Here is a 112,622-nt window from a genome sequence, read left to right as displayed (position 1 = left end):
GGTCAGGGGAGATCCCCGACGCCGTCGCGCGCTGGGCAATAACCTCGGGTGCGGCGGGCTCGGTCGACGCGCAGCCGACAATCGAGGCGGCGAGAGCCGTGAACACCATCGCCACGCCCAATGCCCTCATGCCGTTTTCCGGTGCTGAACGCATCTCTGCATTCTTGCGCACCTCCGCCCGGCGCGAGTCGAGGATCAGTCAGCTGCCACCTCGACCGGCGCTTCGGCAGCGAGTCGCATCCACGTTTCCACGACCGTGTCGGGGTTCAGTGAGATCGACTCCACGCCCTGTGCGAGCAGCCATTCGGCAAGATCCGGATGATCGCTCGGGCCCTGGCCGCAGATGCCGACGTACTTCCCCTGCGCCCGGCAGGCCTGGATCGCCATCGACATCAGCTGCAGCACCGCGGGGTCGCGCTCATCGAACGTGCTCGCGACCAGACCGCTGTCGCGGTCGAGGCCGAGCGTCAGCTGGGTCATGTCGTTCGAGCCGATCGAGAAGCCGTCGAAGAACTCGAGATACTGATCGGCCAGCAGCGCGTTGGTCGGCAGCTCGCACATCATGATGACCTTGAGGTCGTTGACGCCGCGACGCAGGCCATTCTCGGCGAGCATCTCGACGACGGCGTGCCCCTCGCCGACGGTGCGCACGAACGGGATCATGACCTGGACGTTGGTGAAACCCATCTCGTCGCGCACGTACCGCAGCGCCTCGCATTCCATGTCGAAGCAGGCGCGGAAGTCGGGGGAGATGTAGCGGGATGCCCCGCGGTAGCCGAGCATGGGGTTCTCCTCGTGCGGCTCGTAGCGCTCGCCGCCGATGAGGTTGGCGTACTCATTCGACTTGAAATCGCTCATCCGTACGATCACCGGTTCTGGCGCGAACGCTGCAGCGATCATCGAGATCCCCTCCGCGACACGCTGCACGAAGAAGTCACGCGGCGACGGGTAGGCGGCGACGCGCTCGTCGATCTGGGCCTTCAGCTCGGTATCCAGCGTGTCAGCCTCGAGCAGGGCGCGGGGATGGATGCCGATCTGCCGGTTGATGATGAACTCGAGCCTCGCGAGCCCGACCCCGCGGTGGGGAAGACGCGAGAACGAGAACGCCTGGTCGGGCGTGCCGACGTTCATCATGATCTTGACGGGCAGTTCCGGCATCCGGTCGAGATGCGTCTCCTCCTCGGCGAAGGCGAGCATCCCCTCGTAGACGAAGCCGGTGTCGCCTTCGGCGCACGACACGGTGACCTCTTGCCCGTCGCTGAGGACGCGGGTAGCGTCCCCTGCGCCCACGACGGCGGGGATGCCGAGCTCGCGCGCGATGATCGCGGCGTGGCAGGTGCGTCCTCCGCGATTGGTGACGATCGCGGCCGCCCGCTTCATGATGGGCTCCCAGTCGGGGTCGGTCATGTCGGCGACCAGAACATCTCCGGGACGGAACGAGTCCATCTCGGCCAGGTCGCGCAGGACACGGACGGGTCCGGCACCGATGCGTTGGCCGATGGCGCGCCCCGCGGCCAGTACGGTGCCGCGTTCGTGAAGCCGGAACCGGCGGATGACGTTCGCCGATGCGCGGGACACGACAGTCTCGGGACGCGCCTGCAGGATGTAGAGGCGACCGTCGACGCCGTCCTTGCCCCATTCGATGTCCATCGCCCGGCCGTAATGCTCTTCGATGACAAGCGCCTGCCGGGCAAGTTCCTCGAGTTCGGCATCCGTGAGTGAGAACCGGGCGCGATCAGCAAGTGGAACATCGACGAACGCCGTGCTCGCGCCCGCGGCACGACTGTCGGTGTAGCGCATCGCCACCGCCTTCTCACCGACCGAGCGCTTCAACACAGCTGGGCGGCCGGCGCGCAGGGCCGGCTTCGAAACGTAGAACTCGTCGGGGTTGACGGCGCCCTGCACGACAGCTTCCCCCAGCCCGTGCGAACTCGTGAGGAAGACCGCCTGATCGAACCCGGACTCGGTGTCGACGGTGAACATGACACCGGCGGCTCCGACATCCGAGCGCACCATGCGCTGCACGCCTGCCGACAGTGCGACTTCGGTGTGGTCGAAGCCCTGGTGGACGCGGTAGGCGATCGCGCGGTCGTTGTAGAGCGACGCGAAGACCCGACGGATCGCCGTGAGGATGTTCTCGATCCCGCCGATATTCAAGAACGTCTCCTGCTGCCCGGCGAAGGATGCATCGGGCAGGTCCTCGGCGGTCGCCGAGGAGCGAACCGCCCAGGTCACGGCATCCGGTTCGGCATCCTCGTGCAGCAGCCGGTCGTAAGCGGCGCGGATGTCGCTTTCGAGGTCCTCCGGGAGGGGGTGCTGCTCGATACGGGAACGGATCTCGCCGCCGACGCGGGTGAGCTCGGCGACATCGTCAGTGTCGAGGTCCCGCAGGAGGGCTGCGATCTGGTCGCCGAGGCCATCGTGGGCCAGGAAGCGGCGGTAGGCGTCGGCGGTCGTGGCAAACCCGCCGGGCACCCGCACGCCGAGCGCTGACAGGTGAGAGACCATCTCACCGAGTGAGGCGTTCTTGCCACCGACGGCGGGCAGGTCGGTCATACCGATCTCGTCGAACCAGAGGACGTTCTTCATGGATGCTCCTTTGTCAGGGCGGGGCGTGACGGATGGTCAGGCGCGAAGCTTCAGGGTCTGCAGGATGATCGCCGACATCTCCTCGACGCTCTTGGTCGAGGAGTTCAGGAACGGGACGCGGGTGCGCCGGTAGAGCTCCTCTGCCCGGCGCAGCTCGAGGGTGCATTGCGCGAGGCTCGCGTAGCGGGAGTCCGGGCGACGCTCGTGGCGTACCTGGCTCAGGCGGAGCGGGGTCGTCGTGAGCCCGTAGCAGCGGTCGGCGTAAGGTGCCACCAGGCGCGGCAGGCCGTCGGTCGGGAAATCATCGTCGGTGAGGGGGTAGTTCGCGACCAAGAGGCCGTACTGCAACGCCAGGTACATGGTCGTCGGGGTCTTGCCGCAGCGCGAGGGCGCGATGATGATGACGTCGGCGAACTCGAGCGCACGCGAACTCTGCCCGTCGTCGTGCTCGATCGCGTACTCGACCGCGCGCATCCGTGCGAAATATGCCTCGGTGTCGCCCACGGTGTGAAATTGCCCGAGCTGCTCGGATGCCGTTGTGCCGAGCGTGCGCTCAAGGTCGGTGAGGTGACCGCCGAGCAGATCGATGCGCGGCGCCGGCGCGGTGTCGAGCACCCGACCGACTGCCGCGTTCTTCATTGTCGAGAAGACGATGGGCGCCAGGCCCGCGGCATCCGCGGCAGCGATCGTCTGTACCACCGTCGCTGCCGCTTCGGCGGTGTCGACAAAGGGAATCGTGTGGCGCTCGAACCGGAAGCCGGGAAAGTTCGCCAACAGGGCGTTGCCCAGTGTCTCGGAGGTGATGCCCGTGCTGTCCGAGACGAAGAACACGGCGCGTTTCGTGCGCGTGTGGTCGCTCAGGGCAGAGGGCATGCCTCGAGGCTAAAGAGATATGTCAGTGCTTACCGCCGCAATTGGCGTCAAGATTGAGCTTTCTTTACGACCCTGCAAACATAACGCGTTCAGACGTGCTCAGCCGGCGAGCTGGTCGAGGTCGCGAAGGTGCCGGTAGGAGCCCTTGAAGTAGAGCAGCGGCTCCTCGCGATGCGACTCCGCCGGGCTCATTCCCACGACCGACCCGATGACGATGAGGTGATCACCCGCTTCGTGCTCGGCCCATGCCTCGCAGTCCACCCACATCAGGGTGTCGGCGATGATCGGGTTCCCCGAGGCGGCAGGTGTCCACGAAACCCCCGCCCACTTGTCGGTGCCGCTACGGGCGAACTGGGTGGCGATGGTGTGCTGATCGTGCGCGAGAACATTCACCGCGAACCTGCCGGTAGCAGCGATCCGGGGGTAGGTCGTCGAGGTCTTCATGACGCTGAACGAGATCAGCGGCGGGTCGATAGATACCGAGAAGAACGACTGGCAGGTGAATCCGATCGGTTCGCCGTTGTCGATCCCCGACACGATCGTGATTCCGGATGCGTAGTGGCCGAGGGTGTCCCGGAACTGGCGGGGAGAGAACGGCACTTCAGGTGTGGCGAGCTGCGACATGGTTTGCTTTCTCTTTCGCCGTCGGTTCAGGAAGCCGGGATGTCGGCGCGGAGGGCGCCGGCCAGCGAGGCCACTCGTCGGATATTGCCGGCGTACTCCGCCACTGCCGCGTCCAGGACGTCGTCCACGCGCTCCATCTGGCTGAGGGCCAGGTAGAAGCCGCGTCCGGGCACTGTTGCTCCGAGCTCCACCAAGAGGGGAGACAGAGTGAAGGTCGGCCCCATCGCGTGCGTGAAATCCGCGCCGGTGTGGAGCGGGATTGCCGTGACCCCGGCGAGCCCATTTGCGGGATACCGGTCGAGAAAGGCCTTGAGCAGTCCGGTGTAGGTGGCCTTGTAGGTCGGCGACGCAAAGATCGCGAGGTCGCATTCAGCGACTGCCGCGTTCAGCGCCCCCATGGTCTCCGACGGCCACGCGAAGATCTCTGTGGTGTAGTCGGCCAGGTCGATCACCTGCGCCTCGAACGTTCCGGGGTCGAGAAGCTTCTCGAGCAGAAGTTCGGCGATCTTGCGGGTTCGCGACGCCGGCTTCGGGTTGCCGACAACGACCGCGACTTTGAGTGACATGACTCTCTCACTTCCATACCGATGAACAGGAAGGGATGAGTCGCCGCACCACACCGCGAGAGGGGACGTGGAGCGAACGACATCTCCACACGCCCCGGGATCTTGTGGCCCAGTGCGCCCGCAACGGCTTACGCTGCACATCCATTGTGCACACATTCGTGTTTCGGTCGCGTAAACCGCCCCTCACAGCGCCCGGGTACGTCGATCCTGGGCCGCTCCGAACCACGTCAGGGTATCGGGGATGCAAGACTGGCGTCCCATGGGCATCCTGGCAACTGTCGTCAACGTGTTCGTCGACGAAGCAGGAGATCACGGCAATCCGCTCGGAATCGTGTGGGCATCGACAGCCACTCGCGGGCGTGAGCAGGACATTGCCGCCGACCTCGGTTTCAGCGAGACCGTCTTCATCGACGCGGTGGATGGGCGAACTGTTCGGGCGCGAATTTTCACCCCGAAACAGGAGTTGCGTTTCGCCGGGCATCCCACGGTCGGACTCGCCGCCTGGCTTCGCGCGGCAGGTGATGACATCCGTCATATCGCCGTCCCTGCGGGCACGGCGCGCGTCCGTGCGGACGGAGAGTTCACGTGGGTCAGCGCCGAGGTCGACTGGGCCCCGGAATTCGAGCTCGAACAGCTCGAATCGCCAGAGGAAGTCGATGCCGTCGACCCGGATGCCTACACCGAGGGCATGCACTATGTCTGGGCGTGGCTCGACGAAGAAGCGGGGAAGGTGCGCTCGCGGATGTTCGCGCCAGGGCTCGGCATCCGTACCGATGAGGCGACCGGGTCAGCGGCAATCCGGCTGACTGCATCACTCGGCCGCGACCTGCAGATCGAGCAGGGAGCAGGTTCGAGGCTCGTCACGCACCGTCGAAACCTGGGCCGGGAGGTCGAGATCGGCGGCCGTACGACGCCGGGGCGCGACGTCGAGCTGGCGTGAGCTTTCAGTACAACTGGAACAGTTGAGACGCGATCGCGCCCAGATCGGTGTTGGCCTGGATGACCGCTTGCACCTCGGTGATCGGTACGTCATTGACGAACACCGCGAAGGCGAGACGCCGGCCGGATGCGGCATCCAGAAATCCGGCGAGCGCCTTCGTCTCGAGCACGTAGGGGGTGTCGGTTCCCGGACCGACGAGCGTGCCGGTCTTCGCGTGGGCAGAACCGATCGCGGGGTCACCGTCGGGCAGCACGGTTGCCAGGGACCCGTCCACCCCGAGGATCGGTGTGGATTCGAGGAAGGTCTCGAAGTACGGGGCGTCCGTCAACGACACCAGGTAGGAGGTCATCGCTGCCGGAGTGATGCGGTTCCCCGGCAGCCCTTGACCATCGGTGATCACGACGTCGTCGGGCCCGAGTCCCGCCGCTTCGAGCACGCTCATCTGTCTCGCCAGCCCGGCGTCGAGGGTTCGCTCACCCGCCTGCGCCGCCAGCAGCAGCGGCAGTTGATTGGCGCCGAGGTTGTGGCTGACCTTGTTGATCAGCCGGGCGGTCTCCGAGAACGGCGGGGAGGTGAACGTGGCGAGCGGGATCGCGCCGTCGAGGTCCGCGACCGGCGGCAGCTCGCTCGAGCTCGGCGTCCGCGGGTCCGCCGTGACGGTGACGCCCGCGCGCTCGAGCGCCTCGATGAACAGGGTGCGGGCCCACGCTGCCGGATCAGGGACCTGATAGGTCTGCACCACCGGTTCGGCGCCCAGAGGGATCGTTCCGGTGACGGTGAGGATGCCGCCGTGCTCGGTGATCGTGACGTCGAACCCGCTGTCGGCATCCGCTGTGCTCACCAGATTCTCGACGGTGTACGCCGAGCTCTGCGGCCGCCAGCTCGCGGTCGTGGGGTCGCCGACCGCCGCGCCGGAGGTGATGACGATGTCCACCAGGTTGTCGTTGACCACGATCGGTGAAATCGGTACTCCGTCTAGGACGACGGGATCCCAGAGCCTGTCGTCGACGAGGACGTCCCCGCCCACCGTGTGGATTCCGGATGCGGCGACCTGCTGTGCGAGATCATCGAGGCCGGTCAGCGGATCTTCGGGAGTGAGCGTCGCCAGCCCCGGGAGGACGTTCGCGTCGTAGTGGTCGAAGATCGGGACATCGAGGGTGCCGTCGGGCATCGTTCGACCGCCGAGGGTGAGGTCCCCCGAGCCGCGCAGAATGAGATCTCCCTCGAGAGTGCCGTTCGAGACCTCGCCGACGGCGACGACCGGGGTCGTGAACGTCGCGTCCGCGCCGAGCAGGTCGAGGGCTGCGGTGACAGAGAGGATCTTCGCCGTGGACCCGGTGAGGAACTGCTCGTCGGGGTTGACGGCGATGAGGGTCTCGCCGCTGTCGATGTCGATCACCGACATCCCCCAGCGGCCGCCCTCGTAGGTGGGCTGGTCCATGATGGCCGCGATCGTGGGTGGCACATCAGTGGGCGGACCGGGTGGCGCGGCGGTGCACGAGATCAATCCCGCTGACGCAGCGATGATCGCTGCAATGGTCACCGGTCGTCGGGTGCGACGGAGCATAGGACGGAGTCTATCGAGGCGCCGTCTTCGTCCCGACCCTCGCGGTGCTCCAGGCGGGTACGCTTTCCATGTACTAAGACATGGAAAGCGCCGGACGGGAGAGCGCGGATGAGCATGATGCGCGGGGGTTTCGGCGGGGGTCTCACTCGCGGGGCCGATGAACGGACGCAGCGGGAGCGCAACGCGGAGGCGCCACACATCCCGCACCTCGGCCGGCGCATCGTCGCGCTGTTCTCGCCGTACCGTGGGCGCCTGAGCATCACTGCGGTTCTGGTCATCCTGAGTGCTGCCCTCGGCGTCATCCCGGCGCTCCTGGTCGAGCAGGTCTTCGACCTCGCGTTGTTCCCGGCATCCGGCGGACCTGACATCCCGCTGCTGATCGAGCTCGTCGCACTCATGATCGGGCTGTTCGTGCTGTCTGCAGGGCTGAACGTCCTCCAGACATGGCTGACCTCGTCGGTGGGAAACCGCGTCACCGGCGACCTGCGAGTCCGGCTCTTCCAGCACCTGCAGTCGATGGAACTTGCCTTCTTCACGCGCACGAAGACGGGCGTCATCCAGTCCCGGCTTCAAAATGACGTGGGCGGGGTTGCGAGCGTCTTGACCAACACGTTCACCTCGATCCTCGGCAACAGCGTCACCGTCATCGCGTCGCTCGTGGCGATGATCATCATCGACTGGCGGCTGACGCTCGTGGCAGTCGTCATGCTGCCGGTGCTCGTGGTCATTCAGCGCCGCGTCGGCCAGGTGCGTGCTCGCATCGCGGCGCAGGCCCAGGAATCACTGTCGACGCTCACCGCCATGACCCAGGAGTCGCTCTCGGTCTCGGGCATCATGCTGACGAGCTCGTTCAATCGCGCGGACTACGAGACCGGTCGCTACGCCGACGAGACCTCGCGTCAGGTCTCTCTGCAGATTCGGCAGGCGATGAGCGGGCAGGGCTTCTTCGCGGTCGTGGGTGTCATCATGTCGGCAGTCCCGGCGGTCATCTACCTTCTCGCGGGTGTGTTCATCACGGGCGGTGTCGACATCACAGCCGGCGCGATCGTGGCGTTCACCGCCGTGCAGGGGCGCCTGCTCTTCCCGCTCATGGCGCTCATGCGGGTCGCGCTCGACGTTCAGACCTCGATGGCGTTGTTCGCCCGCATCTTCGAGTACCTCGACCTCAAGCCCGCGATCGTCGACGCACCGGATGCGATCGACGTCGGCGCGGCGCCGGGGCCGGTCGGCCGCGTCGAGTTCCGTGACGTCTCATTCCGCTACCCCGGCGCGGGAGAGGATGCGGCGACCCTGCATGATGTCTCCTTCGTTGCCGAACCCGGTCAGCACATCGCCTTTGTCGGCTCCAGCGGCGCGGGCAAGACGACGATCCTCTACCTCGCGCCGCGGATGTATGAGGCATCATCGGGTGCCGTGCTGTTTGCCGGCGCCGATGTTCGAGACCTCCGCCGTGAGTCCCTGCTTGACAGCGTCGGAATCGTCTCGCAAGAGACCTACCTCTTCCACGCGTCGATCCGCGAGAACCTGCTGTACGCGAAGCCGGATGCCTCTTCCGACGAGCTCGAGGAAGCATGCCGCGGCGCGCATATTCATCACGTCATCGAGTCCTTCCCCGACGGCTACGACACGATCGTGGGCGAGCGGGGCTATCGCCTGTCCGGTGGCGAGAAGCAACGGATCGCGATCGCGCGGGTGCTGCTGAAGAACCCACCCGTCCTCCTTCTGGATGAGGCGACCAGCGCGCTCGACACCGTCTCGGAACGGACCGTGCAGCAGGCGTTGGATGCCGCGGCGCAGGGCCGCACGACCCTGACGATCGCGCACCGCATTTCGACGATCGTCGCCGCCGACGTCATCCACGTCGTGGAGGCGGGACGCATTATCGAAAGCGGCACGCACGCCCAGCTCCTCGCGGCTGGCGGCGCGTATGCGCGACTTGTCGCGCACCAGCAGGAGAGTGCCCTTTCCGTGATCTGACGGTTGCCGTCGGCCGCCGGCGCTGGGAAGCTGAGAGCGTGCGCGTTTGGGTGCGCGCCTCGCCCATGGAGGAACACACGATGGCTGGCAAGTTCGATCTGAACACGACCACTCTCGGGCAGTTGCTCGATGACCCGGAGGCGCGCGCGATCATCGACGAGCTGGTTCCCGAGCTTCCGACACACCCCATGGTCGGGATGGCGAAGGGTATGCCTGTGAACACCGTGCTGACCTTCGCGGGCGGCCAGGTCGACCCCGAGATCGTGGCGCAACTGAAAGCGCGCATCGGCGCACTCTGACCGTCCCGCCTTCGTCATCGGTGGGCGCAGCGCAGCAGTACGCTGAGGGCCCATGAGCGATGTCACCCGTCCGGCGCGTCCTGCCGGGGTGCGCGAGGTAGCCCGGCTGGCGGGAGTATCGACACAGACGGTGTCGCGGGTCATCAACAACTACCCGAACATCCGGCCCGAGACGCGGATGCGTGTGCTCGAGGCCATGCGAGCACTCGACTACCGGGTCAACAACGCCGCGCGAGCGCTCGGCACGGCATCCACGCGCACCATCGGGGTCATCGCAACGGATGCCACCCTCTACGGCCCCACGGTGGGAATCGCGGCTCTCGCCGAAGCCGCTCGGGAGGCGGGCCTGTGGATCGCGACTGCCTACGCTGATGCCAGCGATCCGGCCGCGATCGACGGAGCGATAGCCCACGTGCTCGCTCAAGGCATCGACGGGCTCGTGCTCGTTGCCCCGCACGCGCGGATGGTTGCCGCGCTGCGCGAAAGGGAGCTGGGCGTGCCGGTCGCCGCGCTGCACGCAGACGAGGGCGCAGGAGCGCAACACGAAGGCGCAGCGCTCGCTGCGGCACACCTCGTGGGCCTCGGACACCGACGGATCGGGCGTCTCGGCGGGCCCGTCGACTGGCTTGAAGAGGCATCTCGTGCCCAGGGCGCCGAGGCGGGACTCCATCGTGCCGGCCTGTCCCTCACCCATGAGTGGCGGGGAGACTGGTCAGCTCGATCCGGCGCGGACCGCGCCGCGGAGGTCGCTGCCGCGGTGCAGGCCGGTGAACTGACCGCGATCCTTGCCGCGAACGACCAGATGGCGCTGGGGCTCATGGCAGGGCTCGCCGGGAGCGGCATCCGGGTTCCGAACGATCTCGCGGTCGTCGGCTTCGATGACAACCCGGATGCGGCGTTCTATGCGCCCGCGCTCACCACGGTTCGCGTTGATGTGCTCGGTGACGCGCGCCGCTGCGTCGCCGAGGTTACGGGGGGCTCGACCGGGGGGCTCAGCACAGCGTCGGCTCCGGCTCGGCTCGTCATCCGGGCCTCGAGTGCGCCGCTGACGATCTGACCTCCCGGGGCGTGGTGCTGCGACGGTCAAGACTGGCGGATCCCAAGTGTTACCGGTAACATTCGGGGCGTGCCCAGTCGGTGCAGACAAGCGCGACGACGAGGGTGTCTCGGAAGGATTCATCGATGACCGAAATCGACAGTGCCCATTTCGACAGTGCCGTCAGCGAAGCGATCGCTCGGGTCCGTGCCGATGTCGCGGCGTTGCATTCCGAACTGGTTCGCTACGGACTGATCGTCTGGACCGGCGGGAACGTCTCGGGTCGCGTTCCGGGCGCTGACCTGTTCGTCATCAAGCCGTCGGGCGTCTCGTACGACGATCTGGCCCCCGAGAACATGATTCTCTGCGACCTCGACGGCAACGTCGTTCCCGGCAGTGTGGGAAGCGAACGCTCGCCCTCGAGCGACACCGCCGCTCACGCCTACGTGTACCGCCACATGCCCGAGGTCGGCGGGGTCGTTCACACCCACTCGACGTACGCCGTCGCGTGGGCAGCGCGCGGAGAAGAGATCCCGTGCGTCATCACGGCGATGGCCGATGAATTCGGCGGGCCGATCCCGATCGGCCCGTTCGAGATCATCGGCGACGACTCGATCGGCCGCGGCATCGTCGAGACACTGCGTGGTCACCGCTCACGCGGGGTCCTCATGCAAAACCACGGTCCCTTCACCATCGGCTCGAGCGCGAAGGATGCCGTGAAGGCCGCCGTCATGCTCGAGGATGTCGCCCGCACCGTGCATATCGCGAAGCAGGCAGGGCCGCTGATTCCGATTCCGCAGGAGGCGATCGACAGTCTCTACAACCGCTACCAGAACGTGTACGGCCAGTCGACGGACGACCGCCGATGAGTGCGCTGAGCACCGACGTGGCCCGCGAAGCGATCGTGCGTGGGCGGGCGAGCCTGGGCATCGAGCTCGGTTCCACCCGCATCAAGGCCTGCCTCGTCGACGAGAGCGGACGGGTGCTCGCGGTCGGCAGCCACGAGTGGGAGAACAGCTACGTCGATCGGGTGTGGACCTACTCCCTCGATGAGGTGTGGGCAGGCATCCAGGCTGCGTATGCGGCGCTCGGTATCCGGGTAAAGCACGCCTACGGGATCGCGATCGAGTCCCTTGCGAGCATCGGCATCTCGGCCATGATGCACGGCTACCTGGCCTTCGACGCGCAGGACCAGGTGCTCGTGCCGTTCCGCACCTGGCGCAACACCAGCACGGGTGCTGCAGCGGCAGAGCTCAGCGCCCTGTTCGGTGTGAACATCCCGCTTCGCTGGTCGATCGCCCACTATCGGCAGGCCATGCTGGATGCCGAGCCGCATGTCGGCGCCATCGACCATCTCACGACGCTCGCCGGCTACGTCCACACCGCTCTGACCGGCCGCCGTGTGCTCGGTGTCGGCGACGCGTCGGGCATGTTCCCCATTGATCCGGCCACCGGCAGCTATGACGCTGACCTCGTGTCGTGCTTCGATGCCCTAGCCGGCGACGCCGCGCCGCGTCGCCTCCTCGAGGTGCTCCCGACCGTCCTGCCGGCCGGCGCCGAGGCGGGGGAGCTCACCGCCGAGGGTGCCGCACTGCTGGACCCGACCGGGGCGCTGCGGCCCGGCGCGGTGTTCTGCCCACCCGAGGGTGATGCGGGTACCGGCATGGTCGCGACCAACGCCGTCGCCCCCCGCACCGGAAACGTCAGCGCGGGCACGAGCATCTTCGCGATGATCGTCCTCGAGCGTCCGCTGTCGGCCGCGCACGACGAGCTCGATATCGTCACGACTCCCGCCGGTGACCCCGTCGCGATGGTGCACTGCAACAACGGCGCCTCGGAGCTTGCCGCGTGGGTGGGTGTCTTCCAGCGCTTCGCGGACCTCATCGGCTCCCCGCTGCCGCCCGACTCGGTGTACGAGGCCCTGTTCACCGAGGCGCTCACCGCCGCACCGGATGCCGGGGGCATCCTCTCGTACAACCACCTCTCCGGCGAGCCCATTGCGGGCCTCGACGAGGGCCGACCCTTGGTCATCCGCACCCCCGACAGCCAGCTCACGCTGGCGAACTTCCTGCGCTCGCAGCTGGCGGGAGTGTTCGCGACGCTGAGCCTCGGGATGCAGGTGCTCGATGACGAGGGCGTCGAGGTCGACCGGATGCTCGCGCACGGCGGCATCTTCCGCACCGCCGGTGTCGCCCAGCGGGTGCTCGCCGCCGCGCTCGATACCGCTGTGTCGGTCGAGCGGCACGCTTCCGAAGGCGGAGCCTGGGGCATTGCGGTTCTTGCCGCGTACACCGCGGCCCGCCACGCGGGTGCCACTGACGCATCGCTTGCGGCGTACCTCGATGCCGTCGCTTTTGCTGATGCCGAGTTCGCCACGGTTGTTCCCGACCCCGCTGAGGTGGTCGGCTACACCTCCTACCTCGACCGTTACCGCGCGGGCCTTGCCGCTGAGCGCGCCGCCGTCACCGCCCTCTAGTTCCCCACCCCTCATCGAAGAAGGACCCTCATGACTTCTCTCAACACCTTCGCGACCCGCGAAGTCTGGTTTGTCACCGGCAGCCAGAACCTCTACGGCGAAGAGACACTCCGCCAGGTCGCCGAGCAGTCCCAGGCCGTCGCCGCCGGGCTATCGGAGCTGCCCATCCGCGTCGTCTGGAAGCCCGTGCTGAAGGATGCCGACAGCATCCGTCGTCTCGCCCTCGACGTGAACGCCCGTGACGAGGTCATTGGCATCATCGCGTGGATGCATACCTTTAGCCCCGCCAAGATGTGGATCGGCGGGCTTGATGCGTTGCAGAAGCCGCTGTTGCACCTGCACACGCAGGCCAACGTCGAGCTGCCGTGGAGCGAGATCGACTTCGACTTCATGAACCTGAACCAGGCAGCCCACGGCGACCGGGAGTTCGGGTACATCCAGACCCGCCTGGGTGTTCCCCGCAAGACCGTCGTCGGGCACGTCTCGAACCCGGCAGTGCGCGACCAGATCGAGACGTGGCAGCGCGCCGCTGCGGGCCTTGCCGCGATGCGCTCCCTCAAGCTCGCGCGCTTCGGTGACAACATGCGCTATGTCGCCGTGACCGAGGGTGACAAGACTGAGGCCGAGATCCGATTCGGCGTGCAGGTCAACACGTGGGGCGTCAACGAGCTCGCGGATGCCGTCGCTGCGGCATCCGATGCTCAGGTCGATGCCCTCATCGACGAGTACGAAGAGCTCTACGAGATCGTCCCCGAGTTGCGTCGCGGCGGTGAGCGTCACCAGTCGCTGCGTGACGGAGCTGCGATCGAGGTCGGGCTGCGCTCGTTCCTCGAGGCCGGCGGGTTCGGTGCCTTCACGACGAGCTTCGAAGACCTCGGCGCGCTCAAGCAGCTGCCCGGCCTTGCCGTGCAGCGACTCATGGCTGAGGGGTACGGATTCGGTGCCGAGGGCGACTGGAAGACCGCGATTCTCGTTCACGTTGCGAACGTCATGGGGGAGGGTCTGCCCGGGGGTGCGAGCCTCATGGAGGACTACACCTACGACCTCGTCCCCGGCGACGAGAAGATCCTCGGTGCTCACATGCTCGAGGTAGCGCCTACCCTCTCCAGCGCCAAGGCGAGCCTGGAGATCCACCCGCTCGGGATCGGCGGCAAGGATGACCCGGTCCGTCTGGTCTTCACCGCCGACCCCGGCCCCGCCGTCGTCGTGGCGATGAGTGACATGCGCGACCGGTTCCGCCTCGTTGCCAATGTCGTCGAGAACGTCGCAGCGCCCGATCTTCCCAAGCTCCCCGTCGGGCGGGCCATCTGGAAGCCGGCACCGGACTTCGCGACATCCGCGGCCTGCTGGCTCACGGCTGGCGCGGCGCACCACACCGTCATGTCCACGGCCGTCGGCATCGACGTGTTCCGCGACTTCGCCGAACTCGCCGAGACCGAGCTGCTCGTCATCGACGAGGACACCACGGTGCGTGGCTTCCAGAAGGAAGTTCGCTGGAACCAGGCGTACTACCGCCTGGCTCAGGGGCTGTGAGCAGCGCTGCCCCTGTGAGCGACCCCGGCGCCGCGGCACCAGCGACGCCGGGGGTCAGGCAGACTGGCGAGATGAATGATGAGTCCCCGGCCGTGATCCCGGCATCCGGAACGCAGTACACGATCACCGCTGGCGACTACGAGGCCACGATCGCAAGCGTCGGCGCGACCCTTCGAAGCCTCACCTACCGTGGCCGCGATCTTGTCGTACCGTTCGAGCCCGACATCGTCCGACCGTCCTTCCGCGGTGCCACGCTTGCGCCCTGGCCCAACCGCATCGTGGACGGTCGCTACGTGTTCCGGGGCCGTTCGTACGAGGTGGCTCTCACCGAACCGGGGCGCGGCCAAGCCCTCCACGGCCTCGCATCCTGGCTGGACTTCGCGCCCGTCGAGACGGCGGAGAGCTGGGTGACCCTCGGAGCCACGATCGAACCGCAGCAGGGGTATCCCTGGCGGATCCGTGTCGAGACGACGTTCGCGATCGGGGCGGACGGTCTCACTCAGCGGGTGAAGGCGACCAATCTGAGCCGCGACTTCGCGCCGTGGGGCACGGGTCCGCATCCGTATCTTCTCGCCCCGGGGACCCTGGATGACTGGGTCTTCACGCTTCCGGCGTCCCAGGTGCTCACGGTCACCCCCGACCGGCTCTCTCCGGTCGGACTCCAGTCGGTGACTGCGGATGCCGAACGCTTCGATTTCCGTGAACCGCGGACCCTCGGTGCTGTCATGATCGACCACGCCTACACGGATCTCGTGCGCGACCGCGACGGACTCGTGACAGTGCGGGTGACCGATGCTCAGGGTGAGGGCACGGCGATCACGTGGGACGCGCGATGCCCCTGGGTTCAGATCCACACGGCCGACCGGCCTGGCGGGCCGGCGGCTCCCGGGCACCGAGCGGGTCTCGCTGTCGAACCGATGACGTGCGCCCCCGACGCCTTCAACGATGAGAGCTACCCGTTCGACACGGGGCTCGCCGTGATCGCGCCGGGTGATGCCCACAAGGCGTCGTGGCGGATCGCTGCGCTTTCCTGAGAGTTAGCTGGAAGAGCAGGCCCCTTTCGCTCTAGGCTGTGGCCATGCTCGCAACCTCCATCACCGACCAGGCCAGCGCGTCCTCCCTGTGGACGACCTCGCTCATCGGTCTTGTCATCTACGTCATCGTCGTTGTCGCCCTGTGGCGTGTCTTCTCGAAGGCGGGGTGGCCCGGCATCCTGGCGATCATACCGATCGTGAACATGTTCATCCTCGTGAAGATCGCCGGATACTCAGCCTGGCTCGGTCTGCTGTACTTCGTGCCCATCGCCAACCTGGTGCTCGCGATCATCGTGGCCATCAAGGTCGGAGAGAGGTTCGGCAAGGGAGGCGCCTTCTCGTTCTTCCTGCTGTTCCTCTTCCCGTTCATCGGGTACCTGATCCTCGGTTTCGGCGAGGCTAGCTACACCAAGCGCGCCTGAGTCAGATCCCACCACCTTCGCGGGCGCCGGCCATAGGTCGGCGCCCGCTCTCATGCCCCGATACCCTCTACCCAGGAGGTTGCGGATGGGCAGGACGGCCGATGCGATCGCCGAGGGCGTCATCATCGCCACCGCGGCGGCGCGCCTGAGCATCCGCAACCGGATTCTCGTCGACGCGATTCGCAACGACAGCACCTTCTCGGTCGACGCGGTGAAGCCGTTCGCGCGACAAACGCTCGAAGCGCTCGCCGACGAGCAGTCCGCGGCTGCCGACCGTGCCCGCGCCGACTGGCGCCGTGCGTGGGGGAAGCAGTCAGATCCGAGCGGGACTCACGATTATCGTGGGCGTGACTCCCGGAATCTGAGGCGGCGCGCCCGACAGTACACGGGGGTCGCCAAGGAACTCCGTGAGCGGGCAACCGACGACGCGGCACTCGAGCAGCTGATCGAGCAGGCACGCGATGCCGCGTGGGGCGATGTCGAATCAAACCTTGAGCGACGCCTGATCGTCGAGGCGATGCGGCCGGATCTCGACCCCGATTATGCGTCGATGCGTGCTGCACGCATGCAATCGATCAGGCTCATCGACCTGCCTCGCCTCTCCTCTCACCAGCGCCGACTGAGCACCTCACAGGGGTCTGCGCCCATGATCGATGTCGACGACTCCGGTCCGGTTCCCGATGGGGGGAGCCCCGAGGGCGAGTGAACCGCGGCGAAGCCGCCGACGATTCGCCGTGCGGGGCCCTCGTGGGGTAATCTGGACGCTGGTTTGCTCGCAGAAGCGCGCGGACCATGCGCCCGTAGCTCAATGGATAGAGCATCTGACTACGGATCAGAAGGTTGGGGGTTCGAGTCCCTCCGGGCGCGCACTGTGTTGAGACAGTGATGAGGTCCCTGAGCCCTATGGCTCGGGGACCTTTTTCGTTTCAGCTCGCGCTCACCGTGCGAAAGCCTGCGTTACCCATCGACGAGTCGGGGGTGTTCTGCGACCGGGCGGAATTGCGATAGCGGTTGCAGTACGAGATGTGACAGAGGTAGCTACCGCCGCGCAGGATGCGGGAGCTACCGCGATCGGGACCGCGGGGATCGGCGTCCGTCGAGCGTGCGTAGTAGCCGGGGTCGAACCAATCCGCACACCACTCCCAGACATTGCCTACGGGCTGCCACAGTCCGTAGCCGTTCGGGTCGAAGGTGCGCACCGGAGCCGTCGTGAGGAAGCCGTCCTCGAGCGTGTTGACGCGGGGGAACTGACCCTGCCAGATATTGACGCGCCACGTGCCGCCGGCTTCCGGCTCCTCATCACCCCACGGGTACTTCTTCCCGTCGAGGCCGCCGCGGGCCGCATACTCCCACTCCGCTTCGGTGGGTAGACGCCTCCCCGCCCACGCGCAGTATGCCATCGCGTCGTTCCAGGAGACGTGGACGACGGGGTGATCGCCGAGCTCGTCGACCGACGAATTCGCGCCGCCCGGATGCCGCCAGTCGGCCCCACGAACTCCGAACCACCAGGGGGTTGCGGTGGGCTGCCCCATGATGTCGCTCTCGGGAGCCTGCAGCGCCAGGTGGAAGACGGCGGAGAACCCGAAGGTTTCGGCTTCCGTGAGATAGCCGGTGTCATCGACGAATCGCGCGAAATCGTCGTTCGTGACGCTCGTCGTGTCGATCTCGAACGCGCTGATCGAGACCTCGTGGCGCGGGGTCTCACCATCGCCGAGATTGGCGTCGCCCGACGAATCGCCCATCACGAAGCTGCCCGCGGGGATCTGCGCCTGGGGGATGCGGTGACGCGAACCCGAGGCGGAGGGGATCGCGGAGGCGGTGACCGGTGCCGTGCCGAGGGTCAGGAACTGCGATCGTCCCGGTGCGCCGCACGCGCACTCGGGTCCACATCCGCCCGCGGGTTCTGAGTCGGTGTCCATGCGATCCTCCTCCAGCAGGCTACTGCGGCAAGCAAACGCGCACGCTCGATAGGGTTGTCTCACTTTCACCGGGAAGAGCGAGGAAGCGGATGCCTGGTCCGATGCCCCTGGACGGTGTCGTCGTCGCCGACCTCAGTCGCGTGCTCGCAGGTCCGCTGGCGGCATCCACGCTCGCCGACCTCGGTGCCGACGTGATCAAGGTGGAGCGCGCCGCATCGGGCGACGACACTCGGCAGTGGGGTCCGCCATGGACGGGCAACTCCTCGTCGTACTTCGAGTCGGCAAATCGGGGAAAGCGCTCGCTCGGCAATCGGCATCCATCGATCGCGCCGTACGAGGCGCTCGACACCGGCGAGGGGGTGCTTGCGCTAGCCGTGGGAAACGACGCGCAGTTCGCGCGGCTGTGCGAGACCGTCGGTGACCCCGACCTTGCCGGTGATGCCCGCTTCGCCACCAATGCGCAGCGCGTCGCCCACCGGGATGAACTGGCGGTGGCCCTCGAAGCTCGGCTGCGGGCCGACACCGCGGCATCATGGGCGGCGCGACTGATGGATGTCGGTGTGCCGGCGGGCACGATCGGCAGCGTCGCCGACGGTTTCGTCTTGGCCGAACGTCTTGGTCTCGACCCCCGGGTTCCGGTCGACGGTGGCATCGACCAGATCAGGTCTCCGCTGCGGTTCGAGCGGACGCCGATCGGCCGGTACGTGCGCCCGCCGCGGCTCGACGAGCATGGCGACGAGATCCGTCGGTGGCTTGCTGCCGGCCCCGATCCGATCGGTCACGCGGGTGGCCAGTCCGAAGGAGAGACCCGTGGCAACCATGGATGACGTGATCGACATCGCCGGCATCGATGCTCTGCTCAGCGACGACGAGCGCGCAACCCGCGACGCCGTGCGCGCGTTCGTCGAACGGCGCGTGAGCCCGTTCGTGGCGGACTGGTTCGAGCGCGGCGAGATCGACGATCTGCGCGGGCTCGCGAACGACCTCGGGCAGCTGGGGGTACTCGGCATGCACCTCGAGGGCTACGGGTGTGCCGGAATGTCGGCCACCGAGTACGGCCTCGCGTGCCTCGAGCTCGAAGCCGCTGATTCCGGCATCCGTTCGCTCGTCTCGGTGCAGGGGTCGCTGGCCATGTACGCGATCTGGCGCTGGGGGAGTGAGGAGCAGAAGCAGCGGTGGCTTCCCGGGATGGCTGCCGGTGAGCTGATCGGATGCTTCGGCCTGACCGAACCGGATGCCGGCTCAGACCCTGCGAGCATGCGAACGCGAGCCCGCCGCGATGGCGATGATTGGGTGCTCGAGGGTCGCAAGATGTGGATCACGAACGGGTCGGTTGCCGATGTCGCTGTCGTCTGGGCGCAGACCGACGGCGGCATCCGTGGGTTTGTCGTCCCAACGGACGCGACGGGGTTTTCCGCGCCCCAGATCCGCCACAAGCTGTCGCTTCGGGCGTCGGTGACCTCCGAGCTCGTGCTCGATGCGGTGCGCCTGCCCGCGGATGCCGTGCTGCCCGAGGTGGTCGGGCTTCGCGGCCCACTCAGCTGCCTCAACGAGGCGCGGTATGGCATCACCTGGGGCGCGCTCGGCGCTGCGCGGTCGGCGCTGACCGCTGCGCTGACCTACGCCGGGGAGCGGATGCAGTTCGGCAAACCGATCGCCGCGTTCCAACTCACGCAGCAGAAGCTCGTCGACGCCGTCGTCGAGTATGAGAAAGGACTGCTGCTCGCGCTCCACCTCGGGCGGCGCAAGGATGCCGGCGAGCTGACCCCGCAGCAGGTGAGCCTGGGCAAACTCAACAACGTGCGCGAGGCGCTCGAGATCTGCCGCACCGCCCGCACGATCCTCGGCGCAAATGGAATCTCGCTCGAGTACCCCGTCATCCGTCACGCCGCGAACCTCGAATCGGTTCTGACGTACGAGGGCACTGTCGAGATGCACACGCTCGTCCTCGGCCAGGCGATCACCGGCATCCCCGCTTTCCGCTGAGCGCTCGGCTTCTGTTCGCCGACAGCGAGCCTCTCGTGCGCTCGGATATCTGGCACTCGTATGTCGAGAGTGCTAATCTGAGATCAGTTGAGTCGCGGCGACTCAACTTCTAGAACTCGGTCGGATGCCGCATCCGGCCCCGCTCGCAAAGGAGACGAGATGGCAAACTATGACCCGCTCCGCGACATGGAGCGATTCGCGAACGCACTTTTCGACGGCAACCGGCGCGGACCGCGTCAGATGCCGATGGACCTCTACCGTGATGGCGACCACTACGTGCTCTCCGCCGACCTTCCGGGGATCGACCCCGGCTCGGTCGACGTGGATGTCGACGGCCAGCTGCTCACGATTCGCGCCGAGCGTACGCTCACCTCGCAGGAGGGCGTGAAGTGGATCACGCGCGAGCGTGAGGCCGGCAGCTTCCTGCGTCAGCTGAGCCTCGGCCAGGGGATCGACACCGAGGGCATCGCGGCCAGCTACGCGCATGGTGTGCTGACGGTCACGATTCCGGTGAGCCCCAAGGCCAAGCCGCGCAAGATCGACATCGCGACCGAGGCCCCGGCAACGATCACCGTCGACGAGTCCCACAGCGAGATCCAGGAGGCCGGCGCCAGCGCCTGACCTTCTCTCCGGAAGCCCCCGGCCCGAGAACGGACCGGGGGCTTCTGCGTGCTCGCGCGTGCGGCGGGATGAATAGTCCCCCGCCTCTAGGCTGGAGTGCGTGTGGACGACGACTCGTTTTTCCAGACAAGACTCTCGCAGTGAGATCACGGCTCCGGTCGAACTCACCCTTCCCGATGGGCGCCTGAACCCCGCCGCGGTCGGCTGGGCACGCTCCCCACTCATCCGGACTGACGGGATCGGGCCGCGACGGTCCTGGGGGCGGAACAAGCGGTGGGAGTACTGGAACATCATGACGCCGCGATACATCGTGGGCGTCACGGTGTCGTCCATCGACTACGCTGCGGTGCACGAGGTCTGGGTGTTCGATCGTGAGTCGAACGAGGCTGTCCATCGCGCGGCCACTGTCGTCCCCGCACGCGGCGTGAGCCTGCCCGGTTCGCTGGGACAGGGACCCGTTACGGCACGCGCCAAGGATCTTCGGATCGAGATCACCGAGGAGACAGGCGGCGTCCGGATGCGCGTCGAGGTCCCCCGCGCGTCCATCGCTGTTTTCGCTGAGAAGCCTGCCGGACACGAATGTCTCGCCGTCGTTGTGCCGTGGACCGACCGTCGATTTCAGTACACGGTCAAGGATGTCGCGCGTTGCGCGACCGGCACGATCGCCATCGACGGCGAGGTCTACGACCTGCCGGCGGGGGAGTCGTGGGCGGTGCTCGACCACGGTCGCGGGCGATGGCCCTACGACATCACCTGGAACTGGGGTGCGGGGTCTGGCCGCTACCGGGGCAGCGTGATCGGGATCCAGGTCGGCGGAAAGTGGACCGACGGCACCGGCGCCACCGAGAACGCGTTCTTCGTCGATGGACGGATGCACAAGATCCACGACGACGTGACGTGGGACTACGACCAGGCAGACTTTCTGAGCCCGTGGTCGGTGTGCGGCGGCGGTCTGGACGCGCGATTCGTCCCCTTCTATGACCGTGTTGCGCGAACGAACCTCGGCATCATTGCGGCGGCGACCGACCAGTGCTTCGGCGTGTGGTCAGGAACCTTCACGATGGCGAACGGCGAGGTCATCCCGTTCGAGGGCATCGAGGGATGGGCCGAGCACGTCCACAACCGGTGGTAGCAGACCACCTCGGGCCCGGATGCTGGCGTCAGCAGTCTGATGGGCGCGGCTGACGGAGCTTGGCGGTCAGCGTGCGGAGCTGCTCGAGTTCGATGTCGCTCAGGGTCGACATCCGTTCTGCGATGGCCCTGCCGTGGGCCGAGGCGACCTTGCGGAACAGGCTCGCCCCCCGATCTGTTGCGGTGACCACTGCCCCGCGGCCATCGTCAGGATCTGAGCACTTTGTCAGCAGCCCCGAGGCGACCATGCGGTCGACGAGCCGCGAGACGCTCGGCTGGCTGATCAGCATGTTTGACGTCACATCCCGCAGGCGTGCCGACATCCCGGGCGCCCGGGTGACGGTGAGCAGGACGTCATACTCACCCTGCGTCAGCTCGCCGACCACGAAGTCGCCGCTGATCTGGGCGAGCACTTCGTGTTGCGCGCGAAACAGGCTCTCCCATGCGTCGATCGCCAGTTGCCGGTCCGTCATGCACACCAGAGTACGACCACGGCGGCGCCCGTAGGCTGATCTCATGTCAGCCCGGATCCTGATGCGGCGCACCGTCGGCACCGTCGCGACGCTCGCCATCGCGCTGGTCGCGATCGTCGCGTGCTCGGTGAGTGTGTCGTTCGGTGATGAAGCCGCGGCGGTGTCCACCGACGTCGACGACTTCGTTTTCGAGAGCCTGGATGCCGACTACACGCTCGGCCGCGCCGAAGACGGCACCAGCACGATGACCGTCGTCGAGACGTTCGTCGCGATCTTCCCCGAGTACGACCAGAACCGGGGGATGCGCCGCATCCTGCCCGACTCGTACCTGGGCGCACCGCTGCACCCCCAGCTCGTTTCGATCACCGACGCCGACGGGAACCCGAGGCCTGCCGAGGTCGTGAGCGAGGACGGCGCTTACGCGATGACCTCGCGCGCTGACGACTACGTCCACGGTGCGCAGACCTACGTCTTTACGTACACGCTCGAGAACGTCGCCCGCTTCTTCGATGACACCGGGGTGGATGAGCTGTACTGGAACGTCAACGGTGTCGACTGGGTTCAGCCCTTTGGGTCGGTCTCGGCGACGCTGCACGTTCCGACCGAACTTGCCGCCGCCCTCACGGGGGCGCAGTCCTGCTACGTCGGTGCTGCAGGCGCTACCGACCAGTGCTCGATCGCCTCGACGACGGATGCCGACGGCGGGGTGACAGTCACGGCATCCGCCACTGACCTGCACTCGTACGAGACGATGACGATCTCCGTCGCCTTTGATCCCGACACCTTCACGTCGTTCGACAGCTCCTACCTCGCCTCGCCGTTCGGGTGGCTGCAGGCTCTCGCCTTTCTCGGCGTCATCGGGTCGCTCGTGTGGGCGATCATGTTCCGGGTCAGGATGCTGCGCGACGAGCCCGGCCGGCCGACGATCATCGCCGAGTACGCGCCGCCGCCGCGGATCGATGCGCTTGAGAGCGCGGTACTGCTCGGCAAGACGACGAAGGCGATCCCCGCCGAGGTGCTCGAGCAGGCGGTGGTCGGCAGCATCCGGATCGAGGAAGCCGGCCGCAAGCTCTTCGGTGGTCTGAAGCTCAAGGCGGTGCTGCTGGATCCGGCCCGCGCCGACGGCGACGGACTCCTGTTGCTGCAGGGGCTGTTCCCCACCATGGCGCCCGGAGACGAGTACGAGTTCGGGTCGAGCGACACACGACTCTCGTCGGCCGCGCGCCGCATCATCAAGGCGGCGGAGCGAGAACTCGACACGCGCGGGCTTCGACGCCGTGTTCCCAGCGGCCTACGGTTCTGGCCGACGCTCGGGGCCATCGTGTTCGGCATTCTGACGATCGCGCTCGGGTTCCAGGCGCTCGGAGCCTTCGTCGATGCCACCATCCCTGTGCTCCTGATGATCGTGGCTTTCGTGATGTTCTTCGTGGTCGCCGGCCTGGTGTCTCGGAAGCCGCTCACGGCCGCCGGTGCCGAGACCCGCGATCACCTGAAGGGCCTGCAGGTCTTCATCGAGTGGGCCGAGGCCGACCGGATCCGAATGCTGCAGTCGCCGCAGGGCGCCGAGCGGATCGCGCTCGACCACAGCGGTGCGCGTGTGGATCCCGCGAACCCCCGCCAGATGCTGCGGATCTACGAGACGCTGCTGCCCTACGCCGTGGTGTTCGGCCAGGAAGAGGAATGGGCCGAGCACCTCGCCGTGCTCTACGACCAGACCGGCGTTCCCGGCTGGTATGTCGGCACGGCGGGATTCAACGCTGCTGCCTTCTCTTCGGGGATCTCGACCCTGTCGACCACGACGACGTCGTCCACCTCGGGTGGCTCCAGCGGTGGCGGAAGCGCCGGTGGTGGTGGCGGTGGTGGTGGCGGTGGTGGGGTCTAGGGTGCGGCATCCGAATTAAGTTGTGCACGACTAAATTGTGTGCAATTCTTTCTCTGTGACGGCGAAAGAGAACTCCCCAGAGCGTGCACTCGACCGGATGCTGTGCTTCTCGCTCTACGCGGCACATCGCGTCACGACGCAGGCCTATCGCCGCACCCTCAAGCCGTGGGGACTCACCTACCCGCAGTACCTCGTGCTCGTGGAGCTCTGGGAGAGGGAGCCGCGCACCGTCACGGAACTCGGCGATGACCTGGTCCTCGACTCCGGCACGCTCTCGCCCCTCCTGAGCCGCCTGGAGGCTCTCGGATTCGTCGCGCGTGCGCGCTCCAGCGAGGATGCTCGCGTCGTGACGATTCGGCTCACCGATCGCGGCTCAGCCCTCCGGGCAGAGCTCGCCCATGTGCCCGGTGAGATCGCGCGGTGCATGGGCATACCACTCGACATGGCGCAATCCCTGGCATCGGAGGTGCGGGCGTACACGGCCAGCATCCAGGCCGACAGCGCTTCGCACGTCTGACGCTTCCGACTCGCCGCTGGGGTGATTGCGATCACGCGTGCCCGCGAGCAGCCACGAATCCCCATCAGAAGGAGAACCCCATGGAAACCCTGTACACCGCTGAAGCCCTGGCCACCGGCGACGGCCGCAACGGTCACGTGGCGACGATCGACGGTTTGCTGGATGCCGACGTGCGCGTGCCGAAAGAGATGGGTGGCGCGGGCGGCGCGCTCAACCCCGAGCTGCTGTTCGCCGCGGGGTACGCCGCCTGTTTCCACAGCGCGCTGTTGAGTGTCGCGCGCCGCGAGAAGGTGCAGCTCCACGACACCAGCGTCGGTGCCCGCGTGGGTATCGGACCCAACGGTGACGGAGGGTTCGGCCTGGCTGTCGAGCTCGAGGTCGTCATCCCGGACGTTGCGGCCGATCAGGCGCAGGCGCTGGCTGACGCCGCACACCTCGTCTGCCCCTACTCCAACGCGACCCGAGGCAACATCGAGGTCATCGTCCGCGTCGTCGAGGACTGACCTCGAGCAGACGAACGACAGGGCCGGCGGAGAGGCATCCGACCGGCCCCTGCCGTTCACGCTGCTCACTGGGCGAGATCTGCCGCTGATAGAGTCCGTGCCACAACAGTTCATCAGCGGGCGGGCGACGCCATCCGGGTCGGGGGATGCGTCGGAAAGCGATTCCGTCTGTGACTGATCCGTCGTCGGGGCGTTCTGCCCTCGCCGCCTACCGCGCCCTGCCCTCTCTCGCTGGCTGGGGCTATCTCATTGCGACGTCGCTCGGGCGCCTGCCGGTGTCGATGGTCCCGCTTGCCATACTCACCCTCGCGACATCGGCGACCGGCTCCATCGCGGTCGGCGGAGTGGCCGCCGCCGCGACGGCGCTCGGCGAGGCGGTCGGAGCGCCCGTCGGCGGTGCCCTCTCTGATCGATGGGGCCAGCGCCGCGTGCTCCTGATCGGCGTCGTGACCAATGTCGCATCCGTCGTGGCATTCGTCCTCGCCGTCGGGCACGTGCCCGACGGGTTGGCTGTCGCGCTCGCCGGCCTCGCGGGCCTTTCCCTGCCACAGGTCGGACCCCTCTCGCGGGTCCGGTGGCTCGCCATGTCGCGCGATGACGTCTCGGCAGCCTTCGCGTTCGAGGGCGTCGTCGACGAGGTCGTCTACATCATCGGTCCGGCGCTGGTCGGCATCGTTGCCGTCGTGCTGTCGCCGCAGCTCTCGCTCCTGGCGGCCGCAGCGTTGATCGCGGTGTTCGTGACACAGTTCGCGCTTCACCGCAGTGCCGCGCTGGTGCCGCGCCGGGAGCCGACGACGGATGCCGACGTCGTCGCTGCCGCTGAGGGTGGACGTGCGCGTTCGGCAATGGCGGCTCTCGTTCTGGCGGGGATGCTCGCGATGGGGGTGTTCTTCGGCGCGAGCCAGGCGGGTCTCACGGCGTTCGCACGCACGCAGGGGGTGCCGGACGCGGGTGCGCTGTTCTACGCCGTCATGGCCATCGGGTCGGCTGTCACGACGATGGCGATGGTCGCGCTGCCGTCATCCATCGGCCCCTGGATGCGATGGATCGGCGCAGCCGTCGGCATGGCTCTCGGGGGCATCGGGATGACCCTAGCCCCGACCGTGCCCATCCTTCTGATGTTCGCGGTCTTCGCGGGCGCCTTCCAGGGGCCGGCACTTCTTACGCTCTATAGCGTCGCGGGATCCATCGCCGAACGCACTCGGGCGGGCGTTCTCATGACGCTCACCGGCAGTGGTGTGGTCTTGGGCGTCGGTATCGGTACCGCAGTCGGCGGTGCTGGTGCGGCGATCGGGGGTGCCGCAGCCGCTTTCAGCCTCGTCGTGGCGGCATCCGTTCTGCTCGCCCTGCTCGGCGGTGTCGCAGGGGTCCTCGGTCGCGAGCGGCGATGACGCCGAGGCGTTGTTCGGGTACAAGTAAGGGCCGGTCGGAGAGGCTTCCGACCGGCCCTTGTCCCTTGCACCAAGAGTGTCCTGCAATCACATGTCGGTAGCTGCCACAGCAAAACAACTACCGTGCAAGCACTCTATAACGGTGAGGTAACGGAAGGGAAGACCTCACCGTTATCTTTTTGTGATTCATAGCCAGCGCATGATCCGGTCAGGATTCGTGGAGGTTTCGTTCAGGAAGAGCACCCAGACTCGGACACTTGTGTGCCGCCCGAGGCACGCTTTTCCGGGCCCACTGGTGCTGCCCGCTTGATTCTCCGAACAGGAAGCCACTGAATTCGTGCGTCAACGTTCATCGTCAACTCCCCTCGTTTCCCGTCCCCGCGCTCGTGCTCTGACCGCAGCCGCGATGGGGCTCACCCTGCTGCTGGGGGTCTCATCGACTGCCGCCTTCGCACAGACGCCGGCTCTCGCGACCGTCCCCACCGCGCGGAGCGAAGCACCGCCGATTCCGGCATCCATCCAAACTGACGCCTCCTCCGTCGAGTCGCTCACCTCTGATGCCAAAGCCGCACTTGCTGCCGCGGCGACCGTTGCGGCGGATGCCACTGCTCTGAATGGGGAGGTCGCGGCATCCGGGCTGACGGTCGATGCCCCCACTACTGTCTCGGTGTCGGCTGTGGAAGCGGCAACCGCCGATTTGGATGGACTGGATCTTCTGCCGATCGTGCTGCTGCCCTCGCTCACCTCAGCGGTCACGGATGCCGTTGCCGACACGCAGGCCAAGATTGACGGGCTGCGCGAGCGACTGGCCGCTGCAGTCGCAGCTGAGGAAGCCCGCCGGGCTGCCGAGGAAGCTGCAGCCAAGGCCGCGGCTGAAGAAGCCGCGCGCGTTGCAGCTGAGGAGGCTGCGCGCGCAGCGGCCGCGGCAGCGCCGGCCGTTTCCGGGCCCGTGGCGTCCACGGGCGATAACTCCCCGGGTGCGGCGCAGGCTGCTGCCCGCGACATCATGGCGTCGCAGTACGGCTGGGGCGACGGTGAGTTCTCGTGCCTCGTGGCGCTGTGGAACAAAGAGTCCGGCTGGAACTATGCCGCCTACAACTCCTCGAGTGGTGCAGGGGGTATTCCGCAGGCGCTCCCCGCCAGCAAGATGAGCTCTGCCGGTGGCGACTGGGCGTCCAATGCAGTCACGCAGGTGCGCTGGGGCCTTGGCTACATCGCCGGACGCTACGGGTCGCCGTGCAACGCGTGGAGCCACTCCCAGTCAACCGGCTGGTACTGAGCCGCGAGGGTACAAGTAAGGGCCGGTCGGAGAGGCTTCCGACCGGCCCTTGTCCCTTGCACCAAGAGTGTCCTGCAATCACATGCCGGTAGCTGCCACAGCAAAACAACTACCGTGCAAGCACTCTATAACGGTGAGGTAACGGAGGGGAAGACCTCACCGTTATCTTTTTGTGATTCGTCTCGGGCTCCACTGATCTGTGCGTGGATGGCGCACAGCGCACCCACTTTTCGGGAGTCGTACCATGAGGGCGGGAGGTCGCATGTCGCTGATCGCGCTGGCACGTCGTGTGCGAGGCGGGAATTCGGTAGCGGGGACGCTGCTTCTGGTCGTCGGCGTCACCGCGGCTGTCATCATCGGACTTCTCGCCATGCACGCGTTGAACGCGCCGACAGCCGGGGGGCATCTCCTCGCCTCGACAGTGAGGACCCCTCATACGCACAGTCACCACGACGCACTGACTGCCGTACCGGGCGACCACACGGCGCACGTTGTCACTGACGCATCGTGCGAGGACTGCGCCGCGGGTGGCCACTCCGGGATGCTCGCCATGGCGTGCGTACTCGCCCTGCTCGTGACGGCGCTGCTGTTGAGGTGGTCTGGTCCCCGTCTGCGGTGGCTGTCGGTTCTCCCGCGGCCGACGAGCTCCGCCAGGGGCGTTCTGACGCTCCCTCCCCGTGCCCCGTCGCTCATCTCTCTCTGCATCAGTCGTACGTGAAATGCGAGAGCCGGATAATCCTGCGCCCGGCTCTTCCCCGCACACCCGCCGGGCCCCGGCCGGTGCCATTCACGACCCACTCCTTGGAGACCCCTGATGACAATCATGAAGAATCGTCCTGCAACAAGTACCGCTATCGCGCTGAGCCTCGCTCTGGCCGTCACCGGCTGCGCTTCAGTGACCGGCTCCGGCCCGGGCGCCAGCACCGCCCCTTCCTCCGCGTCAGCTTCCGCTTTCGCGTTCAATGCCACGGACGTGATGTTCGTGCAGATGATGATCCCGCATCATGCGCAGGCCATCGAGATGTCGGACACCCTCCTCGCCAAGGATGGGGTCGATGCCGACGTGCGCGAGCTGGCAGAGAACATCAAGGCCGCGCAGCAGCCCGAAATCGACACGATGGAGGGCTGGCTGACGGCGTGGGGTGCGGAGATGCCCGGCGCCGGCGGGATGGCAGGCATGGGCCACGACAACGGAATGATGAGCGACGACGACATGTCGACACTGGCGGCGGCCTCCGGCCCTGACGCATCGCGCCTGTTCCTCGAGCAGATGATCGTTCACCATGAGGGGGCCATCGAGATGGCCCAGGACGAACTCGACAGCGGATCCAGCCCCGACGTGAGGGAGCTCGCGGAGGCGATCATCATCGCTCAGACTGCCGAGATCGCGACCATGCGGACCCTCCTTGCAGAGTTCTGACGGCCTGAGCTGAGAGCGGAGAGCCCTCGCTCTGGAAGGACCCCCTCCGCGTCACTCCACGCGGAGGGGGTCTAGGGCTGTGCCGGGGGCGTAGAAGTTGCCGAGCAGGATGGCGCCGTCCAGCGTCAGACTCACCTCACCGGCTTCGACTGACGCAAACTGCACGCGCGCGCCGCGGCGGCCGCCGATTGTGACAATCGAGCCGCCGTCTTCGAGGTGCGGGGCTGCCAGGCGCCAGTCCATCATTCCGCCGTGGGCGAGGAAGCGGATGGAGCCGTTGAAGGCGCCCTCGACGGCGTCATCCGCCGGAAAGATCACCTCGTCGCCATCCAGCCACGCTCCGTCAGCGACCTCGATCGAGCCCTCGGCGGAGCGCACGTACTCGTGCAGGCTCTTCTTGATGCCCCACCGCAGCGCCGTCATCAGCGCACCCGCCGATGCACTGACTGGTAGGTGAGGTAGGCGTGCAGGCCCTCGATCCCGTACTCCACGCCGAGGCCGGAGTCGTGGCGGCCGGCGCCGGGTGCGCCGCCTTTCGTCGAGCCCGGAGATGTGGTCGAAGCCGACACCACCATCGGGATCATCGAGATCATGAAGCTCATGAACCCGGTCGTGGCAGGCGCCGCCGGCACGATCGCGGCGTTCGAGGCGCAGGATGGCGCGCAGGTGCAGTTCGGTCAGGTCCTCGCGCGGTTCGAGGCGTGAGCTGTGAGCACTGACCGGCCCGTCGTTCTTGTCGCCAACCGCGGCGAGATCGCCGCGCGCATCGTCGCCGCAGCGCAGCGGATCGGAGCAGAGGCGGTGCTGGCTGCCAGCGCTGCTGACACGCAGTCGCTCGCGGCCCGGGCTGCCGACCGCGTGCTGGTCATCGGCCCCGCTCCGTCGGCGCAGAGCTACCTTCGCCCCGAACTCATCGCCCAGGCAGCTGTCCACGCCGGCGCCGATGTGGTCCACCCCGGTTACGGCTTCCTCAGCGAACAGCCGCGGCTGTGTGAGCTTCTCGAGGAAGAGGGGATCGCCTTTGCCGGCCCCCGTCCCGAGACCCTGCGCGCTGTCGGTGACAAGGGCAGCGCCCGGGCCGTGGCGGTGGCAGCCGGGGTCCCCGTCTCTCAGGGCCGGGTCATCACCGACGTGCACGATGTCGCAGCTCTCGGTGCCGACGTGGGCTATCCGCTCATGGTCAAGGCCATTCACGGGGGCGGGGGGCGCGGCATCCGCCTTGCCACCACCGAAGCCGAACTCGTCGCCCTTGCTCCCCAGGCCGCGCAGGAAGCTGCGGCAGCCTTCGGTAACGGCGACCTCTATATGGAGCGCTACTACGGCTCTGCCAGGCACGTCGAGGTGCAAGTCTTCGGCGACGGCGAGGGTGGCGCGCTGATCTTCGGTGACCGCGACTGCTCTGTGCAGCGCCGCCATCAAAAGCTCATCGAGGAATGCCCTGCTCCCGGGTTGTCGGCCGAGCGTCGCCGCGTGCTGCACGATGCCTCGCGTGCGCTCGTGGAAGCGCTGCGCTACCGGGGCGCCGGCACGGTGGAGTTTCTCGTCGACACGCTCAGCGACGACGTCGTCTTTCTCGAAGTCAACGCTCGCATCCAGGTCGAGCACCCGGTCACCGAGGAAGCCTTCGGCGTCGACCTCGTCGCAGCGCAGCTCCTGCTGGCGCTGGGGCTGCCCACCGGGTTGCCGGTGCCCCCCGCAGTGCCGCCGGCTGTCGCGATCGAGGTGCGTATCAATGCCGAAGACCCCGCCGCCGACTTCCGACCCAACGCGGGACGGATCGGCCAGGTGCGGTGGCCCCGTGGCCCCGGCATCCGCATCGACACCCAGATCGAGTCCGGGTTCGAGTTTCCGCCCTACTACGACAGCCTCGCCGCCAAGCTCATCGTGCGTGCCCATGACCGCGCCGCCGCGGTCGATGGCGCGCTCGCCGCGGTGCGCAACACGCGCGTGGCGGGCCTGACTACCACGCTCCCCATGCTCGAGGCGGTCCTTGCCCACGAGGACTTCAGGGCGGGGCCCGTGCCGACCACCTGGTTCGGGCAGGAGTGGGAGAGCATGAGGGAGAAGATCGGATGACGCAGCATCCGCGTGCCGCGCACTTGAGTCAGCTCGGCGGGCACCGCACCCGCGGGCCCGTGCGCATCGTCGACACCTCTTTGCGCGACGGCAACCAGAGCCTGTGGGGAGCCACCGGCATCACGACGGGCATGGCCGAAGCTGCGGCTGTCGATCTGGCACAGATGAACCTCGCCGCGATCGATTTCACCAGCTCCACGCACCTGTCGATGGGGGTGAAGTTTCACCACGAGAACCCCTGGGAGCGGCTGGACCGGGTCAGCGGGGCAGCCCCCGACACCCTGTTGTCGGCGATCACGACAGGGATGCGCTTCATGTCGTGGGAGAAGGCCAGCGAGCCGGTGATGCGCCTTGCCCTGCGGATGATGGCCACCCACGGGGTGCGGCGCCTGCACATTGCCGAGCCGATGAACGACCGGGACGCCACCATCCGGGTCGCGCAATGGGCCAAGGACGAAGGCTTCACGCAGATCGTCGCCGGTGTCGTCTTCACCGAGAGCCCGGTGCACACCGATGAGCGCTACCTCGCCAACGCGGCTGCCTACCAGGCCGAGCCGGCGATCGACCATGTGTATCTCAAGGACCCCGGCGGCTTGCTCACCGTCGAGCGCGTGCGAGAGCTCGTGCCGCAGCTGCGGGAGGTCGTGCACAAGCCCCTCGAGCTGCACAGCCACACCACGACGGGGGCGGCGTCCCAGCTGTATGTCACCGCCGCAGCTCTGGATGTCGATGTGCTGCACACGGGTCTTGGACCTCTCTCCAACGGCACTGCCCAGCCAAGCCTGGAGCACCTGCTGACCAACCTCGACGCCGTCGGCATCGAGGTTGATGTCGACCGGGATGCCACTGCCCGGGCCGCGCAGACGCTGTGGGCGATTGCGCGCTCGCAGGGCCTGGCGGCCGGGGCCCCGAGCGAGTTCGATCTCGGGGCACACGTCCACCAGGTTCCGGGAGGAATGATGGGGACCCTGCGACGCCAACTCGGTGAGATCGGGATGGCCGATCGGCTTCCCCGAGTGCTGGAGGAGTGCGTGCGGGTGCGCGCCGACCTCGGGTACCCGATCATGGTGACGCCCTTCAGTCAGTTCGTGGGCAGCCAAGCGCTCATGAACGTACTGGCCGAAGAGAACGGACAAGACCGCTATAGCCGCATCCCCGATGAGGTCGTGCGATTCGTCCTCGGCCACTTCGGCACTCCCGAGGGGCAGATTGACCCCGACGTCCAGACGCGCGTGCGGGATCTTCCCCGCGCAGCCGAACTCGACCGGCCCGTCCCCGAACCGTCGCTTGACGAGCTGCGGATGCTGCACTCCGAGAGGCTCGGCCGTGAGCTGGCTGACGAAGACCTGCTGCTGGCGATCGTGATGCCCGCCGAGCAGCTCGATCCGATGTATGCCGCGGGTCCCGCACCGCGCTGGGTACCAGCATCCGCGGGGCCACCGCCGACGGATGTCGCCTCGTTCATCGCTGCTGCGCACACCCTGCCCCGGTGGAGGTCTTTGCGTATCGCGTTCGGCGAGACCCGCATCGCCCTGGACCGTCCCGCACAGGAGGAGCGATGACATCCGAGATTCTTTCCCGCCTCGCCGCCGTTGAGGGTGTCATGTTCGATGTCGACGGATGCCTGGTGATCTCTGACGGACCCGCAGGCCAGGAAGGCTCAGCACTCCCGGGGGCTGCCGAACTGATCGCGCAGATGCGGGCATCCGGGCGCCGGGTGTGCGTCTTCACGAACGGCACTGCGCAGCCGCCCGCCGAGATCGCCGCGCACCTGCGTCACCTGGGGCTCGGCGTCGCCGACGAGGAGGTACTCACCCCAGCCGTGGCCGCGGCCCGCACCTTGCGCGAGCGCTACGGCCAGCAACCCGTGCTCGCTTACGGCGGTGGCGGGGTGGTGCCGGTGCTGCGGGCCCACGGGGTGAACCTCATCGACCCTGGCGAGCACCGCTCGGGCGCAGCATCCGGAGCCGTCGCCGTGCTAGTGGGATGGGACACCGAGTTCACCAAGCCCAAGCTCCAGTTCGCCGCGGAGGCGATCCTCGCCGGTGCCACGCTGTACTGCACCTCGGATGCTCCGGCCTTCGCGAGCAAGGACCGGCTGAACGTCGGACTGTCGGGCTTCATCGTGGCAGGACTTTCGCACGTGACCGGGCAACCCTGGACGGTGCTGGGAAAGCCGTCGGCGTTTGCGCTCGAGACCGTGTGCTGGGCACTGGGAACGACCACCGAGAGCACTCTTGTGCTCGGAGATGACCTCTACCTCGAAGCCAGCATGGCCCGTCGTGGCGGGGCGGTAGCGGGCATCGTCCTCACCGGGATGACCACCCGCGAGCGCCTCGCCGACATCCCGGGCGACGAGATGCCCGAGATCGTGGTCGAGTCGATGACCGAGCTCGCGGCCCTGTTCACGGATGCCGACGAGCTGCGGATGCCGGTCTCAACCGGTCTCAAGCGATGACGGACACTGGCCAGCGCGCCCCCGCGCACGAGGTGCTCTACCGCCCCTCGACTGCTGCTCGCGATGGATCGGTGATCGCAGAGTACCTGCGCTGGCTCGCTGCCGAACGTGGACTGCGCTTCGACGATGTCCAGTCACTTCATGCGTGGTCGGTCGACGAGCTCGAGGCTTTCTGGCAGAGCGTGTGGGACTTCTTCGGGGTTCGTGCATCCGCCCCTGCGCGCTCGGTTCTTTCGGGCGGGCCGATGCCGGACGTCTCGTGGTTCGAGGGTGCCGAGCTCAACTACGCCGAGCACTGCCTGCGCCACGATGTCGATGCGCTCGCGATCTTCGCAACCTCACAGACGCGCGAGGACGTCTCGCTGAGCTTCGGCGACCTTGCCGAGCAGGTCCGGCGGGTGCGGGCGGGGCTGCACCGACTCGGCGTCGGACCTGGCGATCGGGTCGTGGCGTACCTTCCCAACATCCCCGAGACCGTGGTGGCGTTCCTTGCGACCGCGAGCCTCGGAGCGATCTGGGCCAGCTGTGCTCCCGAGTTCGGAGCCCGGGCAGTTCTCGACCGCTTCGGTCAGCTCGATCCCGACATCCTGCTGGTTGTCGGTGGCTATCGTTTCGGTGACAAACCGATCGACAAGTCGGCCGACGTCGCTGCGATCCGTGCGGGGCTGCCGACGGTCAGGAAGACGATCGGCGTGCCATACGGTGACTTTGCCGTCGATGCAGACATGGCGTGGGACGAGATCGCGGCGCCCGCGGACGATCCGCTCACCTTCGCGCCAGTGCCGTTCGCGCATCCGCTGTTTGTGTTGTTCTCGTCGGGTACGACAGGGGCACCCAAGCCGATCGTCCACGGGCATGGCGGCATCCTGCTCGAGCACCTGAAGACTCTCGGGCTGCACTGGGACCTGCGGGCGGGCGATCGACTGATGTGGTTCAGCACGACGGCCTGGATGATGTGGAACACCCTCGTCTCGACCCTGTTGCACGGCGCCGCCGCGGTGCTGATCGACGGAAACCCCCTCTATCCCGACCTCGACGCGCAGTGGCGCCTCGCCGCCCAGACCCGGGCAACGCTGGTCGGTGCGAGCCCGGGACTTATCAGCGCGTCGCGGACGGCGGGACTTTCCCCTGCCCACGATCACGATCTCTCGTCCGTGCGGCAGATCGGCGTAGCCGGCAGCCCGCTTGCGGCCGAAGGATTCGTGTGGATTCACGAGCAGTTCGGTGACGATGTCGTCTTGAACGTCGGCAGCGGAGGCACCGACGTCTGTTCCGCGATCGTGCAGGGCTCGCCGCTGCACGACGTGTGGCTCGGGGAGATCAGCGGCGCCTCGCTCGGTGTGGACGCCGTGGCCTTCGACGCCCACGGAGAGGTCATCATCGACGACCTCGGCGAGCTCGTCATCCGTCGCCCCATGCCATCGATGCCGGTCGGCTTCTGGGGGGACGCTGACGGCAGTCGTTATCGCGACGCGTACTTCGATGTCTACCCCGGGGTCTGGCGGCACGGGGACTGGGTGCGGTTCGCGCCGAGCGGCAGCTGCGTCATTGCCGGCCGATCGGACGCGACACTCAACCGGGGCGGCGTGCGTCTCGGGACTGCGGAATTCTACCGTGTCGTCGAGGAGCTGCCTGATGTGACTGACAGCCTGGTCGTGCACCTGGAGGACCCCGACGGGGGGCCGGGTGTGCTCGTCCTTTTCGTCGTTCCCGCGACCGAGGACTGGGACCAGGAGCAGGGCGCACATCAGATCACTGGCACTCTGCGCGCGGCGCTCACCCCCCGACACGTGCCCGATCACATCGCGGTGGTCTCCGCCATTCCGCACACCAGGACGGGAAAGAAGCTCGAGGTTCCAGTGAAACGCGTGATGCAGGGGAGTGACCCTGTCGAACTGGCGGCGCTGTCGTCGCTGGATGACTCTCACGCCCTCGAACCGTTCGCCCGCTTCGCCCGCGAGCGTGGCCTGCTGGCGTAGCAGCCGGGAGGCACTCCAGAAGTGTCGACGTATGCCCTGCGGGACGTACGGGCCTCCGTAGACTGGCGCGCACCGTCGACCAGAAACGAGACGATGAGCATCCCGAACCCGTCTGAGCACTCGTCGCCGCTGGCGCACCGGCCGTGGCTTGCCGCCTACGCCGACGGTGTGCCCGCGGACATCGACCCGGTCGACCAAACGCTCGTCGACATGCTTTCGGCATCCGTCGACCGATACCGCAAGGACGTGGCCCTCGAGTTCTTCGGCAGAACGACGACGTATGGCGAGCTGGGCGAGCAGGTCGAGCGCGTCGCGAACGGACTCCGTAAGCAGGGGGTCGTCGCGGGTGACCGGGTCGCGCTCGTGTTGCCGAACTGCCCGCAGCACGTCGTGGCGTTCTACGCGATCCTGCGCCTGGGCGCCATCGTCGTGGAGCACAACCCGCTGTACACGGCTCGGGAACTGCGGCACCAGTTCGAGGTGCACGGTGCGGTCGCCGCAATCGTGTGGGATAAGGTCGCCGACACGATCGCTGAGATGCCCTCAGACGTCAGGCCGCGAACGATCGTGTCGGTACGGATGCCAGACGCGCTGCCCCTGGGCAAGCGTCTCGCTCTGCAGCTCCCGGTCCCCGCAGCGCGGGAGACCCGCACCGCGATGACGGCAAAGCCGACCGCGAAGAAGCTCGTGGCGTGGAAGACGCTGACGGCTGCCCGTCCTCTTGCGAGGAAGACCGCGAAGCCGACGCTCGATGACATTGCGCTGCTGCAGCTGACCAGCGGTACGACCGGAACCCCGAAGGCTGCGATCCTCTCGCACCGCAATCTGCGCTCGAACGCCGCTCAAGGTCGCGCGTGGGTGCCGGGCCTGAAAGAAGGTGCCGAAACCTTCTACGCCGTGCTTCCCCTCTTCCACGCCTACGGCCTCACGCTGTGCCTCACCTTCGCCGTCTCGATCGGCGCACGCATCGTGCTGTTCCCTCGGTTTGACGTCGACGCAGTGGTGGCCGCTGCGAAGCACTCGCCGCCGACGTTCTTGCCTGCCGTCCCGCCGGTCTACGACGCCCTGGCGCGGGCTGCTGCCCATCGCCGGATCGACCTGCGCAGCATCCGGTTCGCGATCTCGGGTGCGATGAGCCTGCCGATTCCGACAGTCACGCGGTGGGAGGAGGCCAGCGAAGGCCTCCTCGTCGAGGGGTACGGCATGACCGAATCCTCACCCGTCGCGCTCGGCAACCCGATCGGCCCCACGCGCCGCCCCGGTACTGTCGGGGTTCCGTTTCCGAGCACCGAGATCCGCGTCGTCGACCCCGATGACCCGAGCATCGATCGTGCGGTCGGTGAGGCCGGGGAACTGCTCATCCGGGGACCCCAGGTGTTCCAGGGCTACTGGGAGCGCCCTGAAGAGACCGCTAACGCGTTGCTCCCCGGCGGCTGGCTGCGCTCGGGCGACATCGTGACGGTCGCCGAGGACGGCTTCGTCACGGTGATCGATCGCGTGAAGGAGCTCATCATCACGGGCGGCTACAACGTCAGCCCGAGTGAGGTCGAGCAGGTGCTCATGCTGCATCCGGATGTCGATGCCGCGGCCGTCGTCGGCATCCCGCGTTCCTCCGGCGGCGAGGATGTCGTGGCAGCCGTCGTGCTGCGCGAGGGCGCCCACTTCGACTCCACGGGTCTGCGCGACTTCGTGCGCCCTCACCTCGCTGCGTACAAGGTCCCCAAGCGCATCGTCGAGGTACCCGATCTGCCACGATCGCAGATCGGGAAGGTCCTTCGTCGGTCGGTGCGTGAGAGTCTCACGAGGAGCTGAGGTCAGCGCCTGGCCCCTGTAACGCGGGGGAAACGGATCGCGCGTATCGTGACGCGCGACGCTCATGAAAGCGAAAGCCCGCACCCGGCGGGTGAGTGGAAAGCGTGAAGCGGCTCGAGAAGGAGTTGCTATGACATTCCAGGTTCCCCTCGTGGACATCACCGCGTACGTGACCGATGGCACGCCCGCGGCGAAGGCGGAGGTCGCTCGCAGCATTGACGACGCCTGCCGCACTGTCGGGTTCATCCAGATCACCGGTCACGGCATCCCGGATGCCGTGATCCGCGGCCTCACCGAAGCGATGGATGCCTTCTTCGCCCTCGACCTGGAGGCCAAGAAGGCCTATCGAACCCCGCCGCAGATCAACCGCGGCTATAGCCCGCCGAAGTCGGAATCGCTCAGCCTCAGCCTCGGCGTCGAACAGGCAAGCCGCATGAACGATTTCTTCGAGGCGTTCAACATCGGAGCGTCAGCCGCCACCTACCCGCACATGGCTGAGCTGCCGCAGCCCGACTATGCCGAGAACCTCTGGCCCGCGGTCGAGGGGTTCCAGGCGCAGGTCGAGGCGTACTTCGCCGAGGCTGCCCGCGTCGCCCGGGTCATGACACGGATCTTCGCCGACGCGCTGGGGCTCGATCCGGAGTTCTTCGCCTCCCGCACCGATCACTCGCTCGACGTGATGCGGATGAACAACTATGCGCTCCCACCCGGCACCGATGTGACTCTCGACGGCGACCTCATCGGTATGGGCGAGCACACCGACTACGGGATCGTGACCATCCTCTGGGCCGATCAGGTGAAGGGTTTGCAGGTGCTCGGCACTGACGGTTCGTGGAACGACGTCGCTCCGGCTGACGACGCCCTGCTGATCAACCTCGGCGACGTCACAGCCCGCTGGACCAACGAGCGGTGGATGTCGACGCTGCACCGCGTGAAGCCTCCCGTGATCGACGGCACGATCGAGCGACGCCGTTCGGCTGCCTTCTTCCACGACGGCAACGTCGATGCCCTGATCGAGACGCTGCCCTCGTGCGTGGATGCCGAGCATCCCGACCTGTACGAGCCGGTCACTGTGGGCGAGCACATCGCCGCGAAGCTCGCCGGGTCCCGCGCGGGTGTGCGCAATGCGTCGGCTGAGCGGGAGTCGGCGCGCGTGCTTGCCAGCCAGCGCTACTGAGCATCTGGGCGTTCGAGGCGCGCATCGAGACCGTCGAGCAGAAGCATCAGACCGAAGTCGAATCCCGATCCCTGGTCCGAGGCGTGAAGGTTGACGTGCTCGATGAGGTGGGTGTGTCCGACCTGTTCGAGGTAAGCCAGAGCCGCGTCGCGTTGTTCCCGTTCGGTGGCGGCATCCGTCGGCGCGAAATCGAGGGCCTGAATGACGTACCCCTGGATGTAAGCCTCGAGCACGTGATGGGCGTGAAAGGCCTGTTCGGGTGTGAAGCCGGCGCTGCGCAGGTGCCCGAGGGATGCGTCGATGTAGGCCATTCGTGCCGGACCACCGCTGGTCGCACGAATCCGGTTCGCCCACGGGTGGTGCAGCAGCGTCGTGAACGCTGATCGGGCAGTCCGGCGTACCGCGGTGCGCCAGTCGCGCGCGTCGCCGGTCAGGGTGACCTCGGCCCAGACGAGATCCACGATCCCGTCGATGACGGACTGCTTCGACGGCACGTGGTGGTAGATCGACATCGCCTCGACGCCGAGCCGTGCACCCAGCGCCCGCATGGTGAGCGATTCAAGCCCCTCGGCGTCGACGAGTTCGAGCGCGGCGGCGAGGATGCTGTCGCGACTGAGCGGACGGCGAGTCGCGTCGGGCTCCCCGTCGGATCTCGTCATGTGACGACCTTCCCGCACCTTGACGAACTTACGGTGTAAGACTAGCCTCGTCACCAGCCATACGGTGTAAGGCTGCACTCGTTCACCTCAGGAAGGCCACCATGCGCGCTATTCGCCGCTCCCGCTACGGCGGACCGGAGACGCTCGAGATCGCTGACGTCGAGGATGAGCCGCTGGAAACTGGGCGAGTCCGGCTGAGGGTTGCCGCTGCATCGCTGAACCCGTTCGAGTGGCATCACATGCGTGGCCTGCCCTGGTTGATGCGCCCCACATCCGGATGGCGCCATCCGCGCAATCCCGGACTCGGTGTAGACGTCGCCGGCATCGTCACCGAGGTTGCGGATGACGTCGCTGATCTGCGAGTGGGCGATCCCGTGTTCGGCGTCGCGCGAAACTCGCTGGCGGAGTCGGCGACCGCGCGCGCCGAGTATCTCGTGCGGATTCCCGATGGCGTGGAGCTGGAAGCCGCGGCTGCTGTGCCGCTTGCGGGTCTGACGGCGCTGCAGGCCCTGCGCAACCAGGGGCTCATCACGGCGGGCTCCCGTGTGCTGATCCTCGGCGCCGCGGGTGGCGTGGGGCACTACGCCGTGCAGATCGCCCGCGCTCTCGGTGCTGGTCGTGTTGTGGCAAGCTGCAGCGGGCGCAACGCCTCGTGGGTCCAGGGTTTGGGAGCGGACCGCGTTCTGGATTACACGCGGGGCGAGGTCGACGCCATCGACGAGCGGTTCGACGTCATTCTCGATATCGCCGGCGGAGCACGAATCGCGTATCTGCGATCCCTTCTCGCGCCGGGAGGCTCGCTTGTCCTCGTGGGTGGCCCCGGCGACGGGTTGCTCCTCGGGCCTGCCACACGGATCTTTCGAGGACTGATCACGAGTCGATTCCGCCGAGAGCGGGTCGTCATGGTGAACGCGACGTGGTCGGGAGAAGACCTCGCGACCCTCGCGACGATGCTCGGCGAGGGGAGCCTGCGCAGCATCATCCATCGAGAGGTCGGACTCACGGAGGTGCCCGCGGCGATCGCGGAGCTCGAGGGTGGACACGTCCCGGGAAAAATCGTCGTGCGACCCTGACGGCCGCGGTGGCCTCAGCGGGGACCTTCGGCCCTTCATGTGGCCTGACCACAGGCGTATCGTGCCCGTGTGCGCACGATCGAAGAGACCCTCGACCTCCAAGCCGATGCGGCGATCCACAAGATCGAGGGGATGAGGCATCCGCTGCGCTTCACCGTCTCGGGGATGCTCGCCGGCGCCTACGTCGGCATCGCCGTCGTGTTGATGCTCAATGCGGCAGGCCCGCTGGTCGAAACCAGCGGCGGTTGGGCGAAGCTCGTCAGCGGCTTGGTGTTCGGCGTCGCACTGACCCTCGTCGTCTTCGCGGGGGCAGAGCTTGTGACCTCATCGATGATGACGCTCGCGCAGGGAACACTCATGCGCGCGACAGCACCCGGTCCGGCCGCGGGCGCGCTCGGCTTCACGTTCGTCGCGAACCTCCTCGGCTCGGCACTGTTCGGGGTGCTCGTCGCGGTGTCGGGAGTCCTGCACGCCAATCCCGCTGCTGGCGCGATGCTCGAGGTGATGCTGGATGCCAAGGCTCACGAATCACCTCTGGAGCTGTTCGTGCGCGGCATCCTGTGCAACGTGCTCGTGTGCCTCGCGATCTGGATGGTCGCGCGGTCGACCACCGACGGTCCGAAGTTCGTGGTCATCTTCTGGGCACTGCTGGCGTTCATCACGTCGGGTTTCGAGCATGTCGTGGCAAACATGACGACCTTCACCCTGGGGTTTGCGACCGGAGTCCCGAGCGCGACCTGGCTCTCGTTCGGCACAAACATGCTGTGGGTCGGCCTCGGCAATCTCGTCGGCGGCGCGGTGTTCGTGGGACTTGCCTACTGGGTGATCGGCGGGGCGCCGCGCTGGCCCTCCGTGCAGACCCTCAGGCCCGAGGAGGCCCAGGCATCGGTGTGACGGATGCCGCGAGCTGCGTCATCCGACGCTGGCGCATCGCCAGAAACAGGGGGAATGTGAAGGCGAATGCCGTAAGCCCCGAACCGAGGATGTAGAGCCACGCGAAGCGCATCCCGAGCCGGCGAGACTCGGCGACGATGAACACGCACCCGGCGACGGCGACGACGAGCAGGTCGACCGTGATCGACGAGACAGCCGGGCCGCTGGTGATGAGGTCGCCGATGAAGTCTCGCAGCTGGATGATCGCGAGGGTGTTGAAGAACCACGTGCCCACCAGCCCCGCGAGGGCCAGGACGAGGTAGGTGATGGCGAGGGGGCTCCAGTGTCTGGTCATGCCTCGATCCTGACCGCTCGCTCAGCATCCGACCAGGTGCGCGCCTCAGGCAGGATGGATGAGTGATCGATGACTCCTCGCACGGCTCCCCCGATCCTTCCGTCGACCTCGACGCTCTTGCCGGCCGAGCGAGCGAGATTCGTCTGATCGCTGTCGATATGGACGGCACCTTGCTTGACGGCGAAGGCGCGGTGCCGCCGGCGCTGTGGCCGATGCTCGACCGCCTGCGCGCGGCGGGGATCGCGTTCGCCCCCGCCAGTGGCAGGCAGCACGCCACGCTGCGCCGGGAGTTCGGTACGCACGGTGACGATCTTGTCTTCATTGCCGAGAACGGCACGTTCGTGACGCGCGGTGATGAGGAGCTCAGCTCCGATGTCATGGACCGCCTGTTCGTCGCAGAGCTTCTGGGCGACATCCGCGGCTTCACCCACGACGTCGGGGTCGTGCTGTGCGGCAAGGGCTCGGCATACATCGAACGAACGGATGCCGTCTTCCGCAGCCAGGCGGAGAAGTACTACGCGCGCCTGACCGATGTCCCCGACCTCACCGCCGTTGAGGACGAAATCCTGAAAGTCGCCGTCTTCGATGTCGAGGACGGCGAGAAGAACACGGCTCCCGCGCTGGAGCGACACCGTCTGACGCACCAGGTCGTCGTATCGGGACACCACTGGGTCGATGTCATGAACCGGGGAGCCTCCAAGGGCAAGGCGCTTCGCGCCATCCAGGACCTCCTGAAGGTCACTCCCGAGCAGACCGCCGTGTTCGGGGACTACCTCAACGATCTCGACATGATGGATGCCGCAGACTTCTCGTTCGCGATGGCCAATGCGCATCCGGATGTCGCGGCAGCAGCCCGCTACCGGGCGCCATCCAACGTCGACCACGGCGTCATCCGCGTCCTGGAGCGCCTTCTGGGCTGACGGCCCCGCGTGCGGCTGCCACGGGGCAGGATGGACCCATGATCTCTATCCCCACCGTGACCCTGGCCGACGGCGTGAGCTTCCCGGAGGTGGGCTTCGGCACTTATGGCCTCCGCGGCGACGAGGGCACCGATGCCATCGTCTCGGCCGTCCAGGCGGGATACCGCCTCCTGGATTCGGCAGTGAACTACGAGAACGAGAGCGAGGTCGGAGAGGCGGTTCGCCGCAGCGGCCTGGACCGCGACGAACTGATCGTCACGACGAAGATCCCGGGGCGCGACCACGGGTACGACGAGGCCCGCCGCAGCGCCCACGCGTCTCTCGACCGCCTCGGGCTCGACCGCATCGACCTGTATCTCATCCACTGGCCGAACCCCAGCGTCGACAAGTATGTCGACACGTGGCGCGCGATGATCGACCTGCGGGCTGAGGGACTCGTGCGCTCGATCGGAGTGTCGAACTTCACGGAGGCGATGCTCGATCGGCTGCACGGCGAGACGGGAGTGATGCCCGTCGTGAATCAGGTCGAGCTCCACCCCTACTTCCCGCAGGCATCGCTGCGCGCGTACCACGCGACTCACGGCATCCGCACCGAGAGCTGGAGCCCGCTCGCGCGCCGCAGCGAGCTGCTCAGCGAACCGGTGATCAGCGACCTCGCGACAGAGCTCGGCGTCAGCCCCACGCAGGTCGTGCTGCGCTGGCACGTGCAGGTCGGCGCCACGCCCATTCCCAAGTCCGCTCATGCCGGTCGCCAACGTGAGAACGCCGATGTCTTCGGATTCGCACTGAGCGACGAGCAGGTCGCCGCGATCTCGGCGCTTGAGCGCGGGCGGCTCTGGGGCGGCGACCCGAACACGCACGAAGAGATGTGACGGCGACTCGCTTCAACCGCCGGCCGGGCTGTCAAGTCCCTCGCTGAGGAGGGCCGTCTGGCGCGATCCTGACGTCCTCCGTGCCGCGCGGGTTGCGCGGCTCCTGGCGAAAGGAAATCGACATGACCGACAGCGCACGTGATCCCCTGGAAGAGGCCGACACCGTCGAACAGATCGCCCCCATCGAAGGAGCTGAGCCCACGGTCGACCCGCAGCGCTCGTCGGAGGACGGATCGGTCGAGGATGCCACGGTCGATATTGATCCCGACATCCTGCCCGAAACGCAGGGCGAGGATCCGCTGAGCGCCGACCTCGGTGAAGAGGGGCAGGGTGATCTTGCCCCCGAAGACGAGTAGGCGGACCGGAGTCAGCGTGACCGGTGATCCTCGGGGTGCAGCCGCGGGGCGCGCCGCGGCTCGCGGGGTGCGCCGGCCGCCGCGAGCAGTCGGATGACGCGCTGCCGGTGACCTGCCCAGGGGGACAGCAGTTCGAGCATCCCGTCGTCGTCGGTGCGCGAGCCGGTGAGCGCGTAGCCGACCTCGTGGGCGAGGTGGTAGTCACCGACGCTCACCGCATCTGGGTCACCGAGCGCCTTGATGCGTGTCTCGGCTGAGGTCCAGGGCCCGATGCCGGGCTGCGAGATCAGGACCCGGTCGATCTGCTCGGAGTCGCTGGCGGTGACGATGGCGCGCACGAGCGAGTCGCCGCGCTCGGCGACCCGGGCGATTGTTCGCGCCTGTGGTGGTTCGAGTCCGGCCCGGTGCCAGTCCCACGATGGGATGCGCCGCCACCCCTGGATCGTGGGTGGGGCGAACATCGGCCGCGGCGTAGGACCCGGCGCCGGCGTGCCATACCAGGTCAAGAGCCGCCGCCAGGCCGCGAACGCCTGCAATCCCGTGATCTTCTGCTCGACGACGGAGCTCACGAGAGCATCGAAGACGAGCTCGGTGCGCCCGAGCCGGAGCCCGGGGTTGCGGTGTGCGAGGTGCGCGATGTGCGGATGCCGCGTCGCGTCGAACCCGGTTGCATCATCGCTGGCACCGCACAGGGCCGGCGCCTGCTCGAGGGCCCACTCAGCGCCCGGGCCCCACGCCGCAATCCGCACCGAACCGTCCGCGGTGCCGCGCAGCGCGAGGGTCGCCACCCCGAGCGGCGTACGGCTCGCGCGCCAGATGACGGGTCCATCGACGGTGAGCGTCGGGTCGTTCGCGCCGCGGCGCTGGAACACCACGGTCGCGCGCAGATCGAGCGGGTGCCGCGGCCGGTAGACGGTCTCGAGGGCCGCCGCGGAAGCGGTGGGGCTCGGCGCCAGCGAGGTCATGGGATCACGATACGTGGGTCGGCTGACACGCCGACGGGGCCTGATGGTTCGGTCGCGCTGTCGTGCGGGTGAGTGGCGCTGAAGCCCGCGTCAAGGCGCGACTGAACCGGGAGGTCGCACGCCGAGCGGATGCTGAGGGAGAGACCCTGTGCGCTCTAGAACCGGTCGGGCGAGGGCGCACCGTGGCCGTAGCGGATGACGACGTCGGCGTGACGATCGAAGCGGTAACCGACACCGCGCACCGTGCGCACGATGTCTTCGTAGCGGCCGAGCTTGGAACGCAGGCGTCGGACATGCACATCGATCGTGCGCTCTCCGGGCGCCTCGCCGTCCTCGGCGCTCTGCCAGAGCGACGAGACCAGTTCCGCCCGCTCGATCGTTCGGCCTTCGCGGAGCACCAGGTACTGGAGCAGTTCGAACTCCGTGAAGGTGAACGGCGCCGTCTCGCCGTCGATAACGACGCGCTTGCGCGAGATATCGAAGACGACGCCGCGTGCGGAGCGGTCGGTGTCTTCGGGCTCGGTGGCAGCAGTAACCGCGGCGATGGCCGACGGCTCACGCAGTGCGCGGCGCACGACATCGACATCGCGTCCGCCGGCGCCTCGGGGCGCAAGCGCGACAGTGGCGTAGGTTTCGGCATCCGGTGCGAGCTCGGCCAGGGTGCGGCGCAGCGCATCGACGAGAACCGGGAGTGAAACGCCGGCAGCGGCGGCTTTGGCCTCATCGAGACCGACATACAGAGCGAAGCCCCGGGGAGTGCGCGCGGCGGGCTCGTCAGCGATCGGCGGCACGGCGTGCAGGTGACGGGCGGGAGCGGGGCGGGTGAGGAGGGCGGTGTTCGACATGGGGATGATGGTCCTTGCGGAGGGCCCGGCTGGTTCGGGCAGAGGTGTTGCGGTGACCCGGCGGTCGGTGTCGAGCGCGGTTCTGATGGGGGCGCTCTGCGAGAGGGCTAGGGGGCGGTGCGATCTGGATCGCAGGACGAGCCCCGCTGAGGTGTCGTCAGCGACACATTCGACAACACATGACTGAGCGGCCGGCCATCATCATGCCGGCAGTACCGTTCGCCTCCCAGGCGGACAGAACATGCGCGTTGTCAGTCATGCGGCCGATTATGACCGACAGTGTCGAAGTGCGTCAAATCGCGGGCATCGCGCCCTGTTCCCCCGGTATTCCGCGAGCAATCTGCTCACGGGGAGGGGGTCGATGGTGACACTTCGTCAGCCGAGCGGTATAGGTCGCGACCAGGTCCACCGGAACGCCGGTCATGCGGCCCATGGCGCTGGCCTTCCCCGGCGATCCCGCCGTCGAGTACCTCGACCGCCAGTACATGCTGGGCCCAGACATCCTGGTTGCTCCGGTGTTCACGGCTTCCGGCGAGGTGACCTTCTATCTCCCGCCCGGCGCCTGGACCCACCTGTTGACGGGTGAGCGCGTCGAGGGCGGCGGATGGCGCACCGAGGTCCACGGGTTCGACAGCGTGCCGCTGTACGTGCGCCCCGGCGCAGTCGTGCCCTGGGGTGCGCGCGATGACAGGCCCGACTACGACTATCTCGACGGACTCGCGCTGCGTGTCTTCCCGGGGGGGAGAGGGGATTGCTAGCGTCACGGTGACCACCCCCGACGGGCGGGTCGAGACGTTCGAGGTCGACCGCGCTGCGGTCACCGAAGGAGAATGATCGAGAGTGAGCGAGCAATGACCGGATCTCCTGACTACCGTGATTCCGGCCTGGTCTTCCCTGACGATTTCACGTTCGGTTCGGCGACAGCGTCGTACCAGGTGGAAGGTGCGTTCGACGAGGACGGGCGCGGACCCTCGATCTGGGACACCTTCAGCAAGACGCCGGGCAAGGTGTGGAACGGCGACACCGGGGATGTCGCCTGCGACCACTACCACCGGTGGGAGAGCGACCTCGACCTCATGGCCGAGCTGGGCCTCGACGCCTATCGGTTCTCGATCGCGTGGCCCCGCATCGTGCCGACGGGGCGCGGTGCCGTGAACCAGGCAGGACTCGACTTCTACTCGCGACTCATCGACGGTCTGCTCGCCCGGGGCATCAAGCCGGTCGCGACGCTCTACCACTGGGACCTGCCGCAGCCGCTCGAGGATGTCGGTGGTTGGGCAAACCGCGCGACAGTTGACGCGTTCGAGGAGTACGCGCGGATCGTGGGTGCCGCCCTCGGTGACCGGGTGCACACCTGGACGACGTTGAATGAGCCGTGGTGCTCGGCGTATCTGGGCTACGGTCAGGGCGGCCACGCCCCGGGTCGCCATGAGCCGGCTGCGGCGCTCGCGGCAGTCCACCACCTGAACCTCGCGCACGGGCGAGCCGTGAAGGCGTTGCGGGCGACCTCGACCGGTGACCCCCAGTACTCCGTCACGCTCAACTTCCACGTGCTCCGTGGCGAGGGCGACGGTGCGGCCGAAGCGATGCGCCGTATCGACGCCCTCGCGAACCGCGCGTTCACAGGTCCCATGCTGCGGGGGGAATACCCCGCCGATCTGCTAGAGGACACCGCGTCAGTGACCGACTGGTCGTTCGTGCGCGAGGGGGATCTTGCCGACATCCATCAGCCGATCGATGTGTTGGGTGTCAACTACTACTCGACCGCGACAGTGCGCATGTGGGACGGCGTCTCACCGAAACAGCAGAACGACGGACACAAGGGCGCGGAGGGTGGGACGGCGTGGCCCGGCAGCGACCAGCTCGTCGAGTTCGTGGAGCAGCCCGGCCCGTACACGGCCATGGGCTGGAACATCGCTCCGGAGGGGCTCGAGGAACTTCTCGTTTCGTTGCGCGAGCAGTTCCCGCGACAAGCGCTCATGGTCACCGAGAACGGCGCGGCGTTCGACGACGTCGTGGCGGCCGACGGATCGGTGCCTGACCCGGAGCGGCTCGACTACCTGCGGCGCCACTTCACCGCGGCTCACCGCGCGATGGCCCGTGGCGTGGATCTGCGCGGCTACTTCGTGTGGTCGCTGCTCGACAACTTCGAGTGGGGCTACGGGTACGCCAAGCGGTTCGGCATCGTGCGCGTCGACTTCGACACCCTCGAGCGCACCGTGAAAGACAGCGGCAGGTGGTACCAGCAACTGGTCGCGACCCACGAGATTCCCGCATAGATCATCGGAGCGTCATCCCGAGTCACACCGGCGCCGGCCCGGCGGCGCGAGCGTACCCTGGAGGAATGAGCGAGACGCGGTTCACCGACCAGAAGGATGCCTCCCGGTACACCCTGCACGTGGGTGACGATCTGGTCAGCGCGCTCGATTACAACGACGACGGTCGCTCCGTCGCCCTCACCCGGGCATTCACGCCGCCACCCTTCCGGGGCAAGGGCTACGCGGCCGAGATCGTTGCGCGCGCCGTCGCCGAGCTGGAGGAGCGCGGCGACCGCGAGGTCATCCCGGTGTGCTGGTACGTCGCCGAATGGTTCGAGCGCCACCCCGAGCACGCCGGCATCCTCAAAGCTCGCGCCTGAGCATTCTCGTCAGCGGGACGCTGGCGCGGATTATCGGCGCATATGGTCGTCTTGCCGGGAAGAGGCGACCGTACGCGCCAACTTTTCGCGACGAGTGGGGCAATATCGGCCAGTTTGTTGGCTTACGCCGCGGCGAAGCGCTCACTCCCGGGTCGCTCTAGGATGCTGCGAACGAAGGAGGAACACCGTGAAGTCCAAGCGCGTGACCCTCGCCGATGTCGCTGCTGCTGCCGGTGTCTCGCGGACGACCGCTTCGCTTGTGCTCTCGGATCGCGGAGATGAGCTGCGGATCTCCGAGGCGGCGCAGCAGCGAGTGCGCCGCGTGGCATCAGAGCTCGCGTATCGCCCGAACATCCTCTCGTCAGCGCTTCGCCAAGGATCGAGCCGCACGATCGGTTTCGTCTCCGATACTGTCGCTACCTCACAGCTGGCCGGCGACCTCATCAAGGGCGCTCTGGAATACGCCCACCGAAGCGGTTACATGCTCTTCATCGGTGAGACCGAAGGCGCCCCCGACGAAGAGCGGCGCCTCGTGCAGGGCATGATCGACCGCCAGGTCGACGGCCTCATCATCGCGTCGATGTTCACGCGAGTGCGTGCGGTGCCCGCGGGAATCGATCCTCGAAGCGTCGTGCTGCTGAACGCTCTTCCCGAAGACAGCGCCGTCGGAACCGTCCCCTCGATCGTCCCCGACGAGTACGCCGCCGGACGCGCGGCAGTCGAGGTTCTCCGGGCGGCAGGGCACTCCCGCATCCACCTCCTGGGCGCGGGCCCGGGACCCGATGACGTTCCGGTGCAGACCGTCGCGGGGTCCGAGCGGTTGCGCGGCATTCTCGATGCCCTCGCCGAAGACGGGCTGCAGCCCGCCAGTGCGCGGCTGTGCTCCGTGTGGCTGCCTGAGGACGGATGGGCTGCCACGCGTTCACTGTTGGACACCGGCGTGCGCGGTGAGGCCATCATCACCTTCAACGACCGCCTGGCCTTCGGCGCCTACCAGGCGATTCAAGAGGCGGGACTGTCGATTCCCGGCGACTTCTCGATCGTTTCGTTCGACGACCATCAGCTCGCGAGTTGGTTACGTCCGCGACTGACGACCTTCGCGCTGCCCCACTACGAACTGGGGGCGCTGGCGCTTCAGGTGCTGCTGGAAGATGATGCCTCCGACGGGGGCAGAATCCGGCGGGTTCCGATGCCATTGCGGATGCGCGAGTCGGTGGCGCCTCCAGGCTCGGGGCGGGCAGGTGCTGGAGCTCCCGCGGCGGCATCCGCTCCACGCGAGGCCGCCGTATCCCCGTGAGCCTCGGGGCGGATGTCGGGAGCCCGCCGTAGCGTGAGGGCATGCGCATCCTCCACACCTCCGACTGGCACATCGGGAGGTCCTTCCACGGGCACTCGACGCTGCCTGCGCTCCGGGAGGTGCTCGACGCGCTGATCGAGCAGGTTCGGGAGAACTCCGTCGATGTGGTGATCGTCGCGGGAGACGTCTTCGACTCATCGACGCCGCCGGCGGAGTGCTACACGCTGCTCACCGACATGCTCTCGGGGCTCGCTGATGCCGGTGCCGCCGTGGTCGTGACCAGCGGCAACCACGATTCGGCTGCCCGCCTGGGATTCCAGTCCGGCCTTCTGCGGGCGGGAATCCACGTCCTGACCGATCCGGCGACGCTGGACGCGCCGATCACGCTGACCGACGAACACGGGCCCGTGCACGTCTACGGCATCCCCTACCTCGAGCCCGCGCTGCTGCGACGGACCTGGCCCGGCGAGAAGCTGCGCACCCAGCACGACGCGATCGCGCACGCCATGGGACTCATCCGCGCAGACCATGCCGCGCGCGGTGGTCGCTCGATCGTCGTCTCCCACTGTTTCACCGCGGGCGTCGATCCCACTCCCGGCCTCGAGAGAGACATCCAACAGGGCGGACTCGACGTCGTCCCGCTCGCCGAGTTCGCGGGCATCGATTATGTCGCTCTCGGGCACATCCACGGTCGTCAGCAGCTCGCGCCCACCGTGCGGTACGCGGGCGCGCCGCTGCACTACAGCTTCGGCGAGGCCGACAAGCCGCGCGGCTCATGGCTTGTCGATCTCTCGGCTACCGGCGAAGCCTCTGTCACCTGGCTCGACCTGCCGATCCCGCGCCGCCTCGTCACGATTCGCGGGACGCTCGATGACCTGTGCTCCGCTGCTGACCACGAGCACGCCGCGGCAGCGTGGGTGCGAGCCGAATACACGGATGCCACACCGCAGCGCGATCCGCTGCGCCGACTGCAAGAGCGCTTCCCCTTCTGCGCGGCAGTGGTCCACGCCCCTGAGCGTCAGCACGAGCGCGACGATCAGACCTACGCCGGCCGCGTGCGGACGGCTCGGACCGACGTCGAACTCATCGGCGCCTTCCTTGCTCACGTCCGCGAGGGTGAGGGTGCCAGCCCGGCGGAGGCGGAGCTGATCTCCGAGGTGATCGAGGGTCGTACGGTAGCGGAGGCCGTCGCGTGAGGATCCACCGGGTGCAGATCGAAGGGTTCGGCCCCTTCCGAGAACGGCAGGATGTCGACCTCGACGCTCTCGCCCCCTCGGGGGTGTTCGTGATCGCCGGCCGCACCGGAGCGGGCAAGTCCAGCATCCTCGATGCCATCTGCTTCGCCCTCTACGGCACGGTCCCCCGCTATGACGGAGTCGATCGGCGCCTGCGCAGCGATCATTGCGGCCCCGACGATCCGACGCAGGTCACCCTGGAGTTCAGCACCGGAAGCGATCGGTGGCGCATCTCGCGCTCGCCGGACTACGAACGCCCCAAGCGTCGCGGCACCGGCATGACAATCGTCGCGGCCGACGCTCTGCTCGAGCGGCTGGAACCGGCTGCGGACGGCAGCGAGCACTGGGTGGGGTACGCCGCCGGGCCGCGGGACGTGGGCCACGCGATCCACCAGGTCGTCGGGCTCTCCCACCAGCAGTTCCTGCAGGTGATCCTGCTCGCCCAGAACCGGTTCTCGCAGTTCCTGCTGGCAGGAAACACCGATCGGCAGCGGGTGCTGCGAACGCTGTTCGGCACCCAGATCTACGAGGACTACGAGAAGCGCCTCGACGAACGCCGACGCGAGTCCGAGCGTGAACAGGAGCGCGATGCGGGGCACCTGCAGCGCCTGCAGAGTGACGTCGAAGCGCTCGCACGAGAGGCCGGATGGCACGTCTCGGACGAGACAATCGACCTGGAACGCGTGGCTGCCCGCGCGGGATACGATCTGCAGACCCGCGCTGACGCCGTCGAGCGGGCCGACGCGGCCCTGGCTGCCGCAGAAGCCGCGCACACCCGCGTGCGCCAGCTGCGCGAGCAGCAACAGCAGCGCAACGCCGCGCGCGAGCGTATGGCGGCGATCGAGATCGAGTCTGCGTCGCTCGCGCTGGATCGAGCGCTCCTCGAGGGCGCTCGCTCTGCCGAGCCGCTGCGCGCCGCGATCGACGAGGCGGCCCGCGCCCGTGCCGATGTCGAGGCGGCGGGCGCAGTCGAGGCGGCGGTGCTCGCTGACGCTGCGGCGGGGGTAGACGCCGCCCTCGATGTCGACGATCTGCTTGCCGTGGCCCAGGCGCTCACGGGGGACATCGCGCGATGGCAGGATGCCGAGAAAGCTGAGCAGCAACTCGCCGCAGACCGCGCCGACCTGACCCGAGTGGCAACGCAAGTGGATGCGGTTCGGGCGGTTCTCGCCGTGACCCGCGCCGCGCTCACCCTGGCCGAACAGGAGCGCGGGCGGCTCGGGGATGAGATCGAGAAACTGTCCATCGCTGCGGCGGGACTCGATGCAGCCCGCGCCGAGAGCGAGGACCTTGTCGCACGCCTGATCGCCGCGCGAGAGGCCGAAGCGGCGGCTGTCGAGCTTGCCCAGGCGAGCGCCGACCGGCTCGAGGCGTCGCGCGCCGTCGAAGAGGCTGTGGCCGGGTGGGGACAGCTTGTGCGTCGGCGCCTGGCCGGGTTTGCCGCTGAGCTTGCCGACGGGCTGACCGATGATGACCCTTGCCCCGTGTGCGGTTCGCTCGATCACCCCCAGCCCGCTCCGAGCAACCATGATCCCGTCACTGATGCTGTCCTCGCGGCCGCCGAAGAAGATCGCGACCGTGCCCTGGCGGTGGATCGCGAGAGCGCCGCGCGCCTAACCGCGATCACCGCGCGCGTCGATGCCGCCCGCGCTCGGGCGCAAGGCTCGGTCGAAGAACTTCAGGCGCGTCAGGGTGAAAGTCAGTCCCGGCTGGACGTCGCTGAGCGCGCAACCGAGGCACTCGATCACGCCCGCCGTCTGCGCGGTGATCTCGAGGCCCGTGAGCACGAACTGCGGGGAGAGCTGGACGTTGCTGCCGCTCGCCTGGCAGAACTCGACACCGCCAGCACTGTCCTGAGCGGTCGGATTGCCGAGGCTGAGGAAGCTGTCGCAACCGCGTGCGGTGCTTTCCCGAGCGTCCACGCGCGGATCGTCGACGCCGAGGCTCGGCGGCGAACCGCGCAGCGGCTCGCCGAGGCTCGCCGCGCTCATGAGGTCGCGCTCGAACGGCGGCAGGATGCCGATCGCAAGCTCGACGCGGAAGTCGCGGCATCCTCGTTCCCCGATGCCCCGTCAGCGCGCGCCGCGCTGCTCACACCCACCCAGCTCGAAGACCTGTCGTCGCGGCTGAGCGATCACGACGCCGCGAGACGCATCGCGAAGGAGCGGCTGCTCGAACTCGAGCTGCAGCTCGCCGACGCGCCCGATGACCTCGTCGACACAGACGCCTCGCTTGGCGAGGCGACGCTCGCTCGCGACACCTGGCAGCATGCCGTCGCCGAACTGGCAGCGGTGCGTGAGCGCGTCGCGCGTTTCGGTGACCTGCGACAGGCAATCGAGAAGCTCGATCGCGACGGACATGAGCGGCGCGAGCAACACCAGACCATCGTGCGTCTGGCCGACACACTCGCCGGGCGCGCCCCGAACACCATGCGCATGACGCTCGAGACCTTCGTCTTGGCCGCCGAACTCGAAGAGATCGTCGCTGCCGCGAACCTGCGTCTCGCCGACATGTCCGACGGGCGCTACCGTCTGGAACACACCGACGCGCTGGCGCGTCGCGGCGCCGCTTCGGGACTTGGGCTCCATGTCCACGACGCCTATACGGGCCGCACCCGCCCTCCCCAGTCCCTGTCCGGCGGCGAGACCTTCCTTGCCTCCCTCGCTCTCGCCCTGGGCCTCGCAGAGGTCGTCACGAGCCGTGCCGGCGGCATCCGACTCGACACGCTCTTCATCGATGAAGGGTTCGGGTCGCTGGATGCCGAGACTCTCGAGCTGGCGCTGCGCACCCTCGACGACCTGCGCTCGGGCGGCCGCACGATCGGCGTCATCAGTCACGTCGAGGCGATGAAAGAGCAGCTTCCGATCGGCATCCTCGTTGAGGCGACGCCCTACGGGTCGAGCGTCACCACCGAGGCCGCGCCCAGTCTGCTCTGATAGCGGGCGCTGCGTGACGATCCGTCACTGAGCTGGGGGGCATACGCTGGCAGGGTGGGTTCGGATTCGGGAGCGTCGTCGCAGCCACGAACCATCACCATCCCGCTCACCAACGCCGCACGGTGGCGAGCGTTTGCGGTAGCCGCGGCAGTAGCCGCGATCACAATCCTCGACCTGTCGAAGGTCAATGTTGCGCTGCCCTCGATCGAGCACGCGCTGGGCGCCGGGTCCACCGAACTCCAGCTGATCGTCTCGGGCTACGTCCTGACCTTCGGTCTGTTCCTGGTTCCCATGGGGCGCCTGGGCGACCAGCGTTCCCGCCGCGCGCTGTTTCTGGTCGGCCTGATCCTGTTCACTCTCGCAAGTCTCGGGTGCGCGCTGGCTCCGAACATCGTGGTCCTCATGGTCTTCCGGTTGCTGCAGGGTGTTGCTGCCGGCATCCAGATGCCGCAAGTCCTCGGGCTGATTCAGCAGATCTTCCAGGGGGCCGAGCGGGGGCGGGCGTTCGGCCTGTTCGGGGCGACAATCGGGCTCGCAACGGCGTTCGGGCCGACGCTCGGTGGGCTCATGATCGCCCTCGGCGGTCCGGATGACGGCTGGCGCTGGATCTTCTGGATGAACGTTCCCCTGGGAATCGCCGCGATCGCGGCGGCGGTCTGGGTGCTGCCGACCACCCGAGTCCACACGGGGCGCCGCATCGCTCTCGATCCGATCGGTGTGATCCTGTTCGGGGTCACGGTGCTCGCACTGATGTGGCCGTTCCTGTTCACCACGGGCTCACCCGACGACGACCCGCGTCGGTGGTGGTTGCTGACCGTCTTCGTCCTGTTCGCGACCCTGTTCGTCGCCTGGGAGCGGAGATATGCCGCCCGTGGGCACGCGCCGCTGATCCCGTTCTCGCTGTTTCGCATCGCGTCCTACCGCAACGGCACTCTGCTCGCGACCTCGTATTTCGCAGCCCTTCCCGCCCTGTTTCTGCTGACCACCCTGTACTTGCAGACGGGGCTCGAGCTTGAGCCGGTCTTCGCCGGGATGGTCACCATCGGCTTCGCGCTCCCGAGCGCGGCGGCCTCCTGGGTCGGCGGCAATCTCGTGACCCGCATCGGTCGCCCGTTGGTCGTCGGTGGACTCATCATGGTCCTGGTCTCGGCGACCGGTCTCGTGCTCGTCGCCGTCTTCGCCACCCCCGCGCTGACCCCGTGGCTGATGGGCACCGTGATGATCATCGGAGGCCTCGGGGGTGGGCTCGTGATCTCGCCGAACCAGACCCTTGCCCTCGCTGACGTGCCGGTATCCGAGGGAGGTCTTGCCGGCTCGGTGGGTCAGCTCGGTCAGCGCATCGGTACTGCGGTCGGCACCGCCGTGGCTCTTGCCCTGTTCTACGCCACGATCTATCGCGAGACGGGCAACCGGGACTCGCTGGCCGTCTACCACGGCGCCTATCTCATCGGGATGTCCTCAGTCGCGCTCTTCATTGCGCTGGCGTTCGTCGTCTCGATCGTCGACCTGTCTCGGCGCCGAGCGGCGGCACGGGATGCCGAAGCCGACGAGGCTGAGGAGCGTCGCGCGGGCCCGACCTGAGCCAGGAGCCCCAAGCTAGCGGCCTCAGAGACCGTAGTCTCGGCGCACCCGCTCCAGGAGCAGCACGCTGCAGGCATCCGTCGCTTCGCCCCAGTCCCACCGGGCGCCGTCTTGGGCCCGATCCGACACGGCCTTCAGTACCCGGATCGGCACGTCGTACTGCTGAGCGACCCACACATACGCGTAGACCTCCATATCGACGAGGGTCGCTCCCAGATCGCGGATGCCTGCGGCGGCGTCCGCGTCATCCACGAAGTGGTCGCCGGTCGCGATCGTATGGCCAGTCCCGCCGAACGAGAGCATGGTCGGGAGTGACACGTGCTGCCCAACGACATTGTCAAGGTCGGTCACATCGTGCTGGATCGCGGCAGTGACCTCGTGCACAGTGGCCTCGACATCCTCGTGGATGGCGCCGGCGGTGCCGACGACGACGATCTCGTCGTAGTCTCCGCGTTCCAGGGCGCGCGTAAGCGCGTGCGTTGCCTGGAGCTTTCCGGGGCCCGTGACGAGGCGGTCGAATCCGGGCAGCTCGTCGGGAAACGCAACCAGCTCGCGGTCGAGAGCCGCAACGAGAAGTCTCATGCCTTCATTTTGCCTGGCGTTTCGAGGTGTACGGGTTCACGCTCAGCGGCCAAGATGGGAGGCGACGACAGGAGGACGCAAGTGAAGTCTGTGGTGTTGGAAACTCCCGACGGGATCGATGTGCGGCTCGGGTGGGACCCGTCGATGAGCGAGCACGATCGCAAGCGCGTCCTGGCCAAGGAACTCGTCGCCGCCAAGCTCAAGCTCGACCCGAAAGACGTTCGGGTCGAGCGGGAAGCCCCGGCTCAGTTCGGGTTCCACACGCAGCTGTTCGCGAGCGTTGAGGGCAAGGAACTGCCCCTGCAGATCCGCAACGCAAGCTTCCGCGCAGCAACCGTGGTCGCTCTCACCGATCAGCCGTACACGATCGGCCTCGACATCCGCGACCTGCATCCCGACGAGGCCACCATCCACGAGATGCAGCGGCACTCACGTCTGTTCGACGAGTCCAACATCCTGAACCTCATCGACCACTGGACGCGCGTGCAGGCCGTGCGCGAGGCCGACGGCCGCGGTGCGCGCGTTGTGCCCGATGTCGTCAAGCTCGACGCGACCCGGCAGCGGGGGTGGGTGCCCGATCGCAGGGCGCAGTACACGATCCTCGATCTCTCTCGCGACGGCTTCGTCGTCACACTCGCTTTCGCCGACGCCGAGGACGCCCGCACTCCCGTGTGAGGTCGAGCCGAAAGGGATCAGGCGTCGGATGCCGGCTCTAGCGCGGCATCCAGTTCGGCAAGCCACACCCGGGCGTTGCCGTCAGAGGGGGCGCGCCAGTCGCCACGCGGCGACAGGGACCCGGCCGGCGAGACCTTCGGGCCGTTCGGGATAGCTGAGCGCTTGAACTGCGCGAACCCGAAGAAGCGCTGCAGGAACACCCGCAGCCAGCGCACCACGGTGTCCCGGTCGTACGCATATCGCTCGTCGAGCGGGAATCCGGGGGGCCAGGCGCCCGCATCCGCATCCCGCCACGCCCGTTCAGCGAGGAAGGCGATCTTCGAAGGCCGCAGGCCGTACCGCAGCACGTGGAAGAGGGTGAAGTCGTGCAGGGCGTAGGGGCCGATACGATCCTGCGTCGACTGGATCTTGCCATCCTCGTCCGCGGGCACGAGTTCCGGGCTGATTTCGGTGTCGAGCACCGACTGCAGCACGGTGGTCGCCTCGCGGGTGAGGGCGGCGGCTCCCTGGTCTTCACCGTGCGCGATGACCCACCGGATGAGGTGTTGGATGAGGGTCTTCGGGACCCCCGTGTTCACCGCGTAATGGCTCATGTGGTCGCCGACGCCATAGGTAGCCCAGCCGAGCGCCAGCTCCGACATGTCGGAGGTGCCGATGACGATGCCGCCGTTCTGGTTTGCCAGGCGGAACAGCAGATCAGTGCGGACGCCGGCCTGCACGTTCTCGAATGTGACGTCGTAGACCGGCTCTCCCTGGCTGAACGCGTGTCCGATGCTGTGGAGGATCTCGGATGCCGTGGGACGGATGTCGATCGTCTCGATCGACGCGCCGATGGCTGTCGCCAGGGCCACCGCATTGGACTTCGTGTGGTCGCTGGTCGCGAAACCGGGGAGCGTGTAGGCGAGGATATCGGAGCGTGGCCGCCCCATCCGGTCCATCGCCCGGGCGATGACGAGCAGCGCGTGGGTTGAGTCCAGCCCACCGCTGACGCCGATCACCGGCTTCGGGTCGCCGATCGCCCGCATCCGCTGCACGAGGCCCTCGACCTGGATGTTGAAGGCCTCGTAGCAGTCCTGCGCGAGGCGGGCGGGGTCGTCGGGGACGAACGGGAACCGGTCGAGGTGACGGCGCAGCCCGACATCCGTGGCAGGCGGGTCGAGGACGAACTCGACCCTGACGAAGTCGTCGGCGCCGAGCGCACTGCGGTTGTCATCGAACGTGCCCTGGCGGATGCGATCTTGACGGAGCTTGTCGAGATCGATGTCGGCGACGCTGCGGCGCGGGCCGTCGGGGAAGCGCTCGGTTTCGGCGAGCAGCGCGCCGGCCTCGTAGACCATCGTCTGGCCGTCCCACGACAGGTCGTTCGTCGATTCGCCCAGGCCCGCTGCGGCGTAGACGTAGGCGCTCAGGCACCGTAGCGACTGCGACTGCACGAGGATGCGGCGATCCTCGGCCCTGGCGATCGTGATCGGGCTTCCCGAGAGGTTGGCGATCACGCTCGCTCCCGCCAGTGCTGCCCGGGATGACGGCGGAACGGGCACCCACATGTCTTCGCACACCTCGACATGAAGGACGAGGCCCTCGATGTCGCGGGCCTCGAAGAGCAGGTTCGTGCCGAAGACGGTCTCGAGATCGCCGATCCGGATCGCCTCGCCCGACCACGCCTCGCCCGGTGCGTACCAGCGCCGCTCGTAGAACTCGCGGTACGTGGGCAGGTACGTCTTCGGCACGACGCCGAGCACCTCGCCGCGATGGATGACGACCGCACAGTTGTAGAGGCGGTTGCGGTGGTGCAGGGGGGCGCCGACCACCAGCACGGGGAAGAGGTCGACGGATGCCGCCACGATGCGCTCGATGGCGCTGGCCACACCGTCCAGAAGCGCGTCCTGCATGACGAGGTCGTCGATGGCGTAGCCCGACAGGCAGAGCTCCGGGAACACGGCGACGGCAACGGCATCCGCGTCGCACTCGCGTGCTGCTGCAAGAACCGCCTCGGCGTTGATGGCGGGGTCGGCTACTGCGACCGGGATCGTGCACGCCGCGACGCGCGCGAATCCGTGGCGGTACGCGCTTTCGAACGGCAGGCTCGTGCTCACGCCTCCAGTCTCGCACTTCGCGTCCTGCCGCGCCGAGAAGCCCGCGACTGCACCGTGCCCGGCATCCTGGCTGGGTCGTGTCGGATGCCCCGGCTATCGTCGGGAGCGGAAAGGCATCATGCGATACATCGAGAGCGAGCGTCGGTTCGTCTGGAGTGCGAGCGACCTCAAGGCCGCCGCCGAGTGCGAGTTCGCCTGGGTGCGGGCCATCGACGCGAAGCTCGGTCGGGTCGATCCGGTGGAGGATCCGGTTGATCTCACCCTCGAACGCGCTGGACGACTGGGCGGCGTCCACGAACGACGAACGCTCGAGGCGTACCGCGAACGCTTCGACGGCGCCGTCGTGGAGATTCCCGAGACCGCCTCCTCGGATGCCGAAGCCCTGGCTCACGCCGTCGCGCTCACCAACGACGCGCTGCGGTCCGACGACGCGGCCGTGATCTATCAGGCGAGCTTCGCCGACGACGAGTTCGTGGGTTTCGCGGATTTCCTCCTGCGGGATTCGGACGGGCGCTGGATCGTACAGGACACCAAGCTGGCCCGCCATGCGCGCGTCACCGCGCTCATGCAGCTCGCGGCATACGTCGACCGACTCGACCAGCTGGGGGTGCCCCGGTCCAGCGAGGTCCAGTTGTTGCTCGGCGACGGATCGACCAGCACCCACCGCGTCGACGACCTCCTTCCGGTCTATGCCCTGCGCCGCCAGCGTCTCCGTGCGCTCCTGGCAGACCGGCTCTCGGCATCCGCCCCGGTCGCGTGGGATGACCCGCGCGGCGACTTGGGGATCGTCGCGTGCGGCAGGTGCCCGACGTGCGAGCTCGAGGTCGTCGCGAGCCGGGATCTGCTGCTGGTGGCAGGCATCCGTCCCGTTCAGCGCGAACGGATGCAGGCAGCGGGCATCCGCACGATCGATGATCTGGTCGGCGCGAGCACGACGCCGGCGGGGATGAACCCCGACACCTTCGCGATGCTGCAGACCCAGGCGAGGCTCCAGCTGCGAACGGCCGCCGGGGTGGGTGCCTTCGACTCGTCAGCCGCCGTGGATGCCGCACCCGGTGCCCCTGCCGCGCCAGCCCCGCCGCCATTCGAGGTCGTCGCACCGGCTGCCCTGGCCGCGTTGCCAAGGCCCGACCACGGCGACCTGTTCTTCGACTTCGAGGGTGACCCGCTCTATACCGAGGCGGTCGATGGTGATGCGCGCGCAGCCGAGCATCCGATCTCGTGGGGTCTGGACTATCTGTTCGGCTGGGTCGATGAGCGCGAGCAGTACAGCGCGCTGTGGGCCCACTCCTTCGCCGACGAGCGGGCTGCCCTCGAGACCTTTCTCGACATGGTCGCGGTACGCCGTGCGGCACACCCCGCCATGCACATCTACCACTACGCGCCCTACGAGCCCACGCACCTCCTGCAGATGGCTGCCCGATACGGGGTTCGGGAGGCAGAAGTCGATCGCCTCCTGCGCGATGGGGTCTTCGTCGACCTCTATCCCGTGGTCAGACGCGCGCTGCGCGTGGGGTCGCGTTCGTACTCGATCAAGAAACTCGAGCCCCTGTACATGGGCGACGAGGTCCGCACGAGCGATGTGCAGCGCGGCGATGACTCGATCGTGAGATACGTCGAGGCACGGTCGCTCGCCGAAGACGGTGACGCGGATGCCGCGCAGCTCATCCTCGACGACATCGCCGACTACAACCGCTACGACTGTGTCTCGACCCGGCGCCTGCGCGATTGGCTCGTCGACCGCGCTCGGGAGACGGGTCGGCGCCCGGCAGCGAATCCGGAACCGAGCGAGACCGGCTACGAACCCTCACCGCAGGCGACGACGCTGCTGCGCCTGGCGGGTGAGACCTCCGATGAAGCCGACGCGCAGGCACTGCGCCTCGCCGCCGCAGCGATCGACTACTACCCGCGTGAGGCGAAGTCGTTCTGGGCCACCCACTACCTGCGGCTTCGCGAACCGATGTCGCTGTGGGAAGACACGCGAGACGTCGTTGCCGTGGACCCGGCGCGTTCCCGCATCCGTGAGGACTGGCACAGGCCCGAGGGCTCACGAGCAGACCGGCGCGTGATCGAGGTGCGCGGCGAGCTCGCGCCTGGCACACGTCTCCGCCCCGGAGCCGACCCCTTCGCGATCTACGAGCTGCCCGCGCCCTTCCCGTTCGACGCCTCAGCGCGGTGGATTCACGCCGACCATCGGGTCAGCGTCATCGAGGAGCTCGAGGACGGTGTGGTCATCGAAGAGCGCGCCGTCGAGGGTTTCACCTGGCAGGACCTGCCGATCGCGCTGACGCCCGCTGCCCCACCTCGCGCGGCAAGTCAGCAGACCGCCATCGACGCGTGGGCGGCTGCCGTCATCGACGCCCACCCGAGATTCCCGAAAGACCCGGCATCCGACATCCTGCGGCGACTGCCGGCACGATTGCTCGCGGCTGAGCCGGCGACGGTCGCTGCGGACGCGGATGACGTCGACGCGCTCGTCGAAGCAGTACTCCGCCTCGACCACAGTGCCCTGTCGGTGCAGGGACCTCCCGGCACCGGCAAGACGTACGTCGGTTCGCACGTGATTCAGCGGCTCGTCGCCGAGCACGGCTTCCGGGTGGGTGTCGTCGCCCAATCGCACGCGGTGGTCGAACACATGCTCGGCCGTGTCATCGCGGCGGGGGTGCCCGCTTCTCGAGTCGGCAAGGCGCCAAAGGATGCTGACGCCGATGTGCCCTTCACCGTGATCCCGAAGAACGGCGTGCCGGCGTTCGCGGCCGAGAACGCGGCAACCGGCTTCGTCGTCGGTGGGACGGCATGGGATTTCAGCCACGAAGGTCGTGTGCCGCGCGGAAGCCTCGACCTGCTCGTGATCGACGAGGCCGGTCAGTTCTCCCTCGCATCCACGATCGCCGTCTCGCTCGCAGCCCCGCGGCTGCTGCTCATCGGAGATCCTCAGCAGCTTCCGCAGGTGAGCCAGGGGACCCATCCGGAGCCGGTCGATACGTCGGCGCTCGGGTGGATCATGGACGGCGAGGACGTCATCCCGCCGAGTTTCGGGCGCTTCCTCGCTGCCTCGCGGCGGATGCATCCCGCCGTCACCGCCCCGGTCTCCGACCTGTCGTACCGCGGTGCGCTGCGCGCTCACCCCAGCACAGCGCTGCGGCGAGTCGAGGGTGTGAGGGCCGGCGTCGTTCCGGTGCCGGTTCGTCATCGCGGCCGGGCTACCCAGTCGCCGGAGGAGGCCGGGACGGTCGTCGAGATCGTGCGCGATCTCGTCGGGCGCTCGTGGACGGATGTCGTCGTGGACGACGGTGACAGCTCGGCGACCAGCGCGCCATCCCGGCCTCTGCGGGCTTCCGACATCATCGTCGTGACGCCGTACAACGCGCAGCAGGTGCTCGTGGAGTCAGCGCTCTCGGCCGCCGGGTTTCCGGACGTGCCGGTCGGGACGGTCGACCGCTTTCAGGGGCAGGAGGCTGCCGTCGCGATCGTGTCGCTCGCGGCATCCTCGGGTCGAGACGCACCCCGAGGACTCGAATTCCTGCTGCTGCGCAACCGCCTGAACGTCGCCATCTCGCGGGCGATGCACACCGCCTACATCGTCTACTCGCCGGGGCTGCTGGACGATCTTCCACGCACGCCCGAGGGAGTGGCTCGCCTCAGCGGATTTGCGCGGTTGGTCGGCGCCGTACCCACCGAGACGGGCAGGGCGATGGATGCTGCTTCGGCGGTTCCAGCGATGAGTGCGGTGGTTCCCGGAGGCGATACCCCCGTCGGCTAGGATCCGGCCGAGGCTCGCTCGCGCCTCGGATCTCGGGAGTACATCATGCCGGTCATCGATAGTGCCATCTATGTCGACGGGGTGCGGGTCGAGAGCCCGACGTCGCTCGAGGAGGCGTACCGGCTTCGACAAGAGCTCCATGGGTTCGCGTGGATCGGGCTGTACCGTCCCACGGCAGAGGAATGGGACTCGGTCTCGCGGGAGTTCGACCTCCATCCGCTCGCGGTCGAGGATGGTTCGACGGGTCACCAACGCGCGAAGGTGGAGCGGTACGACCGCACGCTGTTCGTCGTGTTGCGCCCGGCCCGCTACGACGACGCTCGAGAGCGCGTGGAGTTCGGTGAGGTACACCTCTTCGTGGGACACGGCTTCGTGATCAGCATCCGGCTCGCCGAGTCTCCCGATCTTGCCGCAGTGCGCCGGCGCCTCGAGAGCACACCCGAGCTGCTACGGCTCGGCTCGGAGGCGGTTCTCTACGCCGTTCTCGACCGGGTCGTCGATGACTATGAGCCGGTCATCGGTGGCATCGAGAACGACATCGATGAGATCGAAGACCAACTCTTCGGAGACGCCAACGACGAGTTCCTCTCGCGGCGGATCTACGAGTTGTATGGTGAGGCCGCTGCGTTCGGCCGGGCGGTCCACCCGCTGATCGGCATGATCGAGCGCCTGAGGCGGGGATACGAGAAGTTCGACGTCGATCTGGAACTGCGCCGCCATATGCGGGACGTCCTCGACAACGTCACCCGAGTAAGCGAGCGGGTCCAGTCATCGCAAGCTCTGCTCGACAAGGCGCTGACCGTTCACTCGGCCCTTGTCGCTCGTCACCACACCGAAGTGTCGATGCGTCAAGACGAGCAGGTCAAGAAGATCTCGGGATGGGCGGCGATCATCTTCGCGCCGAGCCTTATCGCCGGGGTCTACGGGATGAACTTCGATTACATGCCCGAGCTTCATTGGCCGTGGGGCTACCCCATGGCGATCGGAATGATGCTGGCGTTCGCAGGCGGGCTGTACGCGATCTTCCGCTCGCGCAAGTGGCTCTAGCGGCGACCCGGCGCGCAGCCGGGCACCGTCAGTGCGCGAGCCGTCAGACCGTGCCGTACAGGCGATCGCCGGCGTCGCCGAGGCCCGGCACGATGTAGCCGCGCTCGTTGAGGCGCTCGTCGATGGCGCCGAGCACCAGCGTCACATCGCGACCGTCGACCTGCTTCTCGATCGCGGCCACTCCCTCCGGGGCGCCGAGCAGGCAGATCGCTGTCACGTCCTGGGCGCCGCGGTCGAAGAGGAAGTCGATTGCCATTCCGAGCGAGCCGCCGGTTGCAAGCATCGGATCGAGCACGAAGCACTGCCGGTCGCTCAGGTCGGCCGGCAGTCGCTCGGCGTAGGTCGTGGGCTCGAGGGTCTCTTCGTTGCGCACCATGCCGAGGAACCCGACCTCGGCGGTGGGGAGGAGCTTCACCATCCCGTCGAGCATCCCGAGGCCCGCGCGCAGGATCGGAACCACGATCGGACGAGGTTCGCTGATCTTCACGCCGGTCGTTTCGGTCACGGGCGTGCGGATGGTGATCTCGGACACCCGGACGTTGCGCGTCGCCTCGTAGGCAAGAAGGGTCACGAGTTCCTCGGTCAATTGCCGGAAGACCGGCGACGGCGTGCGCTCGTCCCGGAGGACGGTGAGCTTGTGCGTGATGAGCGGGTGATCGGCGACGTGCAAGCGCATACGCCTCAGAGTAGTCCTAGGCTCGTGGCGTGACCCACGCCGACACCGACCGCACGGCGATGGGCCGCGCGCTCGAGCTCGCGCGCGATGCCGGAGGAGCCGGCGAGGTTCCGGTCGGCGCCGTCGTTCTCGATGAGACAGGGGTGATCATCGGAGAGGGTCGAAACACACGCGAGGCGACGACCGATCCGACAGCGCATGCCGAAGTCGTCGCGATGCGTGAGGCAGCCCAGACACGGGTTTCCTGGAACCTCGAGGGATGCACCCTGGTCGTGACGCTCGAGCCATGTCTCATGTGTGCCGGCGCCCTGCTCCAGGCACATGTCTCCCGGCTGGTCTTCGGTGCGTGGGACGACAAGGCGGGAGCCGCCGGGTCGCTCTACGACGTCGTCCGGGATCGCCGGCTGCCGGTTCGCGCCGAAGTGGTCGCGGGAGTGGAGGCGGATGCCGCGGCATCCGTGCTGCGCGACTTCTTCGCCGCCCGCCGCGACGCCTGATCGCGGAAGCCGCTAGCGGGGCAGGCGGGGGAGGATGTCGGACCCGAGCTCCTCGAGCTGGTCGAGATCAGTCAGATCGACCTGCTGGAAGTAGATCCGGGTCGCGCCGAGCGCAGCCAGACGCTCGACCTTCGGGATGATCTCGTCGGCGCCGCCGACGAACATCGCCTCGCCCTCGGCGCCGCCCCGATCCCGGCCGATCGCGGCCAGTCTCCGGTCGAGAGTGGCATCGTCCTGCCCGACCACGGTGGGGAGCGCGACCGAGAGCTTGAGTGAACCGGGGGCCCGCCCGGCGTCGACGCATGCCTGCAGCACGCGTTCGAACGCGTCGGCAACCTTGTCCTCGGGTTGGAAGCCGATGTTGAACTCTGTGGCGAATCGTGCCGCCAGCGCGGGGGTGCGCTTGAGCCCCCCGCCGCCGATGACGACGGGAACCTGCGGTTGCACGGGCTTGGGCAGCGCTGGTGACTGAGTCAGTCGGTAGGCAGCGCCATCGTGGTCGAACGTCTGGCCTTCGGGCGTTTCCCAGAGGCCGGTGATCACCTCGAGCTGCTCTTGGAACAGGTCGAATCGCCTCGCGGGGAAGGGGATGCCGTAGGCCTCGTGCTCCTGCTCGAACCACCCCGCTCCGAGGCCAAGCTCAGCGCGGCCGCCTGACATCTCGTCGACCTGCGCCACCTGAATGGCGAGGACGCCGGGGTGACGGAAGGTCACCGGCGAGACGAGTGTGCCCAGGCGAACCCGCTCGGTTTCCCGGGCGAGCCCGGCAAGGGTCGTCCACGCATCCGTCGGGCCGGAGAGCGGGTCACCGGTGCCCATGGCGAGGTAGTGGTCCGAGCGGAACCAGCCATCGAACCCGAGGCGCTCCGTTGCCTGGGCGCTCACCAGCTGCTGCGCGTACGAGAACCCCTGCTGTGGCTCGGTGAAGACGCAATACTCCATGACTGCCTTTCTAGGGGTGGGTCTGGGTACCGTCGGGAGCCGAAGCCCCGGCCACACTGGTGTCGGCAATCGGTTCAGTTGGGGAGTGGTATATGTCGGGCTCGAGATAGATCACCCGCGCGATCGGGACGACCTCGCGGATCCGTGCCTCGATGGCGTCGATGTCGGCGGCTACCTCTCCGAGGGTCTTGTCGGAGGTGAACCCGAGCTTGCCGGCGACCATGAGTTCGTCGGGGCCCAGGTACAACGTCTTCAGATGGATGACGCGCTCGATCTCGTCTCCGCTCTCGATCGCGCTGACGATGCGGTCTCGATCGGCGCGCGTTGCGCCCTCGCCGACGAGCAAGCTCTTGGTCTCGATGCCGAGCGTGACGGCAACCAGGATCAGCAGCGTGCCGATGAGGAGGGTTCCGATCGCGTCGTAGACCGGGTTGCCCGTCAGCCACGTCATCCCGACGCCGAAGAGGGCGAAGACCAAGCCGGTCAGCGCCGCGACATCCTCGAGCAGCACGACCGGCAGCTCCGGAGCCTTCGCGTGGCGGACGAACGATACCCACGATTGGTTCTTGGTGCGCACGAGGTTGCTCTCGCGAATCGCCGTGCGCAGTGAGAACGACTCAAGGCCGATCGCGATGAACAGCACGATGACCGGCACCCACACGTTCTCGAGCTCGTGAGGATGCGTGAGCTTGTCGATGCCCTCATAGATCGAGAAGAGCCCACCGACCGAGAACAGGATGATCGAGACGACGAATGCGTACACGTAGCGCTCGCGGCCGTAGCCGAACGGATGCTCCGCGTCGGCTGCACGCCGCGATTGACGACCGCCCAGCAGGAGCAGCAGCTGGTTCCCGGAATCGGCCACCGAGTGGATGGCCTCGGCGAGCATCGACGCCGATCCGGAAACGAACCACGCGACGAACTTCGCCAGCGCGATGCCCATGTTTGCGAGGAACGCCGCAATGATGGCGCGATTACCGCCCGATGCACTCATGAGCGGGAGTCTAGGCCCGTCGAGTGCCGGTTTCGTGCCGCTCAGTCGGCGGAGCGCAGGATGATCGTCTCGGTCGCGGGGAGTGAGGTCGGCGGCTGCCCGATGTAGCCGATGACCTGCAGCAGCGCGTGGCGGAACTCGACGGGGCGCTCGAGGTGCGGTGAGTGGCCAACACCCTCCAGGCTCAACTCTTCGACGTGCCCGCCAGCCGCCGCGTAAGCCTCGAGCACGTCACGGGTCTGCGACACCATCTGCTGGGCGGGAGCGACATCCTCCCCGGGCCAGCCTGGGATGATGCCGAGAGCGCCGAGGTGGTTGAGGTCGTAGAACGAGGCATCCGACACGATCGCGTCAGCCGTCCCGTGCACCCAGAGGATCGGCGGCTTGGGTTCGATCTCGACGATCGATGAGGTGTTGAAGTACTTCGGCGCCATGGTGTTGAGCACCCCGACGCTCCCCGCGGCAAAGCCTGGCCAGTTGTCGCTGGGCACACCGTCACCGGGGTAGTTTCCGGATGCCGTGGATGTCGTCAGCATCGAGGCCACCCAGATGTCCTCGTTCTCGCTGCTGTAGCCGGGAGCCACGTAGCCGGAGCGGAAGACGCTGCGGGGCGAGGTCTGTGCCTCATCGCTCGTGTCGCCGGCGTTCAGCCGCTCGACGAAGTCGGGGTTGCCGCCGCCGCCGCCGGTGCCTGCATCGTCGTCGGTCAGGCGGCTGCCGTCACGGCGCGTGCCGCCGAAGCCGTACGGCGAGACCGGGGCCTGCAGCGTCAGGCTGAGGACGGGGTGATCGATCGCGTACTGCATGACGACGCCGCCGCCCATCGACCAGCCCACGAAGTGTGCGGTGGGGATGCCGAGAGCCTCCATCGTTGCGAACACGTCGTCACTGAAGTCGCGGACTCCGCGGGTGGCGTCCACCGGCAGGTTCTCGGTTCCTCCGAAGCCGCGCAGATCGATCGCGATGACGCGGAGATCGGACGGCAGATCCTGCATGATCTCCTGCCAGAACAGCGCAGACGACACATTCCCGTGCACGAACACGACAGTTCGGTCAGCGGGTGTCGTCGGGTCATCCTCGGTGCGCTCCAGGATGTTCACGGCGAGCCGAGGAGTCTCGATCGTGCGAGAGACAATGCCATCGAAAAGGGTCATAGCGGATCCTTGGTTCTCGAGTGTTCTGGAGTGGCCCAGGCCGGGGACGCGTGCGTTGCGCCGACTCCTCCGACGATAGCCCGCCCGTGCTGTGAGAAGGGAGACGCCGAGCGTGAAAATTGACAGAACGTGCGCGCCTAGGATGACGCCATGGCATCCTCTGCACCGTCCTTCGTCGTCGCCGTCCTCGGAGCAGGTTCGATGGGGGGTGCGATCGCGCGCGGGGTCGCCGCATCCGGCTCAGCCGATGTCATTGCGACCAACCGCTCGAGGCAAAAGGCCGCCGTCCTCGCCGACCTCCCGGGTATCCGCAGCTATGCACTCGAGGTGTCCCCGGAGCGTAACCGCCTGTCTGCCGCGGAAGCCGACGTGATTCTCGTCGGTGTCAAGCCCGCGATGGTCCCGGACCTGCTGCGCGAGATCGCTCCGTCGCTGCGGCCCGGGGCAATCGTGGTGAGTCTGGCCGCCGGCGTGACGACGGCGACATATGAAGCGTTGCTTCCCGAGAGCGTCGCCGTGCTGCGATCCATGCCGAACACACCAGCCCTGGTCAGCCGGGCCGTCACGGGACTTGCGGCAGGCTCACGCGCGAGCGAGGCTGACCGCGCGAGAGTGCGCGGCCTGTTCGAGACAGTCGGGGTCGTCGTCGAGGTCGACGAGGAGCAGATCGATGCCCTGGGCACGATCTCGGGGTCGGGACCTGCCTACGTCTACCTCCTCATCGAGGAGTTGGCCCGGGCAGCCGAGGGCAAGGGCTTCACACCCGAGCAGGCAAGGCTGCTCGTCGAGCAGACCTTCATCGGCGCGGGCGCGCTGCTAGAGGCATCCGGAGAGGACCCGAGAGAGTTGCGCCGGCAGGTGACCAGCCCGAAGGGCACGACCGAGCGGGCGATCGCGGTGCTTCAGGATGCCGATCTGGGCGCCCTCTTCGGACGGGCGACGGATGCCGCGCTCGCCCGCTCGCGCGAGCTCGCCGCAGGCTCCTGACCGAACCTTCCGCGCGAGGGGCCGCGACACGCCACGGGGCACCGGCGTATGCTTCTCGTTCGTGACTTCCCGCGCGGCGTTGACGTCGTCGACGCGACGAGGCTGGTGGCGACCCCACCCGGCCCAGGTGATCGTGTTCGGCTTCGCCGGCGCTGTTCTCGCCGGTACTGTACTGCTTCTTCTCCCGATCTCAGCGGCCGACGACCGCAGCACCAGCGTCGTAGATGCGCTGTTCACGGCGACCTCGGCGGTGTGCGTCACGGGCCTCACGGTTCTGGACACGGCGACGCACTGGAGCGGTTTCGGGCTCGTCGTCATCATGCTGCTGATTCAGCTGGGTGGCCTCGGGATCATGATCTTCGCGTCGCTCGTCGGTCTGCTGATCGCCCGACGGTTCAGCGTACGGGCCCGCATGACGGCAGCCGCCGAGGCGGGAGCACTGTCAACCCGCGATGTGAAGGGTCTCGTCCGTGGCATCGTGCTCATGTCGCTGGTGATCGAGGCTGTCGTCTTCGTCTTCCTTTTTCCGCGGTTCTTCTTTCACTATGGCTACGGCGTCGGCGAGGCAGCGTGGCACGCCCTGTTCCACTCGGTGTCGTCGTTCAACAACGCGGGGTTCGCGCTCTACACCGACAACCTCATTCCTTTTGCCGCTGACCCGTTCATCGTGCTGCCGATCTGCGGCGCGGTCATCCTCGGCGGGATCGGATTCCCCGTCCTGCTCCAACTGCGCAAGGAGTTTCGCAAGCCGCTGCACTGGAGCATGAACACCCGGATCATGCTGTGGGGCACTGCCGTGCTGCTGGTCGCCGGAACGGTGTACATCACGGTTCTCGAATGGTCCAACGAGGGCACATTCGGCACTTACCCGCCAGCCGATCGGGTGTTGATGGGTTTCTTTCACTCGGTTCAGACCCGCACCGCCGGTTTCAACTCCGTCGATATCGGTCAGATGCACGACGAGACCTGGCTCGGCATGGACGTCCTGATGTTCATCGGGGGAGGACCCGCCGGCACGGCGGGTGGAATCAAGGTCACGACCTTCGCGGTGCTGTTCTTCATCATGTGGACGGAACTGCGTGGCGAGGCAGCGGTCAACGTCTTCGGCAAGCGACTTTCTCGCGCGGTGCACCGGCAGGCGATCACCGTCGTTCTCGTCGCGCTCGGCGCCGTGATGGTCGCCACCATCACGCTCATGATCATGACCGGGCGCGGTCTCGACGAGATTCTCTTCGAGGTGATCTCCGCGTTCGCTACCGTCGGCTTGAGTACCGGTATCACTGCCGACCTGCCAGCGGGCGGCGATATCGTCCTCGTTGTCCTCATGTTCCTCGGCCGCCTCGGTCCCCTCACCCTCGGGTCGGCGCTCGCACTGCGCGAGCGCCGCATCCTGTATGAACTTCCCAAGGAAAGGCCCGCCATTGGTTAGGTTCGCCCTCTTCGCCGACTCCTCCCGGCGTATCGCCGAGGCAGATTCCGTTGCCGTGATCGGGCTCGGGCGCTTCGGCAGTGCCCTGGCTCTGGAGCTGATGGCAGCGGGCACGGAGGTCCTGGGCATTGACACCGACGAAGACCTCGTCCAGTCGCACAACGGTGAACTCACGCAGGTCGTGCGCGCCGACGCCACGAAAGAAGAGGTGCTGCGTCAGCTCGCCGTCGATGAGTTCGACCGTGTCGTCATCGCGATCGGCCAGGACCTCAAGGCATCCATCCTCACGGCATCCCTGCTCATTCAGTTGAAAGTGCCGGTGATCTGGGCCAAGGCTGTCGACGACCAGCACGGTCGAATCCTCGAGCAACTCGGCGTGCATCGCGTGATCTACCCCGAAAAGGACATGGGTAGGCGGGTCGCCCACCTCGTTCGAGGCGCGGCCAAGGACTATCTCGAGATCGAGCCGGGGTACTCGCTGGCCAAGATCACGACTCCCGATCTGATCGTCGGGACGCCCCTGGGTCAAACCACGCTTCGCCGCAAGCACGGCGTCACGGTGACCGCCTTCAAGCACGCCGAAGAGACGTGGATGAACGCCGACAACGAGACCGTCCTCGCTCACGGCGACAGCATCCTGATCGTCGGCCCCACGGATCGCGTCGAGGCCTTCGCCCAGCTTCGCTGACTCGCGTATGAGAGCGGACGCGAATGCGCAACTCTAGCGGTCGAGGGCGGCGAAGCGCTCGATGTCGCTGTTGGTGCCCGACACGATGATGAGGTCGTGGTTAGTCACCACCGTGTTCGCTTCCGCGTAGCGGAACGGCTTGCCGGGACTCTTCACCCCCACGACCGTGACGTTGTACTTCGAGCGAACGCCCGACTCGTTGAGTCCCACGCCGCGGATGAACTTCGGCGGGTACATCTTGGCGAGCACGAAGTCGTCGTCGAAACGGATGAAGTCCAGCATCCGCCCGCTCACGAGGTGCGCGACGCGCTCGCCGGCTTCGCGCTCAGGGTAGATCACGTGGTTGGCGCCGACGCGGGCGAGGATCTTTCCGTGCGACTGCGATACCGCCTTCGCCCAGATCTGCGGCACCTTCAGGTCCACGAGGTTGGCGGTGATGAGCACTGACGCCTCGATCGAGGACCCGACGGCAACGACGGCTACCTGGAAGTCCTGGGCGCCGATCTGCTTGAGGGCATCGATGTTGCGGGCGTCTGCCTGCACCGTGTGCGTGACACGCTCCGACCACTTCTGCACGAGCTCCAGGCTCTCGTCGATTGCGAGGACCTCGCGCTCGAGACGGTCGAGTTCACCGGCGCAGGCGGCGCCGAATCGTCCGAGTCCGATGACGAGGACGGGGGAGTCGCTTCGGATGCGCTCAACCAACGATGGGCCTTTCCACGGGCAGCGAATACAGCTGCGAACGGGATGTCGCGGCCACGGCCGCGGCGAGTGTCACTGTACCAACGCGTCCCATGACGATCGTCACGGCGAGGACGTATTTCGCCGAGTCCGGCAGGGTCTCGGTCAACCCGGTCGACAGGCCAACCGTGGCAAAGCCCGAGATGACATCGAACAGCACCGAGGCGACATCCGCCTTCGTGATCTGCAGAATGATGACCGTCGAGACGGCGACGATCGTCGATCCCCAGGCGAGCACCGAGAGCGCCACCCGCAGGACATCGCTCGGGATGCGGCGGCGGAAAACCTGCGTCGAGTTGCGTCCCTTTGCCTCTGACCAGACAGCGAGGGCGATGACAGCCAGTGTGGTCACCTTGATGCCGCCGGCCGTGGAGGCCGAACCGCCGCCGACGAACATGAGCATCATCGCGACGATCTGGCTCGATCCGTTCAGCTCCGACATGTTGAGGACGGCGAATCCGCCCGATCGGGTCATCGCCGACAGAAAAAACGACTGCATCGTCGTATCGGCGGCATCAAGACTGCCGAGCGTCGCCGGGTTGTTGAACTCCAAGCCCAGGAAGACGAGCCCGCCCACGACGAACAGGGTGGTCGTCGTGATCAGGGTGAGCTTGGTGTGGAGGGGCCACCGACGGATGTGCCAGAGCTCCCGGCGCAGCGCGAAGATGACGGGAAACCCGATCGACCCGAGGAAGACCCCGCCCATCAGGACGAGGAGGACCCAGTAGTTGTCGGCGAACGCGCCGACCCCCTCGACGTTGGGCGTGAAGCCGGTGTTCGTGAACGCCATCGCGGCGTAGAACGGTGCCTCCCAGAGCGCGACGTTCCATTCGATGCCCGAAGCCAGCATCCCGGGATACAGCAGGACGGCGACGACGAACTCGATCACGAGGGTCGAGAGGGCCACCACCCGCAGCAGCGCGCCGATATCGCCCAGCCGCACGGTCTGGCTCTCATTGACCGGGCCGCCGTGGCTGCGCAGGGGATTGGTGTCGCTCGCGGCGATGAGTTTTGCCCGCAGGCCCAGTCGCCGCGAGATCACAAGCCCGAGGATGGAGGCGAGCGTGAGGACGCCCATCGCGCCGATCTGCACGCCGATGAAGATCAGCACGTGCCCGAACGGTGACCAGTGGGTGGCCATGTTCACGGTTGCCAAGCCCGTCACACAGATCGTCGAGACTGCCGTGAACAGCGCGTCGGCGAACGCCGTCACCTGCCCGTTCGACGAGGCTATCGGAAGGGAAAAGAGCCCCGTGAAGATGAGGATCAGACCGACGAACACGAAGATCGCGAACCGCGACGGTGAGTTCTGAGCGACGGTGCGGAACAGCTCGAAGAGGCGGTGCCCGAGGGTGCGCAGAGGATGCGGCGTCGCACGCACGCCTTCAGACATCCCCACCCTCCCTGGTGTCTCGCTCGGTGGCTCACGCGGTAGCGCTGTCGGCCGGATCGCTCACTCATGCTACTGCCGGGCGCGCACGCGACTACCCTGAACACATGGCGGACATCTTCGACGTGATCGCAGACGGCACCCGGCGCGACATCCTGCGGCTCTTGCTCGACCGCGAGTCCGCGTCCGACTCGGGTACGAGTGTGTCCCAGATCGTGAGTGAGCTTGGTGTCAGCCAACCCACGGTCTCCAAACACCTGAAGGTGCTGCGCGATGCCCATCTCGTCTCCGTTCGGGAGGAAGGGCAGCATCGCTACTACAGCCTTTCGCCAGAACCCCTCGACGAGGTCGACGATTGGCTGGTGCCGTTCCTGACCACCGAGGACGACCTCGAGTTCGAGCTGCCTGCCGCACTGTCTGACTCTGCGGCGCACGCGGCCGAAGCGGTGGGCCGCGCCGCAGCATCCGCCAAGTATGCCGTCACCAACGCCTGGCGCAAGCTCCCCGGCCGGTAACCACTCACGTCACACGAGTCACACCGGTTTACACGCGTCTCGCGCAGGCTCTAGAGTGTTCGCTACCGCCGGTGCGTCGTTCCGGCGCGCTGGGCGTGGAAAGGGGAGGCCATGGCAGAGCTGCCGGATGTGCGCTTCCTGACGGTCGCTGAGGTCGCTGACCTGATGCGGGTGTCGAAGATGACCGTCTACCGTCTGGTGCACAGCGGCGAGCTGCCGGCAGTGCGCTTCGGACGAAGCTATCGTGTACCGGAGTCTGCGGTGACAGCAGCCCTTCAGCGGCCCATCGCCGACGTCGGCTAGACTGATCCGAGGCATTTTTCCATTCATGCCCGTTCCCGGGCGAGAACGCACGCCGCGTTCGACGCCCAGACCCCGACATTGTGAGGTTTTCCGTGGGTTCTGTCATCAAGAAGCGCCGCAAGCGCATGGCGAAGAAGAAGCACCGCAAGCTGCTTCGCAAGACTCGCCACCAGCGCCGCAACAAGAAGTAAGTTGCGGCCACCACACCAAGCGCCTGTCCGAGGGACGGGCGCTTCGTGTTTGTGGACACGGCGCTGACGGCATCCTGTCTGCCGCGCGCCCGCCGCACGGAGGTCGGCAATCTCGCCGAGGTAGGCGGGCCTGGGCAGAATCCGTCCTACCTTGCTGATAGGTCCTACGTCGGCGATTCGCGCCGGGCGTCTTCCGTGTCGCCATCGGCGTCATCTGACGCGTCATCCTGAATCGGGATTGCGTTGGTGTATTGGGCGGCGCGCGCCTCTCCCTGCGCGCTCCCCGAGAACAGCCCCTCCACGGCGCCGGTGTTCGTGCTTTCGGCCTCGGTGGCTTCGGCGGGCTGCGTGACCATGATCCGCTGCACCGGAAGTGCGTCCGGATTGGTGCTGCGCACCCAGGCGACCATCTCTTCGCGCACCAGGCACCGTAGGTCGAAGAGCGTCCCCGCGTTCGCGGCGGTGACCAGGATACGTACCCGCACCATTCCGCCGGTGGCTTCGGTCACCTGGAGCACTGCCGTGCGCCCGTCCCACAACTCGGTCTCGCCGACCACGCGCTGCAGGTGCTCGCGCATGCGGGCGGTGGAGATGCGCCAATCCACGTCGAGCTCCACGGCTCCCAGCAGTTCGCTCCCCTTGCGCGTCCAGTTCTCGAACGGCGTCGTGGTGAAGTACGTGCACGGCAACACGAGGCGGCGGTCATCCCAGAGGTCGAGGACGACATAGCTGAGGGTGATCTCGCCGACGCGACCCCACTGGCCGTCCGCGACGACGACATCATCGACGCGTAGGGCCTCGCTGAAGACCAGCTGGATGCCGGCGAACATGTTGGCGAGCACGGACTGTGCCGCAAGTCCCGCGACAATCGAGGCGATACCGGCCGATGCCAGAACGCTGGCGCCGAATGCCTGGATCGACGGGAACGTGAGCAGCGCCGCACCGATGGCGAGGATGACGATGATGACCACGGCGACGCGGCGGAGAATCAGCACCTGGGTGCGGATGCGTCGAGCGACGCGATTGTCGGGCACATCGATCCGGTAGTGGCCGAGTGCCATTTCGGTGGCAAAGCGCACCAGCTCGATCAGCAGCCACGCCGCCGCCGCGATGGAGCCGATAGTCGCAGCGCGGTCGATGACGGCATCCCACGCCGCATTCTCGGCGGCGTTGCCGCCCGCTAGCCCCAGCGGGAAGAAGCGGTCGACGGCGATCCACAGGGCAATGATCAGGATGATCGTGCGAAACGGCCGCCGTACGTAGCGCACAAAGCTCTGGCCCCATGACCGTCGCCGGAGCGCGAGCTTCACGATCCCCGAGACGATCACGGTCAGCACCAGCGCGGACACGACGGCGACGACAACGGCAATCGCAAAGGTCAGCCAGGGTCCGAGGGTCGCTGTCGTCGCATCGACGACGTCTGTCGCGCTCTGCCAGTCGTGCGGGCGCAGGTTGAGCATCCGTTTCTCCCTCCGGGGCCTTCGTCCACGCTACGGGGCGCACCGGGGGCACCCGCAAACCGTGCGCCAGGAACACAGGAGGCTCGGAGGATCGCCGCCCCCGTACGATGGCACCGTGACGACAGTGACTCTCATCGGCCGCGACGGATGCCACCTGTGCGATGTCGCGCGTGGCGTGATCGACCACGTCCTCGCCGATCTCCCCGACGAGCAGGCCGATGCGGTGACGGTCACGGAGCTTTCCATCGATGATGACCCGGCGTTGTCGGAGCTGTGGTGGGAGAAGATCCCGGTCGTGCTCATCGACGGCGACTTCCACGCGCACTGGCGCCTCGACGCTGCGCGGTTGCGTGCGGCGTTGGAGAAAGCGGATGCCACGCCCCGGGCCCAGGAGGTGTCGCGATGACGCTGCGTCATGTCGTGATGTGGACGATGGCTGCAAGCGATGCCGCCACGCGCGCGGAGCACGCGGCCGAGGTCGCGCGGCGGCTGAACGCCCTGGTCGGCGTTGTTCCCGAGATCCGCGCGTTGTCGGCCGGTGCCAACAGCGAGTATCCGGACGTCAATGCGGATGTCGTCCTCATCATGGATGTCGACGATCTCGATGCCCTCGAGGCCTACCAGGTGCATCCAGCCCACGAAGACGTCGCCGCCTACATCCGCAGCGTCGTGGCATCCCGTCACGCCGTCGACTTCGTCATCTCGTCGCGGCGCTCACGGTCCTAGACGAGGCGTCGCCGCAGGGCGTCGAGTTCGGCATCTGTCAGTCCACCTGAGCGCAGGTAGCCGGCAGCGCCGTCGTAGTTTGCATCCACCCACTCCAACGCGGTGAGGATCGCGACCGGCGGCGTCGCGGCGACGAGATCATCCAGCGCGGGTGTGCGGGGGAGTCCCATGGCCTGCAGCATGCCGAACATGCGCTCGGTCCAGGGGCCAGCGAGGTTTCGCTCCGAGGAGGCGTAGTCATCGACGATCGCGGCTCGTTCCACGCCGACGGCGTCAAGGATGAGCGCAATCGCGACGCCTGTGCGATCCTTGCCGGCCGTGCAGTGCACGAGCACGGCGCCGTCGGATTCGGCTACCGTGCGCGCCGTCTCGGCGAAGGCGCTCGCGCCGTGCTGCAGCATCGAGACATACAGATCGGGCAGTGAGGGGATCTGGGCCAGGGCTGCCTCGATCGCGCGGGATACGGCCTCGGGATCACTCTGCTGCGATGCGGAGCGCAGCACCTCCTGAGCCAGCCCGGCCATCGCTCCCTCAAGCACGCCGAGCTGAACGACGCGCGGGGGCCGCGTCGCAGGCAGGATGTCGGGCCCCATCTGACGCTCCATGTCGGTCCGGAAGTCGATGACGACCTCGATGTCGCTCGCGGCGAGTTGCTCCAGACCCCGAGGTGTCAGGCCGCTGAGGGCGTCCGACCGGTACAAGACCCCGGCCCGCGTGCGATCACCCGACCCCAGGGGCAAGCCGCCGATGTCGCGAAAGTTGTGTGTCCCCTCGGGGCGCACGGGTGAGAGATCGGATGCCGGAGCTGCGGTCATCCTCCCAGCGTAGGCGTGACCGGCACCCGGCTCAGGGCGCGAGGCGCGTGGGGCCGCGGAAGAGGAACGTCACCTCGCGGATGGAGGATTCGCCGAGTAGCAGCATCAGAAGGCGCGCGAGGCCCATCCCGAAACCGCCGTGCGGCGGGACGCCGTAGCGGAAGAAGTCGAGGTAGTGCTCGAGGCCTGCGACATCCAGACCCTTCTCGGTGGCCTGCGCCTCAAGAACCTCGACGCGGTGCTCGCGCTGCGCGCCCGTCGTGATCTCGGTGCCGCGGTAGAGCAGGTCGTAGCTCTTGGTCATCCCGGTCTCGGGGTCACGCATGTGGTAGAACGGCCGGATCTCGGGGTGGTAGTCGGTGACGAACACGAAGTCGTGGTCGTACGTCTCTTTCACGTATGCCGACAGCTGACGTTCGCCTTCGGGGTCGAGGTCGCCGTCAGCGCGGGGGATCTCGTACCCGCGGGAGGCGACGATCGACCGGGCCTCGGCAAGGGGAATGCGGGGGAACGGCAGCGTCGGAACCGTGACCTCGAGCCCGAACAGCTCTTCGATTTCAGCCCCGTGCTTTTCCTTCACAGCCGCGATAGCCGTCTGCAGCAACTCTTCCTGCATCCGCGCGACGTCTTCGTGCGAGTCGACCCAGCTGATCTCGGCGTCGATGGAGGTGAACTCGGTGGCGTGACGGCTCGTGAAGCTCGGGTCGGCACGGAAGGCATCAGCGATCTCGAACACCTTGCCAAAGCCCGCGGCCTGCGCCATCTGCTTGAAGTGCTGGGGGCTCTGCGCCAGATACGCGGTCTGGTCGCCGAAGTATTCGAGCTGGAACAGCTCAGCCCGCGACTCGGCGGGGCTCGACATGAGCTTGGGGGAGTGGATCTCGATGTAGTCGCGCTCGATCCAGTAGCTGCGCATCGCGTGCTCAAGCGTGGTCTGCACGCGGAAGATCAGGTTGTTGCGGGCCTGACGCAGGTCGATGAAGCGCCAGTCCATGCGCTTGTCGAGCCCGCTGTCTGCGGCGATCGGGGTCTCGGGGTCGGATGCCGCGGCGATCTCGAGAGTGTGGATCTTGATCTCGACGCCCCCGAGCTTGACGCGCTCGTCGTGCTTGAGCTCCCCCGTCACGGTCAGGAAGGTGCCCGTCGACAGCGCCGAGATGGTCTCGGTGAGGGCAAGGGCTGCGCGAGCCGCGTCGTCGGCATCCTCCGACAGCTCCCGAGTAGCGGGGTTCACCAGCTGAACGGCGCCGGTCTCATCGCGCAGGACGACGAACTGCACCTTCTTCTGATCGCGCACTGTCTCGACCCATCCGGAAACGGAGACGGTGCCCGCGGGCAGTTGCTTGAGCTGGTTGACCAGGACGCGTTCACTCACGAGCGCCCAGTCTACGGGCCGGTGCGCCGCGAACCGCCTGCGCCCTAGGATGGGCCCGTGAGCGACCCGAAAGACCCCGTCTTCCGCATGGATCCGAGCTCGTTCCGCGTGCAGGAGCCCGAGCGGGCCGAGCACGCCGACGTGCCGAGCGAGACGGATGCCGCAGACGAGGGCGCCGCGGGCGATTCCGCCGAATCCGCGACGCCGGTCGCCCCTCGCCCCCGCAAGCCCCGCCGACCCCTACGGTGGGCCGATCTCATCGTCTCGATCGTGCTGCTTCTGCTCTTGGCGGCAGCAGCAGTGACGGCATCCGTTTTCGGGGCGTTCCTGACCTTTGCATCGGACTCGTGCTCACCGACAGGGTGCAACTTCAACGTGATGACCATCGGCATCTGGGTTGCGGTGCTCTCGCCATGGGTCGTTTACCTTGTCGCGCTCGCCGGCTCGATCGTCATGATCGTGCTGCGTCGAATCTCGTTCTGGATCCCGATCACCGCATTCGTTCTCATGATCGCGCTGTGGCTGATCGGAGCCGTTCTGGTCTGGGCGGGAACCTGACCTGATCTGCCACACACAGGCGGTGTCCAGCCGGCTGTAACCTGGCGCCCGTACCGTGGCGGGGTGCATACCGCGACAGCAGACGGCTCCTGGCTGACGCACCTCGTCGACTGGTCGGTCTCGCTGATGGAGATCATCGGACCGGCGGGTGCGGGTCTGGCGATCGCGCTCGAGAACATCTTCCCTCCGCTGCCGAGCGAGGTCATTTTGCCGATGGCCGGCCTCTCGGCAAGCCGCGGCTCATTCTCACTCGCGGAGGCTCTGATCTGGACGACGCTCGGTTCGGTCGTGGGTGCCTTCCTGCTCTACGGCCTCGGAGCCTGGCTCGGTGTGGACCGATTGCGCGCCATTGCGGCGAAGGTTCCGCTGCTGCGTCCGGATGACATCGACCGCACCGTCGCGTGGTTCCATCGTCACGGCGGCAAGGCGGTGTTCTTCGGACGCACGGTGCCGATCTTCCGCAGCCTGATCTCGATCCCCGCAGGGGTGACACGGATGCCGCTGTGGAAGTTCGGTCTGTTGACGTTTGCAGGCAGCGCCCTGTGGAACACGATCTTTGTTCTCGCCGGCTTCCTGCTCGGCGAGGCATGGCCCGTGATCGAGCGGTACGCCGACATCCTGCAGTACGTCGTGATCGCCGCGGTGGTCGGGGGAATCGCCTGGTTCCTTGTCGTTCGTATCCGCGCGCTCCTGGCCGATCGGCGCGCGGGCGATCCGGAGCCGTCCGCCGACTGAGCCGCCCTCTCTCTCAGCCCTCGCAAAGAGAACCCCCACGTAGACTGGGGATGTGCCCGCTGACCGTGTCCATCTCGTGCGTCACGGGGAGGTCTTCAACCCGAATCGGGTCCTGTACGGACGACTCCCCGGCTACGGGCTGAGCGACGACGGACGCGAGATGGCCGAGCAGGCAGCCGCGTGGATCGGTGGACTCCAGCGGCCGCTGTCTGCGCTGATAGTTTCGCCTCTCCAGCGGGCCCAGGAATCGGCGCAGCCCTTCATTGAGCGGTTCGGCCTGCGGGCGACGACGGACGAGCGTGTCATCGAGCCGACCAACGTCTTCGAGGGAAAGCGCATGAAGCGTGCCCTCATGAACCCTTTGAACTGGCGCTACCTCGCTCGTCCCGCGGTGCCCAGCTGGGGCGAGCCGTACGCCCAGGTCGTCGCCCGGATGGATGCCGCCATGACGGATGCCTGGGGCGAGGCCGACGACGGCGACGTTGTCGTGGTCTCCCATCAGCTCCCCATCTGGGTGACCCACCTCGCGGTTGCCGGGCTTCCGACCCAGCACGACCCGCGCCACCGGCGGTGCGCCCTGTCGAGTGTGACGAGCTTCGAGCGTTCCGGGGACGGATGGGTCGAGGTCGACTATGTCGAGCCGGCGGCGACATCCGATGCCATCGACGTCGGGGCGGTCTGAGATGACGATCCGTCGTCACCGCAAGACGGCATCCGTGGCGCTTGTCCTGGCCGGCGCTCTCGCGCTGGGCGGAGCGCTCGCCGGGTGCACGGCCGATCCGCTCGCCGAGCAGTACCGAGCCGGCGACAACAAGGGTTTCATCGCGCAGAACGGAATGGAAGCTGTCACGATTCCCGTGGATCAACGCTCTGCGCCACTGAACTTTTCGGGTGTCACCGATACCGGCGAAACGGTGACGAACGATGACTACCGCGGCAAGGTGCTCGTCGTGAACTTCTGGTACGCCGCGTGCGCGCCATGCATCGTCGAGGCGCCCGAACTCGAGGCTGCATACAACGAGGTCGGTGGAGCGGATGTCGCGTTCCTCGGCCTCAACACCTCCGACGAGGCGCCGACCGCGCGCTCGTTCGCCGAAGACAACGGCATCAGCTATCCGAGCCTCATCTCGGTCGGTGACCGTGAACTGAAGCTCGCGTTCGCAGACGCGACGCCCCTGAACGCGACTCCAGTGACACTCGTCATCGACCGCGAAGGCCGCGTCGCGGCTCGGGTCATCGGGGCAATCTCGAGCTCGTCGATCCTCACGACCCTCGTGAAGGAAACACTCGCGGAGAACGGATGAACGTCAGCGAGCTGATCGGAGGCGGAGCCCTCTGGGTTGCCGTCCCGATTGCGTTGGCGGCCGGCATCCTGTCGTTCCTCTCGCCGTGCGTGCTGCCTCTGGTGCCCGGCTACCTCGGGTTTATCGGTGGCTCAGTCACCTCGACCCGCAACGACCAGGGGATCCCGGTCCCGAGCCGGGCTCGGCTGCTCGGGGGCGTTGCTCTCTTCATCGCCGGCTTCACCGTCGTGTTCATGGCGATCACGATCCTTGGCGGTGCGCTCGGTCAGTTCTTCATCCGATACGGCGACCTCATCACCCGGATCCTCGGCGGCGTGATCATCTTCCTCGGCCTCGTTTTCATCGGCCTGTTCGGCTTTGCGCAGCGTACGATCAAGCCGCAGGTGCAGGGCAACATCGGACTCATCGGGGCTCCGCTGCTGGGACTCGCGCTCGGCCTCGGCTGGGCTCCGTGCATCGGCCCGACCCTGGCCGCGATCACCGCGCTGTCCTGGAACTTCGGCGACCCCGGGCGCGCAGCACTCCTCGGCCTGACGTACTCGCTCGGACTCGGCATCCCGTTCGTGCTGCTCGCGCTCGGCCTCGGCTGGGCGACCACCGCCGTCACGTTCCTGCGGCGCCACATCCGCGCGATCAACATCGCCGGCGGCATCCTGCTGGTGCTGCTCGGGGTGCTCATGCTCACCGGCGTCTGGACGACCCTCATGATCTCGCTCCAGGGGGTGCTCGCCAATGTCCCCCTCCCGCTCTGATGACGTGACCGTCGATCCGCTCCGACCGTCGGATTACGCCGATGCTGGTGGTGCGGATGCCGGTGGTTCGTCCTCCGACGACACCGTCACCTCGCCCGCGCTGGGCGTTGTGGGATGGGCGCGGTGGGGATGGCGCCAGCTCACCAGCATGCGCACGGCGCTGCTCCTGCTTCTGCTGCTCGCAATCGCGGCGATCCCGGGGTCGCTCGTACCCCAGCGCAGTGCCGATCCCAACGGCGTGACGCAGTACTTCACCGACAACCCCGACCTCGCGCCGATCCTCGACGGGCTCCAACTGTTCGACGTCTACACGTCGGCCTGGTTCTCGGCGATCTACATCCTGTTGTTCATCTCGCTCATCGGATGTGTCATCCCGCGCACGCAGCACCACTGGAAGGCGCTGCGGGCCCGGCCCCCGCGCACTCCTGCACGTCTCGAGCGGCTCTCGACGTATCGCGAGACGTTGATCGAAGGGGCGGATGCCGACCCCGCAGCCTATGCGGCCGACGCTGTGGCTCTCGCCGAGCAGCAGCTGCGCCGCGGTGGTTACCGCACCGAGCGGTACGACACCGATCGTCGGGGCGCCCCGAGCTTCAGTGTCTCGGCAGAGCGCGGCTACCTGAAAGAGACCGGGAACCTCATCTTCCACGGCGCGCTCGTGGGCGTTCTCATCGCGGTCGGAGTCGGCGGAGGCTTCACCTACACCGGCCAGACCGTCATCATCCAGGGCGACACTTTCACGAACGCTCTCGTGGACTACTCCTCGTTCAATCCGGGGCGCTTCGTCGACGAGAACTCTCTCGTCCCCTACGCGATGACGCTCGACGAGTTCAGCGTCAGTTACGTCGCGCCCGATGAGAGCGGGGCGGGTCAGGCCGGAGACTTCGTCGCGCGCCTCACCACCCAACGCGCGGGCGAGGAGCCGACTGCCGGTGAGGTGCGGGTGAATCATCCGTTGGATGTCGCCGGCGATCGGATCTTCCTCATGGGCAACGGATACGCGCCGACCATCACGGTTCGAGGTCCCGACGGCGAGGTCGTGTACTCGGCATCCGTTCCGTTCCTGCCACAGGACCGCAACCTCACCTCGCTCGGTGTCGTCAAGATTCCCGACGGGCTGCCCGAGCAGCTCGGACTCGTCGGCTTCTTCTACCCGACAGTCGCGGAGCTCGAGAGCGGCGCCCTCACGTCGGGGTGGCCGGCACTGGTCTACCCGGAACTCACGTTCAACGTTTTCGAGGGCGACCTCGGGATCGACGGGGGCATCCCGCGCTCGGTGTACGCCCTCGACACCACCGACATGACCCAGCTCACCGGCGGAACCACCGGGGTCGACTCGATCCGGCTTCTGCCCGGGGAGACCGCCGAGATTCCCGGCGGCCGGGGAACGGTCACCTTCGAGGATGATTCGGCCGTGACTCCCGCCGGCGAGCCGGTCAAGCGGTTCGTTTCGCTCTCGATCCACCGCGATGCTGCCGCGACCTGGGTTCTTCTGTTCGCCTCGATTGCCGTCGCCGGGCTGCTCGCCGCCCTGTTCGTGCCCCGCCGCCGCGTGTGGGTGAAGGCGACTGTGCAGGGTTCTAACGTGCGCCTCGAGTACGCGGGGCTCGCGCGCGGCGAGGACCCGACGTTGGATGCCACGGTCGAGCGATTCGCCCGGGACCACGGTGCAGCGCTCGCGGGGCGTAGCCCGGACGAGCGCACGTAAACTGGCACCATGCCCGTCGATTCAGCGCTGTCTCTCGAGTCGGTCTCATTCCTCCTCGTGTGGACCGCCATCTCGATCTATGCGCTCGCGTTCATCGCGTACGTCGTTGACCTGTCCCGCCGTTCGGCGGTAGCCGTCGAGCGCTCCGGCCAGCGCGAGCTCGTCTCGGTGGGTGCCGGCGCGGCATCCGTGGACGGCGCAGCGGATGCGGCATCCGCTGTCGAGGAGCTTCGCGCCGAAGGGCGGGCGGCCGAGGAGAACCTCAACGCCGCGCCCGGGCGCCGCACGCGCCTGCTGTGGGCGCGCATCGGAACGAGCCTGACGTGGCTCGCCTTCCTGTTCCACCTCGGCGGCGTCATCACCCGCGGCATCGTCGCCGGCCACGTGCCGTGGTCGAACATGTATGAGTTCGCGCTCACGGGAACGATGCTGATCGTCGCCGTCTACCTCGGGGTGCTCTTCCGCTACGACCTCCGTTTCCTCGGATCGCTCATCACGGGCATGGTCGTGCTCATGCTCGGCGGCGCATCGCTGCCGTTCACGTTCTATGTCGAGGTCGTGCCGCTGGCCGATCCGCTCAAGAGCGTGTGGCTCGTCATCCACGTGTTCGTCGCGTCGCTGGCAACCGCACTGTTCGCGATCGCGTTCGGCCTGTCGGTGCTGCAGCTCATGCAGGCGCGCCGCGAGCAGCGAGCGATCGCCGCCGTCGGCACCGGCGCGACGGTGCGCAGGGGCCCCGGCTTCCTACGGACCCTTCCCGGCTCGGAAGCACTCGAATCGCTGGCCTACCGCTTTGCGATCATGGGCTTCGTCTTCTGGACCTTCACCCTTATCGCGGGATCGATCTGGGCCAACGACGCCTGGGGCCGCTACTGGGGCTTTGACACGAAGGAAGTCTGGACCTTCGTGATCTGGGTCCTCTACGCCGGCTACATCCACGCCCGCGCGACGCGCGGCTGGCGCGGCTCACGCTCGGCGTGGCTGTCGATCGTCGGGTTCACCGCCGTGATCTTCAACTTCACGATCGTGAACATGTTCTTCAAGGGTCTCCACGCCTACAGCGGCCTCAGCTGAGGCTTTGGCCGGCTCGCAGCATCCGGGCCGGTTCTGCGTCTGGCCCCGCCTTTCGGTCGCGCCTTCCTGTGGGCTTCAGGCACCCATACCCACGCCAAGGCGCGACTGAACTGCTCGGTACGGGTGCGACGGGCGCGACGGATGCTGCGGCGCGCAAACGGCGCGTCATCCTTCGGTCGCGCCTTGACGTGGGGGCTGGGGGGTGAGACCCGCGCGAGGACGCGACCGAAAGGGATGTGCAGCCGGGGCGGCTAGCTTGTGGCGGGGGTGGCGAGGATGGCGCGGGCTGTTGTGGTGCGTTTTGTGGCGACCGCCAGGATGGTGGCCGCGAAGGCGAGGCCGCCCCAGATCACGAGACCCGCGATCCCCGCGCTCACGCCGCCCGAACCGGTCAGTGCGCCGAGCATCGCGTTGTAGGCGGGCGATACCGGCATGACCGCGTCTACGGCCGTCAGCACCCCAGGAACTGTGGACACGATCCCCGTCGCAACCGCGAGGACGCCGACAAGTGCCGCGATCCAGCGTCCCGCCCCGGCGAAGACCGCAACGAGGGCCTGGTTCACGGCCGCGAAGGCGACACCGACCAGGATGCTGACCCCGGCGAAAATCGACCAGTCGCCCCAGTCATAGCCCGCAGAGATCTGCACGATCCCCGCCACGAGCAGACCCTGCACGGCGCCGATCGCCGCAGCCGGGGCCAGGGAACGCAGAGCGAGCAGGACCGACGGTGACCGGGAGGCGAGCGTGCGAGCGGGGAACGCACGCAGCACGACGAACGATCCGAGTGCGCCGAACCACAGGGCGAGCGCGGTCAAGAGCGGAATCGCCGAAGCGCCGAACAGGTCGGATCCGACGCCTTCTGCCGCGACGGGGTCAGCCACAATTTCCGCCAGGCTCGCGGCCTGAGCATCCGTATACGACGGGAGCTGCTCGACCGCGGTGTGCAGGCCATCCGCGAGGGATCTCGTGCCATCGGCGAGCTGTGTCAACCCGTCGCTCAGAGTCGTTGCGCCGGTGGCCGAGCGGGCGGCGCCGCTCGCCCATGCGTCAGTCCCGTCCGCCCACTGCGACACTCCCGCTGCGAGAGTGGACGTCTGCGAAGAGATCGTCGACGCGCTGCCTGCCAGGCTGCCGACACCCGCTGCGGACTGCTCGACACCACTGGCTACCCCAGCGATACCCGCCGATAGCTGCGTCGCTCCGTCGGCAAGGGCCGTGACCTGAGCAGGGAGCTCGTTGATCTGCGCGAGTCCCGTCGCGATCTGCTGCGAGTTGTCGAGGATGTTGTCGATGGTCGGCAGCGCCGCCGTAGCGTCGTCGGCGACCTGCTGGAGGGTATCGCACACGTTTGCGGGCAGGCTCTGCGCATAGCAATCCGACGCGATCTGCTGAAGCTGCGCGGCCCGGGCAGCGGCATCATCCTTCAGCTGAGTGCTGTTGTCGGCGACCTCCTGCGCGGCATCGATCACGGACTGTGGCACGCTGATGCCCTGCACCTGGTCGGCGAACTGCCGCAAGCCCCCCGCGATCTGCTGGCTGGGCGCGACCAGGGCGTTAGCTCCGCCGGAGAGTTGGTTCAGCCCCGCGGAGGCCTCGTTGGCCCCTGCTGCCCAGGCGGCCTGGCCGCCGGCGAGCTGGTTCGCGCCGTCGGCGATGCCATGCGCAGCCGACGAGAGTTGACCGGCGCCCGAGGAGAGTTGCTGCAGCCCGCTCGCGAGCTCCGCGGACCCGTCAGCCGACTGCTGAGCGCCGTCGGCGAGCTGGTCGGCACCGTCGGCTGCCTCGCCGAGTTGGTCGCCGAGGGTTGTGAACCCCAGGAAGACGTTCTCGAGGTACTGGGTCGAGATCGCCTGCCCGGTCAAGGATGCCGCGGTCGAGGTGATCTGGGCGGTGATGGCGTCATCGACGATGAGGCTGTCGGGTGGCGTCGTCACCTCGATGGTCGCCTGCTCAGGGATCTCGCCGGGTCGCGTCGAGGTCGCCGCGGCGGAGAAGTTCTCGGGAATCGTGACGATCGCAGCGTACGTGCCGTCGGCAAGGCCTGCCGCGGCATCCTCGTCGTTGGAGATGGTCCAGGTCAGGTTGCTGTCGGCGTCACCCGAGCCCTCGACCAGCCCGGCCGAGAGCTGACGACCCAGCGGAACGTACTGTCCCTCGATCGTGACAGGTTGGTCATCGTTCACGATCGCGGCGTTCATCGCATCGAGTCGCGACGTGGGGTTGTACAGGGCGATCACGAGGATGCCGCCGATGAGCGCGGGTAGCAGGATGACGCCGAGAATCGTCAGCCAGGTGATCGGCCGCCGGCTGCGGGCTCGTTCAAGGGGAATGCTCATGAGTGCTCCTCCGCAGATGCGGGAACTGTCGAATCGGTCCTTGCTGACACGGTGATCGAGCGCAGATCGCGGCGATGGGCTTCAGCCATCAGACCCAGGGCTGCACCCTCGTGCTGGGCTGAGGCCAGGATCGTGAAGGGGGAGGACGCATCGCCGGCGCGTTCGCGGCGAACAAGCGCAGCATCGCGCAGGAGCGCTGCCCCCTGGTCCCGGATGGCACCACCCTCTAGTCGGTCGACGCCGTCGATCACGACGATCCGCGCCGATCCGCGAAGTGCGTGCGCGAGCTCGGTGAGAGGATCGTCCGCGTCCGCGAGGAGCGCGACTGCCACGTGCGAGCGCACCCAGGCAGCACGTTCGGGAAGCAGGTGGCCGGCGACGCGGAGCCGCCCGCCGGTGGGAGCGAGGCGGCCCGCCACCGTCAGCAGCACAGCCCGCGAAGCGCGGGGGTCGCCGGTGACGATGACGGTGTCGCCGAACTCGACACGGGTCGTGACCCCGGCGAAGACATCGATGTCGCTTCCGTGTCTCGATCCGTAGGCGCGCAGCGCCAGGTCCTCGGCAACGACAGCCGCTGTCGTGTTCGGCTCAGGCCAGTTCGTAAGCGAGAGTTCCCGCTCCACGGCTTCGCCTTCGATATCGAAGTGCGGAAGCACGCGATGCATCCACCGCGGCATCCACCAGGCGTGCTGTCCGAGTAGCGTCATGACCGCCGGAACAAGCGTCATACGCACGAGGAACGCGTCGATCGCGATACCCGCGGCAAGGCCCAGCGCGATGGGTTTGATGTTGATGTCGCCTTCGGGGACGAACGCGGCGAACACCGCGAACATGATGATCGCGGCGGCTGTGACCACGCGGGCGGATGCCGTGAATCCCGACCGGACGGCGCTGATCGCCGTCGCGCGGTCGGCCCTCCCGCCGCGGGCGCGCCGCAGATGGACGTAGTCCTCCCGCATCCGCGACACCAGGAACACCTCGTAATCCATGGCGAGACCGAAAAGGACCCCCATGAGGATGATCGGCATGAAGCTGATCACGGGGCCGGTCTTGGACACGTGGAGGGCGTCGGCGAAGACTCCCCATTCGAAGACCAGGGCGACGATCCCGAACGCGGCAGCTACCGAGAGGAGGTACCCCGCGGCTGCCTTGAGGGGAACCCAGATCGATCGGAAGACGATCGTGAGCAGCACGAGCGAGAGACCCACGACGAAGATACCGAAGGGCAGGAGCGCGCCGCCGAGCCGGTCGGAGATGTCGATGGCGATCGCGGTGAAGCCCGTGACCTTCAGGTCCACGCCGTATTCGTCAAGGAGGCGATCGTGCTGTGCGCGCAGCTCTCGCACGAGTTCTGCCGTGGCGGGGTCATCGGGCGCGGTCTCGGGAACGATCTGCACGATCCCGGTGTCGGCGGTGCGGTTCGGGGTCGCGAGCGCGACCTCCTTCACGCCGGGGATCGTCGCGATGTCGTCGCCGAGGTCCTGCATGAGGGTCAACGGGTCGGTCGAGGTGACGATCGTGCCGGTCATGATGAGCGGCCCGTTGGCGCCGGCGCCGAAGTGCTCGGCCACGAGGTCGTAGCTCTGGCGCGCCTCGTTGTCTTCGGGCAGCATCCCGGCGTTGGGAAGGGCGAGCGCGAGGCTGCCGGCCGGTATCGCGAGCGCTCCGAGGAGCGCGACCACCGAGACGGTCGTGACGATCGGATGCCGGGTCACGAGCTTCACCCACGGATTCGTCTTTTTTCCGTGCGTGATGGTGGGTGCGGGTTCTGCCTCCGGTGCGGATGCTGCCGCGGCATCCTCGCGGGCTGATGTGCCGCGTCGGCGTCGCGAGGCTCGCGGTGCGCGTCGGGGCCACCCGGCAACACGGCCCTTCACGAACCCGAGGAAGGCGGGCGTGAGGGTCACGGCGATGGCAACGGCTATCGCCACAGCGACGGATGCCGCGATGCCCATCGTGGTCAGGAACGGAATGTTCGCGAACGAGAGGCCGATGAGGGCGATGAGCACTGTGGCACCGGCGAACACGACTGCGGAACCCGCAGTTCCCGTCGCCCGCGCTGCAGCCTCTTCGGGGTCCACCCCTTCACGGACGGCATCCTGCTGGCGGGAGATGATGAACAGGGCGTAGTCGATACCGACTGCAAGGCCCAGCATGAGCGCGAGCATCGGGGTCGTCGACGAGATAGTCGCGAACGCTGTCGAGACGAAGATCAGGGCCATCGACAGGCCGACGCCCAGGATCGCCGTGATCAGGGGGAGCCCCGCCACGACGAACGACCGGAACGTGACGATGAGCACGACCAGCGCGAGGAGAACACCGAACAGTTCGACGATCGACAGGGTGGGCAGGGACTGGGAGAACAGATCGCCGCCGAGGGCTACCGTCGTGCCCGCGGGAAGCTCCGACTGGAGGGCATCCGTGATCTCAAACAGCTGGTCTTTCGTCTCGTCCGAGACCGAGGAGGCTTGACCTTCGAACTGGAAGCGGACGAGTGCCGCTGATCCGTCATCGGAGATCAGGCCTGAGATCGACTCGTCGTAAGGGTCGCTGACGGCCAGGACCCCGTCGATGCCCTCGATCTGGTCAATCGTTTGCGCGATGTCGTCGGTGAAGGGCGCGTCCTCGACCGTCGTCCCCTCGGGAGCGACGACGATGAACTGCGCGCTCGTTCCCGAGACCTCGGGAAAGGTGCGCTGAAGCTCTTCAAGGCCTGCTTCGGACTCGGTACCGGGAATCGAAAACGTGTTGTCGGTTCCTTGCTGAAAGAGCGCGGCTCCGCCGCCGGCGAGGATCAGCACGAGAAGCCAGGACGTCAGCACCCGCCACGGATGCCGATACGCCCATCTCCCGAGGGCATACAGAGCGGTGGACACGGGTTTTCCTCCGGGGATTCGTCAAAGGGATTCTCGATACACCGGTGTATCCGATACGCATGTGTATCGTAGACGATTGCCGAGGTCCATAGGCTGAAGGCTCGGTGTGAACGCCGTCGAGAGGAGAGCGCAATGTCCGCAGACCACGACGCCGCGTCTCGGCACATCTGGCAGGCAATCGACGGGATCGCCCCCGAGGGCGCGCGCGGTCGCGAACGCACCAAAGCCCGCCTCATGCGCGCGGCATACGAGGTGTTCGCCGAAGCCGGGCTGGATGGAGCATCCGTCGAGGCGATCTGCGAACGCGCAGGGTTCACGCGCGGCGCTTTCTACTCCAACTTCTCCACGAAGGAGGAGCTGTTCTTCGAACTGGTGCGTGCGGTAACCGATCGCAAGCTCGAAGCGGTCTCCGACCGCGTGCGTGGGTTGCGTGCTGAAGACGCCGCGCTCACCCCCAATGAGCTCGTTCAGAGCGTGCTCGATGGCACCGTCGAAGGGCTCTTGGACGTTGTGCTCATGAGCGAGATCCGATTGCGTGCGATGCGCGATGACGAGGCGGCGCGCGCGTATCTTGCGTGGGCGTCGAGTCTCGTCGACCGCGTAGAGGGGATGATCGAGTCGCTCGCGACGTCCTACGATCTGCGTCTTCGCCTGCCTGCCCGCGATGTCGCTCGCCTCGTCCTGACGGTCTGGGAGGATGCGCTCATCAGCGCAGCGATCGAGCGGATCGACGATGACGGGATGCGCCGCCGAGCGGAGTCGCGCACGCAACAGCTGGCGCTCGCGCTCGTCGACACGGCATCCTGATCTGCCGCTGAGGACAGAGGGCGATCTGTTCAGGCCCCGGATGCCGCCAGCAGTGCGTGGCATCGGGTGAGCCGATCCGCCCACCACTGTCCGCGGTCGGCGGGCGCGGCGTGCTCCGTCACCGCTGACTCGTCGACCTCGGGTCGGCGGACGGGAATGGTCCCGTGTTCCGCGCGTAGCGGCTGCCTCGTGACGTCGGCAGCGAGCAAGGAAGCGGTGCCCAGGCCGCAGTCGTAGTCGAGGTCGGGAAGGGCCGCGGCCAGCGCTGCCCCCATCGCCAGCCCCACCGAGGTGTCAAGAGCGCTCGAGACGACGACCGGGAGCCCCGCCTCGGCGACGATCGAGAGTGCGCGGTGCACCCCGCCCAGCGGCTGCGCCTTGATCACGAGCAAGTCCGCGGCGCCCGCCCGCGCTACTGCGAGCGGGTCATCTGCCTTGCGCACACTCTCGTCGGCGGCGACGGGCACCCCCATGTACCGGATGCGGCGCCGAAGCTCCCGCAGCTCATCGATGCTCGCGCAGGGCTGCTCGACATACTCGAGGTCGAACTCGGCGAGCGCGTGGACGGCGTGCTCTGCCTCGTCGAGATTCCACGCTCCGTTCGCGTCGACGCGGATGCGGCCAAGCGCCCCCATCGTCTCGCGCACCGTCCTCACCCGGGCCACATCATCGGCGAGCGTTCCGCCGGGCTCGGCAACCTTGACCTTCACGGTGCGGCATCCGTCGAAACGCGCGAGCACCGCGGGTATGGCATCCGGTGCAACGGCGGGAACCGTCGCGTTCACGCGGATCTCGCTACGTCGCGGCACCGGGGTGCTGTGCCAGCCGAAATCGATGGCTGCGGCAAGCCAGGTGCTGGCTTCGGCATCGTCGTACTCCACGAACGGGGAGAACTCGGTCCAGCCGGCCGGACCACGTAGCAGCATCGCCTCGCGGTGCTCGATGCCGCGGAACCGTGTCGTCAGCGGGAGGGAGACCACGCGTGCGCTCTCGAGCAGTTCGTCCAGCGGCGGAATCGATGGCAGGTGCGAAGCGGCGACCATGCTCTCATCCTGCCCGCAACAGGGCCCCACGGCATCCCGCCGCGCGGGCCCCGAGCGCCGACGCGTCCGTAGGCTGAAGGCATGGTTCTTCTCGACACTCCGGTCCGGCTCGGCGTTCAGGTGCGCCCCCAGCACGTCACCTACCCCCAAATCCGCGACGCCGTGCTCTGGCTCGAGGACTTCGGCGTCGACATCGCCTTCAACTGGGATCACTTCTACCCCCTCAGCGGTGACCCTGATGGCGCGCACTTCGAGTCCTGGACGATGCTCGGCGCGTGGGCTGAACAGACCGAGCGCATCGAGTTCGGCGCGCTTGTCAACTGCAACAGCTACCGCAACGCCGACCTGCAGGCCGATATGGCGCGGACGGTCGATCACATCAGCGCCAAGGGCGGCGCTACCGGTCGGTTCATCTTCGGCACCGGCTCGGGGTGGTTCGAGAGGGACTACCTGGAGTACGGCTACGAGTTTGGGACCGCGGGTTCGCGCCTCGACGATCTCGCCGAGGGGCTCCGCCGGGTCGAGGCGCGGTGGCAGGTGCTCAACCCGGCGCCGACCCGCAAGATCCCGGTCATGATCGGCGGTGCCGGCGAACAGAAGACCCTTCGTCTGGTTGCCCGCCACGCCGACATCTGGCACAGCTTCGTGAAGCCGGATGCCGTCACCAGCAAGCTCGGGATTCTCGAGAAGTGGGCACAGCAGGAAGAGCGCGACCTATCGAACCTCACGGTCTCGAACGAGATCGGCGCGCGCGGCGTAGCCGAGGTTGACGCGCTCTATGACGCCGGGGTGCGACTGTTCACGCTGGGACTCGACGGCCCCGACTGGAACTTCGACGCCGTCAAGCAGTGGGTCGCGTGGCGGGACGCCAAGAACGCGGCGTGATCGGCGGATCCGTCAGCCGACCGGCTCTCCGCAGACGCCGCAGATGCCGCTCGGTGGCACCTCAACGAAACAGTTCGTGCACACGGCTGCAACCCTCTCGGGCACCGACGGTGTCGCTCGGGTGGAGCGGGGTGCTCGCGGCGTCGTGCTCTTTCGGGCGCGTGCGGCCGGCGGAGCCGAGACGGCCGGCGGTGGCGCGACGGCGGGGCGATGCTGGAGGCAGTAGAGCCGCACGAACCCGGCGTGGTTGTTGGGATGCCTGTGTTTGACCGCCCACAGCTCGGTGCGCTCCTTCGGCGGTTCGTCAGCGGGGCATCGCGCGCAGCGGCTCGCCTCACCGGGCATCGCCTCGGAGGCCAGGACCGGGGTCTCGAACGGGAGGGCATCCCGCCAGTCGGACGATGTCCTGATCTGCATCCGTATCTCTCCTCGCGGTCGCCCTTCCAGGCTACCCGGGGAATCGGCGGGTCGACGGGACGGGGAGTGACCGGCGAGCAAACGGCGGCTGACGGCATCCGTGGCCGCCCGCGTAGGCTGGTCGCGTGAGCGTTTCCGAGCTGTTCGACCCGGATGCCTGGGTTCTCGCCCCCGGTGCCGAGGGGTATACCGACATCACCTCCCACGTCTCACCGGACGGCAGGATCGCCCGAATCGCGTTCGCCCGGCCCGAGGTGCGCAATGCGTTTCGCCCCCACACGGTCGACGAGCTCTACCGTGCGCTCGATATCGCTCGGCAGGATTCGCGGATCGGCGTCGTGCTGCTGACGGGCAACGGTCCGAGCCCGAAGGACGGCGGCTGGGCCTTCTGCTCGGGTGGCGACCAGCGCATTCGTGGTCGCGACGGCTACACCTACGCCGCCGACGACGCCACCGCGCCCGACCCGGGCCGCGCGGGGCGCCTGCACATCCTCGAGGTGCAGCGGCTCATCCGGTTCATGCCGAAAGTCGTGATCGCGGTGATCCCGGGCTGGGCTGCCGGCGGCGGGCACTCGTTGCACGTCGTGTGCGACCTGTCGATCGCCAGTCGCGAGCATGGCAGATTCAAGCAGACGGATGCGGACGTCGGCTCGTTCGACGCGGGCTACGGCTCGGCGTATTTCGCGCGGCAGATCGGCCAGAAGTTCGCGCGCGAGGTCTTCTTCCTCGCCGAGGAGTATTCGGCGCAGCGCGCGTATGAGATGGGTGCGGTCAACCGTGTCGTTGACCATGCCGACCTCGAGCGGGAGGCGATCGCGATGGCGCGCACGATCCTCACGAAGTCGCCGACGGCGATCCGGATGCTGAAGTTCGCCTTCAACGCGGTCGATGACGGCCTCGTGGGCCAGCAGGTTTTCGCGGGGGAGGCCACGCGGCTCGCGTACGGCACTGACGAGGCCGTCGAGGGCAAGGACGCGTTCCTGCAGAAGCGCGACCCCGACTGGTCACCGTATCCCTGGCACTACTGAACCCGCGCGCGGACGCCGATTGTGACGAACCGAGTGCAGGATGACACGCCGCAGCCAAGGTCGTGGCGGCCCATTCGGCTGAGTTCCTCCTGCAATCGGGACGCAGCCAAGCTGGTGGTCACGCTGCGAGACGCGCTCGCCGAGAACCCGGAGGCTGGACCCGAGCCCGCAGTGATCGTCGAGACGTCGGGCTCGTCCGGCTACCCGAAGTCGGTCGTGCTTCCGATCAGCGCGCTGCGCGCCAGCGCCGAAGCGACCGCAAAACGGATCGGCTCCGGGTCGTGGGTGCTCGCGCTCGAGCCGACCTACGTTGCGGGGCTCCAGGTGCTCGTTCGCAGCATCCTGGCCGGGGCGACGCCCACCGTCATTCCCGCTTCGTTCACCCCCGACCAATTCGTCGACGCTGCCGGCACGACGGATGCTCCCCGGTACACCTCTCTCGTGCCGGCTCAGCTCACCCGGCTTCTGGATGCCGCAGTCGGCGACCCTGATGTCGCCGACTGCCTGCGGGGGTTCGCGGCGATCCTCGTCGGCGGGCAAGCGTTGCCCGGGGCCGAGGCCGATCGTGCAGCGGCTCTCGGCGTCCGGATCGTGCGCACCTACGGGTCGAGCGAGACCAGCGGCGGATGCGTGTACGACGGCGTGCCGCTGGCCGGAGTGAGTGTCCGTGTCGAGGAGGGCGAGGTGCAGATCTCGGGCCCGGTTCTCGCGTCCGGGTACCTCGACGATGACCAGCGCACAGCGCAGGCATTCGTCACGGATGCCGACGGTAACCGCTGGTATCGCACCGGCGACGTCGGTGAGTTCGACGGCGCGCTTCGGGTGACGGGGCGCCGCGACAACGTCATCGTCAGCGGTGGCGTCAACGTGTCGCTCGATCGCGTCGAGCGGGTCGTCCGCACAGTCCCGGGACTCGAAGCCGCGGTGGTGGTGCCCGTGGCGGATGCCCATTGGGGTGAGGCATCAGTGATCGTCGTCGAAGGGAACCTCGCGGCCGCAACGAGGGATGACGCGCTCGTCGAGGCCCGTCGACGCGTCGAGCGCGAGATCGGTGCCCCAGCGCGCCCGCGCGAGATCCTCACTCTCGCGCGGATGCCGCTCCTGCCGTCGGGTAAGCCTGACCGCGTGAGGCTCCGCGCGCAGATCCCGACGCTCTAGGATTGCTCCCCGTGGCAGCACCCTCCAAGAAGAAGCGTTCGCGGTCTCGCACGAAGCCGCACCCCGGCTCCGCGAACCACGCGCGCCGCGACCACCGTTCGCCGGTGACGGCCCCCCGTCCCGCGACCCTGCGTGACTGGATCGGCGCCGCGCGGCTGCGCACCCTCCCGCTGGCTGTCACACCGATCCTCATCGGCACAGGAGCAGCGGTTCTGATCGAGCGCCCGTTGCACTGGGTCATCGCGCTGGCGTGCCTCGTGGTCTCGGTGAGCCTGCAGATCGGCGTCAACTACGCGAACGACTACAGCGACGGCGTCCGTGGTACCGACGCCTACCGGGTGGGGCCGGCTCGACTGACCGGAGCAGGCAAAGCGAAGCCCCGGACGGTGCTGATCGTCGCACTCGTGTTCTTTGTGATCGCCGGTCTCGCGGGCCTGGCGATCACGATTCGCACCGAACAGTGGTGGTTCCTCGCCGTCGGTGCTGCCTGCATCCTTGCCGCGTGGTTCTACACCGGCGGCAAGCGTCCGTACGGTTATGCGGGTCTCGGCGAATTGTTCGTGTTCGTCTTCTTCGGCCTGGTCGCAACGCTCGGGACGACCTGGGTGCAGGTGTTCGCGCTGCCGCAGGAGGCCTGGTTCGGGGCGGTCGGGGCGGGGCTGCTGGCGTGCGCGGTGCTCCTGGCGAACAACCTGCGCGACATCGATCAGGACCGCGTCGCCGGCAAGCGCACGCTGACGGTGCTGATCGGACGCCGCGCGACGCAGGTGCTGTTCACGGTTTTCGTGCTGGTCCCGTTCGGCATCGCCGGGTACCTCGCGGTCTTCTACCCGATCGCGTGGTTGACCGCCATGGCCTTGTTGCTGGCGCTGCCGGCGATCCTCATCGTGTGGACCTATCGTCAGCCGCGCGAGCTCGTCATCGCTCTCGCGCTGACGTCAGGGACGTCGCTCGCCTTCGGCGCTTTCCTCTTCTGGGCTTTCGCCGGCTGACGGCGCGGGTGCCTCATCGGCACCCGGCGCGTCTGCGAGCGCGGCATCTTCGATCTGCTCGTCGGTGGGGTCGGTGCGGCGCGCCCGGCGCTCGGCGAGCGATGCCGACACTTCATCGAGAGGGCGGCGCAGGAAGATCACCGAGAGACTCAGCCCGATGAGCGCCGCGAAGATCGCTGACAGCCAGTAGAACTCGCGGCCGATCGGCAGCAGCATGAGGATGCCGAACGGAACCAGGAAGAACAGGATGCGCAGCACGGTGTAGACCCAGAAAGAGCGCGCGTTCACCCCTCCATCGTAGGCGTCGGGCGCCGTGTCGCCGCGCGGGACCGGTCAGCGCCCGCCCAGCCCTGGCATGTCGAACCCACCTAGGATGGGGATGTGCCCCGCGTGCTGTTGATTCTGGCGTTGGTGGCGACCGCTTTCTGGGTCTACACCATCGTCGATTGCGCTGTGCAGCCGCCGACGCGGCACCGTGGGGTGAGCAAGCCGCTGTGGATCGTCATCGTCCTCGTGCTTCCCGTCATCGGTGGGCTGCTGTGGTTGGTGGTCGGTCGCGCGCGGCGGTCGGCAGTCCACGCCACTCGCGCGCCGGATGATGACCCGGAGTTCCTCGGGCGGATCGGCACCATCTCCGACCAGGATGAGCGCATCCGTCGACTCGAGGAAGAACTGGCCATGCTGGACGCCGAGGAGGCGTTCGACGGCCCTTCGGCTGCCGACACTGCTGCCGACCCCGAGGCGGCATCCACTCCGCGAGATGACGACGACGAACCCCGCGGATCCCGCGGCGCCGCGTGACGGGTCTGCGGTGAGCGACCTGACCGGCGGGGGCACCCGTTCGCCCGCGACGGATGCTGCTGCGGCGCTGCTCGATCAACTGATCTCGCTCGGTGTCCGCGATGTGGTGCTCAGCCCCGGATCGCGCTCGCAGGCCCTCGCACTCATCGCAGCCGACGCGGAGGAGCGCGGTCGGGTGCGCCTGCACGTGCGGATCGATGAGCGGGTCGCGGGCTTCACGGCGCTCGGCATCGGACGAGAGACCCGGATGCCGGCAGCCGTCGTGTGCACGTCAGGCACCGCTGTCGCGAACCTCGCGCCCGCGGTCCTCGAAGCTCATCACTCCGCGGTTCCCCTGCTGCTGCTCACAGCTGATCGGCCCCCCGAACTGCGAGGAGTGGGAGCGAACCAGACGACCCGGCAGCCGGGCATCTTCACGCCCAATACGCGGTTCGAGCTCGATGTACCGGCCCCGACCGAGACCGATGACACCGGCACGGGCGATCAATCAGCGATGCTGCGCGATATCGCCGACCAGGCTGTCGCGGCTGCCATCGGCGACAGCGGCCGCCCAGCCGGGCCCGTGCACCTCAACCTGCCGTTTCGGGAGCCGCTCGCCGGTTCCTTTCCGCCGTGGTGGACAGCGGATGCCGGCATCGGCGCGGAACTGCCGGATGCGCCGATCGACGACGACCAATCGGGAGCCCTGTACCAGGGTGGTGGCGGCGTCGGCGACGCAGTGGACGCGGTATCGGTCGACGAATCGGCGCATGTCCTGGTGCGCGGTGTTCGCACGCTCGTGGTCGCCGGAGAGGGTGCCGGCTCTCGTGCGGAGGCCCTTGCGTGGGACGGCGGATGGCCGCTTGTAGCCGAGATCGTCAGCGGTGCGCGCTTCGGGCGTCACCTCGTGCACGCCTACCGTGAGCTGTTGCACCGACCCGAGCTCAGCGAGCCGATCGAGCGCGTCATCGTCCTCGGGCATCCCACCCTCGCGCGCGAGACCACCGCGCTCCTGACCCGCGACGACGTCGAAGTGATTGCGCTGCGGGGTCCCGGCGAAACGGTAAACCTCAACGGCGCGACACTCGCCGTTGCGGAACTTGCCGTGGCACCTGCCTCGGAGTCGACGACAGCGGCGCTCGAGGCCGACCGTGCCTGGCTCGGAGCCTGGATGCGGGCATCGCGTGCGGCATCCGTCGACCTGTCAGTGCCGGCGCCCGACGGCGCAGCGCTCGCCTCGTCCGACCCGCAGACCCGTCTCGGGGCAATTTCGACCGAACTGGCGGTGCTGCGAGAACGCCTCGACCGGGTGTCGCTCGTCGATGCGGTGTGGCGGGCGACGTGGCCGCACGACCGACTCGTGTTCGGCTCCTCGCGCCTCGTCCGGGTGGCCGATACCGTGCTGCCGGGCAAGAAGGTGACGGTGCACGCCAACCGGGGCCTTGCGGGGATCGACGGGACCGTGGCGACCGGCATCGGCGTCGCGATCGCGAGTCAGGCCGACGGAGCGGCGGGCGTGACCCGGGTCGTGCTCGGCGACCTGGCGCTGCTGCACGACGTCGGATCCCTGCTGCTTGCGCCCGGCGAGACCGCGCCGCGCATCCAGGTCATCGTCGGCAACGATGCCGGCGGCACGATCTTCGACGGCCTTGAAGTGGCGGCCCTCGGTTCGAAGGCTCAGCGCGACCGCGTGCTCTACACGCCCCAGGATGCCGACCTCCAGGCGCTCGCCGCTGCCTACGGCTGGACCTACGCGCGCATCGATACCCGAGCCGCGCTGGATCAGGCGCTGACAGCACCGGTCACGGGTCCACAACTGATCGAAGTGCCGCTCCCGCGCTGAGGCCTGCTCCGGGTCCATGATGGTCGGGTGACCGCGAGAAGTCAGACCTACTGGACCGGTGACGTTGCCGAACTCCTGCGAGTGAGTGAGGGCTTCGTCCTCTCGGGCGTGGACCCCGACTCGACCCCCGGCTACGGAAGCAACAAGCAGCAGGCAGCAGCGGACCTTGCGGCGGGGGTCGCGGAACTCGACCTCCTGCAAGAGAAACTGTTCGCCCAGAGCCGGGTCGGTGCCACGGATGCGTCGGTGCTGCTCGTCCTGCAGGGGATGGATTCCTCGGGCAAGGGAGGGATTGTCCGCCACGTCGTCGGCTCAGTCGACCCGCAGGGCGTGTCGCTTGCATCCTTCGGCGCGCCGACCGAGGAGGAACGGGCTCACGACTTCCTGTGGCGCATCCAGCGCAAGCTCCCGCCCGCTGGCAGGATCGGCGTGTTCGACCGCTCGCACTACGAGGATGTTCTCATCGGGCGGGTCCGGGAGCTCGCAGACCCCGATGAGATCGAGCGCCGATATGAGGCGATCAACGCGTTCGAGCGGCAGGTCGCGGCATCCGGAACGCGCATCATCAAGGTCATGCTGCACATCTCGTACGCCGAGCAGAAAGCGCGGCTCATGGAGCGCCTGGACCGCCCCGAGAAGCACTGGAAATTCACGCCCAGCGATGTAGAAGAACGCACCCGCTGGCCGCACTATATGGCCGCCTATCAGACGGTCTTCGAGCGCACCTCTACCGAGCACGCGCCGTGGTACGTGGTGCCGGCGAATCGCAAGTGGTACGCCCGGCTTGCCATTCAGCATCTGCTGCTGGAGGCGCTCGAGAACATCGACCCGCAGTGGCCGAGCGCCAGCTACGACGTCGCACTCGAACGCGAGCGCCTCGCCGCCACCTGAGCGTTCACCGACGCGCCCCGACCGCCTGCAAGGATGCGCTCCATGGATGACGAGTTCGAGGGATTCCTTGAGACGGTGACGCCGCTGCTGCGGGACCGCAAGCTCGACGAGCTGCGTACGTTGCTCGCAGGGCAGGATGCCGCAGCCATCGCAGGGCTGCTGGAGCGCGAGGATGCCCGCGACCGGGCCGTGCTCTACCGGCTGCTGCGGCGCGACCAGGCGCTGGAGGCCTTCGAACTGCTCGATCCGGGGATGCGGGCTGAGCTCATTGGTGGGCTCCGTGAAGAGGACGTGGCGAAGGTCTTCGAGGAACTCGACCCCGACGATCGTGCGCAGCTGATCGATGAGTTGCCCGCCGGTGTCGCTCGCCAGCTCATGCGGGGCCTGTCGCCCGCTGAGCGCGAGCTCACCGCACCGATGCTCGGCTATCCGAAGAACAGCGTCGGCCGGTTCATGAGCACCGAGTACGTGCGCCTTGCCCCGCAGCTGACGGTCGGCGATGCGCTAAGCCACGTGCGTCATCGCGGGATGGATGCCGAGACCGTGTACATGCTCCCCGTGACCTCGCCCCACCGGCGGGTCATCGGCGTCGTGGGCTTGCGGGAACTCGTCATGGGACGATCTGACCTGCTCGTCGAAGAGATGATGGGCGAGGCGAGAACGGCCCGCGCCACGGATGCCGCAGAAGCCGCCGCGCGGTCCCTCGTCGACTCCGGTCTTCTCGCGATGCCGATCGTCGACAGCGAAGACCGCCTGCTCGGCATCCTGACCGTTGATGACGCAGCCCGCATTCTCGAGGAGGCTGAAGACACGGATGCCGCGCGCCAAGGAGCGTCCGAGCCGCTCGGCCGCCCCTACCTCACGACCCCGGTGCTGCGGATCGTGCGTGCGCGTGTGGTGTGGCTGCTGGTGCTCGCAGTGTCGGCCCTGCTCACGGTGCAGGTGCTCGGAATCTTCGAGGCGACGCTCGAGCAGGTCGTCACCCTCGCCCTGTTCATCCCGCTGCTGACGGGCACGGCCGGAAACACCGGCTCTCAGGCGGCGACGACAGTCACCCGTGCCCTCGCCATGGGAGAGGTGCGAAAACGCGATGCGCTTACCGTGATGTGGCGCGAGGTGCGCGTCGGAGCATTCCTCGGGGGTCTTCTCGGCATCCTCGGCTTCGCACTTGCAAGTCTCGTGTTCGACCCGGCGCTGGGCGCGGTGATCGGCCTCACGCTGCTGTTCATCTGCACGCTGGCAGCGACAGTGGGCGGGCTCATGCCGATCCTCGCGATGGCGGTGCGCGCGGACCCCGCGGTGTTCAGCACGCCGTTCATCTCGACGTTCTGCGACGCGACGAGCCTCATCATCTACTTCCTCGTCGCGACCTGGATCCTGCAGCTGGGCTGAGTCCGTCAGCAGAGCTCAGGTGAGGGCGTCGACGATGGGCCGGAACTTCACGCGCGTCTCGAGGAGTTCGGTTTCGGGGTCGCTTGCTGACACGATGCCCGCGCCGGCGTGGGCGACAACCGGGATCGTGTCACTGTCGGCGGCGTCATGCTGCGGCCCGCCGCCGATCTGTGCGCACCGCAGGGCGATCGCCCACTCGCCGTCGCCGCGGGCATCGATCCACCCCACCGGGCCGGCATACCGTCCGCGGTCGAACGGTTCGAGGCGACGGATGACGTCGAGGGCGGCATCCGTCGGCGTGCCCGCGACGGCAGCGGTCGGATGCAGCACGCGGACGAGGTCGAGCGCTGACGCGCCGTTCGACAGTCGACCCGCGATGTCGGTGGCCAGGTGCCAGAGGTTCGGTAGCTCGAGCAGGTGCGGCTGGTCCGGAGCGACGAGATCGCGGGTGAGGGGCGTGAGCGCATCGACGACGCTCATGACCGCAAACCGGTGCTCGTCGAGGTCTTTGCGGCTCGCCTCGAGAGCGTGGGCGGCAGCGGCATCCTCTGCGGCATCCGCGCCGCGCGCCGTGGTACCAGCGAGTACGCGCGCCGTCACGGCGCCCCGGTCGACCGTGATCAGCGTTTCAGGGCTGGCGCCGATGAGACCGTCGACGGCGAAGGTCCAGGTGTCGGGGTAGCTCGTGGCCAGGGCGCGCACGAGTCGCCGCAGATCAGCGCCAGCCGGGATCGTGCCGACGAGGTCGCGAGAGAGGACAACCTTCTCCACCTCTCCCGCCGTGATCGCCTCGATCCCGGAGCGCACCGCCTGCCGGTAGCCGTCGGGATCGAGAAGACCGGGGCCGAGCGTCGCCGACCAGTGGGGGCCATAGGGAACGGATGTCGGCTGCTCAAGTTCGGGCTCGCCCTCGTGACGGATCGTCGTCACCCACGCCCGAACGCCGTGCACGCCGGTGATCGCCTGCGGAACGACAAGAAACGGGGGTTCGGCTGAGTCGGGGTCGAACCCGAGCGCGCCGAAGCCGACCAGACCGGTGCCGGGCAACTGCAGGGGATCGCTGATGCGGGCGTGGCTCACCAGCTCGCGCCAGACCTCGGCGATCGGGCGTGACAGCGGCGGCGCACCCGGCCCGCCGATCGTGACGACCGCCGAGCCGGAGCCGACGATGCCTTCTCCTCGACGCAGCCACGCCAGCGGATTAAGCGGGTCGGTCAGTGACAGCAGATCGGCGACCGGCTCGATCTCCCTTGTCTCGACCACCAGCGGTGGGAGAGGGGGATTGCGGGTCACCTCACCAGCCTAGACTTCCGGCGTGGATGCGGATCGACGCGGGCGCCCGGCGCCTGGCACGGTGACCCAGTTTCGGTGGCGCAAGTGGGACGGCGGCGTCCATTGGGTGCACGACTGCGTCTATCTCGGCCACGACAGCTGGGGAGAGTGGTTCGGGCAGCCGGCGGGGTGGCGCAGCATCCGTCCCGGCCGGGATGTCGTGACAGCCGGGCCGAACGTGACCCTCATGCCCCCGAGCGGCGAGTACGCGATGACGGTCAACGCGGCTCCCTCGCGCACCCGCATCTATATCGACCTCGGCTGGGACATCGGCTGGTCGCAGACAGTCCCCGGCGCCCCGGAGGGCATCGACATGGATCTGGACGTCGTGCGCGCCCTCGACGAGCGCGGGATCTGGATCGACGATCGCGACGAGTGGGACGAGCACCGGGTCCACTACGGCTACCCGCTTCACGTGGTCGAGCGGCTCGAGGCGCTCGCGGTCGACCTCGAGCAGCGGGTGCGCGCAGCGGAAGCCCCCTTCGACGATGCGACGGCGGATGCCTGGCTCGAGCGCCTCGCCGCCCTGGGTCTTCCTCCTCAAGATGTCGGTCGTTGAGCGGGCGCAGCGAGTCGAAACGCGTCGGGCTTCCCCCTGCAGGCTGCGCTCTAGACTCGACGCGTGACCCAGTCCCATCGCGCAGATCTTCAGAAAGACCCTGCCCGCGTCAGCGGGATGTTCGATGAGGTCGCGGCAGGCTACGACCGCACGAACACGATCCTGAGCGTCGGCAACGACCGTCTGTGGCGCATCGCGACGACGCGCGCGCTGTCGCCGCGTCCGGGTCAGCGCATCCTCGACCTCGCGGCAGGGACCGGCACCTCGAGCGTTGCGATCGCGCGGACGGGCGCCGAGGTCGTCGCCGCTGATTTCTCGCCCGGCATGATCGCCGAGGGTCGCCGTCGCCATGCGGGGGTGCCTGGCGTGAGCTTTGTCGAGGCGGATGCGACCAACCTTCCGTTCGAGGACGAAGAGTTCGACGCTGTGACGATCTCGTTCGGCCTCCGAAACGTGCAGGATGCCGACGCGGGCCTGCGTGAGATGCTGCGGGTCACCAAGCCGGGCGGGCGCCTCGTGATCTGCGAGTTCTCACATCCGACCTCTCCCGCGATCTCCGCTCTGTATCGGTTCTACAACGACCGCATCCTTCCCCCGATCGCACGACTCGTGAGTTCCAACGGCGACGCCTACGACTACCTGAACGAATCCATCCGGGCGTGGTCAGACCAACCGGCGCTGGCCGGCCGCATCCGGGCCGCTGGGTGGTCAGATGTGGCCTGGCGCAACCTGACGTTCGGTGTGGTTGCGCTGCACCGCGCGCGCAAGCCCGTCGGGGATGGTGCCTCCGAGCCCCGGTAGGCTTGTGCTGTGACCCCCTCTGCGTCAAGTTCCCGAATCGCGAGCCAGCTGGGTCTCGCGGAACGGATCTTCGCGGGCCCCCGTGCGCGTCGTCTCATTGAGAGCGTCGAGGCGGGGCTCGATCGGGTCGATGCGAACCTCGAGCGAGAGCTTCACGTTTCGGATGCGCTCGCCGACGCGACAAGCCGGTACCTGTTCGATGCCGGCGGCAAGCGCGTGCGTCCGATGCTCGCTCTGCTGACCGCGCACCTCGGAGATGGCGTGACAGAGGACGTCGTCGAGGCTGCCACGGCGCTCGAGCTCACCCACCTCGGTTCGCTCTATCACGACGACGTGATGGATGACGCCGACAAGCGTCGCGGGGTGCCGAGCGCTCACTCGGTGTGGGGCAATAACATCGCCATCCTGACGGGCGACCTCCTCTTCGCCCGGGCAAGCCAGATCATGGCGCGCCTCGGCGAGGGAGCCATCCGGCTGCAGGCGAACACGTTCGAGCGTCTCGTCCTCGGTCAGATGCACGAGACTGTCGGCCCGACGGATGCCGACGATCGCGTCGGGTTCTACCTGCAGGTCTTGGCAGACAAGACTGGATCGCTGATTGCCGCGGCAGCGCAGTCGGGCATCATCTTCAGCAACGCTCCCACCGAGTACGAAGAGCCGGTGCGCACCTTCGGTGAGGCAGCCGGCGTTGCCTTCCAGCTGCTGGATGACGTCATCGATCTCTCGGCAGATCCCGATGAGACCGGCAAGGTGCCGGGGACGGACCTCCGCGCTGGCGTCCCGACGATGCCCTATCTGCTTCTCGCGCGCCGTGACGACCCCGAGGCTCGCGCTCTTCGCGACCGGATCGACGAGGGCGTCGCCCGGATCGCTGACGGCGAGGACCCCGCGCTGCTGGACGAGCCTCTTGCGATGCTTCGGTCTGACAGGTCAACGCGCGAGACTGTGGAACTCGCCAACGCTTGGTCGCGTGATGCGATCGCGGCACTCGATCCCATCCCTGACGGCCCGGTCCGCGAAGCCCTCACGAGGTTTGCGGAGGCCGTCGCCGACCGCTCGAGCTGAGGCCGTCCCGGCGCTCTTGCGCCGAATCACCGTGCTCTCGCGTCCCGAAAGGAACACATGACCACTCTGAGGTTGGCCATCGTCGGCGCAGGCCCGGCGGGCATCTACGCTGCTGACATCCTGCTGAAGGCGGAGCGCGCGTTCGACGTGTCGATCGACCTGTTCGAGCAGCTGCCTGCGCCGTACGGCCTCGTCCGATACGGCGTAGCTCCCGACCACCCTCGCATCAAGGGCGTCATCACGGCCCTGCGCGAAGTGCTCGACAGGGGCGACATCCGCATCTTCGGCAACGTCGAGTTCGGTCGCGACATCACCCTCGACGACCTCAAGCGCCACTACAACGCCGTCATCTTCGCCACCGGCGCCGTCCGCGACGCGACCCTCGACATCCCGGGAATCGACGCCGAAGGGTCGTATGGTGCTGCCGACTTCGTGAGCTGGTTCGACGGGCACCCCGATGTGCCGCGCACGTGGCCATTGACGGCGCAGTCGGTAGCAGTCGTCGGCAACGGCAACGTCGCCCTCGACATCACCCGGATCCTCGCCAAGCACGCCGATGATCTGCTTCCCACCGAGATTCCGGCCAACGTCTACGAGGGACTCAAGGCCTCGCCGGTGACCGACGTCCACGTCTTCGGCCGTCGCGGCCCCGCGCAGGTCAAGTTCACCCCTCTCGAGTTGCGCGAGCTCGGCGAGCTGCGGGATGTCGACATGGTCGTCTACGACGAGGACTTCGACTACGACGAGGCGTCCCGCACCGCGATCGAGAGCAACAAGCAGGTCAAGGTCATCGACCGCGTGCTGCAGGAATGGCGGACCCGACCCGGCGTGAACAACGCGGGCGGAACGGCATCCCGTCGCCTGCACCTGCACTTCTGGGCGCGTCCCGTCGAGGTGAAGGTGGATGAGACAGGTCACGTGTCCGGCTTCGTCTACGAGCGCACGCGTCCCGATGGGCAGGGTGGTGTTGCCGGAACCGGCGAGTTCCGCCAGGTTCCCATCCAAGCCATCTATCGCGCCGTCGGCTACTTCGGTTCGCCGCTTCCCGAGGTGCCGTTCGATGAGCGGCACGGTGTCATCCCCAACCACGAGGGGCAGGTTCTGCGCGCCGACTCCAATGAGCGGGCGCCGGGACTGTACGCGACCGGATGGATCAAGCGCGGCCCGGTCGGGCTCATCGGTCATACCAAGTCCGACGCGATGGAGACCGTCCGCCACCTGATCAACGACCAGGGTTCGTGGTGGCAGCCCGAAGACCCGTCGGAGGCTGCGATCCCCGCGCTCCTTGCCGAGCGAGGCGTGCAGTGGACGGATCTCGAGGGCTGGCACCGCCTCGATCAGCATGAAATCGGCCTGGGTGAACCTGAGGGTCGCGCCCGCATCAAGGTGGTGCCTCGCGACGAGATGGTCACCATCTCTCGAGGCGAGTGAGTTCCCCGCGGAGGCTGTCGCCGGGGCTGATCGCAGCTCTCGGCTTCGTCTCCGCTGTCGGTCCGTTCGCGACCGACATGTATCTCGCGTCCTTCACCGACATCGCGGGCGACCTCGGCGTTGACGCCGCGGCAGTCCAGCTCACCCTGACCTCCTTCCTCGTGGGTGTAGCAGTCGGGCAGCTCGTGCTCGGGCCCTGGTCGGATCGCGTCGGACGACGCCCCGTGCTTGTCGTCGGGGGTGTCGTCTTTGCCCTCTCGAGCATCGCGCTGGTGTTCGCCCCGACGATCGCGGTGTTCGTCATCCTGCGATTCGTGCAGGGGTTTTCGGGATCTGCAGGCATGGTCCTCGGGCGCACCGTGGCTGTCGATCTCAGCCCCAAGGACACGGCGGTGCGCGCACTGAGCCTCATTGTGGTGGTCGTCGGGGTTGCGCCGCTGGTCGCACCGCCGATCGGCGGTCTGCTCAGCGAGTTCGTTGGCTGGCGCGGAGTGATGGCAGCGCTTGCGATCGTTGCGGTGGTAATGCTGGTCGTGTCGCTGGTTCTTGTTCCGGAATCCCTTCCCGTCGAGCACCGTCATACCGCGGGGATGTCGCAGACGGTCGGCGCCTTCCGCGCGCTGCTCGCCGACCGGGCCTTCCCGCTCTACGCGGGTGCCTACGCGCTCACGTTCGGGGCGATCATGGCGTACGTGTCGGCATCGCCGTTTGTCGGTCAGGTGGTGCTCGGGATGTCGCCGACGGTGTACTCGGTCTCGTTCGCTGTTGCAGCCAGCGGCGTCATCCTCTCGAACATCGTGAACGCCCGGGTCGCCGTGCGGTTCGGACCGAGACGGATGCTGGGTGTCGGCCTCGGCGCCACGGCCTGCGCCGCAGCGCTTCTGCTCGTGCTGACACTGACCGGCACGCTCACGATCCCGGGCTTCATCGCCGGCGCGTTTCTGCTCACCCTCGGGCTCGGGTTCACGATGTCCAATGCCAGTGCGCTGGGCCTTGCCCGCGCCGATCGAGCCCGCGGTGCAGGCTCAGCAATCCTGGGGACATCGCAGTTCGTGGTCGGCGCTGTCGCATCACCGCTCGTGGGGTTGGCGGGAGAGGACACGGCGGTGCCGATGGCCGTGGTCATTGCGGCGATGATGGCGCTCTCGCTGCTGCTCGGCATCCTGGCCCTGCGAACAACCCGTCGCGGTCGCCGCTGAGCAGACGGGCGCGCGCTCTCCTCGTGTTTTACATTGGGGAAGTCCAGAGTGTGTGCAGGTGAGGTGGTCGCCCGCGCACTGTACGAAGGAGTACCTATGTTCCGGTTCCGTTTTCTTCCTGCCGTTGCCGTCGTCGGCATTCTGGTACTCGTGGGCTGTGCGCCGACGCCCGAGCCCTCGACCACGCCGAGCTCTGAGGTAACGCAGAACGACACGCCCAGCTCTGAGCCGACGCAAGAACCACAGTCGTTCGTCGGCAACGTCCCCGCGGACTGTGCCGCCGTCGGTACGGCTGAGAGCCGCGCCGACTCGGTCGACCAGCTGAATCTGCAGGGCGACGGCGTCGGCTTCGTCCGTCCGGCTCCCGAGGGCGCCACGCTGCTGCTCGGGTGCGACTGGTTCGCCGGCGACACGTCAGGGGTGCTGTTGCTGATCAGCGAGGTTGACCCCGCGGCTGCCGAGGCTTACGTCGCGACTCTTCCCGATCAGGGTTACACCTGCGTCACGGGGGATGCCGGAAACCCGGTGTGCCAGATGGTCACGCCGAACTCCCAGTACCCCGTCGACACTGTCGAGACGATCACGAGCCGCGAGGACATCTGGATCTACTCGTCAGTGACGAACGTGGATGCCGAGATGCTGCTGAGCGATCTGAATCTGCAGATCTGGGGCAACTGAGCGAGAGCGGGTGCCGATAGTCTCGGCACATGGAAGAGGTGTGGCTTCCTGACCTGCTCGGCGGTCGCTTCCGGCAGCGCACGCTGAGTCTGGGCAGCGACGCCGAGGGCGAGATCGTCGCCACGCTCGTGCGACTGCCGCCGTCGTGGCCTGCCACGTGGACAGGACGTCTTCGCGACGTCGATGTTCTCTACGTGCACGGGTGGTCGGACTACTTCTTCCAGACAAGCCTCGCGCAGTGGTGGGCTGACCGGGGCGCCCGGTTCTATGCGCTCGATCTGCGCAAGTACGGACGGAGCCTGCGCCCGGATCAGACTCCGGGTTACGTCTCCTCGCTGTCCGCGTACGACGCAGACATTGCTGCGGCGCTGTCCGCGATGGGACGGGACGAGAGGCCGGGGCGGCGTCTCGTGCTGCTCGGCCACTCCACGGGAGGGCTCACGCTGTCGCTGTGGGCGGCGCGGCATCCGGGGCTCGCGTCAGCCCTCGTGCTCAACAGTCCGTGGCTGGAGTTTCAGACAGGGGCCCGGGGCAGGGAGGCGCTCTCGCCGTTGGTGGCGGCCCGTGCTCGGTGGGATCCGTTGGGCATGCATCCGGTTGTCGATCTCGGCTTCTATACCCGCGCGCAGCGCGAGGTCGGAACTCTGCCGGAGGCGCCGGACGGATGGCGACCTGAGCGTGGGTTTCCGACCACTCCGGGCTGGCTCAAGGCGGTGCTCGACGGCCACGAGACGGTTGCGGACGGCATCGAGGTGGGATGCCCTGCGCTCGTCATGCTGTCGCAGCGGTCGAGTTCGCCGCTGATGTGGCGCCCCGACATGCTCGAGACAGACTCCGTTCTGGTCGTCGACGACATCGCCAAGGCTGCGACGCGCCTAGGCCGCCTCGTGACCATCGCGCGGATCGAGGGCGCGCTCCACGACGTGTTCCTCTCCCGCGCAGCCGTGCGGGAAGAGGCCTACCGCGTGCTGGGGGAGTGGATGCAGTCGCAGGCGCTTCGCTAGCCTGCGGAGGGTGCTCGACCGTCTCCGACGGCCTGCCCCTCTCGCAGGTTGCGGACGAAGCTGCTAATCGAATCGTGCAATTCGGGATGAGCCGAGTCAAGCGGAACCTCTTCGGCTACAGCAGCGGACAACTCATCGAGCACATCCGAGACCGCCGCTGCTGCGCGACGGAGCCGCCACGACTCGAACTCGCTGACGAGGTCGTCGCGCGTGATCTCGGCATGCCGGTACTTCCGGTTCATGGCGAGCGCCAGTCGACCATCTCCTCCGGAAGGGTGGGCGAGGGGCACCTGGTCATATGCCGGAGCGAGTGTCGGCACGTCGTTGGCGGGATGCACCAACCCGAGGTTCTTCGTGTGCATGTCGAGATTGCCGATACCGACGGCGAGAACGGTCATCCGCGCGAGGCGGAGCACATCTTCGGACCCGGCATACTGCAACAGTGCACCGGCGATGCGGGCGAGCGAGACCACGCCTCCGAGCTCCTGGTACTTCTGATTGCCGCTCGCGCCCAGCACCTGGTTGAAATCCTCCTGGTGGATGCGCGCGCCACCGGCTCGATCAAAACGTTCGATCACGAGCGTCGGCAGTCCGTCGAACTCCTCGACTCGGGTATCGAAAGCCGCGAGTCCGAGGCGACGTGCGAGGCGCGCGCCGTACTCCTCATCGAAGATGACAGTTGGTCGTGTGGGCAGTTGAGGCTTCAGGATGTGCGTCGACGGGAAGCCGCCGAGTGCTTGGTTCCACCTGGCTCCGGTTCGCGCCAAGACGATCTTCGGCTGGACGCCGCCGAGTGAGGTCCGCCCAGAGTCCGTCGCGTTCCCGAGCGGAGCGCCGATCGGATCCTCCAGGAGGCGTCGGATCCCCTCAGCGTCGATCGGGATCACCTCGGGAGTTCGTGGTTCCGACGGGTCGTCGACATCCCAGATCTGCAACGCACCCGCGACGTCACGGCCGTACCGCGCCAGAAACGCGGGTATGTCGCCGCGCCGCACACCACCCTGCGTGAGCATGTAGTCGAGTTGGTCGCCTTCGGGCAGGAGCTCCGCGAACCAATTTCGGCGACGCCCCGCATGTTGCCTTGGCATCGAAGCCAGTAATGGAATCACAACCGACATCACCCGGCTGTTTACCCCGAATGTCTCCCGTGCCTCATCGGTGATCTCGATGTCGAACGAGCGTGCATCGGGGCCGTGGATGTGTCCGACGATCGTGCCATAGAGCTCGACAGCGAGCCTCATGGCCGGGCTTCACCATCCCACATCGCCGATAGCTCGACCCCGGTCGCCCGCATGAGGTCGAACATTCGACGAGCCCAGATCGTGGGCTTTCCGGATTCGAGCTCACTGACAGACCGCTGCGAGATGCCGAGCTGGTCGGCTAGCTCCATCTGTGTCAGGCCTCTTGCGAGCCTCGCCTGTTGGATCGCAAGCCCGATGTCGGCTGGGGAGCGCAGCTTTGCTTCGTACGATGCCATGGCCGTCCCTACTACGAAATCCGGATAGGCCAAGTCTATTACGAAATCCGTATGAGGATAGGTCATTACGAAATCCGGATACGGCAAGTTGTCGCGGGATCCCACGGGTGCTCGACGAAGCCGTCTGTTGTCGCCGCCCTCCATTAGCGTGGAGGGGTTGCACGGATCGAGGGGACACAGCGTGGTCACGGGTGAGCTCAGACGCCAGGTCGACAAGGTCTGGGATGCCTTCTGGTCGGGCGGCATCGCCAATCCCGTCGAGGTGATCGAGCAGATCACGTATCTGCTGTTCATCCGGCGGCTCGACGACCTGCAGTTGCTCGCTGAGAAGAAGGCAGCCCGCTTCGGCGAGGAGGTCGAGAACCCAGTCTTTCCCGAGGGGTACGACAGTGATCTCCCGAGCCGTCGGCCGTACCGCGATCTGCGATGGAGCGTGTTCACGAACTACGCGCCAGCCGAGATGTTCGAGGTCGTCTCCGAGCATGTGTTCCCGTGGCTGCGCCGACTGGGTGCCGAGGGGTCGAGCTACGCGCGGAACATGCGCGATGCCCGGTTCACGATCCCGACCCCCGCGCTGCTGACGAAGGTCGTCGACCTCCTGCACGAGATTCCGATGGAAGATCGAGACACCAAGGGCGACATCTACGAGTACATGCTCTCGAAGCTCGCAACCAGCGGCACGAACGGGCAGTTCCGCACGGCCCGGCACATCATCAAGCTCATGGTCGACCTGCAGCGTCCGCGCCCCGACGACCTCATCATTGACCCGGCCGTCGGCACCGCCGGGTTCCTCGTCGCCGCCGAGGAGTACCTGCGCGAGCACCACCCCGAGCTGTGGGCGGATGCCGCCAGTCGCGCCCACTTCAACGGGCCGATGTTCACCGGCTACGACTCCGATGCCGCTATGGCCCGCATCGCCAGCATGAACATGCTGCTGCACGGCGTCGAGAACCCGACGATCGAGCGTGCCGACGCGCTCTCTGAGGGGCATCCGGGCGATGACCGCTACACGCTCGTGCTCGCCAATCCGCCGTTTGCCGGGTCGCTCGATCAAGAGACCGTCTCGAAGGATCTGCAGAAGCTCGTCAAGACCCGCAAGACCGAGCTGCTCTTCCTCGTGCTCATGATCCGGATGCTGCGCAACGGCGGACGTGCCGCGGTCATCGTGCCCGAGGGCGTGCTGTTCGGGTCGAGCAACGCGCACAAGGCGGTGCGCAAGCTGCTGATCGATGACCACAAACTGGATGCCGTCATCAAGCTCCCATCGGGAACCTTCAAGCCCTACACGGGGGTCTCGACCGCCATCCTGCTCTTCACGAAGACCTCATCGGGCGGCACCGACCGCGTGTGGTTCTATGATGTGCGCGCCGACGGCATGACCCTGGACGACAAGCGCACCCCCATCGAGGCGAACGACCTTCCCGACGTGCTTGCCCGGTGGCAGAACCTGGATGCCGAAACTGCACGGGCGCGCACCGACCAGAGCTTCTTCGTCCCGAAGCAAGAGATCGTCGACAACGGCTACGACCTGAGCCTCAACCGCTACAAAGAGATCGAGATCGAGGAGGTCGAGCACCGCTCCCCGGTGGAGATTCTCGACGAGCTGGATGCCCTCGAAGTCGAGATTCAGGACGGCCTCAAGCGCCTGCGGGAGATGCTCGCGTGAGGTGGGTACCCATCGGCGACATCGTGACGGTAACGGGCGGCGGCACGCCGCGGATGTCCGAGCCGTCGTTCTTCGATGGCGATATCCCCTGGGTAACGCCGAAAGACATGAAGCAGCACACAATCGATCGATCTGCGATCCGCCTTAGTCCGACAGGGGTCGCGAACTCGCCCGCCAAGATTGTGGACGCTGGATCGACACTCGTGGTCGTGCGGTCGGGTGTGCTTAAGCACACACTCCCGGTTGCGATTGCCGCGCGTCCGGTGGCTCTGAATCAGGACATGAAGGCTCTGTCGCCAAAGCGTGAGTTCGTTACTCCTGAATACCTGGTCCGCTTGGTAAAGGCGCAAGAGTCGCGCGTGCTCAGATCCGTGCGCGCTACGACAGCAGACAATTTCCCCATCGACACCCTGCTCGGAATCGAGATCCCCCTCCCGCCTCTCCCCGAGCAGCGCCGCATCGCCGCAATCCTCGACGAGGCCGATGCCCTCCGAATGGCCCGGCGGCGATCAGTGAGCCGTCAGGCCTGACTCGCGCCAAGTTAGTGCGTGACGCTCGCGGCGACGGCGTCGAGGATGGCTTGCGCCGTGTCGCCGGGTGGGGTCTTCGCTACGATCTCG

Annotated in this window: 109 protein-coding genes and 1 tRNA gene (1 of these 110 running past the window's edge); 78 read left to right on the top strand and 32 right to left on the bottom strand. The window is 67.4% G+C overall.

Annotated features, from left to right (window positions below):
- The 5 genes from AB0O89_RS02275 to AB0O89_RS02255 form a co-directional block, all read right to left on the bottom strand.
- Window positions 1-154, bottom strand: the beginning of a protein-coding gene (locus AB0O89_RS02275) for a hypothetical protein (RefSeq protein WP_331791872.1). 473 nt of this gene lie to the left of the window's left edge; only the first 154 of its 627 coding nucleotides appear in the window; its start codon is at window positions 152-154; the stop codon falls past the left edge of the window.
- A gap of 41 nt (window positions 155-195) precedes the next feature.
- Window positions 196-2,589, bottom strand: coding sequence for a phosphoenolpyruvate synthase (ppsA, locus tag AB0O89_RS02270; protein WP_331791871.1), 2,394 nt, complete (start codon window positions 2,587-2,589; stop codon window positions 196-198).
- A gap of 36 nt (window positions 2,590-2,625) precedes the next feature.
- Window positions 2,626-3,462 (bottom strand): pyruvate, water dikinase regulatory protein, encoded by an 837-nt coding sequence (locus AB0O89_RS02265; RefSeq protein ID WP_331791870.1) that lies wholly within the window; start codon window positions 3,460-3,462, stop codon window positions 2,626-2,628.
- Between the two features lie 99 nt (window positions 3,463-3,561).
- Complete coding sequence (locus AB0O89_RS02260; protein WP_292734905.1) at window positions 3,562-4,086, bottom strand: flavin reductase family protein; 525 nt, start codon at window positions 4,084-4,086, stop codon at window positions 3,562-3,564.
- Window positions 4,087-4,112: 26 nt separating this feature from the next.
- Window positions 4,113-4,652: an NAD(P)H-dependent oxidoreductase gene (locus tag AB0O89_RS02255; protein ID WP_292734908.1), complete on the bottom strand. Its 540-nt coding sequence runs from the start codon at window positions 4,650-4,652 to the stop codon at window positions 4,113-4,115.
- 241 nt (window positions 4,653-4,893) lie between these two features.
- Here AB0O89_RS02255 and AB0O89_RS02250 point away from each other — a divergent pair, with 241 nt between their 5' ends.
- Window positions 4,894-5,592, top strand: a complete 699-nt coding sequence (locus AB0O89_RS02250; RefSeq protein ID WP_331791867.1) for a PhzF family phenazine biosynthesis protein — start codon at window positions 4,894-4,896, stop codon at window positions 5,590-5,592.
- 4 nt (window positions 5,593-5,596) lie between these two features.
- Here the strand turns inward: AB0O89_RS02250 and dacB are convergent, their stop codons facing one another.
- Window positions 5,597-7,159, bottom strand: coding sequence for a D-alanyl-D-alanine carboxypeptidase/D-alanyl-D-alanine-endopeptidase (dacB, locus tag AB0O89_RS02245; RefSeq protein WP_300590592.1), 1,563 nt, complete (start codon window positions 7,157-7,159; stop codon window positions 5,597-5,599).
- A gap of 117 nt (window positions 7,160-7,276) precedes the next feature.
- Here dacB and AB0O89_RS02240 point away from each other — a divergent pair, with 117 nt between their 5' ends.
- The 10 genes from AB0O89_RS02240 (at window position 7,277) to AB0O89_RS02195 (ending at window position 16,803) form a co-directional block, all read left to right on the top strand.
- On the top strand, window positions 7,277-9,136 hold the full coding sequence (locus AB0O89_RS02240; RefSeq protein WP_363494133.1) for an ABC transporter ATP-binding protein: 1,860 nt from the start codon (window positions 7,277-7,279) through the stop codon (window positions 9,134-9,136).
- 38 nt (window positions 9,137-9,174) lie between these two features.
- Window positions 9,175-9,435 carry a hypothetical protein gene (locus AB0O89_RS02235; RefSeq protein ID WP_300592152.1) on the top strand — a complete coding sequence of 87 codons (261 nt, stop codon included), beginning with the start codon at window positions 9,175-9,177 and terminating at the stop codon, window positions 9,433-9,435.
- A 52-nt stretch (window positions 9,436-9,487) separates the two neighbouring features.
- Window positions 9,488-10,492: a substrate-binding domain-containing protein gene (locus tag AB0O89_RS02230; protein WP_292734924.1), complete on the top strand. Its 1,005-nt coding sequence runs from the start codon at window positions 9,488-9,490 to the stop codon at window positions 10,490-10,492.
- A 125-nt stretch (window positions 10,493-10,617) separates the two neighbouring features.
- Window positions 10,618-11,340, top strand: coding sequence for an L-ribulose-5-phosphate 4-epimerase (locus tag AB0O89_RS02225; protein WP_363493810.1), 723 nt, complete (start codon window positions 10,618-10,620; stop codon window positions 11,338-11,340).
- On the top strand, window positions 11,337-12,947 hold the full coding sequence (locus tag AB0O89_RS02220) for an FGGY-family carbohydrate kinase (protein WP_363493808.1): 1,611 nt from the start codon (window positions 11,337-11,339) through the stop codon (window positions 12,945-12,947). Before AB0O89_RS02225 ends, AB0O89_RS02220 begins: the two co-directional genes overlap by 4 nt.
- Window positions 12,948-12,977: 30 nt before the next feature.
- Window positions 12,978-14,480, top strand: a complete 1,503-nt coding sequence (araA, locus tag AB0O89_RS02215; protein ID WP_363493806.1) for an L-arabinose isomerase — start codon at window positions 12,978-12,980, stop codon at window positions 14,478-14,480.
- Window positions 14,481-14,551: 71 nt separating this feature from the next.
- Complete coding sequence (locus AB0O89_RS02210; RefSeq protein WP_363493804.1) at window positions 14,552-15,514, top strand: aldose 1-epimerase family protein; 963 nt, start codon at window positions 14,552-14,554, stop codon at window positions 15,512-15,514.
- A 44-nt stretch (window positions 15,515-15,558) separates the two neighbouring features.
- Complete coding sequence (locus AB0O89_RS02205; protein ID WP_331791861.1) at window positions 15,559-15,936, top strand: DUF5684 domain-containing protein; 378 nt, start codon at window positions 15,559-15,561, stop codon at window positions 15,934-15,936.
- Window positions 15,937-16,021: 85 nt separating this feature from the next.
- Window positions 16,022-16,642 carry an asparagine synthase gene (locus AB0O89_RS02200; RefSeq protein ID WP_363493801.1) on the top strand — a complete coding sequence of 207 codons (621 nt, stop codon included), beginning with the start codon at window positions 16,022-16,024 and terminating at the stop codon, window positions 16,640-16,642.
- A gap of 88 nt (window positions 16,643-16,730) precedes the next feature.
- Window positions 16,731-16,803, top strand: a tRNA-Arg gene (locus AB0O89_RS02195).
- Between the two features lie 59 nt (window positions 16,804-16,862).
- Here the strand turns inward: AB0O89_RS02195 and AB0O89_RS02190 are convergent.
- Window positions 16,863-17,855, bottom strand: coding sequence for a formylglycine-generating enzyme family protein (locus tag AB0O89_RS02190; RefSeq protein WP_292707778.1), 993 nt, complete (start codon window positions 17,853-17,855; stop codon window positions 16,863-16,865).
- A gap of 89 nt (window positions 17,856-17,944) precedes the next feature.
- On the opposite strand from AB0O89_RS02190, the gene AB0O89_RS02185 reads away from it, so the two are divergent.
- The 4 genes from AB0O89_RS02185 to AB0O89_RS02170 all read left to right on the top strand — a co-directional run bounded on the left by AB0O89_RS02185 (window position 17,945) and on the right by AB0O89_RS02170 (window position 21,594).
- Entirely contained in the window at window positions 17,945-18,682 is a 738-nt protein-coding gene (locus tag AB0O89_RS02185) for a CoA transferase (RefSeq protein WP_331791859.1), read from the top strand.
- Window positions 18,675-19,841, top strand: a complete 1,167-nt coding sequence (locus AB0O89_RS02180) for an acyl-CoA dehydrogenase family protein (protein ID WP_363494131.1) — start codon at window positions 18,675-18,677, stop codon at window positions 19,839-19,841. Before AB0O89_RS02185 ends, AB0O89_RS02180 begins: the two co-directional genes overlap by 8 nt.
- Window positions 19,842-20,000: 159 nt before the next feature.
- Window positions 20,001-20,462, top strand: coding sequence for an Hsp20/alpha crystallin family protein (locus tag AB0O89_RS02175; RefSeq protein ID WP_363493798.1), 462 nt, complete (start codon window positions 20,001-20,003; stop codon window positions 20,460-20,462).
- Between the two features lie 100 nt (window positions 20,463-20,562).
- The gene (locus AB0O89_RS02170; RefSeq protein ID WP_363493796.1) at window positions 20,563-21,594 is read left to right on the top strand and encodes a DUF2804 domain-containing protein; all 1,032 of its coding nucleotides are present in this window, start codon (window positions 20,563-20,565) and stop codon (window positions 21,592-21,594) included.
- A 28-nt stretch (window positions 21,595-21,622) separates the two neighbouring features.
- Here the strand turns inward: AB0O89_RS02170 and AB0O89_RS02165 are convergent, their stop codons facing one another.
- Complete coding sequence (locus AB0O89_RS02165; protein WP_363493794.1) at window positions 21,623-22,066, bottom strand: MarR family transcriptional regulator; 444 nt, start codon at window positions 22,064-22,066, stop codon at window positions 21,623-21,625.
- Window positions 22,067-22,109: 43 nt separating this feature from the next.
- On the opposite strand from AB0O89_RS02165, the gene AB0O89_RS02160 reads away from it, so the two are divergent.
- From AB0O89_RS02160 to AB0O89_RS02130, 7 genes are all read left to right on the top strand, one after another.
- Entirely contained in the window at window positions 22,110-23,948 is a 1,839-nt protein-coding gene (locus tag AB0O89_RS02160; protein ID WP_363493792.1) for a DUF2207 domain-containing protein, read from the top strand.
- 97 nt (window positions 23,949-24,045) lie between these two features.
- On the top strand, window positions 24,046-24,465 hold the full coding sequence (locus tag AB0O89_RS02155) for a MarR family transcriptional regulator (RefSeq protein WP_363494129.1): 420 nt from the start codon (window positions 24,046-24,048) through the stop codon (window positions 24,463-24,465).
- 80 nt (window positions 24,466-24,545) lie between these two features.
- A complete protein-coding gene (locus AB0O89_RS02150) occupies window positions 24,546-24,968 on the top strand; it encodes an organic hydroperoxide resistance protein (protein ID WP_292707794.1) in 423 nt (140 codons plus the stop codon).
- A 170-nt stretch (window positions 24,969-25,138) separates the two neighbouring features.
- Complete coding sequence (locus tag AB0O89_RS02145; RefSeq protein ID WP_292707796.1) at window positions 25,139-26,359, top strand: MFS transporter; 1,221 nt, start codon at window positions 25,139-25,141, stop codon at window positions 26,357-26,359.
- Window positions 26,360-26,696: 337 nt separating this feature from the next.
- Window positions 26,697-27,638 (top strand): hypothetical protein, encoded by a 942-nt coding sequence (locus AB0O89_RS02140; protein WP_331792431.1) that lies wholly within the window; start codon window positions 26,697-26,699, stop codon window positions 27,636-27,638.
- Window positions 27,639-27,900: 262 nt separating this feature from the next.
- Window positions 27,901-28,356 (top strand): DUF6153 family protein, encoded by a 456-nt coding sequence (locus AB0O89_RS02135; RefSeq protein WP_363493789.1) that lies wholly within the window; start codon window positions 27,901-27,903, stop codon window positions 28,354-28,356.
- A gap of 105 nt (window positions 28,357-28,461) precedes the next feature.
- Window positions 28,462-29,058, top strand: a complete 597-nt coding sequence (locus tag AB0O89_RS02130; protein ID WP_363493787.1) for a DUF305 domain-containing protein — start codon at window positions 28,462-28,464, stop codon at window positions 29,056-29,058.
- Window positions 29,059-29,109: 51 nt separating this feature from the next.
- Here the strand turns inward: AB0O89_RS02130 and AB0O89_RS02125 are convergent, their stop codons facing one another.
- Both AB0O89_RS02125 and AB0O89_RS02120 read right to left on the bottom strand, forming a co-directional pair.
- The gene (locus AB0O89_RS02125) at window positions 29,110-29,481 is read right to left on the bottom strand and encodes an HtaA domain-containing protein (RefSeq protein WP_363493785.1); all 372 of its coding nucleotides are present in this window, start codon (window positions 29,479-29,481) and stop codon (window positions 29,110-29,112) included.
- The gene (locus AB0O89_RS02120) at window positions 29,481-29,660 is read right to left on the bottom strand and encodes a hypothetical protein (protein WP_363494146.1); all 180 of its coding nucleotides are present in this window, start codon (window positions 29,658-29,660) and stop codon (window positions 29,481-29,483) included. Before AB0O89_RS02120 ends, AB0O89_RS02125 begins: the two co-directional genes overlap by 1 nt.
- Here AB0O89_RS02120 and AB0O89_RS02115 point away from each other — a divergent pair.
- From AB0O89_RS02115 to AB0O89_RS02085, 7 genes are all read left to right on the top strand, one after another.
- Window positions 29,611-29,763: an acetyl-CoA carboxylase biotin carboxyl carrier protein subunit gene (locus tag AB0O89_RS02115; protein ID WP_300591305.1), complete on the top strand. Its 153-nt coding sequence runs from the start codon at window positions 29,611-29,613 to the stop codon at window positions 29,761-29,763. The genes AB0O89_RS02120 and AB0O89_RS02115 overlap by 50 nt on opposite strands.
- Window positions 29,764-29,766: 3 nt before the next feature.
- A complete protein-coding gene (locus AB0O89_RS02110) occupies window positions 29,767-31,134 on the top strand; it encodes a biotin carboxylase N-terminal domain-containing protein (protein ID WP_363493782.1) in 1,368 nt (455 codons plus the stop codon).
- Window positions 31,131-32,696 carry a pyruvate/oxaloacetate carboxyltransferase gene (locus AB0O89_RS02105; protein WP_363493780.1) on the top strand — a complete coding sequence of 522 codons (1,566 nt, stop codon included), beginning with the start codon at window positions 31,131-31,133 and terminating at the stop codon, window positions 32,694-32,696. Before AB0O89_RS02110 ends, AB0O89_RS02105 begins: the two co-directional genes overlap by 4 nt.
- Window positions 32,693-33,592 carry an HAD hydrolase-like protein gene (locus AB0O89_RS02100; RefSeq protein WP_300591302.1) on the top strand — a complete coding sequence of 300 codons (900 nt, stop codon included), beginning with the start codon at window positions 32,693-32,695 and terminating at the stop codon, window positions 33,590-33,592. Before AB0O89_RS02105 ends, AB0O89_RS02100 begins: the two co-directional genes overlap by 4 nt.
- Window positions 33,589-35,571 (top strand): acetoacetate--CoA ligase, encoded by a 1,983-nt coding sequence (locus tag AB0O89_RS02095; RefSeq protein ID WP_300591301.1) that lies wholly within the window; start codon window positions 33,589-33,591, stop codon window positions 35,569-35,571. The genes AB0O89_RS02100 and AB0O89_RS02095 overlap by 4 nt, the downstream gene beginning before the upstream one ends.
- Before the next feature lie 93 nt (window positions 35,572-35,664).
- Window positions 35,665-37,383 carry a long-chain-fatty-acid--CoA ligase gene (locus tag AB0O89_RS02090; RefSeq protein WP_363493777.1) on the top strand — a complete coding sequence of 573 codons (1,719 nt, stop codon included), beginning with the start codon at window positions 35,665-35,667 and terminating at the stop codon, window positions 37,381-37,383.
- A gap of 130 nt (window positions 37,384-37,513) precedes the next feature.
- Complete coding sequence (locus AB0O89_RS02085) at window positions 37,514-38,560, top strand: 2-oxoglutarate and iron-dependent oxygenase domain-containing protein (protein ID WP_363493775.1); 1,047 nt, start codon at window positions 37,514-37,516, stop codon at window positions 38,558-38,560.
- Here the strand turns inward: AB0O89_RS02085 and AB0O89_RS02080 are convergent.
- Window positions 38,554-39,219 carry a TetR/AcrR family transcriptional regulator C-terminal domain-containing protein gene (locus tag AB0O89_RS02080; RefSeq protein WP_363493773.1) on the bottom strand — a complete coding sequence of 222 codons (666 nt, stop codon included), beginning with the start codon at window positions 39,217-39,219 and terminating at the stop codon, window positions 38,554-38,556. The two genes, AB0O89_RS02085 and AB0O89_RS02080, sit on opposite strands and share 7 nt — an antisense overlap.
- A gap of 101 nt (window positions 39,220-39,320) precedes the next feature.
- Between AB0O89_RS02080 and AB0O89_RS02075 the strand changes: the two genes are divergently transcribed.
- Together AB0O89_RS02075 and AB0O89_RS02070 are read left to right on the top strand one after the other, a co-directional pair.
- On the top strand, window positions 39,321-40,292 hold the full coding sequence (locus AB0O89_RS02075) for an NAD(P)-dependent alcohol dehydrogenase (RefSeq protein WP_363493771.1): 972 nt from the start codon (window positions 39,321-39,323) through the stop codon (window positions 40,290-40,292).
- Between the two features lie 69 nt (window positions 40,293-40,361).
- Window positions 40,362-41,186 carry a formate/nitrite transporter family protein gene (locus AB0O89_RS02070; RefSeq protein WP_363493769.1) on the top strand — a complete coding sequence of 275 codons (825 nt, stop codon included), beginning with the start codon at window positions 40,362-40,364 and terminating at the stop codon, window positions 41,184-41,186.
- On the opposite strand, the gene AB0O89_RS02065 is transcribed toward AB0O89_RS02070, so the two are convergent.
- Window positions 41,155-41,520, bottom strand: a complete 366-nt coding sequence (locus AB0O89_RS02065) for a DUF2834 domain-containing protein (protein ID WP_300590497.1) — start codon at window positions 41,518-41,520, stop codon at window positions 41,155-41,157. The two genes, AB0O89_RS02070 and AB0O89_RS02065, sit on opposite strands and share 32 nt — an antisense overlap.
- A 62-nt stretch (window positions 41,521-41,582) precedes the next feature.
- Here AB0O89_RS02065 and AB0O89_RS02060 point away from each other — a divergent pair, with 62 nt between their 5' ends.
- From AB0O89_RS02060 to AB0O89_RS02050, 3 genes are all read left to right on the top strand, one after another.
- Window positions 41,583-42,440 (top strand): HAD family hydrolase, encoded by an 858-nt coding sequence (locus AB0O89_RS02060; protein ID WP_363493767.1) that lies wholly within the window; start codon window positions 41,583-41,585, stop codon window positions 42,438-42,440.
- Window positions 42,441-42,478: 38 nt separating this feature from the next.
- Window positions 42,479-43,312 carry an aldo/keto reductase gene (locus tag AB0O89_RS02055; RefSeq protein WP_300590498.1) on the top strand — a complete coding sequence of 278 codons (834 nt, stop codon included), beginning with the start codon at window positions 42,479-42,481 and terminating at the stop codon, window positions 43,310-43,312.
- 122 nt (window positions 43,313-43,434) lie between these two features.
- Entirely contained in the window at window positions 43,435-43,668 is a 234-nt protein-coding gene (locus AB0O89_RS02050) for a hypothetical protein (RefSeq protein WP_300590499.1), read from the top strand.
- A gap of 11 nt (window positions 43,669-43,679) precedes the next feature.
- On the opposite strand, the gene AB0O89_RS02045 is transcribed toward AB0O89_RS02050, so the two are convergent.
- Together AB0O89_RS02045 and AB0O89_RS02040 are read right to left on the bottom strand one after the other, a co-directional pair.
- Window positions 43,680-44,633 carry a DNA-3-methyladenine glycosylase 2 family protein gene (locus AB0O89_RS02045; RefSeq protein ID WP_363493764.1) on the bottom strand — a complete coding sequence of 318 codons (954 nt, stop codon included), beginning with the start codon at window positions 44,631-44,633 and terminating at the stop codon, window positions 43,680-43,682.
- Between the two features lie 155 nt (window positions 44,634-44,788).
- Window positions 44,789-45,478: a winged helix-turn-helix domain-containing protein gene (locus tag AB0O89_RS02040; RefSeq protein ID WP_300590501.1), complete on the bottom strand. Its 690-nt coding sequence runs from the start codon at window positions 45,476-45,478 to the stop codon at window positions 44,789-44,791.
- A 431-nt stretch (window positions 45,479-45,909) separates the two neighbouring features.
- On the opposite strand from AB0O89_RS02040, the gene AB0O89_RS02035 reads away from it, so the two are divergent.
- The 7 genes from AB0O89_RS02035 to AB0O89_RS02005 all read left to right on the top strand — a co-directional run bounded on the left by AB0O89_RS02035 (window position 45,910) and on the right by AB0O89_RS02005 (window position 55,165).
- Window positions 45,910-46,236 (top strand): TIM-barrel domain-containing protein, encoded by a 327-nt coding sequence (locus AB0O89_RS02035; protein WP_300590502.1) that lies wholly within the window; start codon window positions 45,910-45,912, stop codon window positions 46,234-46,236.
- A 93-nt stretch (window positions 46,237-46,329) separates the two neighbouring features.
- Entirely contained in the window at window positions 46,330-47,757 is a 1,428-nt protein-coding gene (locus AB0O89_RS02030; RefSeq protein WP_300590503.1) for a GH1 family beta-glucosidase, read from the top strand.
- Between the two features lie 65 nt (window positions 47,758-47,822).
- Window positions 47,823-48,116, top strand: a complete 294-nt coding sequence (locus tag AB0O89_RS02025) for a GNAT family N-acetyltransferase (protein WP_300590504.1) — start codon at window positions 47,823-47,825, stop codon at window positions 48,114-48,116.
- A 187-nt stretch (window positions 48,117-48,303) separates the two neighbouring features.
- Window positions 48,304-49,413, top strand: a complete 1,110-nt coding sequence (locus AB0O89_RS02020) for a LacI family DNA-binding transcriptional regulator (protein WP_363493761.1) — start codon at window positions 48,304-48,306, stop codon at window positions 49,411-49,413.
- Between the two features lie 41 nt (window positions 49,414-49,454).
- Window positions 49,455-50,609, top strand: coding sequence for an exonuclease SbcCD subunit D (locus tag AB0O89_RS02015; protein WP_228177842.1), 1,155 nt, complete (start codon window positions 49,455-49,457; stop codon window positions 50,607-50,609).
- 11 nt (window positions 50,610-50,620) lie between these two features.
- The gene (locus tag AB0O89_RS02010; protein ID WP_363493758.1) at window positions 50,621-53,584 is read left to right on the top strand and encodes an SMC family ATPase; all 2,964 of its coding nucleotides are present in this window, start codon (window positions 50,621-50,623) and stop codon (window positions 53,582-53,584) included.
- Between the two features lie 93 nt (window positions 53,585-53,677).
- Window positions 53,678-55,165: an MFS transporter gene (locus AB0O89_RS02005; RefSeq protein ID WP_363494127.1), complete on the top strand. Its 1,488-nt coding sequence runs from the start codon at window positions 53,678-53,680 to the stop codon at window positions 55,163-55,165.
- Between the two features lie 24 nt (window positions 55,166-55,189).
- On the opposite strand, the gene AB0O89_RS02000 is transcribed toward AB0O89_RS02005, so the two are convergent.
- Window positions 55,190-55,747, bottom strand: a complete 558-nt coding sequence (locus AB0O89_RS02000; protein ID WP_292710832.1) for a nucleoside phosphorylase — start codon at window positions 55,745-55,747, stop codon at window positions 55,190-55,192.
- A 93-nt stretch (window positions 55,748-55,840) separates the two neighbouring features.
- Here AB0O89_RS02000 and AB0O89_RS01995 point away from each other — a divergent pair, with 93 nt between their 5' ends.
- Window positions 55,841-56,422, top strand: coding sequence for a hypothetical protein (locus tag AB0O89_RS01995; protein WP_292710959.1), 582 nt, complete (start codon window positions 55,841-55,843; stop codon window positions 56,420-56,422).
- A 17-nt stretch (window positions 56,423-56,439) separates the two neighbouring features.
- On the opposite strand, the gene AB0O89_RS01990 is transcribed toward AB0O89_RS01995, so the two are convergent.
- Window positions 56,440-58,518 carry an NAD(+) synthase gene (locus tag AB0O89_RS01990; RefSeq protein WP_363493756.1) on the bottom strand — a complete coding sequence of 693 codons (2,079 nt, stop codon included), beginning with the start codon at window positions 58,516-58,518 and terminating at the stop codon, window positions 56,440-56,442.
- A 118-nt stretch (window positions 58,519-58,636) separates the two neighbouring features.
- On the opposite strand from AB0O89_RS01990, the gene AB0O89_RS01985 reads away from it, so the two are divergent.
- Together AB0O89_RS01985 and AB0O89_RS01980 are read left to right on the top strand one after the other, a co-directional pair.
- Window positions 58,637-62,281 carry a TM0106 family RecB-like putative nuclease gene (locus AB0O89_RS01985; protein ID WP_363493754.1) on the top strand — a complete coding sequence of 1,215 codons (3,645 nt, stop codon included), beginning with the start codon at window positions 58,637-58,639 and terminating at the stop codon, window positions 62,279-62,281.
- Between the two features lie 45 nt (window positions 62,282-62,326).
- Window positions 62,327-63,328, top strand: a complete 1,002-nt coding sequence (locus tag AB0O89_RS01980; protein ID WP_292710823.1) for a magnesium and cobalt transport protein CorA — start codon at window positions 62,327-62,329, stop codon at window positions 63,326-63,328.
- Window positions 63,329-63,371: 43 nt separating this feature from the next.
- Here AB0O89_RS01980 and upp read toward each other — a convergent pair whose 3' ends face one another.
- Complete coding sequence (gene upp / locus AB0O89_RS01975) at window positions 63,372-64,004, bottom strand: uracil phosphoribosyltransferase (RefSeq protein WP_292710820.1); 633 nt, start codon at window positions 64,002-64,004, stop codon at window positions 63,372-63,374.
- Between the two features lie 59 nt (window positions 64,005-64,063).
- Here upp and AB0O89_RS01970 point away from each other — a divergent pair, with 59 nt between their 5' ends.
- Window positions 64,064-64,501 (top strand): nucleoside deaminase, encoded by a 438-nt coding sequence (locus AB0O89_RS01970; RefSeq protein ID WP_363494125.1) that lies wholly within the window; start codon window positions 64,064-64,066, stop codon window positions 64,499-64,501.
- Between the two features lie 12 nt (window positions 64,502-64,513).
- Here AB0O89_RS01970 and AB0O89_RS01965 read toward each other — a convergent pair whose 3' ends face one another.
- The 3 genes from AB0O89_RS01965 to AB0O89_RS01955 are packed head-to-tail and all read right to left on the bottom strand — an operon-like array spanning window position 64,514 to window position 67,591.
- Entirely contained in the window at window positions 64,514-65,443 is a 930-nt protein-coding gene (locus AB0O89_RS01965) for an LLM class F420-dependent oxidoreductase (protein WP_363493751.1), read from the bottom strand.
- Window positions 65,444-65,453: 10 nt separating this feature from the next.
- On the bottom strand, window positions 65,454-66,437 hold the full coding sequence (locus AB0O89_RS01960) for a cation diffusion facilitator family transporter (protein ID WP_292710814.1): 984 nt from the start codon (window positions 66,435-66,437) through the stop codon (window positions 65,454-65,456).
- A 41-nt stretch (window positions 66,438-66,478) separates the two neighbouring features.
- Window positions 66,479-67,591 (bottom strand): alpha/beta hydrolase, encoded by a 1,113-nt coding sequence (locus tag AB0O89_RS01955; protein ID WP_292710811.1) that lies wholly within the window; start codon window positions 67,589-67,591, stop codon window positions 66,479-66,481.
- Between the two features lie 150 nt (window positions 67,592-67,741).
- On the opposite strand from AB0O89_RS01955, the gene proC reads away from it, so the two are divergent.
- The 3 genes from proC (at window position 67,742) to AB0O89_RS01940 (ending at window position 70,695) form a co-directional block, all read left to right on the top strand.
- Window positions 67,742-68,578: a pyrroline-5-carboxylate reductase gene (gene proC, locus AB0O89_RS01950; protein WP_331792240.1), complete on the top strand. Its 837-nt coding sequence runs from the start codon at window positions 67,742-67,744 to the stop codon at window positions 68,576-68,578.
- Between the two features lie 61 nt (window positions 68,579-68,639).
- Window positions 68,640-70,007 carry a potassium transporter TrkG gene (locus tag AB0O89_RS01945; RefSeq protein ID WP_363493748.1) on the top strand — a complete coding sequence of 456 codons (1,368 nt, stop codon included), beginning with the start codon at window positions 68,640-68,642 and terminating at the stop codon, window positions 70,005-70,007.
- Window positions 70,000-70,695: a TrkA family potassium uptake protein gene (locus tag AB0O89_RS01940; RefSeq protein WP_300591387.1), complete on the top strand. Its 696-nt coding sequence runs from the start codon at window positions 70,000-70,002 to the stop codon at window positions 70,693-70,695. The genes AB0O89_RS01945 and AB0O89_RS01940 overlap by 8 nt, the downstream gene beginning before the upstream one ends.
- Window positions 70,696-70,728: 33 nt before the next feature.
- Here AB0O89_RS01940 and AB0O89_RS01935 read toward each other — a convergent pair whose 3' ends face one another.
- Together AB0O89_RS01935 and AB0O89_RS01930 are read right to left on the bottom strand one after the other, a co-directional pair.
- Window positions 70,729-71,400, bottom strand: coding sequence for a TrkA family potassium uptake protein (locus AB0O89_RS01935; protein ID WP_292710799.1), 672 nt, complete (start codon window positions 71,398-71,400; stop codon window positions 70,729-70,731).
- A complete protein-coding gene (locus AB0O89_RS01930) occupies window positions 71,393-72,829 on the bottom strand; it encodes a potassium transporter TrkG (RefSeq protein ID WP_363493745.1) in 1,437 nt (478 codons plus the stop codon). Before AB0O89_RS01930 ends, AB0O89_RS01935 begins: the two co-directional genes overlap by 8 nt.
- A 104-nt stretch (window positions 72,830-72,933) precedes the next feature.
- On the opposite strand from AB0O89_RS01930, the gene AB0O89_RS01925 reads away from it, so the two are divergent.
- The 3 genes from AB0O89_RS01925 to AB0O89_RS01915 all read left to right on the top strand — a co-directional run bounded on the left by AB0O89_RS01925 (window position 72,934) and on the right by AB0O89_RS01915 (window position 73,835).
- Window positions 72,934-73,341 (top strand): metalloregulator ArsR/SmtB family transcription factor, encoded by a 408-nt coding sequence (locus tag AB0O89_RS01925; protein ID WP_363493743.1) that lies wholly within the window; start codon window positions 72,934-72,936, stop codon window positions 73,339-73,341.
- 111 nt (window positions 73,342-73,452) lie between these two features.
- Window positions 73,453-73,644, top strand: coding sequence for a helix-turn-helix domain-containing protein (locus tag AB0O89_RS01920; protein ID WP_195692293.1), 192 nt, complete (start codon window positions 73,453-73,455; stop codon window positions 73,642-73,644).
- Window positions 73,645-73,736: 92 nt separating this feature from the next.
- Entirely contained in the window at window positions 73,737-73,835 is a 99-nt protein-coding gene (locus tag AB0O89_RS01915; RefSeq protein WP_003792170.1) for an AURKAIP1/COX24 domain-containing protein, read from the top strand.
- 164 nt (window positions 73,836-73,999) lie between these two features.
- On the opposite strand, the gene AB0O89_RS01910 is transcribed toward AB0O89_RS01915, so the two are convergent.
- Window positions 74,000-75,295, bottom strand: a complete 1,296-nt coding sequence (locus tag AB0O89_RS01910; protein WP_363493741.1) for a mechanosensitive ion channel domain-containing protein — start codon at window positions 75,293-75,295, stop codon at window positions 74,000-74,002.
- 115 nt (window positions 75,296-75,410) lie between these two features.
- Here AB0O89_RS01910 and AB0O89_RS01905 point away from each other — a divergent pair, with 115 nt between their 5' ends.
- Together AB0O89_RS01905 and AB0O89_RS01900 are read left to right on the top strand one after the other, a co-directional pair.
- Entirely contained in the window at window positions 75,411-75,701 is a 291-nt protein-coding gene (locus AB0O89_RS01905; RefSeq protein ID WP_363493739.1) for a glutaredoxin family protein, read from the top strand.
- Window positions 75,698-76,021, top strand: coding sequence for a Dabb family protein (locus tag AB0O89_RS01900; RefSeq protein ID WP_363493737.1), 324 nt, complete (start codon window positions 75,698-75,700; stop codon window positions 76,019-76,021). The genes AB0O89_RS01905 and AB0O89_RS01900 overlap by 4 nt, the downstream gene beginning before the upstream one ends.
- Here AB0O89_RS01900 and AB0O89_RS01895 read toward each other — a convergent pair.
- On the bottom strand, window positions 76,018-76,836 hold the full coding sequence (locus tag AB0O89_RS01895; RefSeq protein ID WP_363493735.1) for a tyrosine-protein phosphatase: 819 nt from the start codon (window positions 76,834-76,836) through the stop codon (window positions 76,018-76,020). The two genes, AB0O89_RS01900 and AB0O89_RS01895, sit on opposite strands and share 4 nt — an antisense overlap.
- A 31-nt stretch (window positions 76,837-76,867) precedes the next feature.
- Window positions 76,868-78,211: an aspartate--tRNA(Asn) ligase gene (aspS, locus tag AB0O89_RS01890; protein WP_300591321.1), complete on the bottom strand. Its 1,344-nt coding sequence runs from the start codon at window positions 78,209-78,211 to the stop codon at window positions 76,868-76,870.
- A gap of 57 nt (window positions 78,212-78,268) precedes the next feature.
- On the opposite strand from aspS, the gene AB0O89_RS01885 reads away from it, so the two are divergent.
- From AB0O89_RS01885 to ccsB, 7 genes are all read left to right on the top strand, one after another.
- Window positions 78,269-78,769, top strand: a complete 501-nt coding sequence (locus AB0O89_RS01885) for a DUF6264 family protein (RefSeq protein WP_363493732.1) — start codon at window positions 78,269-78,271, stop codon at window positions 78,767-78,769.
- A 126-nt stretch (window positions 78,770-78,895) separates the two neighbouring features.
- A complete protein-coding gene (locus AB0O89_RS01880) occupies window positions 78,896-79,504 on the top strand; it encodes a DedA family protein (RefSeq protein ID WP_363494123.1) in 609 nt (202 codons plus the stop codon).
- Window positions 79,505-79,556: 52 nt separating this feature from the next.
- Window positions 79,557-80,186, top strand: a complete 630-nt coding sequence (locus AB0O89_RS01875; RefSeq protein ID WP_363493730.1) for a histidine phosphatase family protein — start codon at window positions 79,557-79,559, stop codon at window positions 80,184-80,186.
- Between the two features lies 1 nt (window position 80,187).
- On the top strand, window positions 80,188-80,808 hold the full coding sequence (locus AB0O89_RS01870; protein ID WP_363493728.1) for a TlpA disulfide reductase family protein: 621 nt from the start codon (window positions 80,188-80,190) through the stop codon (window positions 80,806-80,808).
- Window positions 80,805-81,560 carry a cytochrome c biogenesis protein CcdA gene (locus tag AB0O89_RS01865; RefSeq protein ID WP_363493726.1) on the top strand — a complete coding sequence of 252 codons (756 nt, stop codon included), beginning with the start codon at window positions 80,805-80,807 and terminating at the stop codon, window positions 81,558-81,560. Before AB0O89_RS01870 ends, AB0O89_RS01865 begins: the two co-directional genes overlap by 4 nt.
- A complete protein-coding gene (locus AB0O89_RS01860) occupies window positions 81,541-83,268 on the top strand; it encodes a cytochrome c biogenesis protein ResB (RefSeq protein ID WP_363493724.1) in 1,728 nt (575 codons plus the stop codon). The genes AB0O89_RS01865 and AB0O89_RS01860 overlap by 20 nt, the downstream gene beginning before the upstream one ends.
- A 9-nt stretch (window positions 83,269-83,277) precedes the next feature.
- The gene (gene ccsB, locus AB0O89_RS01855) at window positions 83,278-84,342 is read left to right on the top strand and encodes a c-type cytochrome biogenesis protein CcsB (RefSeq protein WP_300591556.1); all 1,065 of its coding nucleotides are present in this window, start codon (window positions 83,278-83,280) and stop codon (window positions 84,340-84,342) included.
- 251 nt (window positions 84,343-84,593) lie between these two features.
- Here the strand turns inward: ccsB and AB0O89_RS01850 are convergent, their stop codons facing one another.
- Together AB0O89_RS01850 and AB0O89_RS01845 are read right to left on the bottom strand one after the other, a co-directional pair.
- Entirely contained in the window at window positions 84,594-86,678 is a 2,085-nt protein-coding gene (locus tag AB0O89_RS01850; RefSeq protein WP_363493722.1) for a YhgE/Pip domain-containing protein, read from the bottom strand.
- A complete protein-coding gene (locus AB0O89_RS01845; RefSeq protein ID WP_363493720.1) occupies window positions 86,675-89,554 on the bottom strand; it encodes an MMPL family transporter in 2,880 nt (959 codons plus the stop codon). The genes AB0O89_RS01850 and AB0O89_RS01845 overlap by 4 nt, the downstream gene beginning before the upstream one ends.
- A 132-nt stretch (window positions 89,555-89,686) precedes the next feature.
- Between AB0O89_RS01845 and AB0O89_RS01840 the strand changes: the two genes are divergently transcribed.
- On the top strand, window positions 89,687-90,361 hold the full coding sequence (locus AB0O89_RS01840) for a helix-turn-helix domain-containing protein (protein ID WP_363493718.1): 675 nt from the start codon (window positions 89,687-89,689) through the stop codon (window positions 90,359-90,361).
- A gap of 29 nt (window positions 90,362-90,390) precedes the next feature.
- Here AB0O89_RS01840 and AB0O89_RS01835 read toward each other — a convergent pair whose 3' ends face one another.
- Window positions 90,391-91,404: an o-succinylbenzoate synthase gene (locus AB0O89_RS01835; RefSeq protein ID WP_363493716.1), complete on the bottom strand. Its 1,014-nt coding sequence runs from the start codon at window positions 91,402-91,404 to the stop codon at window positions 90,391-90,393.
- Between the two features lie 81 nt (window positions 91,405-91,485).
- On the opposite strand from AB0O89_RS01835, the gene AB0O89_RS01830 reads away from it, so the two are divergent.
- The 4 genes from AB0O89_RS01830 (at window position 91,486) to AB0O89_RS01815 (ending at window position 95,884) form a co-directional block, all read left to right on the top strand.
- A complete protein-coding gene (locus AB0O89_RS01830; protein WP_300591219.1) occupies window positions 91,486-92,289 on the top strand; it encodes an LLM class F420-dependent oxidoreductase in 804 nt (267 codons plus the stop codon).
- A 542-nt stretch (window positions 92,290-92,831) separates the two neighbouring features.
- The gene (locus tag AB0O89_RS01825; RefSeq protein ID WP_363493714.1) at window positions 92,832-93,734 is read left to right on the top strand and encodes a 1,4-dihydroxy-2-naphthoyl-CoA synthase; all 903 of its coding nucleotides are present in this window, start codon (window positions 92,832-92,834) and stop codon (window positions 93,732-93,734) included.
- 114 nt (window positions 93,735-93,848) lie between these two features.
- Window positions 93,849-94,892, top strand: a complete 1,044-nt coding sequence (locus AB0O89_RS01820; RefSeq protein ID WP_363493712.1) for an AMP-binding protein — start codon at window positions 93,849-93,851, stop codon at window positions 94,890-94,892.
- 104 nt (window positions 94,893-94,996) lie between these two features.
- Complete coding sequence (locus AB0O89_RS01815) at window positions 94,997-95,884, top strand: 1,4-dihydroxy-2-naphthoate polyprenyltransferase (RefSeq protein WP_363494121.1); 888 nt, start codon at window positions 94,997-94,999, stop codon at window positions 95,882-95,884.
- Here AB0O89_RS01815 and AB0O89_RS01810 read toward each other — a convergent pair.
- A complete protein-coding gene (locus AB0O89_RS01810) occupies window positions 95,831-96,172 on the bottom strand; it encodes a DUF4229 domain-containing protein (protein WP_292710720.1) in 342 nt (113 codons plus the stop codon). The two genes, AB0O89_RS01815 and AB0O89_RS01810, sit on opposite strands and share 54 nt — an antisense overlap.
- Window positions 96,173-96,265: 93 nt before the next feature.
- Here AB0O89_RS01810 and AB0O89_RS01805 point away from each other — a divergent pair, with 93 nt between their 5' ends.
- The 4 genes from AB0O89_RS01805 to mgtE are packed head-to-tail and all read left to right on the top strand — an operon-like array spanning window position 96,266 to window position 100,790.
- On the top strand, window positions 96,266-96,685 hold the full coding sequence (locus AB0O89_RS01805) for a PLD nuclease N-terminal domain-containing protein (protein ID WP_300590780.1): 420 nt from the start codon (window positions 96,266-96,268) through the stop codon (window positions 96,683-96,685).
- Window positions 96,645-98,507 carry a 2-succinyl-5-enolpyruvyl-6-hydroxy-3-cyclohexene-1-carboxylic-acid synthase gene (menD, locus tag AB0O89_RS01800; RefSeq protein WP_363493709.1) on the top strand — a complete coding sequence of 621 codons (1,863 nt, stop codon included), beginning with the start codon at window positions 96,645-96,647 and terminating at the stop codon, window positions 98,505-98,507. The genes AB0O89_RS01805 and menD overlap by 41 nt, the downstream gene beginning before the upstream one ends.
- A 27-nt stretch (window positions 98,508-98,534) precedes the next feature.
- Window positions 98,535-99,398 (top strand): PPK2 family polyphosphate kinase, encoded by an 864-nt coding sequence (locus AB0O89_RS01795; protein WP_363493707.1) that lies wholly within the window; start codon window positions 98,535-98,537, stop codon window positions 99,396-99,398.
- 42 nt (window positions 99,399-99,440) lie between these two features.
- Window positions 99,441-100,790: a magnesium transporter gene (gene mgtE, locus AB0O89_RS01790; RefSeq protein WP_363493705.1), complete on the top strand. Its 1,350-nt coding sequence runs from the start codon at window positions 99,441-99,443 to the stop codon at window positions 100,788-100,790.
- Between the two features lie 15 nt (window positions 100,791-100,805).
- Here mgtE and AB0O89_RS01785 read toward each other — a convergent pair whose 3' ends face one another.
- Window positions 100,806-102,083, bottom strand: coding sequence for an isochorismate synthase (locus AB0O89_RS01785; RefSeq protein WP_363493703.1), 1,278 nt, complete (start codon window positions 102,081-102,083; stop codon window positions 100,806-100,808).
- Between the two features lie 22 nt (window positions 102,084-102,105).
- On the opposite strand from AB0O89_RS01785, the gene AB0O89_RS01780 reads away from it, so the two are divergent.
- From AB0O89_RS01780 to AB0O89_RS01750, 7 genes are all read left to right on the top strand, one after another.
- Window positions 102,106-102,681 carry a DUF402 domain-containing protein gene (locus AB0O89_RS01780; protein ID WP_363493701.1) on the top strand — a complete coding sequence of 192 codons (576 nt, stop codon included), beginning with the start codon at window positions 102,106-102,108 and terminating at the stop codon, window positions 102,679-102,681.
- Window positions 102,682-102,744: 63 nt separating this feature from the next.
- Entirely contained in the window at window positions 102,745-103,482 is a 738-nt protein-coding gene (locus AB0O89_RS01775; RefSeq protein ID WP_363493699.1) for a demethylmenaquinone methyltransferase, read from the top strand.
- Window positions 103,483-103,491: 9 nt separating this feature from the next.
- A complete protein-coding gene (locus AB0O89_RS01770) occupies window positions 103,492-104,547 on the top strand; it encodes a polyprenyl synthetase family protein (protein ID WP_363493697.1) in 1,056 nt (351 codons plus the stop codon).
- A 57-nt stretch (window positions 104,548-104,604) separates the two neighbouring features.
- Window positions 104,605-105,978 (top strand): FAD-dependent oxidoreductase, encoded by a 1,374-nt coding sequence (locus AB0O89_RS01765; RefSeq protein WP_363493695.1) that lies wholly within the window; start codon window positions 104,605-104,607, stop codon window positions 105,976-105,978.
- Window positions 105,975-107,177, top strand: a complete 1,203-nt coding sequence (locus tag AB0O89_RS01760; RefSeq protein ID WP_363493693.1) for a multidrug effflux MFS transporter — start codon at window positions 105,975-105,977, stop codon at window positions 107,175-107,177. The genes AB0O89_RS01765 and AB0O89_RS01760 overlap by 4 nt, the downstream gene beginning before the upstream one ends.
- Window positions 107,178-107,273: 96 nt before the next feature.
- Entirely contained in the window at window positions 107,274-107,855 is a 582-nt protein-coding gene (locus AB0O89_RS01755; protein ID WP_363493691.1) for a hypothetical protein, read from the top strand.
- Between the two features lie 29 nt (window positions 107,856-107,884).
- Entirely contained in the window at window positions 107,885-108,859 is a 975-nt protein-coding gene (locus tag AB0O89_RS01750) for an alpha/beta hydrolase (protein WP_363493689.1), read from the top strand.
- Here AB0O89_RS01750 and AB0O89_RS01745 read toward each other — a convergent pair.
- Entirely contained in the window at window positions 108,856-110,100 is a 1,245-nt protein-coding gene (locus tag AB0O89_RS01745; RefSeq protein ID WP_363493687.1) for a HipA domain-containing protein, read from the bottom strand. The genes AB0O89_RS01750 and AB0O89_RS01745 overlap by 4 nt on opposite strands.
- Window positions 110,097-110,336, bottom strand: coding sequence for a helix-turn-helix domain-containing protein (locus AB0O89_RS01740; RefSeq protein WP_300591224.1), 240 nt, complete (start codon window positions 110,334-110,336; stop codon window positions 110,097-110,099). Before AB0O89_RS01740 ends, AB0O89_RS01745 begins: the two co-directional genes overlap by 4 nt.
- A 181-nt stretch (window positions 110,337-110,517) precedes the next feature.
- Here AB0O89_RS01740 and AB0O89_RS01735 point away from each other — a divergent pair, with 181 nt between their 5' ends.
- Together AB0O89_RS01735 and AB0O89_RS01730 are read left to right on the top strand one after the other, a co-directional pair.
- Window positions 110,518-112,002, top strand: a complete 1,485-nt coding sequence (locus AB0O89_RS01735; protein ID WP_363493685.1) for a class I SAM-dependent DNA methyltransferase — start codon at window positions 110,518-110,520, stop codon at window positions 112,000-112,002.
- Window positions 111,999-112,532, top strand: a complete 534-nt coding sequence (locus tag AB0O89_RS01730; protein WP_363493683.1) for a restriction endonuclease subunit S — start codon at window positions 111,999-112,001, stop codon at window positions 112,530-112,532. Before AB0O89_RS01735 ends, AB0O89_RS01730 begins: the two co-directional genes overlap by 4 nt.
- The last annotated feature ends 90 nt before the right edge of the window (window positions 112,533-112,622 follow it).

The sequence above is a fragment of the Microbacterium sp. NPDC076895 genome, from assembly GCF_040687115.1.
Lineage (GTDB): Bacteria > Actinomycetota > Actinomycetes > Actinomycetales > Microbacteriaceae > Microbacterium.
This window is presented reverse-complemented; position numbering and strand designations above follow the sequence as displayed.

Excerpts from the sequence above, each read along its gene's own strand:
- ppsA (WP_331791871.1), bottom strand. The coding sequence starts at position 2,589 with ATGAAGAACGTCCTCTGGTTCGACGAGATCGGTATGACCGACCTGCCC.
- AB0O89_RS02265 (WP_331791870.1), bottom strand. The coding sequence starts at position 3,462 with ATGCCCTCTGCCCTGAGCGACCACACGCGCACGAAACGCGCCGTGTTC.
- AB0O89_RS02260 (WP_292734905.1), bottom strand. The coding sequence starts at position 4,086 with ATGTCGCAGCTCGCCACACCTGAAGTGCCGTTCTCTCCCCGCCAGTTC.
- AB0O89_RS02255 (WP_292734908.1), bottom strand. The coding sequence starts at position 4,652 with ATGTCACTCAAAGTCGCGGTCGTTGTCGGCAACCCGAAGCCGGCGTCG.
- AB0O89_RS02250 (WP_331791867.1), top strand. The coding sequence starts at position 4,894 with ATGCAAGACTGGCGTCCCATGGGCATCCTGGCAACTGTCGTCAACGTG.
- dacB (WP_300590592.1), bottom strand. The coding sequence starts at position 7,159 with ATGCTCCGTCGCACCCGACGACCGGTGACCATTGCAGCGATCATCGCT.
- AB0O89_RS02240 (WP_363494133.1), top strand. The coding sequence starts at position 7,277 with ATGCGCGGGGGTTTCGGCGGGGGTCTCACTCGCGGGGCCGATGAACGG.
- AB0O89_RS02230 (WP_292734924.1), top strand. The coding sequence starts at position 9,488 with ATGAGCGATGTCACCCGTCCGGCGCGTCCTGCCGGGGTGCGCGAGGTA.
- AB0O89_RS02225 (WP_363493810.1), top strand. The coding sequence starts at position 10,618 with ATGACCGAAATCGACAGTGCCCATTTCGACAGTGCCGTCAGCGAAGCG.
- AB0O89_RS02220 (WP_363493808.1), top strand. The coding sequence starts at position 11,337 with ATGAGTGCGCTGAGCACCGACGTGGCCCGCGAAGCGATCGTGCGTGGG.
- araA (WP_363493806.1), top strand. The coding sequence starts at position 12,978 with ATGACTTCTCTCAACACCTTCGCGACCCGCGAAGTCTGGTTTGTCACC.
- AB0O89_RS02210 (WP_363493804.1), top strand. The coding sequence starts at position 14,552 with ATGAATGATGAGTCCCCGGCCGTGATCCCGGCATCCGGAACGCAGTAC.
- AB0O89_RS02205 (WP_331791861.1), top strand. The coding sequence starts at position 15,559 with ATGCTCGCAACCTCCATCACCGACCAGGCCAGCGCGTCCTCCCTGTGG.
- AB0O89_RS02200 (WP_363493801.1), top strand. The coding sequence starts at position 16,022 with ATGGGCAGGACGGCCGATGCGATCGCCGAGGGCGTCATCATCGCCACC.
- AB0O89_RS02190 (WP_292707778.1), bottom strand. The coding sequence starts at position 17,855 with ATGGACACCGACTCAGAACCCGCGGGCGGATGTGGACCCGAGTGCGCG.
- AB0O89_RS02185 (WP_331791859.1), top strand. The coding sequence starts at position 17,945 with ATGCCTGGTCCGATGCCCCTGGACGGTGTCGTCGTCGCCGACCTCAGT.
- AB0O89_RS02180 (WP_363494131.1), top strand. The coding sequence starts at position 18,675 with ATGGATGACGTGATCGACATCGCCGGCATCGATGCTCTGCTCAGCGAC.
- AB0O89_RS02175 (WP_363493798.1), top strand. The coding sequence starts at position 20,001 with ATGGCAAACTATGACCCGCTCCGCGACATGGAGCGATTCGCGAACGCA.
- AB0O89_RS02165 (WP_363493794.1), bottom strand. The coding sequence starts at position 22,066 with ATGACGGACCGGCAACTGGCGATCGACGCATGGGAGAGCCTGTTTCGC.
- AB0O89_RS02160 (WP_363493792.1), top strand. The coding sequence starts at position 22,110 with ATGTCAGCCCGGATCCTGATGCGGCGCACCGTCGGCACCGTCGCGACG.
- AB0O89_RS02155 (WP_363494129.1), top strand. The coding sequence starts at position 24,046 with ATGCTGTGCTTCTCGCTCTACGCGGCACATCGCGTCACGACGCAGGCC.
- AB0O89_RS02150 (WP_292707794.1), top strand. The coding sequence starts at position 24,546 with ATGGAAACCCTGTACACCGCTGAAGCCCTGGCCACCGGCGACGGCCGC.
- AB0O89_RS02135 (WP_363493789.1), top strand. The coding sequence starts at position 27,901 with ATGTCGCTGATCGCGCTGGCACGTCGTGTGCGAGGCGGGAATTCGGTA.
- AB0O89_RS02130 (WP_363493787.1), top strand. The coding sequence starts at position 28,462 with ATGAAGAATCGTCCTGCAACAAGTACCGCTATCGCGCTGAGCCTCGCT.
- AB0O89_RS02125 (WP_363493785.1), bottom strand. The coding sequence starts at position 29,481 with ATGACGGCGCTGCGGTGGGGCATCAAGAAGAGCCTGCACGAGTACGTG.
- AB0O89_RS02120 (WP_363494146.1), bottom strand. The coding sequence starts at position 29,660 with ATGAGCTTCATGATCTCGATGATCCCGATGGTGGTGTCGGCTTCGACC.
- AB0O89_RS02105 (WP_363493780.1), top strand. The coding sequence starts at position 31,131 with ATGACGCAGCATCCGCGTGCCGCGCACTTGAGTCAGCTCGGCGGGCAC.
- AB0O89_RS02100 (WP_300591302.1), top strand. The coding sequence starts at position 32,693 with ATGACATCCGAGATTCTTTCCCGCCTCGCCGCCGTTGAGGGTGTCATG.
- AB0O89_RS02095 (WP_300591301.1), top strand. The coding sequence starts at position 33,589 with ATGACGGACACTGGCCAGCGCGCCCCCGCGCACGAGGTGCTCTACCGC.
- AB0O89_RS02090 (WP_363493777.1), top strand. The coding sequence starts at position 35,665 with ATGAGCATCCCGAACCCGTCTGAGCACTCGTCGCCGCTGGCGCACCGG.
- AB0O89_RS02085 (WP_363493775.1), top strand. The coding sequence starts at position 37,514 with ATGACATTCCAGGTTCCCCTCGTGGACATCACCGCGTACGTGACCGAT.
- AB0O89_RS02080 (WP_363493773.1), bottom strand. The coding sequence starts at position 39,219 with ATGACGAGATCCGACGGGGAGCCCGACGCGACTCGCCGTCCGCTCAGT.
- AB0O89_RS02075 (WP_363493771.1), top strand. The coding sequence starts at position 39,321 with ATGCGCGCTATTCGCCGCTCCCGCTACGGCGGACCGGAGACGCTCGAG.
- AB0O89_RS02065 (WP_300590497.1), bottom strand. The coding sequence starts at position 41,520 with ATGACCAGACACTGGAGCCCCCTCGCCATCACCTACCTCGTCCTGGCC.
- AB0O89_RS02055 (WP_300590498.1), top strand. The coding sequence starts at position 42,479 with ATGATCTCTATCCCCACCGTGACCCTGGCCGACGGCGTGAGCTTCCCG.
- AB0O89_RS02050 (WP_300590499.1), top strand. The coding sequence starts at position 43,435 with ATGACCGACAGCGCACGTGATCCCCTGGAAGAGGCCGACACCGTCGAA.
- AB0O89_RS02045 (WP_363493764.1), bottom strand. The coding sequence starts at position 44,633 with ATGACCTCGCTGGCGCCGAGCCCCACCGCTTCCGCGGCGGCCCTCGAG.
- AB0O89_RS02040 (WP_300590501.1), bottom strand. The coding sequence starts at position 45,478 with ATGTCGAACACCGCCCTCCTCACCCGCCCCGCTCCCGCCCGTCACCTG.
- AB0O89_RS02035 (WP_300590502.1), top strand. The coding sequence starts at position 45,910 with ATGGCGCTGGCCTTCCCCGGCGATCCCGCCGTCGAGTACCTCGACCGC.
- AB0O89_RS02030 (WP_300590503.1), top strand. The coding sequence starts at position 46,330 with ATGACCGGATCTCCTGACTACCGTGATTCCGGCCTGGTCTTCCCTGAC.
- AB0O89_RS02025 (WP_300590504.1), top strand. The coding sequence starts at position 47,823 with ATGAGCGAGACGCGGTTCACCGACCAGAAGGATGCCTCCCGGTACACC.
- AB0O89_RS02015 (WP_228177842.1), top strand. The coding sequence starts at position 49,455 with ATGCGCATCCTCCACACCTCCGACTGGCACATCGGGAGGTCCTTCCAC.
- AB0O89_RS02000 (WP_292710832.1), bottom strand. The coding sequence starts at position 55,747 with ATGAGACTTCTCGTTGCGGCTCTCGACCGCGAGCTGGTTGCGTTTCCC.
- AB0O89_RS01985 (WP_363493754.1), top strand. The coding sequence starts at position 58,637 with ATGCGATACATCGAGAGCGAGCGTCGGTTCGTCTGGAGTGCGAGCGAC.
- AB0O89_RS01980 (WP_292710823.1), top strand. The coding sequence starts at position 62,327 with ATGCCGGTCATCGATAGTGCCATCTATGTCGACGGGGTGCGGGTCGAG.
- upp (WP_292710820.1), bottom strand. The coding sequence starts at position 64,004 with ATGCGCTTGCACGTCGCCGATCACCCGCTCATCACGCACAAGCTCACC.
- AB0O89_RS01970 (WP_363494125.1), top strand. The coding sequence starts at position 64,064 with ATGGGCCGCGCGCTCGAGCTCGCGCGCGATGCCGGAGGAGCCGGCGAG.
- AB0O89_RS01965 (WP_363493751.1), bottom strand. The coding sequence starts at position 65,443 with ATGGAGTATTGCGTCTTCACCGAGCCACAGCAGGGGTTCTCGTACGCG.
- AB0O89_RS01960 (WP_292710814.1), bottom strand. The coding sequence starts at position 66,437 with ATGAGTGCATCGGGCGGTAATCGCGCCATCATTGCGGCGTTCCTCGCA.
- AB0O89_RS01955 (WP_292710811.1), bottom strand. The coding sequence starts at position 67,591 with ATGACCCTTTTCGATGGCATTGTCTCTCGCACGATCGAGACTCCTCGG.
- proC (WP_331792240.1), top strand. The coding sequence starts at position 67,742 with ATGGCATCCTCTGCACCGTCCTTCGTCGTCGCCGTCCTCGGAGCAGGT.
- AB0O89_RS01930 (WP_363493745.1), bottom strand. The coding sequence starts at position 72,829 with ATGTCTGAAGGCGTGCGTGCGACGCCGCATCCTCTGCGCACCCTCGGG.
- AB0O89_RS01925 (WP_363493743.1), top strand. The coding sequence starts at position 72,934 with ATGGCGGACATCTTCGACGTGATCGCAGACGGCACCCGGCGCGACATC.
- AB0O89_RS01920 (WP_195692293.1), top strand. The coding sequence starts at position 73,453 with ATGGCAGAGCTGCCGGATGTGCGCTTCCTGACGGTCGCTGAGGTCGCT.
- AB0O89_RS01910 (WP_363493741.1), bottom strand. The coding sequence starts at position 75,295 with ATGCTCAACCTGCGCCCGCACGACTGGCAGAGCGCGACAGACGTCGTC.
- AB0O89_RS01900 (WP_363493737.1), top strand. The coding sequence starts at position 75,698 with ATGACGCTGCGTCATGTCGTGATGTGGACGATGGCTGCAAGCGATGCC.
- AB0O89_RS01895 (WP_363493735.1), bottom strand. The coding sequence starts at position 76,836 with ATGACCGCAGCTCCGGCATCCGATCTCTCACCCGTGCGCCCCGAGGGG.
- AB0O89_RS01880 (WP_363494123.1), top strand. The coding sequence starts at position 78,896 with ATGGAGATCATCGGACCGGCGGGTGCGGGTCTGGCGATCGCGCTCGAG.
- AB0O89_RS01870 (WP_363493728.1), top strand. The coding sequence starts at position 80,188 with ATGACGATCCGTCGTCACCGCAAGACGGCATCCGTGGCGCTTGTCCTG.
- AB0O89_RS01865 (WP_363493726.1), top strand. The coding sequence starts at position 80,805 with ATGAACGTCAGCGAGCTGATCGGAGGCGGAGCCCTCTGGGTTGCCGTC.
- AB0O89_RS01860 (WP_363493724.1), top strand. The coding sequence starts at position 81,541 with ATGTCCCCCTCCCGCTCTGATGACGTGACCGTCGATCCGCTCCGACCG.
- ccsB (WP_300591556.1), top strand. The coding sequence starts at position 83,278 with ATGCCCGTCGATTCAGCGCTGTCTCTCGAGTCGGTCTCATTCCTCCTC.
- AB0O89_RS01850 (WP_363493722.1), bottom strand. The coding sequence starts at position 86,678 with ATGAGCATTCCCCTTGAACGAGCCCGCAGCCGGCGGCCGATCACCTGG.
- AB0O89_RS01840 (WP_363493718.1), top strand. The coding sequence starts at position 89,687 with ATGTCCGCAGACCACGACGCCGCGTCTCGGCACATCTGGCAGGCAATC.
- AB0O89_RS01835 (WP_363493716.1), bottom strand. The coding sequence starts at position 91,404 with ATGGTCGCCGCTTCGCACCTGCCATCGATTCCGCCGCTGGACGAACTG.
- AB0O89_RS01830 (WP_300591219.1), top strand. The coding sequence starts at position 91,486 with ATGGTTCTTCTCGACACTCCGGTCCGGCTCGGCGTTCAGGTGCGCCCC.
- menD (WP_363493709.1), top strand. The coding sequence starts at position 96,645 with ATGACGACGACGAACCCCGCGGATCCCGCGGCGCCGCGTGACGGGTCT.
- mgtE (WP_363493705.1), top strand. The coding sequence starts at position 99,441 with ATGGATGACGAGTTCGAGGGATTCCTTGAGACGGTGACGCCGCTGCTG.
- AB0O89_RS01765 (WP_363493695.1), top strand. The coding sequence starts at position 104,605 with ATGACCACTCTGAGGTTGGCCATCGTCGGCGCAGGCCCGGCGGGCATC.
- AB0O89_RS01755 (WP_363493691.1), top strand. The coding sequence starts at position 107,274 with ATGTTCCGGTTCCGTTTTCTTCCTGCCGTTGCCGTCGTCGGCATTCTG.
- AB0O89_RS01750 (WP_363493689.1), top strand. The coding sequence starts at position 107,885 with ATGGAAGAGGTGTGGCTTCCTGACCTGCTCGGCGGTCGCTTCCGGCAG.
- AB0O89_RS01745 (WP_363493687.1), bottom strand. The coding sequence starts at position 110,100 with ATGAGGCTCGCTGTCGAGCTCTATGGCACGATCGTCGGACACATCCAC.
- AB0O89_RS01740 (WP_300591224.1), bottom strand. The coding sequence starts at position 110,336 with ATGGCATCGTACGAAGCAAAGCTGCGCTCCCCAGCCGACATCGGGCTT.